Origin of the sequence: Vibrio sp. 2017_1457_13, assembly GCF_030851525.1 — a bacterium.
Lineage (GTDB): Bacteria > Pseudomonadota > Gammaproteobacteria > Enterobacterales > Vibrionaceae > Vibrio > Vibrio metschnikovii.
Window position 1 is genome coordinate 1 of record NZ_VHTA01000001.1, and the last position, 115,343, is coordinate 115,343.

The window sequence follows — 115,343 nt, forward strand, 5'->3', positions numbered from 1 at the left end:
AGCCAACCAAAATTAGTGTGCCAATGAAGCAGAAGCGTTGCATGATGAACCCCGGCTTCTTGGAGCAAGTCTTGTTAGCTGGATTTAAGTTGGCGGCTAAATTCTAACCATTCATGCGGACGCCCTGTACCTATACTCTATCTTAACCTATCTTTACCTCTTTGCTGACATTGCTCAGTACACTCCTCGTTAGACTGCCGTTATTTCCTTTGATTTTATTTTACACTTGGTTGGATTCTTCATGTCATGTTTATTCTTTCTTCTGGCGGAGCCGACTTTGCTGCAATTGGACATCATTGGGGAGTTTATTTCTCAATCTTAGAAATTTGAGTAAATACCAGACGATATAGGATAAGTGACTTATGAAAAAAATAGCTGCAGTGGCGATGTTATTCAGCGTACCAGTAAGTGTTTATGCACAACAAGAGCCGAGTTTAAAAGTGGGTATGGCCGTAGATAAGCAGTTGAGTGCAGTCATTGAGGTTGATGAGCAATATCGTTTTATTCTTGGTAATGAAGGCGCCGCTTTTGATTATTTGATGCGCCGTGGCAATTTTGAACGAGCTGACGTTCCTTTGGATTGGTACGTTGGGATTGGTGCTTGGGGAGAATGGGATGGTGATTTTGGTCCGCGCGTACCATTAGGGGTTAACTGGCCAATTAACAGTAATATTGATGTCTATGGTCAAGTTCATCCAGAGTTAAACCTCCATTCAGGCATCAATTTGCAACTGGGCGCGGCGCTAGGGGTTACTTATCGCTTCTAAAATCAATAAGGCCACGGCAGATTAGCTGCTCGTGGCCTTAATTAAGAGGAGATTACTCTTCTTGTTTCGCCATGGCTTTTTTAATGCAGATGGCTGCACCGCCCCAAGTGAGTCCGAGGCCGATAATCATCATGATAATTGCACCTGTAGTCATTAGTTTGCTTCCTTGCGATTAGTTAGATTAACGATGGCACCTAGCGCCAGTAACGCGATAATAATGGTCCAGCCTAGGGTCAGATCATAGCCGCCATACCCTTCAGTGAGCAGTGCACGTAATTTAGTTACGACAATGATCGCCAAAACGACTGGGGAGACAAAGCGCAAACAAATATCAAACCATACTCCAATCGTAAAATCAGAAATGGAGTTAACATATTTACGCACGTCGGAAATTTTCAGCAACCAAGTCATGAGAATGAGTTCAACTAGGCAACTCGCCATAATGCCGACATTGTTCGCAAAGTGGTCGACTAAATCGAGCAACAGTAAACCGCCATTGGTCGCAAATGCCATAGAAATAATAAAGCCTGAGCCGATAACGATATTAGCTGCTTTTTTACGACTCCAACCCAGTTTGTCAATCACCGCGGAGGTGACGGCTTCTAAGATCGAGATGTGTGAGCTTAGTCCAGCGACCACTAACGCTAAGAAAAATAGCGGGCCTAGAATGTAAGGGATCGGAAGTAGGTTAATAGCTGCAGGGATAGTGACAAAAGCTAAACCAACGCCAGCAGAAACAACTTCAGTCAGCGGTTTGCCTTGTTCTTGAGCCATGTAACCAAGAACTGAGAAAATCATGATACCAGCGAGAATTGAAAAACCGCAGTTGATCAAGACGGTCATAAAAGCATTATTGGTGATGTCAGATTTCTGTGGTAGGTAGCTTGAATAGGCCAGCATAATCGCAAAGCCAATACTGAGCGTAAAGAAGATTTGCCCATAAGCGGCTGCCCAGACTTTAACATCCCAAATCTTACTAAAATCAGGCTCAAACATATAGTTGACGCCATCTAATGCACCTGGTAAGAAAATCATGCGTGCAATCAGCAGCAGTACCATGATAAACAACACCGGCATCATGACTTTAGAAGCACGTTCAATACCAGATTTAACTCCGCCAACGATAGCCGCATAAGTTATTGCCCAAGCAATCGCCATCGTAAAAGCAATTTTCCACTGAATTGATCCAAGGTTAGTCGGCGAGTTATCACCCAGACCTAAGTACTCGCTAAAGAAAAAGCTATTGGTATCCGTTCCCCAACTTTGGGTAAATGACATGCCGAAGTAGGAGATTGCCCAGCCAATCACGGCTACATAGTACACCCCAATGGTTGCCGCGATACCCACTTGAAACCAACCAAGCCATTCAAATTTTGTGTTAATTTTGGCAAGAGTCGTTGGTGCAGAGCCGCGATGTTTTTGACCCATACTGAATTCAAGGATCATAAAAGGAATGCCGGCTGTTAGCATGGCAAATAGATAAGGGATGAAAAAAGCGCCCCCTCCATTCTCATAAGCCATGTAGGGAAAACGCCAAATGTTACCTAGGCCAATCGCAGAACCTACTGCGGCTAAAATGAATCCGGTACGGGATCCCCATTGTTCTCGCTTCATTTATTTCTCCTTAATCATTCCCTGAGGTATGAAGCCTCATTAGACCTTGTTTACTCATTCATTGAGATGTGGAAGCAAGCCTTCCCGTTACCGCTCACTTTTGCCAGAGTAGACTGCCGAAAAGATCATCGTATGAGTATAGGTCTAATTGTTAAAATATTGTTCCATCATCCATGAGTGTGTAAAAACGTAGATTTACCTGTGGTCTATGTGGTTATTTATTGGAATTTTATGCTGTTATTGTCGATGTGTGTTTGCGTAATCTGAAATAATCAGCTGCGCATTAATTGAGAGACTACAGAGAACTTTTAAAAATGGCAATACAATGTAAACGGTTTGTTGTTAGTGATAGATAGCGGCATTCAAGTTATTAAAGCACAAATCTAGGGATATATTTGTGCTTTTGGTCGTTAACTGAATCAATTCGCTCTATTGAACGTCATTATCCATTGATAAAACTGTATTTAACAACAGAGTGCTTGACTAAAAAATCATCAGTTAGTGGTCGGTACTTCTAGTAACGATTGATCTTGTAAGGTTAAATTTGGTTGGAGATAAATGGCTTCATAGCTATGATTCGCAATCAGGGAGACGACAAAGCGTTTTCCATACTAACCAGCGATGAATAGCTTAAAAACGTAAGCTGAGCCCTAGATTAAAAGCAAATTGATTCATCCAATTGGAGCGAAAGCCAATCACACAGCCATTATTTTGCTCAAGTTGACAAATAGCACTGGTATCGTTGTCAACCATAGTGCCAAGCCATCGGAAATGCGATGTAATGATGAGGTTCGAGGCAATCTTGTAGTCTATACCTGCAAACACGCTGGACGAGAAGCCATATTTATTATTAACCCAGTCAACATCAGCGTATGAGCCACCCAGTCCTACACCAATAAACGCAGAACTTTTGGATTCTAGAGGGTAATAAATACTACTTTGGAAGTGCAGATAATGCATGGTGGCTTGATTATCGATTTGTTCAACTTGTGATGATTGATGGCTATAGAAAAAACCGATGCGTCCGGTTTGAAAGGGGGTTTCGATGGCTAATGCGATATTTTCCGATGGTTTAATGTCGTAGTGACGTTGCTGCTGATCTTCCACTTTGCCACCTAAGGTATAGCCAAAGTAAGGCGTCACATACAGTTCACTTTTTACTGGGAAGGCGAGTAAGCTCAATAGTAGGGGTAGCATAAACTGGGGGTAGAATAGCAATCCATGATGTCGCATTGTGATACTCCTTAAGTACAATTATCTATCCTACTACAGGATAGGATAGTGAGTGAAGACTCTCACTGCTCCGATAACTAAGAGTAAAAGCTTTGTTTGCTGCTCGTTCTGCGAGGATAAATGTGATAATCACTTGATATTTGTGTGGAAAAAAACGACAGTATAAAGGATTAGTGTATGCTTATGTTGTCATTCAGTGATTCTCAAGGAGAGGTGTATGGAACGCGATCTTAAACACGCATTAATGATTACCGCGGCAATATTTGCTGTTCTTATCGGATATGGTTTAATTACTATCGCCAATTAAAAGCTAGAGGTTCTGCTTATGGTGAACAGTGGAACAGTCTCAGGGCTAGAATCGAGAGTCGACACTGTTCGGCTCTCGAAGTTTCTGACTGGTAAAAATAGCTTAGTCGCCCAAGGTGGAGGGCAGCGGGGGATTTTTACTGCAGGTGTATTAGATGCTTTTATGCTGTCTAATTTTGACCCGTTTGATGAATTTTATGGTACGTCAGCGGGCGCGTTAAATCTTTGTTCCTATCTATGTCGTCAGCATGGTTTAGGTAAAGCTTTCATTCTTGAGCTAACCACCGATCCGCAATTTTTTCATTTATTCAGTTATATTCGACGTAAACAATACATGAATTTAGACTGGGCGCTCGATAAAATCAGCGATTATCCTTATCGTTTAGATTTGGACATGGGGCGACATGTCTTGGGCCAGCGCCAAGCTTTTGCTGCGGTGACGGAGGCTCAGTCATTAACCGATGCTTATTTTCCGATGTTGGGTGACGATTGGCGAGAAGTGCTTATCGCTACCTGCGCGATTCCAGGCTTATATACTCAAGAGGTCTCATTAGGTCAACATTGCTATATTGATGGTGGAGTGTCAGCATCCATCCCCGTTCAACAGGCTTGGCGTCAAGAAGCACGTTTTATCACGGTCATTCGGACTGAAACGTTAGAGGAAGAAGACCAACAAAATGCATTAGCAGAGCAAGAGTCTGATTCTCAGGTTAAATGGTTACGTGAATCGGTGAATCATATCCAGCAACATTGGCAAAATAAAATGTTGCAGTGGAAGCAAGATTGGAGTGGTTTTCTTCAACAACAAATCGCCAAGGCGCAACAGCTCAAGAAAGAGCAAAAACATCTCGATGTGTTAAATGGTGGACGTTGGTTGTTTGGTGCCGACAATATTTATCGGTTAAGCCATCTGTTAGGGAATAAATTTGATGCGGGGCTCGCAGATATGTTGATGGTCCATTATCAAACCTATTCATTGACCAGTGACTTTCTTCATATACCACCAGATGATGCATTTATTTTACAAATTGTGCCAAGTGAGCCACTGAAATCAAGTTCCTTACTCAGTAGTCAGGAAGCGTTGCTTTATGACTACGAGTTAGGTCTACAAGCTGGCTACCGATTTATTGAAACCTTTGAACAGGCTAAGCGACTCGTGACTCAGCGTGCTAATCCTCCTGTCATTGATCCTTTTTATGGCGATCAATAGGAGGAGAGTGATTTATTGGTATTCTTTTTCCCATATAAAACTCAATGTCATTCGGGTAGGTACGTTCCCTGTACCTACCGCTCAGATTAAAATACCGGCAAGATCCGCATACAGTTGGTGGTTCCTTCTACATCCATAATATCACCTTGAGTAATGATCACCAGATCGCCAAACTCGAGGAGCTTTTTGTCTTTTAGGGCTTGTAGGGCGGCTTGAGCCACCTCCGCTCCCTGACCATGGTTGCTATCAAAATAGAATGGCGTTACCCCTCGATAGAGCGCGCAACGGTTCAGAGCATGCTCATTACGAGACATGGCGAAGATAGGTAATATCGAGTTAAGGCGTGAGGTCATTAGCGCAGTTCGCCCTGACTCCGTTAACGTGACCATCGCTGTTACTCCTTCAAGATGATTGGCGGCATAAATGGTCGACATCGCTATTGTTTCTTCTTCGGTTTGGAAAGCGCGATCGATACGATAATTTTGTTGGCTGGCTTCAATCATTTTTTCTGCGCCGACACAGACTTCGGCCATAGCTTTGACGGTCTCTACTGGGTATTTACCAGCGGCGGTCTCTCCTGAAAGCATGACTGCGTCAGTGCCATCAAGTACGGCATTGGCGACATCCATCACTTCTGCTCGGGTTGGCATTGGATTGGTGATCATCGACTCCATCATTTGAGTTGCGGTTATCACGATGCGATTGAGCTCTTTAGAACGACGAATCAGTTTCTTTTGCACCGCGATTAACTCAGGATCACCAATTTCGACACCAAGGTCGCCTCGCGCAACCATAATGACATCAGAGGCGCGAATAATATCATCGATATTTTCATCACAAGATACCGTCTCTGCACGCTCAACTTTGGCCACTAATCTTGCATTCAGTCCTGCTTCGCGAGCCAAACGCCGAGCATAATCCATATCTTTCCCATTGCGTGGAAAAGAGATCGCTAAATAATCGACGCCAATGTCAGCTGCCAGCACAATATCTCGCTTATCTTTTTCTGTTAAGGCTTCAGCAGAAAGGCCACCGCCTTTTTTATTAATGCCTTTATTATTGGATAATGCTCCGCCGATAAGAACGGTAGTGTGGATTTTACTTCCTTCTACAGCGGTGACTTGCAACTGAACTCTGCCATCGTCGAGTAATAAAATGTCTTCTGCCACAACGTCATTTGGCAAAGCTTTGTAATCAATCCCCACAGCGTGCTGTGTGCCTTCACCGAGTCCGAGCTCGGCATCTAAAATGAAACTGTCGCCTTCATTGAGAAAAACCTTGTCTTCTTTGAAGGTCGATACTCGAATTTTAGGACCTTGCAGGTCACCTAATATCGCTACGTGTCGACCTAATCGTTGAGCAATTTCGCGAACTTTTTCCGCTCGTAAACGGTGATCATCTGCCGAGCCATGGGAAAAATTCATTCTGACTACATTCACCCCACAGCGAATAATCGTTTCTAACACACTACCTTGATCCGTCGATGGACCTAGTGTAGCGACAATTTTTGTTCTTCTTAACGCTGCGGTCATATTTTTCTCCTTGAAAGTCCGGCCAATAAGCGCAACCTATTGGATCTCAGTATAGACCTAAGTCTCTAAAAATAGAGGGTTTAGAAAAAAAATGACGATTTCTCGATCCAACACCCATCTTGGGTCTTTTGGTGGTGAAATCTGTGGTTTTGGGGTTAAAAACACAAACTCAAATTTATATGCGTGATGGCTGTCACGGCTATACATCAAGTTGCTTCACAATTAGTTCGCAAAGTAAAAAAATTGGCAGGTTATTGAAATCTGGAGTGCACCATGTATATGGCTCAACCAGGCCATATTGATCATATTAAACAGGTCAATGCTGGTCGTGTATATAAATTGATAGATCAAAAAGGCCCTATATCGCGCATTGACCTTTCTAAAGAGAGTGAATTAGCTCCGGCAAGTATTACTAAAATTACTCGCGAATTAATTGATGCCCACTTGATCCATGAAACGACGGTTCAAGAAGCGATCAGTCGTGGCAGACCTGCCGTTGGTCTGCAAACCAATAATCAAGGCTGGCAATTTCTTTCCATGCGCTTGGGACGAGGCTATCTGACGATTGCGTTGCATGAGTTGGGTGGTGAGGTATTGATTGACACCAAAATTGATATTCATGAAATCGATCAAGATGATGTTTTGGCGCGATTATTATTTGAAATAGAAGAGTTTTTTCAAACCTACGCCGCCCAATTAGATCGGGTGACAAGCATTGCGATTACTCTGCCGGGCTTAGTTAATTCACAGCAGGGCATGGTATTACAAATGCCCCATTATAATGTGAAAAACTTGGCGTTAGGTCCTGAGATTTATAAAGCTACTGGGTTGCCGGTATTTGTTGCGAATGATACTCGAGCTTGGGCCTTGGCAGAAAAATTATTCGGTCACTCTCAAGATGTCGATAATTCGATATTGATTTCTATTCACCACGGATTAGGGGCCGGGATTATCGTTGATGGGCGAGTATTACAAGGTCGTTATGGCAATATTGGTGAGCTTGGGCACATTCAAATTGATCCTCAAGGTAAACGCTGTCATTGCGGTAATATTGGCTGTCTTGAAACGGTGGCGAGCTCGCAGGCGATTCGCGATCAGGTGTCGTTACGAATTGCTCAAGGAGAACCGTCGTCATTAGCCGGACAAGAGACGATTTCGATTGAGGACGTTTGCTTGGCGGCTGCCAATGGTGATCCGCTCGCCGTAGACGTGATTGAGCAACTCGGACGTTATTTAGGCGCTGCGATTGCGATAGTGATCAATTTGTTTAACCCTGACAAAGTGTTAATTGGTGGGGTGATGAATCAAGCAAAAACGGTGTTGTATCCTGCGATTCAGCGCTGTATTGAAGAGCAAAGCCTTCCTGCCTATCACCAACATCTGCAGTTGGTTGAATCCCGTTTTTATAAACAAGCCACAATGCCAGGAGCGGCGTTAATCAAGCAAGCGCTCTACGATGGTTTATTATTAATGAAAGTGGTTGAAGGATAATTTTTCTTCGTTTTTTTTGCACGACAGTTTACATTGTTCGCCTAAATTAATGATCTACCCAAGTGCCTCACAGAAATTTAGGTATATACTGTAAACGATGGTGCTTTTCTATTAGCGGGATTTTCTATGTCGAGTATCTTAAATACGGTCGATCAGCGTACCAATTTGGTGGGAGAGAACCGCCTAGAACTGTTGCTGTTTAGTTTAAATAGTCGACAGATTTTTGCGATCAACGTATTTAAGGTACGTGAAGTAATCAAGGTACCGCCAACGACTAAAATGCCCGGTTCTCATCCGAACATTATGGGGGTTGCTTCTCTACGAGGTGTTGCGGTTCCGATCATTGATCTTCGTCGAGCGATTGGTTTTCCTGAAACCAAGCTGGACAATCAAGAGCACAACTTAATCATTACCGAATACAACCGTACCGTGCAGGGTTTTTTGGTTGGTCAGGTACGCAATATCATTAATACCGCATGGACCGAGATTCAGCCACCACCAAAGTCGGTTGGGCGTTCAAACTACCTGACCGCGATTACGCACATTAAAGAGCAAAATCAAAACCATATTGTTGAAGTGATTGACGTAGAAAAAGTGCTCGCTGAAATCATCGACTATGATGTATCGATTTCTGAACATGTGTTAGATCATGACATATTAGGTGAAATGGTTGGGCGTAACATTTTGATTGTTGACGACTCTTCCACCGCCCGTAAGCAAATTAAAGATACTTTATCTCAACTTGGCTTAAATATTATCGAGTGTTGGGATGGTTTAGAAGCCTTGAAGTTACTAAAATCATGGTGTGATGAAGGTAAAGATATCAATCAAGAGCTGTTGATGATGATCACCGATGCCGAAATGCCAGAAATGGATGGTTATAAGCTTACTTATGAAGTGCGTAACGACCCGCGCATGGCGAGTTTGTACATTACGCTGAATACCTCACTCAGTGGTAGCTTTAATGAGGCGATGGTACAAAAGGTCGGTTGTGATAAATTCATCTCCAAATTCCAGCCTGATTTACTGGTGCAAGCGGTACAAGACCGATTACGTGATACCTTATGATCAGCGCATAATGAATGACTAAAAACCCCGTCGTTGATATCGAATTAGCGACGGGGTTTCTATTTTCCGAATGAATGTGTTTGAAGTGGATTATTTCGGTTGTGCGTCAATACATTGGCCATGCACGTGTTGGCTCTCTCTGGCCATTAAATAGAGATAAAGCGGCATGATCTCTTGCGGCGTTTTCAAGCGGTTAGCATCTTCTTGTGGATACGCCTTGGCGCGCATTGCGGTGCGTGTTCCACCAGGATTAATCGCGTTGACTCGTAATGGGGTATCACGTAGCTCATCGGCGAGGATCTGCATCATCCCTTCAGTAGCAAATTTTGAAATAGAATAGCTGGCCCAACCTGAACGGCCACTGTGACCGACCGTCGAGCTGGTAAATACGATTCGACCTTGTGGCGAGCGCTTAATCAAAGGTAAAGCGGCTTGAGTAAGCAATAATTGAGCTTTGACATTGACTTGCATCACCTGATCATAAGTGTGTTCTGTAATCGCTTCAAAGGGGCTGATTTCGCCTAATAACCCAGCGCTATGCAATAACCCATCCAGTTGACCACATTGCTGCTCTATATCGTGGATCAAGGTTTGGTAATCGTATCTGCTGGCCTTTTGCATATCTAAGGCGATCACTAGGGCTTCAGGGTATCCAGCACTAACAATTTCAGCGTAGGTTTGTTGCAGTTTTTCTGTGCTGCGGCCTAGCAAAATGACCGTTGCGCCATGAGCTGCATAAGTGAGAGCCGCTTGTTTGCCGATACCATCACTGGCACCGGTGACTAAAATAACCTTATCTTGTAAAGCATCAACAGCAACAGAGTAATTCACGTCAGATTCCTTTTGGTTATAATCTCGAATCTAATCCAACTTTGGCAGTTCAACCGTCCGAGATGAGGTTTTACTTTAAGTCTTTGTGACAAGGTGGTTACAATACACCAATTCGTATTAAAGAGGATGAGCACTTTGGAATTTTTATTAGATTACGGGCTGTTTCTAGCCAAGATTGTGACGGTGTTGGTGGCGTTAGTCGTGATCTTGGTGATGATAAAATCGGGTGGTGGTAAATCAGGCGCCAATAAAGGCGAGCTAGAAATCACCGACTTAACCGAGCAACATAAAGCAACCGTAGAGCGTTTAGAATCTTATCTGCATGATGAAGCGTTTTTGAAAGCACGCGATAAAGCAGAGAAGAAAACGGAAAAAGAGCAGAAAAAAGCCAAGCAAAAAGCACTCAAACAGGCAGAGAAAGAGGGTGAGCTAGACTCTAAACGCGAGCCGCATCTATTCGTGCTCGATTTTCATGGCAGTATTGACGCCAAAGAAGTCAGTTCATTACGTGAAGAAGTGACCGCAATTTTGGCCGTGGCTCAACCAGGCGATGAAGTGCTGGTTCGGTTAGAAACCGGTGGTGGCATGGTACATGGTTATGGACTGGCCTCATCACAGCTTGATCGTCTCAAAGCCGCTCAGCTTCCTTTGACGATTGCCGTCGATAAAGTGGCTGCCAGTGGCGGTTATATGATGGCTTGTATCGCCGATAAAATTGTTGCCGCGCCGTTCGCAATTGTCGGGTCAATTGGGGTTATTGCTCAAATCCCTAATTTTCATAAATTACTTAAACGCAATGATATTGAATTTGAACAGCTTACTGCTGGCGAATACAAACGAACCTTGACGATGTTTGGTGAAAACACCGATAAAGCTCGTGAGAAATTTAAGCAAGAGCTGGAAGAAACCCATGGTTTGTTTAAAGACTTTATCCGTGACCACCGCCCAGCACTTGATCTAGACAAAGTTGCCACTGGTGAGCATTGGTTTGGCAGTCAAGCCAAAGCATTAGGCTTAGTGGATGAGATTGCCACTTCAGATGATTTGATCGTCAACGCATGCAAGGAAAAAACGGTTCTTGCGGTGCGTTATGTGCGTAAGAAAAAGCTTGCCGATAAGCTCGCCGGAACGGCCAGTCAAGCAGCGGATGCGGTACTGCTGAAATTGCTCAGCCGTGGGCAGCGTCCTTTGATGTAATATAAAGAGAACTTGGTTTTCTAATCCGCGCCGCGACTTAAGTTGCGGCGTTTTTTTATCAGCAGAAACTGAATCAAACCTAACGTCAGTCCACCTAGGGTGCCTGCTAAATGGGCTTCGGTGGCGACTCGGGCTTGAATCAATTCAGCGGTCATCATGGACGCTCCGAACCACTGCTCCCAAGCGACTTTAGCGATGACGCCAAGCACTAGCCATAAGCTACTGCGGCGGCCGTTTAGCCACTCTAGTAGAGCAAAGTAAGCAAACAAACCGTGCAATACGCCAGACAAGCCGACATACAGCGTCATCTCGGTAAAAAAAATACTTATCCCGACCGATAAACTCAGCATAATTAAGGCGAAGAATAGTGACTTGATGCTAGGCATAAATAAAAGGACGATGACCCAGAGACCCGCAAGGTTCATACCTAAATGAGCAAAGTTGGTATGAGTGAAATTTCCTGTTAGGATCCGCCACCACTGTCCCTGCTCAATCGACGTTAGTTGCCAAGCGCTGAGCTCGGAAAAAGGCGGGAATTGCAAGCCGAAACAGGCTAAGCTCAGCAAAATTAACCCTAGGTAGATATTCACGCTATGTCTCGATATTGTTCTCAATGTGGTAAAGCTCATAAAGTTTGTTTTTGTTCGGCTATCGTGCGTTTAGATTCAGCCATTGAGCTTATCATACTCCAGCATCCTACCGAGCAGAATCGCCCATTAGGCACCGCGCGCATTTTAGCCTTATCGCTCCCTAATAGCCGTTTATTGATCGGCGAGGATTTCACGACACACCCCGAGCTTAATTGTCTATTGGCTGAGGAAAAGGTACAGCATATGGTGTTGTATCCTAGCCAGCAATCAATCTGCGCTTCAAGCAAACCATGGGTTGGTCGGTCTCATAAACTACGGGTCATTTTACTCGATGGTACTTGGAAGAAAGCGTATAAAATGTGGCAGCTATCGACCAATTTGCACGCGTTACCGTGTTTGCATTTGCCCACGGATCTCGAAGGTAATTACCGGATTCGTAAAGCGCCCAGTGAAAATAGCTTATCGACCGTTGAAGCGGGTTACCACCTATTGCAGTTGGCGCAACCAGAGCAGGATTATTCACCACTACTGACGGTGTTTTCACAGATGATCGATACCCAGATTCAGCACATGCCGCCAGAGATTTTTGCTAAGCACTATCTTCAAGATCAATAAAAACGCCGAACTCACAAGCTATGGGCGGAAAACAGCTCTTGATGCATCCGTTGTGCATAGCCGTCGGTCATGGCGGCAATATAGTCACAAATCACCCGCATCCCACCACCGAGGTGCTGCTCTGCGCTTTGCCATTTTTCTTGTGTTCCATGAGGCAATAAACGTTCAGGGTCGGCGGCCAGCGCTTCAAACAAATCCATAATAATTTGTTGGCCTTTATATTCAAAACGCTGAACTTGTGGCACTTGAATGACATATTGGCTGACAAATGACTTTAAGACTTCCAACGCATCGGCCATCGCTGGCTGTAGATAAGCATTAAACGCCAGCAATGGGCTTGCAAATGGATGATCGACCGGATGAATGCTGATACTGGTTAATAGCGCGTTGACCATGCCGCCTATCGCATCTTTACGAATATGATGCTGGCCGGAAAATAGCATGTCAGTGAGCGTATGAGCATGCTCTGCAAACCAAGCGTCGCCACTGTTAAGCAGTGGGATTTCCGCTGCTTGCTGCCACTGCGCTTTGGTGACTAAACCAAGCACAATTGCATCTTCTAAATCATGCACTCCGTAAGCAATGTCATCGGCAAGCTCCATAATCGAGCAATCTATCGATTTAAAACGGGTTTTCTTATGCTGATAAGGGGCGCTGACTTGATCGCGCATTTCACTCAGTTGTTGCCTATCTTGTTCACTCAGCGGTGAGATAACCCACTCAAACCCTATCTGATCACCGTCATAAATGCCCTTAGCCGGAGACCAAGCTTTGGCTTTTAGTTGTCGCTGGTGGGGCACGGCTTCAGGAATTTTCTCAGCGCGAGTCTGACTTAATAGTGCGGGATATTTTAATAGCCCCAGCAGAGTACGACGTGACAGATTCATCCCATGATGCTCTGTATAAGGCTCTAAACTGGTGACAATCCGAAACGTCTGCGCATTGCCTTCAAACCCGCCATGCTCACGCATCATATAATTGAGCGCCACCTCACCGCCATGCCCATAAGGCGGATGGCCAATATCGTGAGCAAGGCATAACGCATCAATCAAACTGTCAGAAGGTAACAGACTACGAAATTCTGGCTGTTTAAGTTTCAGCTGAGCCACAATGCCAGTACCAATTTGCGCGGCTTCTAAAGAATGGGTTAAACGCGTGCGGTGAAAATCATTTAAGTAGGTGCCATGAACTTGAGTTTTGGCTTGTAAACGCCGAAAAGCCGCCGAGTGGAGGATCCGCGCTCGGTCGCGCTGAAAAGGGCTGCGATGATCGTCACGGCGAATCTTATGTTCATCATCATTACGCGCGTGCCATTCTGCTGGAAGGGTGATCTGCATACTGAGCGACTCCTAAAGGATTTTTATAAAACTGATACCCTTTCTACCTGCAACTCCAAGTTGTTTGGGTACATAAGTTGTTTAGCTACAGGTAGATTAGCTTATTTCGTCGAGTGTTAATTCAAAACTTGGAGCAAAAGTTTGCAGAAAGTAGACCATTTCTGGGGTCTGACGCTCTTTTAGCGTAACATCCAAGCGCTTTTTAGCCAGAGCGTATTCATGGTTGCCAGCACTCAGCTCTTCCAAACATTTCAGATAGGCGCACAAACTGTCGGCTTGTTTGACGATGGTGGCATCTTCACTGTGAGCCGCTTCAGTGAGTAGAAAAGGTTTAAAATCGTCTTGAAACTCTTCCGGCAACATGGCCAGTAGGCGCTGTTCAGCGGCGGCTTCAATTTTTTTATATTCTTTAGCAATATCAGGGTTAAAGTATTTAACGGGTGTGGGCAAATCGCCAGTTAACACTTCACTACTGTCGTGATACATGGCCAATAACGCGATACGCTCAGGGTTGAGTTGCCCGGCAAACTTCTTGTTTTTTATCACTGCCAGCGCATGAGCAACAAACGCGACTTGCAGGCTGTGTTCAGAAACGTTTTCTTTGGAGATAGAGCGCATCAGCGGCCAGCGTTGAATTAATTTCATCCGTGCGAGGTGAGCAAAAAAGTGGCTCTCTTTCATAGCAATAGACATCCTTGCTTAATGGGATTGATGGATCTCGTCAACTGAGTATAACGTTATCTCTCTATGACTTGAAGTTACCACTTTGCCGCGACAAACTTGCAGCGGCAGTGAGTAGAGTGACATTCGTTCACCAGGGTAACGTGTTATGAATTTTAGAGAATGGGTCAAAGCCTAGAGTGGCAACTTATACAGTAAATAAGGCGATATATACCCAAACAACTTGGAGTTGCAGGTAGGCGGCAAGTGAGCAAATCCCCATGAGCATAGACAGGCGATATGATTGGGGTGAACGAACGTAGCCAACACCCCTTCAGCTTCAAGTTGGAAGGATATAATAGAGACAATTGCACCAAGTTGATTTGTCTCGTATGCCGGTGAAATAGTTATGTTTATCAATAAGTCATTGTGTATTGTGGTACGAAAAAAATCACTAGTGAAGGTGTGTTTATTTTAGTTCTATTTTTTAATAGAAGAAGTAATAGATAACACTGCCCCTGTAGGTTGTAATGCGAAAAAATGCTGTTTCTTTAGTTAATAGTCAAATTACCGGACTGCCTTATGGTCCTTTATCAAAGGTAGAAGTGACCCATGAATTAGGACAATTTTTAGAGATAATGGCTAAATGTGATAAACGCAGGGAGCTAAATCTAGCTTCTTTCCTCCATTGGATAAAACCAGCGGTAATTCACAGACAATATAAATTTTTAAAGTTATCTAGCGATGTTGGATTCACAGGATACGTTATATGGGCTTGGGTTGATGATTTAACACTGTCTAATTATATGACTCAGCCTAGATTCTCACTTAAGCCAATGAATTGGAATGAGGGAAGTAATCTAATTGTTGTAGATTGGTTTGTAGAAAAAAACAGAGCAAGTCAGTTGAAGGGTCTATATAAGCATGTCATGTTCTCTACAAACATAAGTAGACGTGAGATCAATATATGTATTCGAGATTCTCAAGGCAATATCATCAAAACAAATAAACGGAATGTTTATGGATGCTGAATTACTTCAAACATATAAGTGCGCTGGAAAAGATAATACTCCTATTGTTGATAATTACTTGCCCAAAGAATCCTTTGTTTTGTTCGATGCCTACAAGCTAAAAGGCACTGAGGTTGTTTGGATAAATAAAGAGCTTATACAAGAGTATGAAATCGAACTTGATGAAGAATCCATTAAAAGTGAGCTGATAGAGAATTTTAGTTACGTATCAAAAGGATATACTAAGAAAACACGAATTATTACTAATGACAAAAAACAGTTCATGGCAGACCAGTACGGGTCTCGACATGAAATATGCAATGGTGGTAGCGCAAGGTGTGGAATAAATGGCCATTTTCAAATCAAAGGAATTGGGCGTAACCCGTTAGTCGCTGCAAATATGTCTGAAAGTCATTCACACGGTAAGCTGTTTATTGATGAAGCGATCAGTGAAGCGATTTGGGGCGAAATCTGCCACAAGCATCTGCCTTACGGAGCCATACGCACACTAGCCATAATCAAGACCAACGTAAAGCATAAGTTTGGATACTTAGATGGCGCTCCTGATAAACATTGTGCCCTAGCAATAAGGGAAACATCTGTGCGCCCTGCTCATTTTGAGCGTTGTACCTTCTTTTGGCCAGAGGAAAGCTACCGTTACCTTCGTGATAATGATGCCAATCGCGTAAGAAAGGCTATGCCCTACCTCTCTAATTTGTTGTTAGGTAAAAATCAAAATACCTCCCTAGGTGATACCCTCAATATAGTGATCGATCGACTTGCTTGCCAGATTGCAGCATCAAGAGTGAAAGGCATCCCGCATGGCTCCTTAACGAGCTCAAACATATCGGTTGATGGTCGTTTTTTGGATTTTGGCACTATAACAGCTGTACCCGATTTCGGTAACTATGTATTGGCAAATGGTGTCGGAGCCGTATGGGATGATCATGAACTCATAGAGGCCTGGCTGGTTAACTTTATTGATACTGTTAATCATTACTCGGAAGGCGACTTTACTCCAAGTAAAATAAGGGAGTATTCATCAAACTTTTCGAAATTACTTGATGAATATGAGAATAGGTTCCTGCTAATAGAGTTAGGAATAGAGGACCATTCAGAATCGAATTTGCAACAAGCGAGTCTTTTAAAAGAGCGGCTTAAAAGCGAAGAGCGCAGGTTTCTTACTCGCTTTAATGATCATGAATTTCGTCAACGTGTTCTTATAGAAGCGGAGGCCTGCGGGTTCGATATCAGTACTGTTGAATTTCCTTTACGAAAGGCCAAATATTCATCGTTTACCATGCTTCAAGGGCACTTGAATACAAAGTACGACTATCAATCTGTTAGTCAACTTATTAATAGCTATTTATCATAAGTGAGACGATTATGATTGATGTTATAGAAATAATCTTAATTACTACGTCTTTATTATCATTTATTACAACTCTTGTTTTGTTTGGCTGTTATAAACTTAGAAAGTCGAACTGTAAGAATGACGAAGATCCAACAGTTTCTGTATTTTTGCCTTTTTATAATGAAAATGAAGAACATTTAATCTGTGCATTGAGTAAGCTAAATGAACAACGTTATTCAAGTCGAATTCAGATTATTGTTATTGATGATGGTTCAACAAATAATGCAATTACTAAAGTTAAAGAGTGGATAGTCAAAACCGACGTAAATCATGACTTCCAGATTGTAGAAAGGGCCGTCAATGGTGGTAGGAAAGGCTTTGCCTTAGATCATGTATTAAAACTTGGTGTTGCCACTGGTGATGTGTACGTCGTTGTAGACAGTGATACCTATATTGAGCCCAATGGTATCTATGAACTGGTCACTAAGCTTTGGTCTGATGAAAAATATGCTGCGGTTTGTGGTTATATTACACCAGAAAATCATAAAGACAGTTTTCTCGGTAAACTGCAACACTATGAACATATTAGTTTTTATGGCGCGATAAGAGCCGCGCAAGATAAACTCGGCTGTGTTCCCGTATTAGCAGGCGCATTTGTAGCTCACCGAGCTTCTGTAGTGAAAAAGTTAGGGGGGTGGAGCAAGTGGTTAGTCGAAGACATTGCTTGGTGTTGGAAGGCAATATCAAATGGCTATCGAACAGGCTATGCACCTAAGGCAAAAGCGACAACGCAGTGCCCTACGGATGCTAAGGGGTTGTTTAATCAACGACGGCGTTGGGCTCGAGGACGAGTAGAAGCTTATACAGAAGCTTGGAATACACATTGGCTCGCTGGCTTGTGTGCCTCTCCTTGGTTTTTATTGACTGCCGCACAGTATATATTTCCATCGAGCATTATTTTATTAGGATTTATGGTAGCAATGGGTATTTGGATTCCAATAGTCATTGGTGCAGCTAATATATTTATTTACTTTTTACTGGTGCAGTCCTATATAAAAGATTTTGATTTATCTTCTGATTTTTCAAATCGACAGGTTTTCAAAGCACCAATTTATTCCGCTTTGTTAGAGTCCATTACATGGCTACCCAATTTGCTCGGATATGTGGATGAGTTTTTGGGTAAGAAGAAAGACTGGCTGACAAGATAATCTCTATGAGCGCAGTACTCTTTTACTGTAATTTAATATAAGGAAATAACTTATGTATAACTTAAGTGTTGAAGAAATTTCTATGGTCGATGGTGGTGGTGACGGTGCTGTGCAGATAGCCATTAATATAGCAAAATGGGTTGGTGGTAATTTAGCTTGGCAAGAATTAACAAGAAGTCATTCATATACTAATAATCCAGCCCGAACTGGCTCAAATCAATCATATGGAAGCCAGGGGAGAGATACTGGCGGATGTACGATGCAAAGTGGTGGAGCAATGGCACACGGCAGGTGTTAATAAGCTCAGATAGGCAAGCTCGCTTGCCTATCATCACTATGTAGGATGTAGGATGTAGGATGATGTTCTTTTTATATAATAACAATCAAAGTATAGTTCAATATATTTTGAAATCATATCTAGTCTGTGTTTCAGTTTCAGTAATAATTTCATTTGGATTATTTTGCTTTGAGCTTATCCCTGAAGAATCTCCATCTGACAATCTTGGAATAATCGATGTCATTGGTGGTAGTCTTATCTCTCCTGCAATTGAGACGATTGGTATATATTTAATTATCAAGCCTCTTGGTTTGTTTTTAAATAGTTATAAAGTTAAGTCTATAATTGTTGCGTCTATTTTTTCTTATCTTCACTTTTTGGTCTCGCCAATTTGGGGGGTGACTACCTTTTTCTCATTTTTTGTTTTTGCTGTTTCTTTCAGTGTTTGGACAATGAGGTCAGACAGACTAGGGATGTTAGTACCATTTATGATTCACTTCCTATTGAATTTTTCTTCTTTGATATTTGTGTATATTAGTCAATTTTATTATCAATAGCATGGATGGGATAATGATAGAGCTAAATAGTAATGCTAATTATTTAAGTGTTAACTGGGCGCTTATGAATCGATGTAACTATACATGTCTATATTGCCACCCAGACTTATATAATGGTTCAGGGAGAGCACCTTCATTTGAAGTTACAAAAAATTTTATAGATAGAATATTCGAACGTTCAATTACTCATACAAAAAAGGTAAGTTTTGAGTTCGGAGGTGGTGAAGTAACTATGGTTTCGTGGTTTCCAGATGCCTTAAAAGTTATTTCGGATAACGGTGGTTTTGCTACTATTGTTTCAAATGGTTCTAAGAAGTTGTCTTGGTGGGAAGAAAATTCTAAGTACTTATCAGGCGTTAGTTTGAGTTATCATATTAACAATATCAAAAGTGAATCTCATTTTATTGAGGTATCTAAAGTCCTTGAGGCTTCTCAAAACACCCGTTTTCACGTCAATATCATGATGGTTCCCGAGCGCTTTGATGACTGTGTAGAATTCGCAAATAGGTTGAAACAGGAAGTTCGGTGTTCGATTGCTCTTCAACCACTTTTTGAAGGCTTTGGCCATGGTGGAATTACTAAAAAGTATTCGTATACACCGGAACAAGAACAGATAATGAAAGATTTTCGTGGTCGACCGGAGCTTAAAGATTTGCCACCTTCAATGGCTGAATTAGAAGTAAATTATATCGATGGCACAACCGAGAGTCTGTCGACTTTCGACCTTATTGCCAATGATCAAACCAATTTTGTTGGCTGGGATTGTTATGCGGGTATTGATAGCTTAGTCATCACGTTTAGTGGTGATATTTATCGCTCTTGGTGTATGCAGGATGGCCCGATTGGTTCCATTTATGATGAAAATATTGAGTTACCCACTCATCCTACAAAGTGCAGAACTAAAATTTGTCAGTGTGGTGTCGACTTGTCGGCCAAAAAAGTGAACACAAAGTTGGCTTTAAGCAATCAACAAAAAATAGCAGTGACTCAGCTTTAGCCTCATTTTTAGGGAAAGGATCACCTGTGGTAACAAGAGCCAAGCATTTATACCGACCAGAGTATTTTGAAGCCCAGAAGTCAAACGATCAAGGTTCAATTTTAATTGATGCTTCATTGAATCAACATGTTTTTGTAGCCGCGTCTCTGTTTGTTCTAATAACTATTATTTTCTTCGTTGTTTTTGCCGAGTATACCCGTAGAGACACACTAAATGGTGTAGTTAGTCCAACTGGCGGTATTATCAAGGTACAAGCTAATGATGAAGGCTATGCCGGAAAAGTATTTGTCACTGAAGGTCAGAAAGTGCTTGCTGGAGAACCGTTATATGAGATCCAAACTGAGCGATATGATGAGTTTGGCCTGGGCGTAAAAAGACGAATTCTCACTTCTATTGAAAATCAAATCGTTTTGTTAAATGAACGCCGACAGAAAGAAGTTGAAAAATTTCAACATCAGCTAGAGGTCATCGATGTTGACCTAATACGATTGTCAGAAGAGGCTGGCATACTGAAAGTGGTCGTTGATTTATCTGAACAAGAGTTAAGCCTTGCTCAAAGTTTGGTTGATAAACAACAAGTGTTAGTCAATAAGCAGTTCATCTCCTCTATTGAACTTCAAAGGCAAAGGCTTGAGATAATAACACTAGAAGCTAAGGTACAAACCCAGCGCCTTAGCTTACAGCGTTTAGTTAGAGAAAAAGCTAAGCTGGAAGAAACGAAAGTAACACTCGAGTTGGAGCTAGACATTGCCTTACAGGAAATAGATCGGCAGCTTCAACAAATTGCTCAAAACAAAATAGAATACTTTTATCAAACAGATACCCAAGTAGTCTCACCGATTAACGGTGTGGTTGCATCAATTTTCGTTAAGGAAGGCCACTCTGTCAATAAAGGCCAACCTCTACTTGTAGTTATTCCAGAGGGAGAAGATCCAGTCGTTGTAGAGCTATACGCACCGAGTCGCAGCATAGGTTTTATTCAAGAAGGTCAAGATGTTCGTTTACGGTTTGATGCGTTTCCCTATCAAAAATTTGGTGTCCAGCAAGGCGTTATCACGTCTATATCAAAATCTGCAGTCTCTGCCGAGATGTTACCAAATAGCTCATTGATACAAAGCCAACTTTCGCGCACTTATGGCGGTGTTGGTTTGTACCAAGTAAGAGTCAGATTAGATAAACCCACTATTACGATTTATGGGGAAGAGCAAATGTTTGTGCCAGGAATGACATTGACCGCAGATATTGAATTGGATACGCGTAAGGTCTATGAGTGGTTGTTAGAGCCTTTGTATACTATTAAAGGGCGAATGTAACTATGCATACAGAAGGACTAATAGATTGGGGGTGGGGGAAGAAACTCCTTTTAATTCGACAAACAGAAAAGGCGGAATGTGGTATTGCTTGTCTTGCTATGGTTGCCGATTGGCATGGTTATAAAACCGATCTACGTTTACTAAGGGAAAAATTCGGGATTACCCAACACGGGATGTCATTTGCACGGCTCATTGAATGTGGCGAACTTCTTAAGCTTTCAGGTCGCGCAGTGCGCTTAGATCTACACGAATTGGGACAATTAGCCATCCCTTGTATTTTGCACTGGAATCTAAATCATTTCGTTGTGCTAAAAAAAGTGAGTGGAAAGAAAATTGAAATTCACGATCCTGCCAATGGCGCATTGACACTGAGTCATGATGAGGTCAACAAACATTTCACAGGGATAGCGCTAGAGCTAACTCCAACTCACGACTTTGAAGAGAAAGTTGAAAATAAAGCCGTTCGGCTATCAACCCTGATTGGTAAAACCGTTGGCCTTAAAGGTGCGTTAGGCCGTATTTTTGTGTTTGCATTAGTATTAGAAATATTAGCCCTTACTCTACCTATCTTTAATCAAATTGTAATTGATGAGGTGTTGGTTGGTTATGACAAAAATCTGCTTGTACTCGTGATTGGAGCCATACTGATGGTAACAGCCACACAAACTCTTATCGGTCTTGCTCAGCAATGGGCGACAATCAAGCTTTCTGTGAATTTTAACATGCAGTGGGCTGCTAATGTTTTTCATCATTTGTTTCGCTTACCGATAGATTGGTTTGAAAAAAGGGATATAGGGAGCATTAGTGCTAAATTCTCCGCAGTGGATGTTATTCAACAAACGTTAACAACGAGCGCAATTCAGGCTCTACTCGATTTAGTTTTAGTTATCGGTACGCTGTCAGTTATGTTGGTTTACAACCCTCAACTCTCGTTTATTGCCATCGCTGCTGCGTTAGGCTATGTCGCTCTCAGGTTTGCGTGGTTTGGTACTTTTAAACGCGCGGAAGAAAATACTTGGGAGGCCAGTACTCAAGAAGAAAGTTATTTTATCGAGACAGTCCGCGGTGTATTGAGTTTGCGAGTTAATGGGACGTTACCTTGGCGTGAATCATCTTGGCGAAACCTCAATATTAATCGAAGAAATGCGCAGCTACACGAGCAAAAGCTTGGGATGATCTACAACACAATGAATGTCACGATTGTTAGCCTTGTTTCAGCAACGGTCCTCTGGTTTGGCGCAAATTTGGTGCTGGATGGACTTTTTACAATCGGCATGCTCATGGCATTCCTTTCATATCAGGGGCGGTTCTCAGCCAGTATTAGCTCTCTGATCGATAAGTACTTCGAGTTTAAGATGTTATCTGTGTACAACGAGCGTTTAGCGGATATTGTCTTAACTGAAAAAGAAACGGATAGCGTCCCTGATGCTGTGGGTCTGCCTATTATAACTAACTACCAGGGTGATAATGTTATCGAGTTTGACAACGTTTACTTCTCTTATGGAAAAGATCAGCTCCCTATTCTGAATGGTGCAAGCTTTAGTGTTAGAAGTAATGAGATTGTTGCTTTAGTCGGGGCATCAGGTTGCGGTAAATCAACAATTTCTAAACTTCTATTGGGTATCTATTCAGTTACATCGGGTAGCATTCATTATTTTGGTAGTAAATCAATAGCCTCTAAATCACTTAGAACTCAAGTTGGAGCAGTATTGCAAGAGGACCAACTATTTAGTGGTTCTATTATCGAGAATATTACTTTTTTCTCGGGTGACCTAGATGAAGAATGGCTTATAGAATGCGCCCGAAGAGCTGGTGTCCATGATGATATTGAGCGCTTAAATATGGGGTATCACACTCTGATTGGTGAAATGGGGTCGAGTCTCTCAGGAGGCCAAAAACAAAGAATTCTCATTGCGCGAGCTTTATATAAAAAACCTAAGTTTCTGGTGTTAGATGAAGCGACGAGCAGTTTAGATATCTATACAGAGTCGTTTGTTTGCCAAATGTTTAAAGAAATCAATATACCTATTTTGATGATTGCGCATCGCCCAGAAACCATAGCGTCAGCTGATCGAGTTTTATTAATGGACAGTGGCGTAGTACAGGAAATTCCAAATAATTTTAAGCAGGAGTCTAAAGATGTACCACTCTAAAAGAATACTCTTCCCAGATACCCACTCTGAATTATCTGAAGTTGAATTAATGGAACAATATGGCAAATACTTTGGTTCGGAAAATTGGGTAACATTTTCTGGGTGTCCTTCGATTACTTTGACCAAATTTGGCTCAAATGGCTTCGAAGGTTTACCAAGCGGGAATGACGTGATCGCAATTGATTCAGGGTGTTACATCGAGTCATCCCATTATCCTGCCTTTCCTTCTGGTATTACTAAGCTGACTAGTGTTTCAGTTAATGACAGGCCTTTCGGCAAAATTGTCATTGGCAAAGGGTGTGTGCTCCAAGGAACTTCCATTTGTGCTTACGACAAAGTTTCAATAGGGAACAATGTGATTTTTGGCCCCAATACAGTGATTATGGATTGCAGCGGCCATACCCTTGCAAATCGAGGTCATCCGGATGAACTTGATAAACTAAAATCTGAGCCAGTCACAATTGGCAACGATGTTTGGATCGGTTATGGGTGTATTATTCTTCCTGGAGTGAGTATCGGTGATGGAGCAGTAATTGGCGCTGGTAGCGTAGTTACAAAGGATGTTCCTGCAAATTATATGGCTGCAGGTAATCCGTGCATCGTAAAAATGAAATTAAACTAATCGAAAATAGGTAATTGTTCACCCGAGAGATATTGATAGTTAATTAGAACTGTGCATTGACGGGCACTTTAGCATTAAGTCCTACCTAGGTAGCGCTGTAGCCACCAATTTCAACGTTATTCACTAAACTGTGTAGCTCGTGTAATAATGCAAGGTGCTCTCGGTGAACGGTTCCTTTTCAGGATAAAAAATAACGCGAGTTGAGTCGTAAATATTAACCTTGATTATTTTCTAATTCATAACATATGGAAAATAATATTTCTAACACATCACTACGTAGACAATTTTTAATATGGGAAATACTTACAAACACGAATACGATAGGGTAATAAGTTTAGGTATGGATTGTCGGCCCAAGGTCATTATGGACATCACAGGATTAAGTGGAAAAAGGACGGCATTGGATGTCATAGGCACGCAGAAACTCGAATGCTTAATACATGTATTGAGCACCCGATTTTCTGACATTTTCCTTGAAGAAAACCTTCGCGAACAAACCAATTCCGATGAAGTGTTCAAACGTATTCGAGATACACATACGGACTATATTTCGATTCATGACTTCCCACCGAATGCTGAAAGCATTTCCTCAGAATACCCAGCATTCAAAACACGCTTTGACAAGCACGTGGATACGTTTTTCCATGACATACAGCATTACCGCCGTGTACTTTTTATCCTCAACCTCGAAATGGCTCCAACAGAGCGTGACTACACGGACGATCTAAATACCCTCGAAAGCAAACTCCCCGTCTTGCGCAAGATTCTCGACACACTCTGTAACAATGAAAATAACCAGCTATTAGTCGCCACCTACCACAAGACATTATTATCGCTGAAAATTCCCCGCACACATATTGTGCTGAAACACAGTGAATGGAAAGAATTTATGCGTGGTGCCGAATTGGAGGCATGGCAAGGATGGCTTGACGGTATCACTATCGCTGAAGCATCGCGTACGTATCGACCCGTATGATCTCAATTTTAGGTGAGTTTTCAGCCACTACATGCATTTACTAAGGACGTACCGATGAAAGCAACACAGGATAGAATAGACATCGTTAACATTGAGAACGGCCAACCAATGCTTTGCCGGATCCCTTTCAACCAGATCCTCGTAGACCCGAAAGGTGATGCTTATTTATGCTGCGCATCACACATCAAAAACATATCCGCTGTGGCAGGAAACCTTATTGAGAAAGATGGCTTGGAGATCTGGAACAATGAGATATACAAAGCATTTCGCATGTCCTTTGTTGATGGGAGTTTTCGTTACTGTAAATCAGAATCGTGCTCAGCCGCTGCCAACAGACACGAACCAGAAAAACGGTTGATGGTCCATACCGTTGAAGAGATAAACGCCGACCCTGAACTCGCCGCTAGTAACTTTGCCGAATTTTGCCAATCGCCGGATACTTTCGATGGATCGTTGATGCGCCCTCCTACCCGTTTGTATCTTGGCATGGACCTTAGCTGTAATTTGAAATGCCCATCCTGCCGCAATAAACTTATCTCTGAAGACAGCCAAAACGGCCGGTTAGACAAGCTGTATGCCAACCTCAGGAGCTTGACACCTGGCATCGAAGACTTGGAGTTAGATGGCGCTGGTGATGTATTTGCCAGCAGTTGGTACCAGAAGTTTCTAAAGCATTTTCCGAAAGACGACTTCCCCAATTTAAAGCAAATAACAGTGCGTTCTAATGGGCTGCTGTGGAATGAAAAAAACTGGTATCGCATCCACCCTTACTTTCGGTCAAAACTGATTTATGCTTGCATCACCGTTGATGCCACCACCCCCGAAACATACAAAAAAGTGCGGGGCGGGTGCTTCCATACGCTCATGGAAAATCTAGAGTTTGTTAAGAGCCTACATAATCGCGGTGAAGTCGGCGCTATCACCTTGGTGATGGTGTATCGAAAAAGCAACTATCAGGAGATCCCTGATTTCATTGAAATGGGGCGGGCGATGAATGCTGACTACCTCGTTATCCATCCCTTGCAACCGTGGGCAGAGTCTTCCTATGTTCTTAACGGGCAGTATAACGACGAAGCCATACATTTGGGCAGCCACAAAGAAAATAGCACCTTTAAATCATTTATTGAACAGCGTGGCGTTAAGGCAGGGAACATAGGCCGGATGTTTGTCGATTTTGCCTAGTTGACACCAGTCGCTGAAGTAGTAATTAAATAATGAGCGAAAAAGTAAGGGAGCTAACTCTGTACTTGAAGCTCTAAAACCGTGACCAATTTTAGTTGACCACTTCATTTTATGCTTCCCCCCGGGCTTTAGCGAAAAAATTCCGATCTTCATTGAACATCTAAAATATCACGCCAGTCTCGTGGCTTGAGAGGCGAACAAACCTGCGATATCCATTTGCATATATACCCTTCCGACTTGAAGCTGCAGGTGTGTTGGCTACGTTCGTTCGCCCCAATCACATAGCCTATCTATGCTCATGGGAACTTACTCACTTGCCGCCTACCTGCAACTCCAAGTTGTTTGGGTATAGCGGTTTATTAAAAAAATGAGCGCAGGATGATTCACTGCGCTCAAGACGGTTTGCGGTATTATAGGTGAAAATCTACTGACTATAAGTACTTAAAAAACGTTCGAAGCGGCCGATGGCGACTTCCAAATCCTCAACGTGCGGTAAGGTTACGATGCGGAAATGATCCGGCTTTGGCCAGTTAAAGCCAGTGCCTTGCACCAGTAGTACTTTTTCTTGGATCAAGAAGTCTAAAATCATTTTTTGATCGTCTTTGATACTGTATTTTTTGGTATCAATTTTCGGGAATAAGTACATCGCCCCTTTGGGTTTCACACACGAGACACCAGGGATTTGGTTGATCAGTTCCCAAGCGCGATCGCGCTGTTCCAACAAACGGCCTCCAGGTAAGATAAGCTCATTAATGCTTTGGTAACCACCTAACGCAGTTTGAATCGCATGCTGCATCGGCACGTTAGCGCACAAACGCATCGAGGCGAGCATATCAAGGCCGGCGATATAGCCTTCGGCTTGATGTTTAGGGCCGGTTAAGAACATCCAGCCGCCACGAAAGCCACATACACGATAAGCTTTTGATAAGCCGTTGAATGTTACCACTAATACATCTTCGGTTAGTGTTGCGACTGAAGTGTGTACCGCACCATCGTAGAGAACTTTATCGTAAATCTCATCAGCAAAAATCATCAATTTATGTTGGCGAGCAATCTCAATCACTTCCAGCAAGAAATCTCGGCTGTACACCGCGCCAGTCGGATTGTTAGGGTTGATGAGAACAATACCACGAGTTTTAGGGGTGATTTTCTTTTTAATATCATCCAGATCCGGATACCAATCGGCTTGTTCATCACACAGATAATGCACCGCAGTGCCGCCAGAGAGAGCCACCGCAGCGGTCCATAATGGATAATCTGGAGCTGGGACTAGCATTTCATCGCCGTTGTTGAGTAACGCTTGCATTGACATGACGATCAGTTCAGACGCGCCATTACCAATGTAGACATCTTCGACATCGAGGCTGCGAATACCGCGTTTTTGGTAATACTGAACCACCGCTTTACGAGCGGAGTAGATCCCTTTTGAATCACAATAACCTTGGGAAGTAGGGAGGTTGCGGATCACATCAACTAAAATTTCATCTGGGGCATCGAAACCAAACGGGGCCGGGTTGCCGATATTGAGCTTTAGTATTTTATGCCCTTCTTCTTCCATGCGTTTAGCATGTTTGAGTACTGGACCTCGAATGTCGTAGCAGACATTATCGAGTTTTGACGACATCCCGATATTTTGCATTGTAAAATTCCTAAAAATTATTAAAAAACTTTATTAAACCAGTCTAGATTGCCTTTTTTAAGAATATAAATCTATAGCTAAGGGGTTTTCGTGACGATATTCTTTAGGGCTGAGGATTAGCGATATCAGTTCAGTAGATGCCTTGATGGGTTTTAATGGCCCACAGCAATGTTAAATAGTTAAATAGATCCCTTCAGAGGCGGGAGAAGGTCAAAAAAGAGCAGTCGCAACCTTGATTTACGCTAACGCTGTCAATAGAGTAGCCGCTGTTAATCGAATCTCATAGTCGACGAGGTCGCTTTGTCTCATTTTCATCAAGCCATTGCTCGGTTGATAGAGCAAATCAAGAACGCAAAGGATAACGACGTTCGTTTTGTCCAAACATTAATAGGACCACCGCCTTTTGCGTTGATCGATTGGCTTGAAGCCCAGCCTCTATTTCCCAAATTTTATTGGCAGTCTCGTGATGGACGCGAAGAGGTGGTGGCTGTTGGTCAATTGTATACCTTTACCGAACCGGCCCCTGCTTATGCGATATTAGGCGATAATCAGCGCGTTTGGGGTGGGCGCTCGTTTGATGGTCAGACCGATAAAAATCGGCATTGTATGTCATCGTTTTTTTTCTTACCGCAAGTGGAAATTATCCGTTTTGATCAGCATTGGAGCGTAGCTGCCAATTTTATCGCCCAAGATCGCCAGCGTACGTTAGCCACCTTAACGAAGTTACACGTCGATGTTGACGAATTATCGCGCTTACACAGTCAAGTGTTAGACGTTGAACATCTGCCTAGTCCAATCGATTGGAACCAATTAGTCGGTCAGGCATTGGCGGCGATTGAGCAGCAGCAGTTCAAAAAAGTGGTGTTGGCTCGCCAAACGCGTTTAACCCTTGATAACCCAATCAGCGCTGCGCAATTACTCAAAGCCAGTATTGCTGATAACCAGCGCAGTTTTCATTTTTTGTTAGCTTTGGATAGCAAACACAGTTTTATCGGCTCAACACCAGAGCGTCTATACTGTCGCCAAGGGCAAGAGTTACAAACGGAAGCTTTGGCCGGAACCATTGGCCGTGGCGATACGGCTGAGCAGGATCAACAACTGGCGGATTGGCTCATTCATGACGGTAAAAACCTCAATGAAAACCAATATGTGGTGGATGATATTATTGAGCGTTTAACGCCTTTGGCTGAGCATGTTGAAGTGGAAAGCAACGCGCAGTTACTGACGCTGCGTCAAGTACAGCATTTAAAGCGTGATATTGTCGCGCAGCTCAAGCCAAGCGTGAATGGGGTGCAGCTACTAAGCGCGCTACAACCAACCGCTGCCGTCGCGGGATTGCCTCGCCAACCTGCGTTAGATTTTATCACCGAACATGAACCGTTTGCTCGCGGTTGGTACGCGGGTTCGATGGGCTATTTTAGTCATCAACAAGCGCAATTTTGTGTCGCTATCCGTAGTGCGTTGGTGGTGGACAATTGTGTTCAGCTTTATGCGGGTGCCGGCATTGTACCGGGCTCTATCGCTGAGCATGAATGGCAAGAGCTGGATAAAAAAATGTCCACCTTACTCAGTTTGATCACCAATCAACCACCATTAGGGACCGCCTTATGAATCAAGACCAAGCATTACTGAATCGAATTTGGTCGCAGACTCTATTAGAAGAGTTGACTCGCTTTGGCGTTACTCAAGTGTGTATCGCGCCCGGTTCGCGTTCGACGCCACTGACTTTAGAAGCCGCGGCTAATCAACAACTGCAAATCCATACTCACTTTGATGAGCGTGGTCTAGGATTTTTAGCCCTCGGTTTAGCCAAAGCCAGTCAAACCCCCGTGGCGGTGATTGTCACTTCCGGCACCGCCGTGGCTAATTTACTCCCGGCTATTGCTGAGTCGAAATTGACCGGAGAAAAGCTGATTGTGTTAACCGCCGATCGTCCGCGAGAGCTAGTGGATTGTGGGGCTAATCAGGCGATTGAGCAAAGTAACATTTATGGCTCGCATGTAACTCAAGCTATTGATTTACCAAGCCCAACCTTGCGCTTACCATTATCTTGGTTATTAACCACACTGGATGATGCTTTGCATCAGCAAGCGATGTTTGGCGGCTCGGTTCATATTAACTGCCCCTATCCAGAACCACTTTATTCCAGTCATGAGCGTGAGTTATACGCCGACTATCTCGCGACGGTTGATGAATGGCGTCAAGGTCAGCAGCCTTACAGCCAACGTTATCAAACCCTGAGCGCATCACTGCCAAGTGATAACGCACTGTTAAGCCAAAAAGGGCTAGTGATCATTGGCTCGCTACCCTTAGTTCAAGCTCAGGCAGCATTAAGCTTTGCCGAGCAACTTGGTTGGCCTGTGCTGTGCGATCCTCAATCTGGGGTAAGCAGCGAATGGGCCCACTACGATTTATGGCTACAAAATAGCACGGCAAGGGCGCTGCTGAGTGAATGCCAGCATATTGTTCAATTTGGCGCTCGAATCGTTTCCAAACGTTTAAGCCAGTGGTTAGAACAACAACTGACAAAAGCTAACTGTAATTACACCTATGTTAGCCCACAAGTCGCGCGCAATAACCCTAGCCATGCGGCGCAGCAGCATTGGTTGTGCGATGCTCTATCTTGGGCTGAGCATCAATTGGCTAAGCAGCACCCATTGCAAACCCTACATGCTGGTTGGGCAGATGGGCTGAAAGCGTATGCCTCAAGCATTGCCCAGCTTGCAAAGCTGCATCTATCGCAACCTCAGTTGAGTGAAGTAGCGGTGGCTTTGGATCTCACCGAGCGTGGCGCTGCCAGTACTCTGTTTATTGGTAATAGTTTGATCGTGCGTTTAGTGGATATGTTCAGTGAGCTCAAACAGCGTGAGGTATTTTCCAACCGCGGCGCATCAGGGATTGATGGACTGGTGGCGACGGCTGCAGGGGTTCAGCGAGCATTGAATAAGCCGATGTTGATGTTACTCGGTGATACCTCACTCTTATATGATCTCAATTCGTTAGCTTTAGTACGCACACCACCACAACCGCTGGTGATTGTGGTGATAAATAATGATGGCGGCGCCATTTTTGATTTATTACCTGTCCCCGACGATCAGCGCTCGGCGTTATATCAGATGCCACATGGCTTAAATTTCGAGTTTGCGGCTAAGCAATTTGCCCTCGATTATCAAGCCCCGGAAATCCTAGTGACTTATCAACAAGCCATTGATCAGCACTTAAACGCCGGAAAAGGGACGTTAGTGATTGAGGTGATAACCCCATCACAACAAGCCGCTGAACATCTTAAGCAACTGATATCACAAATTCATGCTTTATAGTCAGTGGTTAGCGAAGATTGAGCCGATTCAACCAGCACAGAATAACCCTGTGCAGCCGGTGGTGGTTTTTCTGCATGGTTTTTTGGGCTCAAGTCAAGATTGGCAAATGGTTGTCGAGCGGCTGCGTGGCGCGTATTCGCTGTTATCGATTGATTTGCCGGGACACGGTCAGAGTCGCGATCTTGGTTGCAGTGATTTTGCTGATGTTTGTCAGCAGATAGCGCAAGTTGTCACCGCTCATTGCCCACCGACAACGCCTATCTGGTTGGTTGGCTACTCACTGGGGGCAAGATTGGCAATGCTGGGTTGCACTCAGGGGTGGTTTGACGCCCTCAATATTCAAGGCTTAGTCATTGAAGGTGGTCACTTTGGGTTGACTACGGAGGAAGAGAAGCACGCTCGTTGGCAGCACGACCAACATTGGGCCGCGCGCTTTGCTCACCAACCGATTGCTCAAGTTCTCAGCGATTGGTATCAGCAAGCGGTATTTTCTTCACTGAATCATGAGCAAAGACAAACCTTAGTCACATTACGTAGTGATAACCTTGGTCCTGCGGTTGCAAAAATGCTATTGGCTACTTCGTTGGCAAGGCAACCGGATGTGCGCTTGTCGTTATCCATTGTCCCGTTTCGCGTCCATTACGTATGTGGACAAAATGATGCTAAATTTTATTCACTTGCCCAGCAAAGTGATTTGCACTACCACGTTGTTGAGCAGGCTGGACACAATGTTCACCATGAACAACCTCAAGCTTTTGCTCAACTGATGATTGAGTTAATGGCATGTAGCAACGCTGAACGTTAATTATAACCCTAGACAATAATAGTGGAAATTCACCATGGCTAAAACAGTAGGCATTTCAGAACAAGAACTCTATGCTCCCGTTGAATGGCAAGATTGCAGCGGCGATTATCAAGATATTCACTATCACAAATCGGCTGATGGCATTGCAAAAATCACCATTGCACGTCCGCAGGTGCGTAATGCGTTTCGCCCACTGACCGTGAAAGAAATGATCCATGCTTTAGCCGATGCACGCTACGATGAGGGTGTTGGGGTGATCATTTTAACCGGTCTTGGTGAAAAAGCATTTTGCTCTGGGGGCGATCAAAAAATTCGTGGCGATTACGGCGGTTATCAAGACGATAGTGGTACTCATCATCTCAATGTATTGGATTTTCAGCGTCAAATTCGCACTTGTCCTAAGCCGGTGATTGCTTCTGTTGCCGGTTGGGCTGTTGGTGGTGGCCATGTATTACATATGATGTGTGATTTAACCATTGCTGCCGATAATGCTCAGTTTGGTCAAACTGGCCCTAAAGTTGGCTCGTTCGATGGTGGCTGGGGCGCATCGTATATGGCGCGGATCGTGGGGCAGAAGAAAGCGCGGGAAATTTGGTTCCTATGCCGTTTTTACGATGCGCAAGAAGCCTTAGATATGGGCTTAGTCAATACCGTCGTCGCGGTTGAAGATTTAGAAAAAGAGACTGTGCGTTGGTGCCGTGAAGTGCTGCAACACAGTCCAATGGCGCTGCGCTGTTTAAAAGCGGCGCTGAATGCCGACTGCGATGGTCAAGCGGGTCTGCAAGAGTTAGCGGGTAATGCGACTATGCTGTTCTATATGACCGAAGAAGGGCAGGAGGGACGCAATGCGTTTAATGAAAAACGTCGTCCAGACTTTAATAAATTCCCCCGCAACCCGTAATTCATCGCTTTAGCTCTATCTCTTATCGGTCATATTGGATCCGATGAGGGATAGACGTCTTCCACCGCATTTAACTAAAAGGATCCATCATGCGCAGTGCCAAGCTTTATCAATATCAATTACCCATGGATAGCGGCGTGATTCTTCGCGATCAAAAACTGACTCAACGTGAAGGATTTATTGTTGAACTAGAGCAAGATGGGAAAATGGGTCGCGGAGAGATTGCGCCATTGATAGGCTTTAGTCGTGAGTCTCTGCAAGAAGCAGGAGCGCTAGCGAAAGAGCAATTAGCCTTGTGGGTACAAGGGAAAGAGGGCCATATCGATAATGGTTTTCCTTCGGTGGCGTTTGGCTTATCGATGGCGCAGATGGAGCTGGCAGGCGAGCTTAGTCCAGAGGGGCAATATCATAGTGCGCCATTGTGTAGTGGCGATCCTGATGAGTTGATCCCGTTACTTAACGCTATGCCAGGTCAGAAAGTTGCCAAAGTTAAAGTGGGTCTCTATGAGCCGATCCGCGATGGCATGCTGGTGAATTTGTTTTTAGAGTCGATGCCAGATCTGCAATTGCGGCTTGATGCCAATCAAGCATGGAGTAAAGAGAAAGCGGCTAAATTTGCTCAATATGTCTCGCCTTCGGTGCGCGGCAGGATAGCGTTTTTAGAAGAGCCTTGTCGCTCACCAAGCGATAGTCTTGCTTTTGCGATTGATAGCGGGATTGCCATAGCGTGGGATGAAACCTTACAACATGCGGTGCAGCAAGCGGATTTTCAGTTAGAAGATTTAACCGGAGCCAAAGCGATCGTGATTAAACCGACACTGATTGGCTCAGTACAACGTTGCCAAGCTCTAATTGAAAAAGCGCGCAGTTTGGGCATTCAAGCGGTGATCAGCTCGAGTTTAGAATCAAGCTTAGGTTTAACTCAGCTCGCTCGGTTATCCCATTGGTTGTTGCCTGAGACCACCCCCGGCTTAGATACGATCGGTTTATTTAAAGCTCAGCTAGAAACCCCTTGGCCGGGCTGCGCCTTACCAATCCACAGCTTAGATCAACAAACACTTGTGTGGCAATCCGCTTAATGAATACTCCTTGGCGACAGTGGCAGCAGCGCGATCCGCAGCGTATTGCGTTGCAGCTTGAGCAGCAAACACTCACTTGGCAGCAAGTGACCGAACAAGTGGATCAGTACGCCGCTGCACTGAAGCTGGCCGGTTTACGGTCTGGTGATGTGTTAACTTTGGTAGGGAAAAATCAGCCATCAATATTGTGGTGGTTACTAGCGGCTATGCAGCAAGGGGTGATGTGTGCCATCACTATGCCGCAGCCCGCTGTGCAACTGACAGAAAAACTCACTCGTCTGTATGGCTCTCAGCCTGCTTGGTTATGGCTTTCTCCGTCGCTGAATTCATTGGTTGATGAACTGGCTAAGTGTTATTCATCACTATTGCAGTTTATTGACCTTCCCCCGGTTAAGCCGCTTTCAAGTGCGGTATCAGACGTAGATGGCGAAGCGGCTTGCTCTGCCGCTTATGCGTTGGATAATCTGGCGACGCTTATTTTTACCTCTGGTTCCATGGGCGTCCCTAAAGCGGTGGCTCATACCCATCGTCAGCATTTTGCTTCTGCTGAGGGCTTATTAGCACGGTTTGCGTTTAGCGAGCAAGATACTTGGCTACTCAGTTTGCCCCTTTATCATGTCTCTGGACTGGCGATTGTTTATCGCTGGCTCGCGGTCGGCGGCTGTTTAAAACTGGGTACGGGTCAATTACTCGATGATATTCAGCAGGTCAGCCATGCTTCTTTGGTGGTGACGCAACTGCAACGACTGTTAGCCAGCCAACAACCCCTCAGCTTAAGCCATGTTTTATTGGGTGGCAGCCATATCCCACTGACCCTCGCTCAGCAAGCGGCTCAGCAAGGGATTGAAACTTGGATTGGTTATGGGATGACGGAAGCGGCGTCTACGGTGACCGCCAAACCGGTAGATGAGACAGCGAGTGCTGGCCAAGTGCTACCGAAACGGCAAGTGAAAGTAGTCGATAGACGAATTTGGATAGCAGGGGAAACCCTAGCCAGTGGTTATTATCAACACGGGACGATTACACCATTAACTAATCAACAAGGCTGGTTTGATAGTGGTGATCTGGGGGCTTGGTATGGCGATGAACTGTGTATTATTGGCCGCGCGGATAACTTGTTTATCTCGGGCGGAGAAAATATTCACTGTGAAGAAATTGAAACCGTGTTAGCTCGTCATCCGCAGATTGAATTGGCGGTAGTTGTCCCCGTGCAAGACGCCGAATTTGGCGCGCGCAGTATTGCCGTGCTGCGTTGTCATTCATTACCCGATCAAAAGCAACTTGGTGAATGGTTGGCCGATAAGCTGGAAAAATTCAAACATCCCATCGCTTACTGGCAGCTGCCTGACACTCTGGCCGAGAGTGGTATCAAGATTTCACGCCAAGCGGTGAAAAACTGGTTTGCCGATCAGCAAAGTCGTTATACACCACTAGACTAGACCTATCAGCGCCAATCCCCACGTAGCTGAGCGACTTTTTGTTGCATTAGCTCGGTGTTGGCCTGTCCACTGCTCACCGCTTCACCGGCTTCAATCTCGATTTTTCCGCGCAATTTACGAGGCAGGCTACAACAAGCACGGCCCTTGTAACGGCTAAAAAAGCTACCCCATAAGCCTTTAATGGCCATCGGGATCACCGGTACTGGGCTGCGTTTTAAAATAACATCGATTCCGCGCATAAAAGGAGCGATCTCGCCATCACTGGTTAGGCGGCCTTCGGGGAAAATACATACTAAGTGGCCTTCTTGCAGCGCTTGATCGACTTCAGCAAAGGCGCGGCGAATCGAACTGCGTTTATTGGCACAAATCGGGATCACCCCAGCTCGATTGAGTAACGGCCTTAAGATAGGAATATTCGCGTAATCTTCTTCCATGACAAAGCGGATCAAACGTGGGCAAACCGCGCTGAGCAATAACGCGTCCATATAACTGACATGATTACAGACAATCAGCGCGCCGCCTTGCTCAGGCAGATGGTGTAAATTTTTGTGCTTCATTCGATAAATGCTGTGGGTTAAGGCCCACACCACCAAGCGCAGCACAAAAATAGGTACTTGTAAGAACAGGTAAGTTGTTACTAACACATTGAGCACCGCAAGTAGGATAAACAGCTGCACAATAGTTAATTCAAGTAGGCTTAAGCAGACAATACCGAGCAGTGCGCTGCCGACCATAAATAGCGCGTTATAAATATTTAACGCCGCGATGACTTGTGCTCGTTCAGTGACTTTGGCTCTTTGCTGAAGCAGAGCATAAAGTGGCACAATAAAAATCCCGCCAGAGACGCCCAATAACAGTAAATAACTAAACAAAGGCCATAGAGCTTGGTGGCTAATAAAATCACTAAATTGTGTAAAAGGAGGTAAAACAGCGGGAACGCTGGCGGCCATCAGATAGCCAAATAAGCTAATACCTAAACTGCCGAGTGGTACCAGTCCGACTTCGATTCGATGGTTAGAGAGTTTGTCACAGGTGAGTGAGCCTATCGCAATCCCAACAGAGAATAAGGCCAGCAAAAATGACACCGCGCTTTCGGTGCCACCGAGAAACAGTTTAGTGAAATTTGGAAACTGGGTGAGATAAGTCGCGCCTAGAAACCAAAACCAACTGATCGCCATGATCGATTGAAAAATGGTTCTATCTTGTTTGGCAATCGCCAGCGTAGTGCGGGTATGCTGAATAGGACGAAAAGTAAAAACCAAGTTTGGATCGCTGGCTGGGGCGATAGGAATAGAGCGACTAGCAAGATAGCCGAGTAGGGCGAAAAGGATAACCGCTCCGGCGGCAATATAATGAGCATGATTGAGCGAAGCGATAACGCCAGCGCCAATCGTGCCGAGTAATATAGCGAGAAAGGTGCCCGTTTCGACTAATGCATTGCCCGGAACCAGTTCATTGGTTTTTAACTGTTGCGGCAGCAGCGCGTATTTGACCGGACCAAAAAACGCCGATTGGGTGCCCATTAAAAACAGCATAAACAGTAGAAGACCATAGCTTTGGGTGATAAAACCTATCGCACCAATACACATAATGGCGATTTCAAACAGTTTTACGCGGCGGATAAACCACGATTTTTCGTATTTATCGGCTAATACCCCCGCTGAGGCTGAAAATAAGAAAAACGGTAACACGAATAAGCCGGCAGCAAGGTTAATAAATAGGTGACTGGAGATGGATAACGTATCCACAGCGGCAAAAGCCACAAACAGCAACAACACGTTTTTAAAGATATTATCGTTAAACGCCCCAAAAAATTGGGTGATAAAATACGGAAGAAAACGTCGTTGTGTTAACAATGAAGATTGAGAACTGTGCATGGTTTTGCCTTAATGGTTACCAGTTAGCCAAATATTGACTCAGTAAATCTTCAATCAATGCTTTACCATCGACCGGCTCAGCGGTAAAAAATTTATCATCAACACTCAGTAACGTAATGCCATGCACCCCAGCCCATAAAACGCGACTCGTGCGTAATACTTCTTGTGCACTGCGATGAGGGGCAATGACTTGTAACAGCGACTCTAGCATGGTAGTCATGCCGTTGATTCGTTCTGCTTGCCATTCTGGAAGATCTTCGCCATTCATATTGTGTTCAAAAATCAACTGCCAACGGTAGGGGTGCTTTTGAGCAAAGTCATGATAACAGTAGGCCAGTTTATACAGCGCTTTTTTAGGGTCTGCGCATTTTTTTACGGCTAACTTAGATTCTGAAGCCAGCTCATCGAGCGTTTGTGCAACAACATGTAAAAGCAGCAAGTTATAGCTACCAAATACATTGACCAAGGTGCTTGGCACATAACCTATCATACTGGCGATTTTTCTTAGGCTAAGTTCATGATAAGAGTGCTTGCTTAAGAAAGCTTTACTGGCTTTTAAAGTAAGAGAGATCAACTCTTCGCGAGTATGATCGTTGCGTCTGGCCATAAGTTGTTGTTAAACCGCATAATCAAAAAAGAACAATGTTCGATATTCTAGAGAGTGTCTGGGAGAGCGTCAACTCAATAAGGCTGCAATATTCTGATACATGTCAGTCAGGCAAAAGGTTTGCTTAGCGTCTTGAAGTGACTATGATGACAAAGAATAAAAGCCTTTTGTACCTAATGACATCCCCTGAGGAAATATATGAAGCGTTTGTTTTCTTTTATGGCGTTACTGATGATCACTGTCATGGTGATTCCTGATGCTGAAGCTCGACGGATGGGCGGTGGTAAATCGTTTGGTCAGAACCATCGAACCGCGCCTGCACAAAATCATCAACAGCAACAAGCGACTCCGCAACGTCAGCAAAATAATCAGCAACCTGCTGCGACCAACAGTCGCGGAGGTTTAATGGGCGGCCTGATGGGTGGCTTACTCGCCGGCGGCCTACTGGCTGCGTTTTTTGGTGGTGCCTTTGAAGGTATCCAATTTATGGATATTTTGATCTTCGGTCTGATAGGATTTGCACTCTTTAAGCTTGCTCGTCATTTTCTGGCAGGTAAGCAGGGTAGCCTTAATCCTCGTCAGCCAGCTTATAACACCAATGTACATCGCCAAAGTTTTGAGCAAGCTCCGGAGCAGGAATTTAAACCAGCAGCGAGTTCTGGGTTTGGTTCAACCATGCATAACGATGTGCCCCATAACTACCCACCTGGTTTTGATAAAATCGCCTTCATTAATGGTTCACGTGAGCATTATCGTATTTTGCAAGGTGCTTGGAACCATAACCAGCTTGAGACGATTGAGGAGTACGTGTCTGAAAGTTTATTCGCTGATCTGAAAGCTGAGCGAGAAAAGCTGGATCAACAGCCACAAACTGAAGTCATGTATGTCGATGCAGAGATTGTTCGTGCCGATTACGATGATCGTAAAGCGCAACTGAGTCTACAATTTACGGGTCGATGCCGCGACTTGGGTTCTGAAACCGAAGAAGAAATTTTAGATATTTGGCATTTAGAGCGTGATTTAACGCAACCTAACGCGCCATGGTTAATTGTTGGTATTCAAGGCTGATTGATCAGCGTTGGATGATTGATGAACGCCCAAGCTTGTCTTGGGCGTTTTGCTATCTTGAGATAAGCTAATGCTACCGCTCACTATTAAAAAGGAAACATCATGTCAGAAGCGAACATTCAACACTTAACTCAAGAACAACAAGATAAAATCGATGCGGCAGTCTTTCGTCGTCTGTTAGCGCATTTAGATAATAATAAGGACGTGCAGAATATTGACCTGATGATCTTGGCTGGTTTTTGTCGTAACTGTTTTTGTAAATGGTATCAAGCGGAAGCTGAGACGATAGGGGTTGAAATGGATATTGATAAGGCGCGTGAGCGGATTTATGGCATGAGCTATGATGAGTGGAAAGCTAACTATCAATTACCGGCAACACCAGAGCAAGCGGCGGCTTTTGCCGCACGCCAGCAAAATTCTTAATCTTGGTATTATCCCCAAACACTCTATTTTTAGATGGTTGGGGATAAGTGAAAAGCATTTATCGAAGCAACGGCTATTGTTTTTTAAGATTATACAAAGACGCTAAATCGCCAGTAATTCTCTCGCCATTAGTGTCTAATTTCATCAACATGTTTTCACCGACAAAGTATTGATTGGGCGCATCCGATTCCCCGTCTAAGGTGATGACGCTGCCATTGTTTTCCCAGTGGAATTTTCCTTGAGAGACAAATGGAGCTGCTTGCTCTTTACCTTGATAAACTTGAGTAAGTTGATAGGTCAGATCATCATTTAAGACCAAGGTATACTCAATGCCGGCACAATCCGCACAAGGGAGTACGCCTTGATAGGTCCCTTGCCAATCTAAACTATTGTAAGCGGTGTGTTCGCTTTTAAACGCTTCATCGATTACTGACTCATCATCATTAACATCGATGGTCACGGGAGCGGTTTGTGACTCTACAGGGGCAGAGGCTTGCTGTTGATTATCACAGCCAGCCAACACTAAGGTCAGTGCACTGACGACAAAAAGAGATTTTTTGATCATATTCTATACCTTCAATTGAAACGGACGTTGTGATAGCCACCGGCCTTATCTATGAGCCGTTCGACGATAGTGTAAAGTCGTTGGTGACTGAGGTCGTTATTATTCATCAAATGAACGTTAACCGCGTCAGATAGGCGTCATGTTTTCGACATTCGCTGTCAGAGAACGGTCATCGTTAAAACAAAATCCACATAATCAATAGCTTGATGTTATCCCCTTCCTACTTGAAGCTGCAGCGGTGTTAGCTACGTTCGTTCATCCTAATCACATAGTCTGTCTATATTCATGGGGACTCACTTACCGCCAACCTGCAACTCCAAGTCGTTTGGAGATAGATCTATTAATTTTCAATCGTCAAGGATAGCTTTAATCCAGTTGGCCTGTAAGCTGAAACGTCTCTAACTTATCGGCGTAAGGTGCTAAGTCACCGATGTTGTGTGCTAGCCACTCTGGGTTGTAATAAGTATCCAAATAACGCTCACCACTGTCGCATAATAAGGTCACAATTGAGCCTTGTTCACCGCGCTGTTTCATCTCACTGGCTAATTGAAGTGCGCCATAAAGGTTGGTTCCGGTTGATGCGCCGGCTTTTCTTCCCACGATCTTTTCTAACCAATGAATGGTAGTGATACTGGCCGCATCGGGGATTTGTCTCATCTCATCAACCACATTGGGAATAAAACTCGGTTCGACACGTGGCCGGCCAATGCCTTCAATTTTACTGCCGCACTGAAGGGTTAACTCACTATTGCGCGTTTGGTAATAATCGAAGAATACTGAGTTTTCTGGGTCGACGACGCACAGCTTAGTATTATGTTGCTGATAACGGATAAAACGGCCAATGGTGGCGGAAGTACCGCCGGTGCCTGGGCTCATCACAATCCAACTTGGAATGGGATGATCTTCCCGTTGCATTTGCTGAAAAATACTATCGGCGATATTACTGTTACCACGCCAGTCGGTGGCTCGCTCAGCATAAGTAAATTGATCCATATAATGACCGTTTAACGCTTGCGCTAAGCGGCGAGACTCAGCATAAATTTGATCGCTGCGATCGACTAAATGTGCTTTGCCACCATAAAACTCAATTTGTTCGATTTTCTTACGCGCGGTGCATTTCGGCATCACCGCAATAAAAGGCAGGCCCAATAAGCGGGCAAAATAGGCCTCAGAAATCGCGGTGCTGCCAGAAGAAGCTTCAATAATTGGCGTATCTGGACCAACCCAGCCATTACATATCGCGTACAAAAATAAAGAGCGAGCCAAGCGATGTTTGAGCGAGCCAGTCGGGTGCGTGCTCTCATCTTTAAGATAAAGATCAATCCCCGCAATGCTAGGCAGATCGAGCTTAATTAAATGGGTATCAGCCGAGCGTTGAAAATCGGCTTCGATTTTACGAATCGCGTTATTAATCCATTGATGGTCGGTACACATGCTGGCGTTCTCACAGTAATGACGAGCAATTGCTCATGAGTTAATACTGATAATGTACGTTGTGTGAGGGAGAAAAACTTGGTTATCTTGCCTTTGATTTGCTAATTTAAGAGAATTATTTTCTCTATAATATGATTGCTATAGAAATAAAAGGTGGTGGATATGGATCGCATTGATAAACAGTTACTGGCGATGTTGCAAAAAGACAGCACGTTATCACTCAATGAGCTGGCCGATGCGGTCAATTTAACCAGCACGCCATGTTGGAAACGATTAAAAAAGCTCGAAGAGTCGGGGGTGATCAGCCAACGGGTGGCGCTGCTTAATCCTGAACGTTTAGGGCTGTCTTTTATCGCTTTTGTGATGGTCAAAACCAGTGATCACTCCCATGAGTGGTATCAACGGTTCGTGAATACCGTGGAGGATTTTCCGGAAGTGATGGAATTTTATCGCATGGCTGGTGAGTATGATTACATGATGAAAGTACTGGTCAAAGACATGAAAAATTTTGACCAGTTCTATAAAAAACTGGTCAATAGTGTCGATGGTTTAAATAATGTCACTTCGACCTTTGCGATGGAGTCTTTGAAATACACCACCGCTTTACCTCTGTAATGGGGATGCTTTATTTAAAACGCATCACTCCTTCTTGTACCGCTGTCGCTACTAAAGCCCCTTGCTGGTTGTAAATCTCGCCGCGCACTAAACCACGGGTATTGCTCGCGGTTGGGCTTTCAATCGCATAGAGCAGCCATTCATCCATTTTAAACGGGCGGTGGAACCAGATCGAATGATCGATCGTCGCCACTTGGAAATTCGGCGTCATCAGTGAGACTTGATGAGGATGCAGCGCGGTAACCAAAAATCCCCAGTCTGACGCATAACCGAGTAAGTATTGATGAATTAACTGATCATCAGGCACTTCACCATTCGCGCGAATCCATAAATATTGTTTAGGCTGTTCTTTTTGCGGTTTTAACGGGTTAATCACCGTCACAGGGCGGATCTCAATCGGTTTTTCACCACAAAACGCGTTACGAATTTTTTCTGGCAATAAATGGGCAATTTGCGCCGCTAGCTCAGATTCTGAAGCAAAGTTTTCTGGCCCTGGGATATTAGGCATCGCATTTTGATGCTCAAACCCCGGTGCTTCACCATGATAAGAGGCGGTGAGATAGAAAATAGGTCGGCCATTTTGAATTGCTTTTACTCGGCGGGTGCTAAAGCTACGACCGTCACGTAGGTTTTCTACATCATAAATAATTGGTTTTTCAGGATCGCCCGGATACAAAAAATAGCTATGGAAGGAATGGACGGTGCGATCGGAATCTACCGTGTAACGGGCCGCCGAGAGCGCTTGCCCAATCACTTGACCGCCATAGACTTGGGGTAAACCAAGGTTCTCGCTTTCACCTCGGTACAAACCTTCTTCAAGCTTTTCAAGCTGTAGTAGGCGTAATAATTCGCTTAGTGGTTTACTCATGACCCTCACCTAATGATGGTTGTTTGTATACCCTTCCTACCTGCAACTCCAAGTGGTTTGGGCATAGACTAAAATTAGTTCACTTAAGTATTAGTCGCTATTTTGTGAAAGAGGTCAAATATTTGTCAAGAGGGAATGTGATTTATGAAACATGTTGAAACGATCCCTCTACTCTTTGCTGATGAGATAAACGTCTAAGGCTGCCATTGATACTGGCGTAGTGAAATTTTTCCAGATGAATTGATCACAACCTGTTCGGCAAACAGTAAAGCGTGTTGACGCGCTTTATCGGCCCCGCTCAACGATGACTCACCTCGGCCATTAATCACTCTAAACCAAGGTAGTTTGCTGCCTTTCGGCAATCGGCTTAACACTTTTCCTACCTGACGAGCATAGCCCGGATAGCCCGCTAAATGCGCAACTTGCCCATAGGTCGCTACTCGACCAAAAGGAATTTGGTGCACCACGGCAAAGATTTGTTGAGAAAATTGGTCCATACTCATAAAGCCCTAGTTCAATGGTTACCACGGATAGGTATAAGGAGAGGGTATGATAGTGTCGGTTATGCAATTTATGATCACCATAATCTTAGCGATTGTCTGCGGTCAAGCCCTAGGTTTGAGTGAAGACAATTGGTCATTGATCGCTTTATTAGTCCCAGCACTGTGGGTGTTGCCTCGCAGTGGTAATGCGGGCTTGGTGTTGTTGGGCGGTTTACTGGTCTATGGCTTCACGCTGTCTTACCAGCCAACTGCGTTATCTGTGAGTATGTGGGTTATTTTCCCATTACTGATGGTCGCTTTTTCTGCGCCACGCCATAAAGGGGTCATGGTGATTTGTGGTTTAATTTTGCTGACGCTGCAAGTCGGAATTATGACCACGCAATCAGCTGGTAAGCTTGATGGCACTCCGGTGATGACGGTATTACAAATACTCTCGGTGAGCGCGATATGGTGGGCAGTTAATAGTTGGAAATACACGCCTTCATCGGCTCGCCACTGGTGGGCATTATTATTGTTGCTGCCTTTGTGGATTGCTGAATTTACCTTCGCAGTTGTGATCTCATTGTGCGTGACTGGATTAATGGCCATCATCAATAAACTGGTGAAGCAAAGAGCAGAGCATTGGTCAACGTTATTGTGCTGGACGCTACCGTCGGTGGCGTTTATGGGCATCGTGCTTGCTCCAGCTATCGAAGTGCCCAAACCGGTCTTTGTAGTTTGGTTATGTCTACTCGCAACGGCGTGGATGACGGACTACCTTCTAAAAAGCAGTGAAGAGCAGATAGAGTAGTACAAAACTCCACCATCATTGCCTGAGAATAAAAAGATTGCTCAATTGCTGCCCAGTTAACTCGCCTTTATTGATTTTATGAGAGCGGAGGGTTGCAATAGAGGAGGGGATGCCGGATAATCCTCGCACTCTTTAGCCAAGGCGCTAAAGTGCTCTATGGAGGCCCTGGTCCTCCCGCAACACTAGTTCGTCAACTTGGTCAGGTCCGGAAGGAAGCAGCCACAGCGAATGACGTGTGTGCCGGGATGTGGCTGGGGCTTCCACCCATCTAGCTTGCGCTAAAATTCAAATCTCATTCTTTTAAACGTATAAAATATCCCACACTTGCAGCCTATCTGTCTCGATATAAACGGAACAGCGAACTGAACTTAAACCGCTATCGTTCGTATTACTGATTATTATTTTCAATAAATTCAGTTTATTACGGAGTTAGTATGAACCAGATAAACCCAGCTAAGTTACGAAATAGTAAATGGACGGCGGTAAAGCCGCTTAAACGGGAAAAGCATTTTTTAATTTCAGAAGTTGAGTATGATGAAGAGGGTTCAGTAATTTCATGTTTACTTGAATCCGTGCTGTCGAGAAATGAATACTCAATAGACTGGCTTGAACTCAAAAACCAAGAAAAATGGCTTCAAGGTTGGAAGTAATGGCTCTCTTGGTAACGCTTTAAACGTTTTCTCAATACCACCTTTCTGATTCATTGTCGGTTAATATCGCATCGCCACGATACCTTGCTCATGACTTTTGTCGCTTGTCGAAAGAGGTGCCAAGTGAGCTTGAGTCAATTTCACTGCCCAATGTTGTTTAAGACAAGGTAGACTGACAGGTTTTTAACGTGGTTAAATCGGGAGTTTGTTTTATGCGCAAGTCAGATAAGAAGGTTGAAAATCTGATTAGAGAAGTGTTAACCGAAGTTTGTGAAAGCACGTTAAAAGCCTACGATGGTTTCCTTTGGGTGACTCATACGGTCAAATACACTTCTTTTCCACAAAGCTTAGCAATAGTCTGCGTCTTTGAAACCAATCAGCATAGAGCAAACTTTTTACTAGGAGAAGGTCGTCAGCATGTTTCAACCACTATCCAAAAGGCGTTTAATCAGGTAGGTGTACCATTAAAGAACGCCGATAAGCAAATCATCTACGATATTCAGCAAAAGCGTTAGTGCGGCCATCAATCAAAGTGAATTGTGGCTGTAAGGATATCGAAGGCTTTATTTTACGAGTTTTGAATAAAGTCAGAAAGTTAAGCCTAGCTTCTTGATCTGGACGATGAATCAAGCTCGCTTAAATTCAGAGCTATGCAGGAGTAAACTCATTTTTGCCCCATTCGAAGTTACACCCAATTGACTCACAGTATAACCGAACCGTGATTGACATACTTTTTCTTATTCTAAAAGTGGCTACTTATTGGTCATGGCAGTTCATTTGTAAAAGTCTTTACTTATGATACCAAGGTGAGGATTCACTAACATTAGTGAACTCAAGTCAATGACATAATTGATATGAAGATTTACAATCAATCGCTTACAACAACAGTTGGATAGGAGGTTTTGTGAAGTTATTACACTTTAGAGCACAGGGTGTTCATGGATATTTGGATTTTGATGTTGATTTCAGACCTGATGTAAACTTTTTTGCAGGCCTTAATGGCTCAGGGAAAACTACAGCACTGAATATGATAATGGCGTTGCTAACCCCGTCTGTAGATAAGTTACTGGAAATTCGCTTTTCAAATGCAAGCCTCACTGTAGAAAAGGCTAAAGAAATCATTCGTATTGAATGTAATAAAATAGATGACGACATAAGACTCAGTATTAATAATGAATATGCCATTTTGGGTCAAGAGGATATTTCTTATGAAGATATCCATTTGTCAAGCAGAAGGGTAAGAGTTGCTCATGAAAAAAGTAGCGATGTTATAAGAGCAATAAGACGCTTGGCATCACCGATGTTCTTAAGCCTTGATAGGCGTTTCGTTAAATCATCTAGAGATGAAGATTATCCAATATTTTTTGACGAAAATATGCATCGTGCAATTAAAAGGCGTGGAATAAAAGACGATAGCTTAGATGAAATTGTAGAGATTGTTGCAGAAGCTAGTGCTGAAGCTAAAACTCGCCAGAGTGCAGCAGACAATAAATTAAGAAATGAAATCATCCTAGACTCTCTTTCATTTGCTGAAATTAATGGTAAACCTCAATTTCCAGATAACCAAACAATTCGTCAATTACGCCATAAGCAGAAAGCTATTAAGAAAACCTTTGACAACCTTGATGTTCCGAGTGGTGAATTTGAGGTAAAATACAATGATTTTTTTGATAATTTAGAAAATCTAGTAAAGCGTTTCGAGCGAATTGAATTTGATAACTCCAATCGACGTGATTTCGAACTAGATGAAGCTACCAATAAAATAATGTCAAATTGGTTTATTAATCAGCATCAATTGGATCGAATTGATAGATTGTTTTCTAAAGTTGAATCTTATCAATCAGAAAAAAATAGAATCTATGCACGTCTATCTCGTTTTGAGATGCTTGTTAATAAATTTTTGAATGAAACAGGGAAAAGAGTGCAGATTAACAATAAGGGTCGTTTGACTATTAGGTTTTCGGGTGAAGAAAGAGACTTGTCAGTTCTTTCTTCTGGAGAAAGACAGATAGTCATTATGTTAGCTCACTTGGTGCTAAACAAAAGGTTACGTGGAGATGGCGTTTTTATTGTTGATGAGCCAGAGTTGTCGCTACATATCTCATGGCAAGACATGTTTGTAGATGCGATTCAGGAAGCAAGTCCTAATCTTCAAATTATCTTGGCAACACACTCTCCATCAATAATCGGTGGTCGCAACCATATGTATGTTCCTTTAAATGGTGGACTCTAATATATGTATGGTTTGCCAGTAAGGTCGGATTCAGCAAATCGTAGTATTGGTCTGTTCTATAGAGATTTGCAAGATATTGAAATATATGTAGAAGATTGTGAGGCGGAAGCTCTTTATACTATGCTTTTGTGTAGAGCTGTTAATAATGAAGTCAAGATTAAAAAGGTCATATCTCTACACGGTAGAGGTAAGGTTGTAGAGCACTGTGCGTATTATAACGAAGACTCGCCAGCTCTTTTTATCATTGATGGTGATTTAGATTTACTGCATGGTGAGAGGGTTCAGGGACTTAAGCGTCTATACCAACATAAAATGTACTGTGTGGAAAATTACTTGTTTTGTAAGAATGCGAGCGCAGAACTGCTAAGAGATGCATCTGGACGTTTAATGCCAGAAGAAGCGTTAGAAGCACTTGATTGGGATCATTATCTTGAGAGTTTGACTGAGCCGTTATTGAAGTTATTCAAGACGTATGCAGTTGCATGGAAGCTGATGCAAGAAGGCGGTATCAAGACCGTATCTAGAAGCTACTATGATGTTTGTAGAAAAGTATCAAGGGCTAGAGGTTCAGCAGTATGTGGTGACCGCGTACAAGCAGTGATTGAAGAAATTCAAACAATAGTCGTTGCAGCGCATGGACAAGACACTTACGACCAAGTTTATCAGAGAGTTGAGAGCATAGTAGAGAGCCTCGACAGCCCTTTACATGTTATTTCAGGAAAAGATTACTTATTGAAGTCTCTCCGTGATTACTTGCAATTCAAAGGGGCAGCTTACAAGTATGACGATGGTTTTAAGTTCAAGTTAGCGAGATATTGTGACACAGAGCCGTTGGCTGATTTGAGTGATGCTATTAAGTACACCGTTAACACAGGCCCATATCTGCAAACAGCATAAAACTAGGCGGAATGAATACATTGTTTATTCTGTTTAGGATGATGCTGCGGCCTAGATGGTATAAAAGCGCGGGGGATGGTGGCGTTTCGTCCTTTGCTCCTATACGTGAGCTAATTCGTTTTTTACTAAATTAGCAAAACAGCTAACTCATAATTGTCCATTTGTGAGTTACAGCGCTTACTAAATTAGAAAGTTACAGATTAGATGGTGTATTGCAAATCCCCTTTTCAGAAGGGATAGAGACGAGAGTATATCGCATTGTATCTTACCTCTCTTTCCATGTACGTCAGAGAAGCTTTTCACCGCTTATCAAACCGTCGAATCTAGTCGATATACTAATCGATTACATCATGCTTTCGGTGTAATGAGTGTCGGAAGAGCATTCTATATTTATATTTATTTCTGACGAAGTAATCCGTTTCCATACAAAATGGCGTAGCAAACATTCACAGCAGAACTAATGTAGATTAATCTTTGTATTGAGCTGGAGTGGCTGCTACTAGTTTTTTAAAATTACGATGAAAGTGACTTTGATCATTAAACCCTAATTCTGTGGCAACTGATGCAATATTATATCCTTTCTTTAGCAACACCTTCGCTTCATTTATTCGCATGGCAATTTGCATGGCATGGGGGGTTATCCCATAAGATTTTCGAAATGAATGAATTAAGTGGTATTCACTTAACCCAGAGTGTTGAGCAATCTCTCTGATTGAGATATTGTTTTTGAAGTTGTCACGTATAAAACGATGAGCTCTGGCGATATTTGCTTTTGTTAGGCTCAACTCATCGATATCTATGGCGTTGGCATTGCGAAATAAATTGGAGAAAAATTCGATGCTTTCTTCCTCCATTTTTATGTGAGCGACATCGTCTATGATTGAGTCTGCCAATGATTGAAACTGCCAGTAGAGCTCTGGGGAATTAGTATGGATAATCGAGAATGGTATGAAATTTTTTGAGGGGTTATCTACAATCATGGATTGTATGTTACCTAACCACTTCGGGCATACATAAAGCATCTTATAGCTCCAATTTGTATCTCGAGTGGGGTTACATGAATGTACTTCCAATGGGTTCACTATGACAAGAGAGCCCATTTCGATTTTGCTTTCCATATTGTTATTAAAATAATCACTTTGACCACAATCTACCGATCCAACAGAAAACTCTTCGTGAGTATGTTTACCATAGCATGCGTTTGAATTTGTGGAACAACGCAGTTCTATAGGAATTATATTGGATCGATAAAATTGCTGTTTAGCCATATCAACGAATACTCTTTCAACTAGATATGAAGAAAGTATATAGAACAGTTAACGCTAATAGTAGTCCCATAGAGATGTTAAACAGCTTGAACTGCTTAGGTGTTTCTATAACAGAACTGATGGTAACCCCTAGTATTGCCCACACTGAGAGCGATATGTAGCAAACGACAAAGAATATGCCACAGAATAAAAGTAATACCTCTAGTCCTACGTTTTGCCCTGTATAAAAAACTGAAATACCAGCAAGCGAAACGATCCATGCTTTAGGATTCAGCCACTGGCACATCATACCCTGTAAGAGCGATGGCGCTGATTTGCTTTCTTCTGAATCTTTACTTTTAGTGGTAGGTTCTTGGGTCGTCACTTTATAAGCGAGATATAATAGAAAACTTCCTCCTACATATGTCATGCCCTTTGCTAAATAAGGAATCTCGGCAATGAATTGCGATAATCCAAAGCCCAACAAAAACAAAATGGATACAAACCCGAAAGTTGCGCCAGTGATATGAGGTATAGTACGGGTATATCCGTAATTCGCTCCAGTAACAGTGGCTAAAATGTTTACTGGGCCTGGTGAGATCGAAGTCACCAAGGCAAAAGCAGCCATCGCTATTAGTTGTGAAATCATTATTGTTCCTTAAAAATCCGTAACTTCGCCAGTGCCATCAATGAAGCGATGTTCTTGTAAATCAACGATTCGATATCTTTTGGGTTTGATCTTGCCAGTCTTGCAATAGCCCGCTTGCCTCTCCCAATATCCCTGTTCAAATTCATCGGTTAAATGTAACTCTGATAGACACTTGACTCCCTTATAGCGATATAACGAGAAATCAACCTATATCTTTACATGCCAAGTAGTAGGCGGGGGGGGGCAAAAAAAAACGAACCTAAAAGGAGCGTTCGCTCGTTCATGTAAAAGTTATCAACCCTCTGGTATGCATTAGCAACAAGAAGTAAACATGACTCATTGGATTCAACATGCTCAGAGGCTTGTTCAAAGGTTCTGAATAATAGTACTTCTAATGGGTCCCCAATAAGCCTTGATAGGTACTGAGCTGCATATTGGCTGCTTGAACCTTCAGGTCCCAGCGTAGCTACACAGGTTATTTTCGGAGTTTGCCTAAGCCAAAAAATGCCGTTATTTGGTGTCATTGTATAGTCCTTTTACACAGCAGTAATTGAGCTACACAATAAAACGCTCCTTAACACAAGTATTGTACAAAACTGTTGTTTATTTCCCCAATTTTGAATAATAAAAAGCTAGCTATCAAGAGATTTTATATAGTGTGGATAAGCAATAGGGTGACACTTGGCTGAATAATAGGTTTCGTATTCTCAATACAAACTATTTACTCTAAGGTGTCATTTATTGCGAAGTTATTTATATGTCTAGATGAAAATGCTATCAAAACGCATAAAATACCTTATTTTTCTGTCTTGTATGGTTGGTGCAGATCAGTTGTCTAACAGACGCAATCCCATCTTCTGTTTTACTATTTTTTTACTTAAGCATCCTGAACATGAATTTTTTTCACAATCAACATTAAGTAACAACATTGTTAAGTTAATTGAGGGCGAGTTATAACTGAGTCATGAATTGAACGGATGATCATTTGGTTTCATCTGATTGACACGGAAGATAACGCTGATGACTCAACATTTTACTTTTACCATTAAAAAGACTCGTCTTGATGAAAATTATCATCCAGCAGACAACACACGTATTACCACGAACTTTGCTAACTTAGCGCGTGGTGAACATCGTCAACAGAACTTGCGTAGTGTATTGCGCATGATAGACCAACGTTTCAATGAGTTGGCTTGTTGGGATAACCCAACGGGAGATCGCTACTCGGTCGAGTTAGATATTATTTCAGCCAATATCAAAGTAGAAAATAGCAGCGAAACCATTCCATCGATTGAAGTGCTAAAAACCGGTATTTTGGATCGTAAAACCGGTCAACGGATTGAAGGGATTGTCGGCAATAACTTCTCTTCTTATGTTCGTGATTACGATTTTAGTGTCCGTCTACTGGATCACAATAAAGGCAAAGCGCAATTCTCAGTACCAGAAGATTTTGGTCTTTTGCATGGTAACTTATTTAAATCATTCATTAACTCAGAAGGTTACCAACAAAACTTTACTAAGCCACCGGTGATTTGTTTGAGCGTGTCAGACAGCAAAGTCTATCACCGCACCAATAACCAACACCCAATATTGGGGGTGGAATACCAGCCGACGGATTTATCGCTAACGGAACAATATTTCCAGAAGATGGGCTTAACAGCTCGTTACTTTATGCCGAAAAACAGTGTTGCGCCTTTTGCCTTCTATTTCTTTGGCGATCTACTTAACGATTACACCAATTTGGAGCTGATTAGCACCATCAGCACCATGGAAACTTTTCAAAAGATTTATCGTCCTGAGATTTACTTTGCTAACCGGGTTGCTGGTGAGCGTTATGAAGCGAACTTGAAGAGCGATGCCCACTCGTTAACGGATATTGTCTATGACCGCGAAGAGCGCACTCAACTGGCGATAAAACAAGGTAAGTATGCGGAAGAAGTCTTCATCAAACCTTATCAATCGGTTCTTGAACAATGGGTCGCTCAGTGCGCTTAATCGTCAACCAAACAGTAGAATAGCCAACATTATGACAAAATTACTCCCAATTTCGACGGCAGGCAGTCTGCCAAAACCGACATGGTTAGCTCAGCCAGAAGTGCTTTGGTCACCTTGGAAATTAGCGCAACAAGAGCTGATAGATGGTAAATACGATGCTCTGCGTATTGCCTTACATGAACAATTAATCTCAGGGGTAGACATTGTCAGTGACGGCGAACAAACCCGTCAGCACTTTGTGACGACTTTTATCGAACATTTGCATGGCGTTGATTTTGAAAATCGACAAACGGTGAAAATCCGTGACCGTTACGATGCTAGCGTGCCAAGCGTTGTCGGCCCTGTATCTCGGCAGAAATCGGTGTTTGTAGAAGATGCAAAATTTTTACGTTCTCAAACGGATAAGCCCATCAAGTGGGCACTGCCTGGGCCGCTGACGATGGTTGATACTCTGTACGATGGTTATTATCAATCTCGTAAAGAGCTAGCGTTTGAGTTTGCGAAAATTCTTAATGAAGAAGCCAAAGAGCTAGAAGCTGCTGGTGTCGACATCATTCAATTTGATGAACCCGCGTTCAACGTTTTTTTTGACGAAGTCAATGATTGGGGGATTAAAGCCCTTGAGCGAGCTATCGATGGTTTAAAATGCGAAACCGCGGTACATATTTGTTACGGCTATGGAATCAAAGCCAATACGGATTGGAAAAAAACGTTAGGCAGTGAGTGGCGTCAATACGAAGAGGTGTTTCCTAAACTGCAACAATCGAATATCGATATCATTTCTTTAGAGTGTCATAACTCTCATGTGCCAATGGAGTTACTCGAATTGGTACGTGGCAAAAAAGTGATGGTCGGTGCTATCGATGTCGCAACCAACAGCATTGAAACACCAGAGGCGGTAGCGGCCACCCTGCGTAATGCTCTGAAATATGTTGATGCTGACAAGCTTTATCCATGCACAAACTGTGGCATGGCGCCCTTGTCTAGAGCGGTTGCACGAGCGAAACTCCACTCATTAAGCGCTGGTGCTGAAATTGTGAGAAATGAACTATTAGCGAAGTCGTAGTGTGTTAGTAAATAGCCACGTATTTAGCTAGACTATGAACAGTTGAGCGTCTTAAGTACACGATGCAAGGACAGCCAGTTAATGGATTTTCAGATACAATCGGGAGTGGCAACATGGTAGCGATTTACATTATTTGTGGTATTGCGATGAGCATTGGTTTATTGGCTCTCTATGCACCCGATATTGAAAAATGGTGTGATAAACAATTGGGTAACCAAGACTAAGCTTGGTTATTGAATCTCTTTTTCTTATCAATAAAACTTATTTTTAGTTCTTGCATCATCAACCACTTACCGTTGTCGGTAGCCATAGATAAATCCCCATGGGCATCAATCAATACTGCGATCAGGGCTGTTGATTGTAGCATCTAATTAACATGCCATTCGTTATTGAAAAGGCCGCATAGCGGCCTTGATAGCGATAACAAAGGTGAGCGCCATATTTACTGGCTTGATGAACTAGTACTACTGGCGGGTTCGATTTTTGCTTGATCGCGCGCTAGCTCTTCACTAAAGGTACGCTTACGGTAAAAGAAAGTGACTACCGTGGAGTTGATAACGATAAACAGTGAGTACATGACTGGGATCAATAAGATTTGTTGCTGTAATTCCCCTGCAAAACTTAGGCTAACCACCAAAGCGGCGAGGGGGCCATTTTGAATGCCGGTTTCTAATGATACCGTGCGCGCTTTTTGTGGATTAAGACCAAGCAAGCGTGAGAAGAAATAGCCAAAATTAAAGCCAATCAATCCAACCATGATCACCGCAACATAAACCGTCCAATGAGTGGTAAGCAGCAGTTGCCAGTTACGTGGTACCCAAGTGGCGAGTAAGAAAATAATCACCAATGCGCCTAACACGCCACCCGTTAATTCAACCACAGCGCCAATATTGGCATTTTTACGCCGTAACCAGATACCAATCAGAGTGGGGATCAGTAGCGCAAACAATAAGCGACCAATTTGATCGGGCGGGATACGCAGCGAATCATCAATCCCTTGGGTATAGAACTGCATCAGTAGCGGAACCATCACAAAAGCCGCTATTGTTGAGCAGATAGTCATCATGATACTCAAGCTGAGTAGGCTACGTGAAAAGTAAGCAAAGATATTCGAGGTAGTTCCTCCAGGCATACAACCAATCAATACCATGCCGACCGTTTGTGCTGGGGTGAGGTTAAGTAGCCAAGATAAAGCAAAGGCAATAAAGGGCATTAGAGCATATTGCGAGCTGAATCCGACCACGATAGCCCTAGGGTGTTTAAAGGCGATCCGAAAATCACGAAAGGTCAGGCTTGCGCCCATGCCAAACATAATGATGATCATCATGACCGATAATAGGGTTTCTTCAAAAGCGCTTAACATGGTGGCCTCCTAATGATCAGAACTGGTGAGTTGGCCAAGGGCCATGGCACGAACATCTTTGCGCAGAACCTTGCCTACTGGCGTTTTCGGTAGCTCATCAACAAAGACCACTTTTTTCGGGACCTTATAAGCGGCGAGTTCATTTTTACAGTGTTTCCTCAAGCTTGCTTCGTCTAATCCTTGTTCACGCAGCACCACATAAGCTTGAACTTGTTCGCCAGTGAGTGGGTCAGGAACGCCGACGACCGCTGACTCCATCACTTGCTCTAAGCCGGCGATGGCTTCTTCTACTTCGTTGGGGTAGACATTAAAACCACTAACAAGGATCAAATCTTTTTTCCTATCCACTAAGCGTAAGCGGCCATCAGGATGCATGATGGCGATATCGCCAGTGTATAACCAGCCATCTCGCAGCGCATGAGCGGTTTCTTCCGGTTGTTGCCAATAGCCCTGCATAATTTGCACTCCCTTAGCAATCAGTTCTCCCGGCTCACCAAGCGGGACGGTATGCCCGTCATCATCCACTAAGCGCAACTGAGTACCAGGCGTTGGAATGCCGATACAGTCGGGACGTGGATCGGTTAAGGGGTTAAAACAGAGCACTGGCGAGCTTTCGGTTAGGCCATAACCTTCCACTAAAGGGCAATGAATCGCTTTTTGCCAACGTTCAGCAACCGTAGCATGTAAAGCGGTGCCGCCAGCTAAAGCGGCTTTAAGGTGTTTAGGCGGAAAGGTAGTGAACCACTCTTCATTGAGCAGCGCGTTATACAAGGTATTCACGCCAGTCATCCAACTGATAGGGTAGTTATCAAACGCGCGCTGACAGTTTTGGATAGGTCTTGGGCTGGGTACCAGAATATTATGTGCACCTTGATGCCAAAACTCCAACAAGTTAACGCTGAAAGCAAAAATATGGTACAGCGGCAGAGCGGTGAGTACCGTCTCTTGGCCGCTCGTGACGTGTCCTTGAACTAGGCTATCCATCTGCTCTACGTTACCGAGCAAGTTACCATGACTGAGCATCGCCCCCTTGGCGACACCAGTGGTACCGCCTGTGTATTGCAGCAGCGCGGTATCGGCGCGAGTTAAACCTTGCCAATACTCTTCCACATTCAGCTTATCGTTTTTTTGGCGCAGGCGGCCAAGCTGAATCGCTTGGTCGATAGAATGATGGCTCAACTGATGCGTTGGGATCACCTTATTCCAATATTTCAAGACCAGCTTAAGAATGCCGCGCACCACCGGAGGAAACCACTGGGCGAGAGAGGTGACGACAACGTGCTGAATCGGGGTTTGCTGAATAATGTCTTGCAGTTTATCGGTGAACATATCGCAAATGACAATCGCTTTTACCCCAGCGTCACAGAACTGATGTTTCATTTCACGTCGGCTGTACAGTGGGTTAACGCTGGTTAAGATACAGCCAGATTTGAGCACGCCCATTACTGCAACGGGTAAGCTTAAACAGTTTGGCATTTGCACCGCAACGCGATCACCGGCTTGCAAGCCAAGCTCGCCGCGTAGGTAATGGGCAAAAGCGGTCGACATCTCATCCACCTGTCCAAAAGTAAGGCTACCGTTCATGCCATTGGGCATACAGGTGGTAAAAGCTTTACGTTGGCGGTATTTGGCGGCCGCTTCACTGAGCATTTCAGGAATACTGCGCCAAGCATGGCTGTCTTTAGCATGGCCTTGATGCAAAGCCAGTTGCTCCGGACTGTAGAGTTTGACCCAAGGGGCTTGGTCATAAATAGCATCGTTAGACATGAAGCGCTCACTTAACAAGTTATCGTTGTTTTGATATCTGACTCATTAACGTATAGCACAAACCACAGAAGGTGCTGATTTTAGTCAGCAATTTCTGAATTTCTATCTTCGGAAGTGTGATTTATCCTGACGACTTGAAGCTGTGGTGTTGGTTGAAGACGGTTATCCATCTTTGAATTTATTTTTTGGATTGACAGCATTGGTAGGCGTAGGTAGTTCACTCGCCGATCATTCTTTGTCTTATTTATTTGCGTACCTTCTCAATCAGTTTTGCTATTTCGGTTTTTATTCTGCTAGCAGAATTCTTTTTAAGAGCTGCTCTAACTGTATTTGTTCTTGTTCCGTGAGCACTTCCAACATGCGATTCATATTGTCGACATGGGCATTCAAGGCTTGGTCGATCAACCTTTGTCCTTGTTCGGTCAAAATCACCTTACAACTGCGTCTGTCTTGATCGCTGGCAATACGCTTCACTAAACCGCGTTGCACCAGTTGTTCAATACGTGTGCTGACCGCACCGGAAGAGAGCATCAAGGTTTGGTACAACTCAGTAGGTGTGATGGCGGTATTGCTATGACGGATGGTCGCCAGAATATCAAACTCAACTGAGCTTAAATCAAAGCGTTGGAAGACTTGCTCTAATTGAGGTTTCCAAAGTCCATAAGTGCGGCTTAATCGGCCAACAATACCCATCGCCGAGCAATCTAGCTCCGGTCTGACATTATGCCATTGTGCAAGAATGGCATCCACTTTGTCATTTGGCATGGTGTTATCTGCTGACATGATGTCTCCCCTAAATTTATCTTTCTAAAAAGATACTTGATTAAAAATCATTTCTCCATTATTTTCTAAAAAGTATCTTTTTTAAGAGATACTTTCATGGAAGTTAACGCTACTAAATAGGGTCAAAAATGAATACAACGTCAGGAATCAAGACGATGCTGCTTACTGCCATCGCACCTATCGTATGGGGCAGCACCTATATCGTAACCACCGAAGTACTACCGCCAAATTCGCCACTCATGGCTGCTTTAGTACGAGCTCTGCCTGCTGGGATATTTCTAGTACTGTTTGCTCGAACTTTACCAACTGGACATTGGTGGTGGCGTTTACCTGTATTGGGCTTTTTTAATATTGGTTTCTTCTTTTACTGCTTATTTTTTGCAGCGACTGAATTACCAGGAGGAATGGCAGCATTGGTGATGTCATTCCAACCTATGTTGGTGATGATGATGAGTTGGATTCTTCTGAGCGCACGCATCACCCCTTTGCAGTGGGTTGCTGGGGGTGTTGGTATCATTGGGATTGGACTATTAGTGCTTAATCAAACCGCATCTTTGAGCATACAAGGTTTATTGATCGCCTGTTTGGGAACATTCAGTATGGCCTCAGGTGTCGTTCTGACCAAAAAATGGGGCCGTCCTCAAGACATGTCCACACTTAGATTTACCGGCTGGCAATTACTGTTTGGTGGCGTGTTTTTGCTGCCCACGACCCTGTGGATTGAAGGCGTACCAGAGAAAATTACTGTGCTTAACTACCTGGGTTACGGATATCTGAGTGTGGTTGGCGCTATGTTGGCTTACTTTCTCTGGTTCCGTGGTATTGAGCAACTGCCAACGGTCACTGTGTCCTTTCTTGGCTTTTTGAGCAGTGTCTCAGCTTGCTTACTGGGTTATGTCATTCTCGATCAAGCACTCACTTGGACGCAAATTTTCGGCGCAGGGGCGATTTTTATCTCGATCGTGCTAGCTATCCCGCGTTCCACCTCAACCACTTATTCAACAACACTGGCTTTCAGTTTAAAAAGGAATTGATATGAAACGGACTCTTATCTCTGGCAGTCAAAGTGCATATTCACAAACCCCGCAGTATGGCATGGATTATTCTAATCATTTATTTTCTAGCTTCTTTTGTTAATTTCTAAACTCAGTAGATAGTTGCGCAAGTTGACACCGCGATTGGTAATACCAAGCTTGTTACGTAGATTATTACGATGATTTTCGACGGTTTTCCTTGCCACATTTAACGTACTGGCGATCTCTTGGCTGGACATGCCGCTGCGGATAAATTCCGCTACTTGTAGTTCTGATGGAGTGAGGACATCTAAAAGGCGGCTATTCATGCCATTGTGGTCGTTGAGTAGATTTTCCATATTGGATTTGACGATTTCCAAACACAGCTTGAGGCTCGGATCTTGCAGCTGTTGCCAGCGTTTTTCGACCTCTGGTAGATGTTTGGTACGAATTTCTTGTTGCAAATGCTCTGGAAGTTGGCTTTCACCAGCGTGGCTGAGTAGATTGAGTGATTCGGAAAGCTCATGGATGATCTGATAATCCTGTTCGATCGCCGAGAGCTTAGGTTCAAGAGGCTGTTTCTCTTTTGCCTCAATCTGTAGGCAGTAGATTAGGGCATGTCCTGCATCGCTGAGTATGCACATACTAAAGTGTAAATTGGCGACATCAAACGTCAGCGTTTCGCGTTGATGGCGTAAAAACGCACGAATTTGTGCACTGTGCGTCGGCCCAACCAAGAAGACCAAATCATCCAAACATTGCAGGGTTAAGGTAGCGACAGGATAGTTGCTGGCGACAATTTGCTCCATGTTATCAAACGCGACAAAATAAATGTCATGCTGCGCCAATAGTTGATGGTACATACTATCGGTTAGCGTTATACCTTGTCTTTCATGACCGATCATAAACCGCAATCTTCTCCATGTGGTGAGGGGGTTTAGACATAATACCTATTTTTCACCTAGTCAGCACCTTTCTTTTTATCATCAATTTTTTGACTATTTCGCGATGACTCAGCCTGAATTGCGGTTTAATTCAGTACTTTTAGCTCAATAATTGCTCATTATTGTGATTGTTATCACTTTGTTATCCTTCAAAGCTGAGAGATTGGTCGCACAAAATACCCACAAAATGCCTATATTAATACTCATCTAATACCTAGTTAAGGTGGCGTCAATGAGTAAACAACAAATAAAGAAAATTTATCGTATTGCTGGAATCAGCCTGTTCATGATGTTGAGCTGTGCTGTTTTAGCGGCGACGGAAACCAAAGGACCTAATGGTGAGCGAGCGACACCTCATACAGCAGTCCAATTGACCGATGTTGAAAAAGATAGCGTGCGAGCGAAACAGTATACAGCGGCGATATTAATGCATAGTACATCCGACTGGTCGAATGCCTTGATTGAAGGAGCGAGAGATAAATTTGCCGATCTGAATATTCGGGTGGTCGCCGTTACGGATGCGGAATTTAATGCCAACAAGCAAAAAACCGATGTCGAAACGACCATGGCGATGAAACCGGATATTTTGATTTCGTTGGTCGTCGATCCGGTATCGGGTGCAGCGGCCTTTCGTCCTGCCGTTGAGCAAGGTAGTAAGCTGGTTTTGATTAGTAATCTTCCGCGTGGATTTGTCCATGGCAAAGATTACGTCGGTATTGTCACCGATGATTTAGCGCAAATGGGCAAAATTGCTGCGGATTTGATAGCCGATGCGGTGAGTGAAAAGGGCAAAGTTGGTTTTATCTATCACGAAGCTAATTATTACGTAACCAATCAACGTGACCAATCGACTTTAGCGAATTTACAACAACATTATCCAAATATCGAAGTGGTCGCAAAACGCGGTATTGCCAACGCCAACGATGGTGAAGTGATCGCCTCAGCAATGATTACACAATATCCTGACATTAAAGCTATTTATGCTCCTTGGGACAGTATTGCGGAAGGTGTGGTGGCGGCTACGCGTGCTGCAAGTCGCCGAGATATAAAAGTGATCACCATGGATCTAGGGGCCGCCAATGCTTTGGATATGGCTAGACAGCGTAACGTAGCGGGGATTGTCACGGATTATCCTTATGACCTTGGGCAAACTCTGGCTCGTATGGGGGCCTTAGCGAAACTGGAGCAACAGACCCCACCGTTTGTCACTGTCGGAGCCAGTGCTGTGACGCGAGAAAATTTGCTTGAGGCTTGGCAGCAAGCTTTGCGTCGTCCGGCACCAGAAGCCGTACAAAGAGCCCTTAAGTAATTGGCTAAATAAATAGCTTGCCTAATTTTGGCTGGCTGAATCGGACTAACAACAGGAGTGCGTGTGTGAATAAGGCAATTGAGGCCATAGGGGTCAAAAAAGGCTTTGATGGTACCCCAGTGTTAAAAGGGGTCGATTTCACCTTAAAACAGGGCGAAGTTCATGCGTTGGTTGGACAAAATGGGGCTGGTAAATCCACTTTGGTGAAATTGATCAATGGATTCCATACTCGTGATGGAGGAGAGATCCGACTTTTTGGACAAGCCGTCACTTTTTCATCACCCAAAGCCGCGCAGGCGGCCGGGATTGCCATGGTTTATCAGGATCTCAGCCTCGTTCCCACATTGAGTATCGCTGATAATATTTTTCTCAATCATCCAACCGCTTGTCGAAGCCTTATTTCTAACCGCACTCGTGAGCGTCAAGCCAAACCGCTACTGGAGTTGCTGGGGGTTGATATTGATCCGAGTCAACGAGTAGAGACCTTGAGCTTGGGGGAACAGCAATTGGTGGAGATCGCCAAAGCTCTCGCCTTGGATGCGAAGATTCTCGTTCTCGACGAGCCTACCGCATCGCTGTCTAACAACGAGATTAATGAGTTGTTTCGCGTGATTGAAAAACTCAAAGTGAGTGGCATCAGCATCATTTATATCACGCACTATCTGGCGGACATTCTGAGAATCTGTGACGCGGTGACCGTGCTGCGTGATGGTTATAGTGTGCTGCAAACATCGACATCACAGACATCGGTGGATGCCTTGGTCGAAGCCATGCTGGGTAATAAAAGTGATACTCAAATTGAATGGCGACGTCCGCAAGTGAATAACGAGGCAATACCCTTGCTGGAATTACGCGATGTGACGACGGAAGAACTTGAGGCGATATCTCTTAAAGTAATGCCGGGCCAAGTGGTGGGTTTGGCGGGTTTACTTGGTAGTGGTCGTACGGAAATTTTGCAAGCCATCTACGGCTTAACACCTTTAGTGAAGGGGGCGGTGCTGGTGGAGGGAAAACCAGTACGGATCCGTTCACCACGGGATGCGATTGAAAATGGTATCAATATGGTGCCAGAGGAACGGCGTTCTCAAGGCTTGGTACTTGATTTTTCGGTATCCGATAATCTACTGATGGCTTCCTTCGATCGTATTTCTCACGCGTTAGTGATTGATAAAAACGAAGGGCAAGGGATTGTCGATGCTGCGATTCTCAACTTGGGAGTAAAGACTTCCGGTGCTTCGCAGGTAGTGCGTTATCTCTCAGGAGGAAACCAACAAAAAGTGGTGATTGGTAAGTGTTTATCCACTCAAGCCAAAGTGCTGCTGCTCGATGATCCCACTTTTGGCATCGATATTAATGCCAAATACGAAATCATGAAAATCGTCAATCAATACGTCGAACAAGGCAATGGAGTGATTTTTGTTTCCAGTGAATATGCAGAAGTCGGCAGTTTTTGTGACGTGATTTATGTGGTGAATAAAGGTCGGATTGTAAAGCAAATCCAAGGACAACGAATGACAGAAGAGGAGTTACTGGCCGCGGTCCAGTGATAAGGAAATCAGCGATGAATGAAAAAACTATCCCAGCGCCAAAGGCAAAGCCGATTCAGTGGCGCGACTATATTATTTACTTTGTTTTTGTTGGTATCTTCATCTTTTTTTCGGTGATGTTACACGATAAGGGCTTTTTGAGTTCAGTCAATTTAATGAATATTGCTCGGCAAACCGCCACCATCGCGATCATGGCGGTCGGAATGACGTTTGTCCTCAGCGCAGCAGAAATTGATCTTTCATTTGGTGCAACAGTGGCCTTGGCTGCGATCGTTTCTGCACTGACTTTGCAAGAGACCGATAGTATTTTACTTGCGGTTTCTGCGGCGCTATTGGTTGGCACCATGATCGGTTTTATCAATGGTATTTTTGTCACTCAGGTAGGTATACCGTCTTTCTTAGTCACATTAGGTACCACAGGTATCATTACCGGTGTTGCTCGCTGGTCTACCTCTTTGCAATCGATTCCAATTGATAATGATACCTACGCTTTTATTTTTGGTTCGGGTGATATTGGCCCCTTCTCTGTGCTCTTTATCTGGACATTGCTAGTGATGGTAGTGGGGTCGTTTGTATTACGTAATACTACTTTTGGTAAACATGTTCTGGCAACGGGCGGTAATAAAGTATCGGCTATGTATTCAGGGATTAACGTTAATCGCATCAAACTGTATGTGCTGATGCTGAATGGTTTTCTTGCCGCTTTTGCAGGCATTCTTTATTCAGGTCGTCTTTATAGTGCACGTTACACTTTGGGAGAGAGTGACTTAATGCTGGTAATAGCCGCCGTCATTATCGGTGGAACGAGCTTGTTTGGTGGCAAAGGCACGGTGATTGGTTCGGTGATTGGTGCACTTATCATGGGAATGGTTAATAACGGGTTGATTTTGATGGGTTTGAACGTTGATCAACAGTTAATCCTACGTGGGATCATTGTTATTGTCGCGGTGACCTTCACCATGGGACAGATCCGTCAGTTGCGTAAAAAATAGCGGTATAAAAAATTAAGGAGAGAGACAATGGTAAGCCAACAGCAGATCACAGAGCAGATCGCTAAATGGAGTTTAAAGGAAAAAGTCGGTCAACTATTTATCTTGGCGTTTCCCGGTAAATCGGCTGAGGCAGCTCGGAAAATGATTGCTGAATACAACCTAGGTGGCTGCTATTTAAGCCAAGATAACGCAGAAACCTTTGCCGATGCACAAGCGCTAAACCGAGGTTTACAGCAGATCCTCGATCAACATCAGCGTTTGCCTTTGCTGTTGGGTGTCGACCAAGAAGGGGCATGGGGTGTGCTTGTGGGGGAATCGACCACAGGGCCTGGCAACTTAGCCTTAGGGGTTGCAGATCAAGCGGTGGGTACTGAACGTATGTATCAAGTGTTTGCCGAAGAGATGCGTGATGCGGGTTTTAATTGCATTCTTGGTCCCTGTTGTGATGTGAACTTAAACCCAGCATCGCCGATTATTGATACTCGCTCGTTTGGTGATCAGCCAGAGAAAGTTTCTCTGCACTCAGCGGCAGCGGTTCGTGGTTTACATCAAGGTGGCATTACCGCATGTGCGAAACATTTCCCCGGTCACGGTGATACGCATGGCGATACGCACCGCGATATTCCACGTGTAGACAAATCCTACGCTGAACTCAAACTCAATGACTTAGCGCCATTCCAAGCCGCAATTGATGCGGGTGTGGATCTGATGATGACCAGTCATATTCTCTATCCACAGTTGGATGCAAATGCGCCCGCAACCCTATCGGCGATGATTTTGCAGCAAGTGCTGCGTCAAGATATGGGCTTTGATGGTGTTATTATTTCAGACAGTATGAACATGGGCGCGATTGTAAACCACTACACGCCAGTGGATGCGGCAGTAAAAGCGATGCAGGCCGGTATCACTATGATTATGCTCTCTGAAGAACATTACGATCACTCCGAAGCTTATCTTGATAAGCAACTAGCGATGATTCACGGCGTAATCGATGCTGTTCAGCAAGGTGTGCTGGCAGAATCGGTGATTGATCAAGCCTTGGAAAAAGTCGTACGTCTCAAACTGGAAAAACTGGTGTCTATGGAACTATATGGTGAGTGGAACATTCTTAATAACCAGCAAGTGGCGGCCGACGTTTCTCAAGCCGCCGTGACTTGGGTGCGTGGTGGCTTAGATTTAAGTGACAAGAAACTTTACCTACTCAACGCGACTCCGTCATCCAGCTATCACAATTTAATGAACCCTCGCGGCATAGGCCCTAACCAAGCGCTGCCCGCATTTAGCGCTTTGTGTCAGGCATTAAATGCGCTTAATGCAGACTGGCAGCCGATTACCGTTGATCAGCTTGAGCAGAGCCAAAACGGGTATTTGGTGGTGGTGACCGAAAACCATCCATTACCGGGAGAGGATTTTGCCCAAACAGAAGCACAAGCCAGAGTGCAGCAATTGAGTCAGGATTTCCCCAATCTGGTGGTGCTTGCTTTACGCAGTCCTTACGACCTATTGCAATACCCACAAGTGCAGCACTATTTGTGCGCACACTCCGCAAGGCCAGAAAGCGCTTATGCAGCGGCACAAGTGTTAATCGGAAACGTGTCACCGGCTCAAGGCTGTGCAGTGAGTCGTGTCGCTTAGAGCATCATTATTAATCTATTAAACGATCCCGCTACTCATTTCTGAGTAGCGGCTAGCCTCCTAGTGCTCCATCACATAAGTTTTGAGCAGTTGAGATCTACTCCAAATCCGGTAGTTCATCTCGACAGATCATCAACTGAATGCTTCGAGCCTTACCCGCTTCACTTTTGATTAATTGCTTTGCCTTTAATTCTTTAATCATGCCATGTACGGTAGAAGATGCGATCTCAAAGTACGTAGCTATATCTGATTTTGACGGCGATACTTTGTTGATTTTCACATAGTAATAAATGAAGGCGAGGTATTGACCTTGTTTTATCGTATGCATTTATTTTATATCAATTTTAATTGATTTCATTATGCCTCAGTGATTTTCTTAGTTTAGTCGAAACTTATCTAAGAAATACAATGAATATCAAACATCTTGCTGAACTCACATCATCTGAAATTGAACAGCTAGAGCTCATATGTCGTAAAGGTAAACACAATGTCCGAAAGGTAAAGCGAGCTAAGTTGTGACTTCTTGCTGACAGAAAACAACATGCGACAGAAGAAATAATACAGCGTGTCGATGTTGATCCAAATGGCGAACCGAGAAGAGTGGCTGGATGTACATGAGATGATGGCACGTGTAGAAGAATACAAAGCTCATCTAGAGCTCAATGCTGACTTACCTCGACCAATGGTAAGCGGGCTTACAGTGAAGGTTATATCACTTACAGCGACCGCAGCCGAAATGTCTGTAAGTTAAGTAGTCTTCAATTTTAAAATCAATTCACTAAGAAGCTACATAATCTCTGATTTGCATGATAGCTCTTGGGCGAATACTACTGAATACGGTCTAGCATGGTGAGTAACGGATATCTTCCAATCGTCCCTTTACCAAGTAACGAATAAACAAAAGCCCGATGTTGAACATCGGGCTTTGTTGTTTTCGGAATCGACTGTCATCGGAAGGAGTTACCTAAGTTTAATCTCCAAGAGGCTGTCTTTCTAAACCGCCACGATAAGAGTCGAGGGCAACCTTGAGTCGGCGTAGTTTATCGCGAGAGCGTCGCTTATGATTAACTGCTAATGACATCGAAAGCACATCAACCAAAGCCAACATCGCGTAACGACAAGCGGATGGCTTGTAGATGAAATCTGTCTCTTGATGCTCGATAGGCAGAACCAAATCGGCTTGCTCGGTCAAAGGCGTGTTTTTCGGAGTAATCACAATGACTTTTACGCCGTACTGCTTTGCTAATTGCGCGGTTTCAATGATCGCAGGGGTATAGCCTGTGGCTGAGATCATCACTAACACATCGTTTGTGTCTGCAGTCGCCGCAATCATGCGCGATAACAAACCATCATTATACGCAACAACAGGATAGCCCAGACGGAACAAACGATGCTGCATCTCCTGTGCTGCAATGGTCGAACCGCCACCCATACCAATACAAATCACTTGTCTTGCGTTGTGTAGCCAGTTCACGGCAGTGTCGATATCTTCTTCAACAATCAAACGGTGGTTTACGTCAAGGGATTGCTTGATCGACTCATAGATACCTTGGTAGCCACTTTGATCGGGAGGCTCAAGGATGAATCGTTGTCCAACCGTTAAGGTTTGTGCCAATTTGATCTTCATATCTCGCACGTTTTTACAGCCAACAGCTTTGGCAAAACGGGTGATGGTGGCTTCACTCACTTCTGCGCTTTCTGCCAGTTCAGTAATGCTGGCATTGGCGGCAGTTTGAATGTCGTCCAGGATCAACTTAGCGACCTTCTTTTCGGCATCGCGCAGCGCACTGAAACGCTCAGTGATTTGCGAAATAATATCGATTTCTAAACTCAAGCTGTGTTCCTATCTTTTACATGGAGGCGATTGTTCCGCCTCTACAGGTTTGGCATGAAGTATAGCGAAAAGCTTCACTAAGCTCATCATCAGAAACATGTTTTCACCCAATGAGTGACTTGATATTCATCATCACAAACTGCCACGGCACGCCACTTATCAAATGTTAAACATGGATGAGAGGTTGAGAAAGCAATTATATCACCCACTTGAAGGTCGCTGTTTGCGTCTACTTCGATGAAGGCGTGCTGATCCATCACTGCGGTAGTTACCGCACTTTCAATAGAGATTGGCTCACCATCGCGGTATGCGCGTTCAGGGATTGGTAATCCGGCATCAAATGCAACGTCACGTTTACCGAAGCCAGCAACTAGTTTAGTTGGTTCAGGGCGAGAAATGACATAAGCCCAAAGCTCTAAAGCCGATTCCAAATCACCACCTAAATCACACGCTGCCCCTTGGTTGTTTTCAGCTCGCTGCATGACTTTGTTTTGTGCGTCTAGGTAAATGCCTGTGTCATGAATCGCGTAGCAACCTGGGCGAATGATGGCGTCAAAATCTTCTAGGTTGGCGAAGCATTCGGAAACCACGTCATACCAAGCAGAGCCTGCGCCAGTAACCAGAGGTTTGGACTCAATCAACTTTTTGCTTTGTAGCTGAGCTGCGATGTCTAATGTGGTGTTGAGGAAGTCACGAATGTCCTGTTCAGCATTGTCACCATGAATGACGCCTTCGTAGACCTCGATACCTTTGAGCGTAAGATGAGGTTGCTGGTGGATGAGAGTAGCGAGTTCAACCACATCTTGCTGGTTTCGGCATCCACAGCGACCGCCTTCGACACCAAACTCAATCAGTACATTAAGCGGCAATTGATGTTCAGCGAACGCACGTTCTAGCGCTTTGACGTTTCGGCTTGAGTCCACACAGCAATAGAAGTTGATCCCATGGGATTTAATCAAGTTGGCGATGATGGTCATATTCGCGCGCCCCACTAGTTGGTTCGCCATGATGATATTTTTCGCTCCGCCGAGAGCCGCAATCTCTGCCTGAGCCGGCGTTGCTACGGTAATGCCCCAAGCGCCGTTTTCTAATTGCTGCTGAAAGAAAGCAGGCGTCATGGTGGTCTTACCGTGCGGTGACAGCTTCACTTTGTGTTGATTGGCGAAACGCTGCATCCAATCGAGGTTGTTCTTTAATGAAGAAGATTTGATCACCGCAGCGGGCAGGGTGATCTCTTCATGGATCAAACTGTGTAATCCTGCCGAATTGCCCGCAACAGGTTGAGCCTTTTCTCCGTAACCTGGCGTGGTAACAAACTCATTATGATAGTTTTTATCACACTTTTGGCGATTGTCTTTCATAGCGCACCTACTTCTAACATGGTTTAACTGATTGATATTAAGTGTTTGTTGCTAACCACCATAAACAATATGTTAAAAAGTATCAAACAAATCTGATTTTTTTGTGTGTTTCTTCACTGTTTAAATTTCAAGAATTATTAAGATGGAATCATGTTAACTACGGACGAAGAGAGTGAAGTATGCTGTTCGACACCATTATCAAAAGCGTAGAGGTATTTGACGGTACAGGTGCAGCACCATTCATGGCTGATGTTGCAATTCGTCAAGATCGTATTGAGCAAGTAGGTCAGCTAGACGAGCTTTCTGCAAAGAAGGTTATCAACGGTCAAGGTCTTGCGTTGGCTCCGGGATTTATTGATGTGCACACGCACGATGACATCAATGTGATTCGTTACCCTGATTGCTTAGCAAAGATTAGCCAAGGCGTGACGACGGTAATCGTAGGCAATTGCGGAATTAGCGCAAGCCCTGCGGTACTCAGTGGTACTCCGCCAGACCCAATGAATCTATTGGGCAAGCAGGAAGATTTCAAATACCCAACTTTTGCGGAATATGCGAAGGCGGTACAAGCGGCTAGCCCTGCGGTTAACGTCGCGGCGTTAGTCGGTCACACAACATTACGTAACAATGTGATGGACGATTTACTGCGCACGGCAACCGATGAAGAAATCGACCAAATGCGCCAAACATTGACGCAAGCGATGAAAGAAGGGGCATTGGGTTTGAGCTCGGGTCTTGCTTATGCGAGTGCCAAACAAGCGAACGCGGACGAAGTCATGCGCCTAGCGGAAATTCTCGGTCATCACGGTGGTATCTACACCACACACATGCGCACCGAGTTTGAAGAAATCATCAGCGCAATGGAAGAAGCTTTTGAAACAGGGCAGTACGCCAAAGTGCCAGTGGTGATTTCTCATCTTAAATGTGCAGGTGCAGGCAACTGGGGACGTACGGTAGAAGTGCTGGATTTGATGGACAAGGTTTCTGAGCATCAAGACGTGTCTTGCGATTGCTACCCATATTCCGCTAGCTCTTCGACACTGGATTTAAAACAGGTTACGGATGAAATTGATATCTTCATTACCTGGTCTGAAAGCAAACCAGAGCACGCTGGCAAGATGCTGAAAGACATTGCTGACGAGATGCATCTGCCTCTTATGGAAGCGGCAAAAGCGTTGCAACCTGCGGGCGCGGTTTATCACTGCATGGTTGAAAGCGACGTTAAACGTGTACTTAAGTATAAGTTGACCATGGTGGGCTCAGATGGATTACCAAACGACCCGCATCCACATCCACGTTTGTGGGGCACATTCCCGAAAGTCTTGGGGCATTACTGTCGTGAAGAGCAGCTTTTCCCATTGGCAGAAGCGATTCATAAGATGACGGGTATGTCTGCCACACGTTACCAATTAAAAGATCGTGGAGAAATAAGAGTAGGCGCTTACGCAGATTTGGTTTTATTTAACCCAAATACAATTAAAGATACTGCAACGTACGAAAATCCAATTTCCGTCGCGCAAGGTATTGAATCTGTATTTGTAAATGGTGAGCTATCTTATTTAAAAGATAAAGTCACCGACAATAGAAATGGTGTATTTATTTATAGAAATAACACCTATCAATAATTTATAAAATTAATTAATTTTATAAATTAAGCATTATCACTGGAGAATATTATGTCAATTAAACGTTATGGTGTAGAAGGTGGCATAGGTACTGGCGGTCAACATTTACCATTTGCACGTGCAACAGAAGCGGGTGGCTTCTTATATGTATCAGGTCAAACACCAATGATTAACGGCGAAGTGGTAGAAGGCGGCATCGTTGACCAGTCTCGCTTAGCGATTCAAAACTGCGTCGATATTATGGAAGAAGCAGGCTACAAGCTAGCCGACGTGGTACACGTAAAAGTGGTACTCACAGATTCTCGTTATTTCCAGTCGTTTAACAAAGTATTCAGAGAGTTCTTCGGTGATCACCCACCTGCACGTATTTGCATGGTGTGTGATCTCGTGGTGGACGTGAAAGTTGAGGTCGATGTGACTTGCTATCGCGAAGATCGCCGATAGAAATCACACTTTACCTAATTAAATAAAATAGAGTGCCGGAAATAATTACTTTCTTGTTATTACCCTTTCGGCACTCTCATTCCCTACATAAATATAATTTCATAAAGCAGTAGTGCGTAATATATTTAGTGAAAGCTATAAAAATAAAATTAGATAATATATGGAATAAAATCTAATACTTGCTGCTGGAATTATATCAATCTGAAAGATGGATTTTATATAAGAGGTGTTCAATGAACAGTACACTATTTCTTACCGGCTTCGGTGCGTATGTCTTATTTTTAATTTGGTTGGGGTGGTTTGTTTCTCGTAACCAAAAATCAGGTGAAGACTTTCTACTCGGTGGTCGAAGCTTACCTCTGTTTCTCGTATTAGGTACCACGATAGCAACCATGGTTGGCACGGGCTCAAGTATGGGCGCGGTCGGCTTTGGTTACTCAAACGGTTGGGCTGGTGCGCTTTACGGCATTGGCGGTGCAATTGGTATTTTACTATTGGCGCTGTGGTTTGCACCGGTTCGTAAACTTAACTTCATGACGATGAGTGAAGAGCTTGCCTACTACGTGGGTGCAAACCGCATCGTAAAGAACGTGGTTGGTCTGCTTATCTTTATCGCTTGTATTGGCTGGCTGGGCGCACACATCCTTGGGGGTGGTATGTATTTAGCGTGGATTGCCGATATTGAGCTCAGCACTGCGAAGATGATTATCGCAGCAGCGTTTACCATTTATGTTGTGATTGGCGGTTACACTGCCGTAGTTTGGACGGATACCATTCAAGCCATCATCTTGTTTGTCGGCTTCATTCTAATGGCGGTACTGTCTGTGCAGCACATAGGTGGTTTAGACAACCTTTATTCTGCTATGGACCCAGAAGCAGTTAGCTTCCTTGCGATTGATAAGCTTGGTTTAATTCCTGCGGTTTCTCTTGCTGTCGTGATTGGTGTGGGTGTACTTGCAACGCCTTCATTCCGCCAACGTATTTACTCAGGTAAAGATGTATCAACCATCCGTCGTTCATTCGTGGCGTCTGGTGTGCTGTACTTGTTCTTCTCAATCATCCCAGCAGTTATTGGCATGGCGGCGCATACTATGAACCCTGAACTGAACAACGCTAACTTTGCTTTTCCGTATATCGCAGCAACGATATTGCCAGCAGGCGTCGGTCTTATTGTTCTGATTGCGGGCTTATCGGCAACCATGTCGAGTGCAAGTTCAGATGCGATTGCGGGCGTATCTATCTTACTGCGTGATGTTTACGTCATGTTCACAGGTCGCGTTCCAAACAAAGAATCCATGTTGAATTACTCTCGCTTGGCTTTGATTATAGTGATCGGTTGTGCATTGCTGTTCGCACTAACCTCGAACGACATCATCAGCTACATCACTAAGATGATCTCGACAGTCATGTCTGGTATGTTTGTCTGCGGTATGTTGGGTCGCTTCTGGAAGCGTTACAACTGGCAAGGTGCATTGGCAACATTGGCAGGCGCATCGATCGCTTCATTTGCAGTAATGATGAGCCCAGACCTGACCACTTTTTGGGGCAACCCAGTGATTCCATCTTGCTTATTTGCCCTAACCGCAGGTGTGGTAGTAAGCCTAGTGACTCCAGCTAACCAAGTTTCACCAGAAATAGCGAAAGCAATCCTTGATGATGAGCGTGCTCTGATGGAAATGGAATTGTCTGATAAAGGTCTTCTGGAACAAGATGCTTCTCTACAAAACCGCACAACTGCGGCAAATCAAAATGCTTAACAGAAGAGAGTTTCCGGCTCGATCGGAAACTCGTTCATAAGCGCCTGACAAACGGGTGGCTCCCCCGAGTCACCATTCTAAATCTATCCAAATTAGGTGAACGATGACGGATTCATCCCATACTAAAATTGCTTTCTTTGGCGAATGCATGATTGAACTGAGCGGCGACCCAATTCGCAAAGGCTTTGGGGGCGACACGCTCAATACTGCACTTTACCTCTCTCGCCTGACTAGTCAGCAACCTGTCCGAGTGTCTTACGCGACCGGTCTTGGGGAAGACGTACTTTCTCAAGAACTTCTGGAAAACTGGCAACAAGAGGGCATTGCAACTGATCTTGTCGAGATCTTCCCAGCTCAGTTGCCGGGGTTGTATATGGTGCAGACAGATCAAGAAGGCGAGCGCAGCTTTCTTTATTGGCGTGACAGCGCAGCTGTTAAAAGCTACTTCTCTACCTCTTCGCTCAATAAATTAGAGTCTGCGATTACGAACCAAGAACTGGATTACCTCTACCTAAGTGGCATCAGCATTGCGATTTTAAATGACGATAGCAAGGTAAGACTTAAAAAGGCGTTAAGTCTGTTCTCACAAGGTGGAGGCAAAGTTATCTTTGATAATAACTTCCGTCCTCAACTTTGGTCTGCAGAAGAGGCGAAACATTGGTACAGCCAAATTCTGCCTTTAGTCGACATTGCACTTATCACAGAAGACGATGATGTCTTAGTGTGGGGGGAAGAAGAAAGTGCCGAGCAGCGCTGCCTTAGCTTTGGCTGCCCAGAAATCGTGATCAAACGTGGCTGCGAACCATGCAAGCTGGTTTGGTCGCAAGGTGATGACAAACAAAACCTCAGGCATCAAAACATAGAAAAGCAAAGCACTTACGTAGCTGCCGAGAAGGTCGAGAAAGTGATCGACACCTGTGCTGCTGGCGATTCCTTTGCCGCTGGTTACTTGGCTGGGCGATTGACCGGACAAAGCTGTGAGCAGTCTGCTCAACTCGGTCACCGACTAGCCGCAACCGTTATTCAATATTCTGGCGCGATCATTCCAAACGACGCCATGGCTCATCTCATTCGATAATTTCCGAGAACGCATTATGTCCCAAGCAATGATTAAACTACTTCAGCAATTCAAAGTTATTCCAGTTATTCAAATCAACAAGGTTGAGCACGCGATCCCATTGGCGAAAGTACTAGTAGGAAACGGTCTGCCAGTCGCAGAAGTGACTTTTCGAACAGAAGCGGCAGCCGATGCGATTAAAGCCATGCGTGACGCTTATCCGCAAATGTGCATCGGTGCTGGTACGGTACTGACGCCAGAGCAAATTACCCAAGCGAAAGACGCGGGTGCAGAGTTTATTGTCGCGCCGGGGTTGAATCCAAATACGGTACGTCGCTGCCAAGAAATCAACATGCCAATCATACCGGGCGTGAACAGTCCAAGTCAGGTTGAACAAGCACTTGAGCTGGGTTTGACCTTCCTCAAATTCTTTCCTGCGGAAGCGAGCGGCGGTATTGCGATGGTGAAATCGCTACTGGCACCTTATGTCGATGTGAGTTTGATGCCGACGGGCGGTATTGGCAAAAATAACGTCAATGATTACTTAGCCATCGACCGTGTGGTTTGTTGTGGTGGTACTTGGATGGTGGCACCGAGCTTAATTGAAAACGAACAGTGGGACGAGGTTGGCAAGCTGGTTCGTGAAGTGGTGGAGTTGGTCGCATAACTCAAACAAAGTGTTTTGGCCGAGTCACATGCTTCTTTGAAACAGAGTGACTCGGGTTGAATAACAACGATAGGATGGCGCGGATGAACAAAGGAACATTAGTACTACTCATTTCAGGCTTAATCACAATTCCAACGGCAGCGATGGCGATGACTCCCAACACCGATCTTAACCTAATGCCTTACCCACAAAATGTAGAGCTGGGGCAGGGGAAAATCTCACTGGATAAATCCTTCAGCATTTACATCAAAGGCTACGATTCACCGCGGGTGCAGTTCAACATAAAGCGCACTATGGAGCGTTTATATCGCCAAACTGGCTTACCAATGTTGAACTGGTATGCCGAGTCGGAAAAAGACGCGACCTTGGTGATTGATATTCGCAATGCGCCGAAGTCAGAGGTGCAAGACATTAATAGTGATGAGTCTTATCAACTGGAATCGCGCAATGGTCAGATCATCATTCGCTCCGAACGCCCTTACGGTGCTTTCCATGGTTTAGAAACCTTTTTGCAGTTAGTGACTACGGATACGACAGGGTACTTTGTTCCTGCAGTGTCGATTCAAGATGAGCCGCGTTTTCCTTGGCGTGGTGTTTCTTACGACACTTCCCGTCACTTTATTGAACTCGATGTGATCCTTCGCCAACTCGATGCGATGTCATCAGCAAAAATGAATGTCTTCCATTGGCATATGTGGGATGACCAAGCGATCCGTATCCAACTCGATAATTACCAAAAACTGTGGCAAGACACCGCAGATGGTGATTACTACACCAAAGATGAAATCCGCTATGTGGTGAATTATGCGCGTAACCTTGGTATTCGAGTTATCCCTGAAATCTCTTTGCCGGGACATGCTTCGGCAGTAGCGCACGCATACCCTGAACTGATGTCTGGTATGGGCGAGCAATCTTATCCGCACCAACGTGGCTGGGGTGTGTTTGAACCGTTAATGGACCCTACCAATCCCGAACTTTACAAGATGCTGGCGAGTGTGTTTGACGAAGTGGTCGAGCTCTTTCCAGATGAGTATTTCCATATCGGTGGTGATGAGCCTAATTACCAACAGTGGAAAGACAACCCTAAGATTCAGCAATTTATCAAAGACAATAACTTAGATGGTGAGCGTGGTCTGCAATCGTATTTGAACACTAAGGTTGAACAAATGCTGGAAGCACGTGGCAAGAAGATGACAGGTTGGGATGAAATCTGGCACAAAGATCTTCCCACTTCGATTGTGATTCAAAGCTGGCAAGGGCACGACAGTATTGGTCGAGCAGCAAAAGAGGGCTACCAAGGTATTCTCTCAACAGGTTATTATCTAGACCAGCCTCAACCAACCAGCTATCACTACCGCAATGACCCAATACCGAAAGGAATTACGGTAGATGACCAACTATATCAAGATGAGAAATTCGCGACTTATGATTGGGTGAAACCGCGCAACAAAGGTGGTCCGCGTATAGGTAATCTAACCATTATTAAAGCGGCAGACGGCAGCTACCGTGCGTTTACCGATTACAACGGTAAGTCTCGCGAAGAGGTGTTCATCATTGAGTACCTACCGGGTGTGAAATTTAGAGGCCACTTCGATAACTTTATGTCTTATACCGAGTTCAATTATGACTTTGCGGATGGCAAGTTGAAAGATAGTAGTTACCAGTTGATTGGCAATGTTCGTTGGCCTACGACTGGAGAATTAGTGGCGAGCAGTGACATAGAAGGTAGTATAATTCCCGAGCCTAATGGCGGTTATCCGGCAGAACTGACCGAGAAAGAACAGCAGCTAATCTTGGGTGGAGAAATCACCATTTGGGGAGAGAACCTCGATTCAATGACCATCGAGCAACGTTTATGGCCGAGAAGCTACGCAATTGCTGAGCGTCTATGGTCGAGTCAAGACCTGACTGATGAACGCAGCATGTACAGGCGCATGAAGGTAATAGATACATGGTCTGAAATTTCCCTTGGCTTGCGTCATCATGCCGATGCCAATATGATGTTGAAACGTCTTGCCAATGGTGCGGACGAAACACCGCTACAAACGTTAGCGAAGTACATTGAGCCTACTCAATACTACGCTCGTCACTGGGAGAAGTGGATCTCTACACCAAACGAAGGCGATTTATACAACCAGTACGAACGATTAAACCGCTTTGCGGACGCATTACCAGTAGAAAGCCTAGCAGTGTACGAGATGCAAGATTTGGTCGTGGATTATGCTCAAGGTAATATAACTGCGTTGGATGTGTTAGCGATGCATTATCAAAATATTAAATTAGCGGCGCAGCAAGCCAAACCTATTTTCGCGGCAAATGTGGCGTCGGTAGAGACAGTGCCAGTTGCAGAAGCTGCCATTAAAGTTGCCGATTTAGGTTTAACCTTGATTAAACTTGCTAAGCAGGGCTGTGGTATGGGCCAATCTGATGCTGAAGCGTATCAACGCATCATCAATGAAAATGCGATTATTTTTGATGAAACCATTGTCGCTATTGTCGTACCAACTGAGCAGTTGCTTCACACTTTAACTGATTGATAATTAAAAGAGATTGCCGTCTGGTATCACAGGCGGAATCTTATCGGTTAAGCATTATTATATCTCCGAAAGGTTTTCTCATGACATTAAATGGTCACTTACATTTTTATGTGGGCACCTATACCGATTCACCAAGTCAAAGTCATGGTATCGCGTGTGTCTCTCTCGATTCGACTACTGGTTTACTGACAATCAATCACGACCTCGTGCCAGACGCGATGAGAACGACACGCAATCCGTCTTATCTTACGGTTACCGAACATGGCTTATACACCTTTAATGAAGTAGAACGTTTGGAAGGTGCAGAGCTGATTTTTGCTGAAAATACAGACAGCTATGCATTGCCAATTGAAGGCGACTATCCTTGCTATATCGACATCAAAGCCCCGCTACTTGCTGTGGCCAACTACGGTTCCGGCAATGTAAGTGTTTATCACATTGATGAGTATGGTAAACCGTTGAAATCTATTGCAGAATTATATGTGGAAGGCAGTGGTCCCAATATTGCTCGTCAAGCCTCGTCTCATGCGCATCAAGCAACGTTTCTTAATCACACCAAGCAACTTGCTGTGGTCGATTTAGGCACAGATAGTGTCTATTTTTATGACTTTGAAAATGATGGTGAGGCATGCAACTTTTCACTCACACAAAGCGTCGCTATGCCTGCTGGGTCAGGTCCTCGTCATTTGGTTTTCAACCGTGAAGAGTCTATTGCGTACGTGGTGTGTGAATTGTCCGAAACGCTGGTGGTACTTTGCAAGCACGACGAGCAATGGAATCTGACTCAGCAAGTTAAGCTGCTAGCCGATGAAGAAAACAAAGAAGCGGCGTCTGCGATTCGTCTCTCTGCGGATGAGCGTTTTGTCTATGTCTCATGCCGTGCGCAAAACGTGATCAGTACATTTGATGTCACGAGTAATATCCCGGTTCAAATTGCGATGTCCGATTGTGGCGGTAAGTTTCCAAGAGATTTTGTTTTATCCCGTGACGGGCAGTGGATGCTCGTTGCCAATCAACATTCGAATAATGTCGCTAGCTTTCATAGGAATCCGGAAACTGGCGCTATCACTCCAACCGGATACTCGTGTGATGTTGGTGCACCTGTGTGTTTGGTTGAGAAACAATAATTAAGAGAAATAACATGACAATTCATCGTATTAATCCATGCAAACGTTGGTCTGATGTTACGGTATTCAACGGCATTGCCAACTTTGTTGAGGTGGCAGAAGCAGATACCACTGCGGATATGAAAGGGCAAGTACAACAGATTTTCGACCAAGCTGAGCAAATGTTAGCCAATGTTGATAGCGATAAGTCACGCATTCTATCTGTGACGATTTACGTGACGGATTTTGCTAACTTCGATGCGCTAAACGAAGTATGGGATACATGGTTCCCTGAAGGCTGCGCACCAAGCCGTGCTTGCGTCAAAGTTGAATTGGCGAATCCTGAACTCTTAGTAGAAATGGCGTTTGTCGCTGCAGCAGGTGAGAAGTACCAATAACCACTCATCGTTAGCTCTTGTCGGGATAATAAAATGCCACTTGTATTGAACAGAGTGGCATTTTTGTTGATGTCTCTTTGGGCTTTTAGCTAGTTAGTGCGATCTAGTCTAATCGAGCGATTTCTTAGAGCGCAAAGAGGCGACGACTAAGCTCACCACGGTGAAAACAAGCACAAGATTGATGATAGATTTTCTAAACTACCCCTTCTTTCTCCTCTTGACTTCTCTAGCTGAAATCTCCTAATCTGGTTGCCTCATTTCTTTAGGAGAGTACGCCCACATGAATAACTGAGCCTGTTATCCATTTTTTTCATTTATTTTTGGATCAACAGGGTTAGTCGGCGTAGCTCACTTTCCGATCATTCTTTGCCTTATTACCCGCATAGCTCTTCAATCAGAGCGTGCCTTGGCTTTGAATCTCATTGTCGTTATAGCTTAGCGGCGGCGATTGTCTCTGACTTATAGGAGGCAAATTATGCCAGCTTTACAGGCTGAGAATATCAGCCATCAATTTACTAATGGCGATAGGCTGTTTGCGTCATTGTCGTTTACCATTAAAAGTCAGCGTATCGGTTTAGTTGGCCGTAACGGGGCGGGTAAGTCGTAATTTTTGAAAGGACACACCTAGAAAAGTGAGTCGTCCCAAAAAAGAGCACTGTATTTTTTACCTTATTACAGGTATCTGTCCTTTGATTTTCGTGGTGATATTGCTAAGCCAATTGATCTGACTGGGCAGGGGGTGACCTATCAAGCCATTTTTCGGATCAGTGATGTTAAGACTCTTTGGTACATAAGAAGCCACCACATAACGCTCGATGGCTACAGCTTGCACTTAATAGAGCAACGATCGGCAAGTTACGGATTGTGGATTTGGCTACCCTACTTAAATCGAATGGGTAACCGATGCGCGAATACGCCTTGTGTAATGGTCAACACCTTACCGCTGCGGATCAATGTCGATATCGAGGAAAACTTTGTGGATAGGGTGAAGCGGCTAATGGTTGAGTTACGTCTTCTTTATCGTCACGGTAAGTACCCTCTAATTGCCAATCTCAATGTAAAAGCAAGCCAGTCCCCCCTATATCAATGTGCTTATTGATGAGGATATTGTATTTAGTGGGTGCCAGAGTGAGCGCAAGGTCGTCGCAAATGGTACCAACGATGGCTTCAATATGACATTTCGCGTGAGGAAGGACGCAGCTAAAATTGCCTTCACGGTAGAAGGCGAAAACGACGGTTTGGACAAGAGAAAATCACGCATCTTAGTGAACAGTTGATGGTGTTTTTGCATCAATCACTCAATACCTTAGTTGATCAGAATTCAGGTCAATAAAGGTATCTAATGCGCGGTTAATAGCATACATTTCCATTAATGCAAATAAGAATTCTTTACATTTGTATTATCAATAAATAGAATGCATTGTGAACTACGTTGTTATGCCACTCGATAGTTGAGTTTATGCTTTTGGCCTGAATCAGCCTCAGTTTGGAACGTATGTTAGTCGAAATAATTGCAATCAAGCGCATAGCTTTTGAGTGCGACTTTATAGTGCAACGCTGTTCAGTCTCGGTCTCTTTACGCCTCTCTAGTCAATCTCGAGGTAGAAGCATAACTCGCTATGCCTGTGTGTCCTGAATGCAATCAGTTGTTTATTAGAGTTAAGGAGAAATTCAAATGGCAGCTTTACGCACAGCGCGAACGAGCGTTGCAGAAAAAAAAACCTTTAAATTTAACATTTTGTCTGCGGTAGTGATGGGGATTTGTGCCAGTGGTCAAGCCTATGCTGAAACCGAGAGCACCAACAACAATAAAAAAGAAGAGATACCTGTTATCGTTGTTATCGGTGAGAAAACGGCAAGAACCATTTATGACACCAGTTCTAGTGTCCAAGTGTTCGACCAGGAGACGATAGACAATACCCCAGGTGCAACAGAGATCGGTGATCTGTTGCAACTTATTCCCAATATTGTCGACTCAGGCCAAGGTAACAGCATGCCAACGGTGCGTGGTATTGATGGTTCTGGTCCATCGATCGGCGGTCTGGCGAGTTTTGCAGGTACTTCACCTCGTTTAAATATGTCCATTGATGGTCGCTCGCTAACATATTCGGAAATTGCGTTTGGCCCACGTTCTCTTTGGGATATGCAGCAAGTTGAAGTGTATTTAGGTCCGCAAAGCTATATTCAAGGGCGAAACGCTTCTGCGGGTGCTATTGTGATGAAAACCAACGATCCTACCCACCATTTTGAAAGTGCGGTAAAAGCAGGTATCGGTGAGCGAAACTATTCACAAACCGCTGCGATGCTCTCCGCACCCATCATCCAAGATGAACTTGCATTTCGCCTCAGTTTTGACCAACAAAAGCGCGACAGTTTTGTTGATTTAGCCTCTTATGAGCCAGCTGGCGATGCTAAGAAAATTGAGATGAACTCGGTACGCGGTAAGCTACTTTATGAACCGTCAGCACTGGTCGGTTTCAAAACAACCCTAGCAATTGCTCATATGGATTCCCGCGGTCCACAATCTGAAAGTATTAACATTGTCGGGACTGAAGCGTTTAGACCTGTTTATGAAACTAAGTCACTGAGCACCGCTTGGGATCTTTCTTGGCAGTTGAATGAAGCGCTGACCTTTGAAAACAACCTTGTCTACTCAAAGTTTGCTTATGATCGATACACCAACCCCACGCCACGTCAAAAAGGCGATTTTACCACTGATGGTAAAGAGTTCCATGTAGAGCCATTACTAAGGTACCTTTCTCTAGACGGCCGAGTAAATGCGTTAGTCGGTGCTCGTTATTACAAGTCTTCTCAAGATGATGAATATATCGATGCAACAAGCACGAACCCAATGAGCGGTAGTACTAAAACGCAATCTGCATTTGCCGAGTTGACGTATGCGCTGACACAATCGATTGATGTGACTGTTGCAGGACGATATGAAAAAGAACGCGTTAAACGAAAAGTAAGTGACCCACGTTTTAAATTGGATCACGACGACACTCTAAGTGTTTTCTTACCTAAGTTTGATATAGCGTTTAAACCTAATATGGGTCAGACCATTGGCTTTAAAGTCGCTAAAGGTTACAACGCTGGTGGCGCTGGTTTAGCGTTTAACTCTATTCAATTTGCAGGATTTTCACCCTATCAGTTTGAAGAAGAGTATATCTGGAACTATGAGATTTACACGCGTCATCGTATTAGTAATTCGGTTGAGCTAATGACCAACACGTTTTACAACGATTTTGATAATATGCAGATGACCCAAACGTTATCAAATGGTGATGTGCTTATTACTAACCTTTATAAAGCAAAAACATATGGTGCAGAAATTGGTACACGTTGGTATGCCACAGATTCACTGGATCTATTTGCTAACCTAGGCCTACTAGAAACGGAATATAAAGAGGCTTCGGGTGATTCAAAAGAGCTGCCACGCGCGCCGAGTATGACGGGTAACTTAGGGGCCGCGTATAGCTTCTTTGATGGTTTTGAGTTAAGTGCCAATGCGGTTTACACGGGCGACTACTATTCAGATAGAAGCAACACAGCAAGCACAAAAATTGATGCGTATTGGGTCGCTAATGCTCAATTGGCTTATGTATTTGAAAACGGCCGAGCTACTCTGTTTGCCACCAACCTATTTGACTCCGATAAAACGACTCTGTACACATCGAGCAACTTGAACGATCAGCTAAAACAGCAACCACGTATGATTGGTGCTTCATTGCAGTTGAACTTCTAGTTCTTCTGAAAGTAAAACGCCTCTGATGTTGATCAGAGGCGTTTTTATATACCAATTAATTTTTATATATCTACTAGAGAGAATGACTACAATTCGACGGTCTTTTTGATGTCGGAGATCATCTTTTCAGTTGCGGAAATACCTGAAATTGAGAGATACCAAGCGTCTAGGTCTAGCAAGATGATTCGTTTGTTCTTGTAAGCGTTGGTGGCTTTGACCAGACCGTTGTCAAGATTCTGTTCTTTAACCTGATTGCCTTTGCCTGAGAGCTTACCACTGTCAATCACCAATAGTGTACTTGGGTTGGTTTTATGGATGTACTCGTAGGAGATGATATCACCGTGGTTGTTGGTCTTTACGTCAGAGGAGCTTTCCTTAAAACCAAAATCTTCGTAAACCGAAGCAAAACGGGATTGTGAGCCAAACGTCGTGATGTTGCCGCCGGATGTCATGATGGTGAGTGCATCCACTTGGTTTTTCTGGTTGTACTGCTTGATGGCGGCAAACTCTTCATTGAGCTGACTAATCTTCTGCTCAATCTTTTGTTGGGCGTTGAAGATTTCGCCCATATTACGCCATTGTTTTTGAGTGCTCTGCCAGTAGCCTTGCTTGAGATCTGCACTGAACACGATAGTAGGGGCAATTTCCGACAGCTCTTTGTATTTGGAAGTCGCACGAGGGCCAATGATGATCAAGTCTGGCTTTTGGCTGTAGATGGTTTCAAAATCTGGCTCAAATAAGCTACCCGCCGAGGCGTATTTCGCATCCAGAAACTTATCGAGGTACTGTGGCATTATCGGCGCTTTCGCTACGGCAACGGGTTCGATACCGAGATAGTCGAGAGCGTCTAAGGCTCCATGACCAATAACAACAACACGCTTTGGTGCATCTGATATTTTAGTGCTACCCATGTAATGTTCGATCACAAGGTCTTTTGCCATTGCACCACCAGAAAGCAAGGTGCTGATCAACATAACGCTTAATTTTAGTTTCATTTTTTGTCCTATTGAAAAGGCTATTACGAACAAATAGCCCGTGTCCGTAGTGCTTTAGGCAAGTGCCTTTGCGTTGAAAATGATAGTTTGCCAAGTGCTGAACGTTGGTGAGTTCATCAGTTGGGCAAAGTTGACTTCGATACCTACTTGGCGAAGGCGCCCAGTGAGGCGCATTAAACTGATGGAGTCGAGGCCCAATTCAATCAGGTTGGTGTCGGACTGAATTTTAGCTTCGCTCACTCGCAGTAACTCGCTGAGTGTGGCAAGCAAATCAAAGTCTTTTAGAGGTTCTGACAAAATAATTCCTTTTCATTTTTCGTGACTTATTGCCGATTTTCTTTACGGTTAAGTGTAGGCATTATTAACCATATCATTACTTGATTTATAAATTCAAATGATTATTATTACTATTTGCATTTGGTGGTGTTAATATCACTGAATTACGTATTGGTTTGGGTTCTCATGCCTAGTTCAACGGTTAGTAATCCAAATAGGAGTGACCTTAAAGAAAGGCAAGGATAGATATGGTCGTCGCGACAACAGAAACACCAAAGCAGATACTCGATGGCTTTGTGCGTAAACCTAGTGTTCAAAGTGAACAATATCGGGCTGCAAATTTGTGGAGCAATTTGCCGCTGTGGCAGATTCTTCATCAGGGGGTAGAGCGTTACTCAGATAGCATAGCGGTGACAGATAACCACACTTCACTGAGTTATCTCGAGTTGGCCAATCGCGTGTACGCGTTTGGGCGATGACAAAGAAATTATTGCAACAAGGCAAGCCTGTTGCAGTTGGAGAGGAAAGGGAACTGCTGACCCTAGGGCCATACACGCTTGGCGGATATTATCGTGCGCCAGAGTATAATCTGCGAGCGTATACGGATGAAGGATGTTATCGCAGTGGAGATCGCGTGGTGGTCGATTCCTAAAGTTATTTCACGGTCACTGGGCGGATAAAGGATGTGATCATTCGTGCTGGCGAAAACATTGCTGCTGATGAGTTAGAAGAGCTTTTATTGTCGCATCCACAAATTGCCCAAGTGGCGGTGTTTCCCCTTCCCGATGCACATTTAGGTGAAAAAATCGCGGTCGCTGCCCTCATTCGAGGGTTCTGGTTAATGTTGCGAGACATTCGGCAATAGAGTGAGAACATTTCGTTTGGTCAATTGATGGAAGCGGATTCGCTTAGAGAGTGGTGGCGGGTGATTGAACAAGCGAGAAATGAAGAACAAACCATGGCCGTCCCCTAATTGTGAAGGTCAAAGACAACAACGTCAGCTAGGCAAAAATAACAAAAAGATTAGGTGAAAGAATGAGTGACAGCCCAGAGCGCGTCTATCCAATGTTGCTGGATTTTGTACGCAAAGAAACCATCTCAAAAAACTTACTCCGAGTAACGTTAACCGGAAAGGATTTAATCGGTTTCCCGGAAAACCAAAATGGTTCGCACATCAAAGTGTTTTTCCCCAACCAAGCAAGTGGCATTCTCCAATTGCCAGTGCGAGAGGGGGACAACGTTATTTGGCCAGAACACAAACCCGTTCCGAGAGCTTACTCGGTCAGACAATATCGTGCGGCTGTGAATGAGCTGGATATCGATTTTGTGACACATGGGGAGGAGACTCCGGGCGGCGGTTGGGCACTGAAGGCAGGCAGCGGCTCACAGATTGGTTTAATTGGGCCAGCAGGGCCTGATCCGCTCATTGAACCCGCGGATTGGCATATAATCGCTGGTGATCTCTCGGCGGTGCCTGCGATTAGTGCCATCTTGGAAAAGCTGCCTAGTGACGCCAAAGGCTATGTGTTTATTGAGGTGGATGAAATTGAAGATATCCACGATCTTGTTCATCCAGAAGAGATGGCCATCAATTGGTTGATGCGCAATCCTGATGATGCCGAGCCCGCATTAGCTAAGGCCATTAAGCAACTACCCGCACCGGAGAAAGCGACCTCGCTGTCTGCTTTTATTGCGGGTGAAAACCAGAGTGTAATCAACTGCCGTAAGATCTTGCGCAATGATTATCAGATCGCGCGTGATAAGCTCTACGCGATTCCTTACTGGAAAAGAGGTAAGACTGAAGAAGCGTATCACGATGAACGCCATGATGTGATGGATGCTGGGTATTAGTCCACTGCCGTTGTTCATCGATAGCGGCGCCAAACAGAAGAAAGCTTATTTAAAGCGATTTACCCGACAGTCGGTCGTTACTTGGAGTTCTCCCACTCCTGTGTAGAGGAGATGGATCTTCATCGCGGTAAGGTGACGTTACAGTTGTGTCGAGGGGCAGAGCAAAACATAGCTCAGAAGCGGTTTACGGCTTTTTTCATTTGCATGATGACAGTGTGGTCACCTTAGTGAGTGAAAACGATTAAACCGTCATTCCGTAGCTAATTCCAGAATTAAAATAGTATGATCTAGCGATTATTGGCTAGTAAAAACTACGACACCATCTTGAATACGATCAACAGTTTTGGTCTGTTACTATTATTTGACGGTCTCAAAATGTGTCCACTAAGCAGCTGAGTCGCGATTTTCCCAATCTGGTGGTGCTTGCTTTACGCAGCCCTTACGACCTATTACAATACCCTCAAGTACAGCATTATTTGTGCGCACACTCCGTAAGATCAGAAAGTACTTAGGCGGAACAAGTGTTAATCGGAAAAGTGTCACCAGCTCAAGGCTGTGCAGTGAGTCGTGTCGTTTAGAGTATCACTTTCAATTTATTAAACTATCCCGCTACTTATTTCTGAGTGGCTGCCAGCCTCCTAGTGTATAGATGAATGAAGATAATAAGAAAAATTCGGTTACTCATTAACGTTTAGCGCTAAGCTCAAGATTGATAGTGGATCTGATAAACTACCCCCCCCTTATTTTCTCCTCTTGACTTCTCTAGCTGAAATCCCCTAATCTGGTTGCCTCATTTCTTTAGGAGAGTACGCCCACATGAACAACTGAGCCTGTTATCCATTTTTTTCATTTATTTTTGGATCAACAGGGTTAGTCGGCGTAGCTCACTTTCCGATCATTCTTTGCCTTATTACCCGCATAGCTCTTCAATCAGAGCGTGCCTTGGCTTTGAATCTCATTTTCGTTATAGCTTAGCGGCGGCGATTGTCCCTGACTTACAGGAGGCAAATCATGCCAGTTTTACAGGCTGAGAATATCAGCTATCAATTTGCTAATGGCGATAGGTTGTTTGCGTCATTGTCGTTTACCATTAAAAGTCAGCGTATCGGTTTAGTTGGCCGTAACGGGGTGGGTAAATCGATATTAGCGGCGATATTAAGCGGTGATCTACCACCATCGAGCGGTACGATAACCCGAGCGAAGTCGATGGCCATTTATCGTCAGCAAGCTTCGCACTTATTAGCTAGCGACCTGTCTATTGCTCAGTTTTTAGGTAAAGCCGATGTACTTGAAGCGCTAAAACACGTTGAGTCCGGTGATTGCTCAGCGCATTGGTTCGATGTGATTGGCGAGCAGTGGGATTTGCTGCAGCAACTGACTCAGCAACTAAACGCCATCGGCTTACCGGCTGATCCTCACTTTGCTTGCGCAAAGCTGAGCGGTGGGCAATTGGCGCGATTGCAGCTTTGGCAACTGTTGAGTAGTCCGTTTGATTTACTGATCCTTGATGAGCCTTCTAACCATCTTGATGGAGCGGCCAAGCAGTGGTTGCTTGAGGCGATGCGGGCTTTCAAGGGAGCGATTTTGCTGATTAGCCATGACCGATTGCTGTTGCGAGAGATGGAGGAGATTTGGCAGTTATCTAGCCTTGATCTGCAAGTCTTTGGCGGAAATTATGATGTGTACGCCGAGCAAAAGCGTTACGAGTCGCAGGCGTTAGAGCGCCAGCTTACTAGCCTTGACAAGCAGCAACGGCAATTAGTGATACAAGCGCAGCGAAATCGTGAAAAAGCACAGCAAAGAGCAGCGCAAGGGAACAAATTACGTAAAACCGGTAGTCAGGCGACAAGCTTATTGGATTTTCAGCAAGATAGAGCGACCGCGCGTAGCGCCAATCGCACTAAAAATCAGCAGCGGCGTCAAGTTCATTTAGAGACTAAACAACAATCATTAAAGGCGAGGAAAGAGTCGATAAGCCAGCAAAAACTCTATTTGGCGGATACCGTTAATCGACCGCGTCATGCTGTTGCCTTGTTCGATGCGGTATTGGCTTTTGGGTGCAATCAACCCATCAACTGGCAAGTGAAAGCGGATGAAAAAGTTCACCTTACCGGCGCTAATGGCAGTGGTAAATCAACCTTGTTGAAAACCTTACTCGGCAAGCTTTCACTTAAGCAAGGCTCGCTGCAACGGAGCGCGCCAATCTATTATCTTGATCAACATTTCGCGGTGATTGTGCCGCAATTGTCAATGCTCGATAACCTGCTAGAGCAATGTGATGGTATGCAAGCGGGAGAAGCTAGAACATTGCTCGCGGGTATTGGCTTTCGTCGTGAGTGTGTCTTTCGTCTTGGCGGGACTTTAAGCGGCGGTGAGAAGATGAAATTAGCCATGTTGATTGCCAGTCATCAACCGCAGCAGCCATTACTGCTACTTGATGAACCGGATAATCATCTTGATTTGGATTCTAAAATCATCCTAGCGCAAGCTTTATATGATTATCGTGGCGGATTTATTCTCGTCAGTCATGATGATGATTTCGCCACACAGTCGGGTGTGAATAGACAAATTGAGCTGTGATGAGTCAATGTTGATACTCACAAGAACGGATACCTAAGAAAAACAAGGAGTGACGTTAAGTCACTCCTTTTGTAATAAGACCATGGTAGTCAAGCTATTACTGCATCCACATCCGAGCGGAACGTGCAGGGATTGATAACATGTGGTAACGGTTATTAACGATAAACTCGTCATCGCTTAATACATCTTGATAAGGGCGATACCAATTGAATTCATGTTGATAGGTATCGATGGTGATGGGCTTTGCTTCCCCACATTTATTGATGCCGACTACCCCTTGTTTGCCACGCTTGAACACCAGCAAGCATGGGTCGCTATGTATCATGGTCATCGATTGGCCTTGCATCGCGTTATGAAAACGTAACATTTTCAGCATAGTCGGTTGATTCCAAATGTTCGCCCAGCGACTATTATCTCTATCTTCGTTCGCCGCGAGGGCATCGCTGTAAATCAGCGGCGTGCCGCCGTCTTTGCCTAGGATATAGGCATAAGCGAGCTGTTCATCTTGCGGATCGAGGATCTGATAACGAAAGCCATCATTGGTCGGAATGTCATGGGTGATAGTAAAGGTAATCGCTCGTGCATTATCCAATGCTTGTCCATAAGCTTGTGGATCATGCAATAAGGTCATGGAACCCTGATAGGAAAACGCTGCGCGAATGGAGGCAAACAGCGGGAAGTCATAAGCGGCATGATTAGTGTTATTTAAATAAGGGGCCAGAAACGCATCATAAGTGGCATCACCTAGGCCACCACTGGTGATCACTTCGCCAAAAACATGCATATCGGCAATAATATCAGGAGTAAACACTTGATCAATGTGATATTGACTCATGTGTTTCACAGCATCAATGCGAAAGCCGCTGATACCAATTTGCTTTAGTGCGCGTAAGTAGGCTTTTTGCTGTTCAAGTACCCAATCGTTGGCTGCTAAATCGGGTAAGCCGCGATCTCCTGGGCCACCGCATAAACGCCAATATTGCACATGGCCGGGGTTGCTCCAATCGGTAATACACCCTTCAGGATGAAAATCATGCACTGAAAACAGATTTTGGGTTAAATCACCAAACAGGGTTTGCTGTTGATAGTAGCTCGCTTGATTCGCGTAGTTGGTCAATATTTCACTGCCGGGATAGTTGAGGTCGCTGCGCTTCCAAGTTTCGTTCGCCATATGATTGAGCACGACATCGGCATAAACACCAACACCATGGTTACGTAGGGCGTTAACCATGGCTTTAAAATCAGTTTTGTTACCAATCGGCGAGTCAATCACTCGAAGATCTTGAGGTTGATAGCGAGCCCACCATTCATAACCACTCGATTTCATCGCTGGTGAAACCAGCACGTTTTTGTAACCCGCTGCGGCAATGTGCTCTGCGTTGGCAGTCACATCACTATATTTCCAGTTAAAAGCATGCAAGATGGCGTCAGCTTGCACGCTGGTGGTAAAACCTGCGCTGATCAGCGCAGCGTAAGCAATAAGGTACGATGGTTTCATTAGATGCTTCTCTTATTATTATAAAATCGAGAGAAATCATATAAATTTCATTCTTTCTGTGAATGGCTTGGTTGGAAATCATTGATCCAATTCAAATAGTGTAGGGCGGTAAATGGCAAAATTGTGGCACAGCTGAAAATTTGTACGGTAACTGTTTTGATTTTGATATGGTTACAAAGAGTGATTTTTATCACTCTTTGTATGATGGAGTATGGCTAGGCATGCGGGCGATGATCATGCTGGGCGTTAAGATTTGTGAAGGTGCTATTGTGGCGGCTAATAGCATCGTGACCAAAGATGTTGCCCCTTACAGTATCGTCGCTGGCTCTCCTGCTCAATTGGTCAAATATCGTTTTCAAGCGAACGTGATTGACGAACTGCTGGCGTTGAAAGTGTACGATTGGCCAGAAGAGAAATTCGCGGCGCTCAAACCTTACCTGTGCGCATCGGATATGGCTAAACTTAAGCAAGCCATCATCTGTTATGAATCAGGGCAATATGGCTAGCTATGTCTACTTGAATGTCATCCCGAAATTACGTTCAAACAATACAAGATACAATGGTATTTTTTACGTAGTTATTATTAACGAGGGACTACAAACCTCACTAAGTCTTCTCTAGTGAGGTTTGTATCACTTCCAGAGTACCCTTAAAACACGGTTTACTCGTTATGACTTCAGCCCCAATATGGTTCCAAACAACACCAATCCTATCCCACAGGCTTGATTCAATCTATGCTTTACACCCAGCAGTAAGGCTTGCAGTTTCGGCGAGGTAAATAAGACCGCCACTATTGAAAACCAAATACCATGTAGCGCAATCATGTATCCCCCATACATTAAGGCTAGATGTTGTGTTGCTAAGTCTGGGTCGATGACTTGGCTGAAAATGCTTAGGAAAAACAACATGGTTTTTGGATTGAGTACATTGCACAGAAATCCTTGTAAGAAAAATGTCCAAACTTGTTGAGTGGCGGTGTATTGGGGGGCATTGTTCTGTGGTTGGTGAGAGGAGCTGAAAATGCCTTTTAAACCAAGATACACTAGGTACGCCGCACCCAAGTAACGGATCAAACTAAATAACCATTCATTCTGTGAAATTAAATAACTGATCCCAAGCATGGAGTAGGCGATGTGTATTGAAATGGCTAGACTGATCCCGATAGCGCTATAAATCCCTGCTTGTCTACCTTGATTGAGGCTATTTTTGAGTACTAGGACAAAATCTGCACCTGGACTCACAACAATAAGAATGCCTAATAAGGCAAGACTAAAAATCTCCATAGTTGTTCCTGTTTTGATGGTTTTTGATGGTTTTTGATGGTGCAATTGTAGGAAAACTAATGGCAGACTATAATCGAAACAAATTCTTGTAATCGTGAGAAAAATTCACATATGAGGCATCTCAAAGCTTTTCATGTTTTTCATGTGGCTGCATTTTCGTCGAGTTTTACTGAAACGGCAGACAAACTCAATATTACCCATGGTGCTGTCAGTAAGCAGATCAAAGTGTTGGAAAATTACCTCTCTTTGCCTCTGTTTTATAAGCAAGGGCGGAACTTACTTCTTACTAAAGAAGGAAATATACTCAAAGATCATACTCAGCAAGCCTTTGCCATACTAGAAAGTGGCGTAAGTAAGCTTGTCCAAGAGAAAAATCGATGCTTAGAAGTGTCGTGCGAACCGACTTTAACCATGCGTTGGCTAATGCCTAGATTATCTACTTTCAATGACGAGAGTGATGCTGATGTGCGACTTTCGACCGCGGGAGGTCCTGTGACACTCGGTTCAACAGGGCTTTCAATGGCAATTCGGCGGGATGATTTTGAGCCTTTGTACCTATACCCAAAAACTACATTGGTAGAGGAGTGGGTCGGTCCGGTGTTCTCCCCCGATTATTGGCAGCAAGTAAAGGATGATTTGAGCACCGTGAAATTGCTACACAGTCACACTAGGCCTAATGCTTGGCGAGAGTGGATGATGAGTGTTGGACACGATGACATGAGAGATAATGCGGTACAATCTTTCGCTCATTTCTATTTCTGTATCCAAGCCGCCATCGATGGGTTGGGTGCTGTGATGGGTTCCTATCCTTTAGTCGTGGATGAGATCGAGCGTGGTAATCTTATTGCTCCTTTTGGATTTGTTGAGTCTGGATATAACTATATTCTACTGAGTCAAGAGAAAATGCTGTCAGAACTTGAGCTTAAGTTTCAGCGTTGGCTACAGAAAGAGATGGGAGAGTGTGTGCCCAACCCATAAAAATAAAATCAAAATGTTTTAAAGAACACATTTTATAAAAGGAATATGGGCAACGGGAATCGTCAAAGGGTGCTATTAGTTTATGTGCGTATTGGATTATGGTTACACTTAAGCATTCCGCCACTCGTTATCAAACAGGAGCGCTTGGTTAGCTTTTATCTTTTTACAAGCGGTTCAAAATATTCAGACATCGGATGATAATCAATCCAAAAGAGAGAGCCACGTTGCTCTCTCTTCTCGATACGGAAAAACAGGAAAGAAAGTTAATATTGATAACTAAGGTGTAGTTTGATTTCTCGCCCAAGTGCTGGCACACCATTCATCAAATAAGGTTCGTAGTAGCGGTCAGTCAAGTTTTTTACCACTAGACCTGTGCGCAGCCCTGGTACTTGTTTGACATCCCAGTGAAGGTAGATATCTTGTAATGTGTATTGACTGCTGGGCAGGTTAGATAACATGCTGTCCTTTTCGATTTTGTTCTGAGCATCGTACCAGCGTACCTTCCATCCAGTGCGTAAGCCGTGTATCCACTCATAACCTATGCCTAGGTTGATATTAAGTGGTGGTACATTGGGGCGGTTCTCATCGGCTCCCGTCGAATCTTTTAAACTGCCTTTATTTTTACCGCGAGCATAACTGGCTGAAAAATCAGAATAGAAATTGCGCAAACGATATTGAGAAATCCAATCGAAACCATAAATTGTGTAGCCATCGAGATTAGTATTCCAGCTTTGTAACCTATCGCTTTCTTTATCCAAGTTTCCCCCTTGTCGATTGCTAACGTTATTATTGATATCGTTGAAAAACACCGTCAGCTCTGTGGCGAGGGTACTATTATCACCAATGAGATCCTTGGTATTGTGAATGACACTTGCTTGATAAGCATGAATACGTGATACCTTTAAATCACGTGCTGTGGCGGGGGCGCTGGCCATAGCAAACTGCACTGAATAGAGATCATCAATGGTTGGTGCTTTGAGCGCATAGGCATAAGAGAAATTAAACAGCGTATTTGGTGTTGATTGATAGTTCACTTCTAAACGAGGACTCAAACCTTGATGTGTGGTTTTGCGGTAATCATGTCCGGCATTCGGATCATTGTAATCGGGTGCCAAGTTACCTTCACCTTGACTTTCGATGTACTCGTAGCGCAATGAGGGAATAATGTGCAGTGCATCGCTTAGGCGATAGTGATCGGCAACATACACGGCATAAATGGATTGCTCACCTGATGGTTCAAAGTAGGGCGTATACCAACCATAGTTTTTCTCTGCTTTCGTTTTATAAGATGCATTATAAACGAGTGACTGACGATCCGTTTTTTCATATTGCAGCCCTACCACCAAGTCGTGGTCGATAAAGCTCGACTTGTTGGAAATCTCTAAATAGTCGCGTTGATAACTGAGCCAAGATTCGTGCCCGTAATTTCCAACGGAAACAAACATTTTTTCAAAGGCAATATCTGGCCGTACCCAATGACGTTCGTTTTTGGAACGCGCTGCGGTTAGGGTGAAGTCGATATAAGGATTAGAAGGAATAAATCGGTATGACAAGGTGGTGGTATTGTCTTGGTAAGTATTATACGCCGTATTCGCGTACTGCGCCGCTTCAAGTGAACCATATTTCTTGATGTTGAAGTCAGAGATTGCTGGCATTTTTCCACGCCGGTTAGCCCAAGGTTTACGCCCCTCATCGTGGTAGCGTGTATTAATAATATTCAATTGATGATGATAGCTTTGATAACCCGCTTTCAATAGTAGATTGCTCTGTTCAAACGCTGAGTAATCAACCGTTTCACCGCCACCCACTTGTGTATCTTTAGAATCTTTGATTGAACCATTCGCTAAGAAATAAAAACCGGTAGCAGTGCGTCCGTAGACACTTAAGGTTTGGCTATTTTCATTGCCGTTGGTATTGTATCCAGTGGAAACACGAGTACCGAAGTTCTGTCCGAAGTCTAGGAGGTCATCAACCGTTTTAGTTTTAATGCGAATGCTTCCACCAAACTTACCATTGATTGCTCGGTAATCGTGAGTGCCTTTAATAATTTCTGTTTCGCCAATTAAGAATGGATCAAAAAAGAAGGTTCCATAACGATACTGCTGAAAGCCGATTGGTGCACCGTCAACGTACACTGCAAGGTCGCTAGGGTCGCTGAAACCATGAATATTAATCCGTTCACCTCCGGATCGTGCTCCACCATCCAGTGTTGCTCCAGGCACTGAGCCAACCAACTCTGCGAAGTTGGCGTATTGCTGTTCTTCAATCTGATCAGAATCAATAGTGGTTTGTGCGGGTTTAGCGATGGTGATCGGTTTCGCGTAACGTACACCAATAACTTCAATGGATTCGTCGGCTTTTTCACTCGCATGGAGAGTAATACTGTGGAATACAATCAACGAGATTAGGCTTATTTTACAAGAAATAGGAAAATCAGTGAGCATGGTAACTATTTACTTTTGTCGTTATTATTAAAGCGACTGATTATAGGAACCTTTCCTCTTTCTGTAAATGCAATTGATATTTATTATCATTAATTTCTGGTGACTATTATACCGTTCTCCTAAAGGGTAAGCCGCGTTCAATAATTAAGATAAGCACTATAGCTCTCTTACACGTCATAGAGATACCACAATATCAAGTTTTAAACACAGCAAAACTACGTGCTAGTTGCTGACCGTTTTCCATCAACTGTTCACTTGCGGTAGCGACTTGATTGGCTTGTGCGGTAGCTTGGGTGCTATGCTCAGCAATCTGAGTTAAATTACGAGTAATTTCATTGGTGGCCTCAGATTGCTGGCTACTTGCACTAGCGATATGCTGGTTGAAAGCCAAGATCGTTTTAATCTGCGTTTCAATCTCATTGAGCATTTGCTGCGCCTGTTCTGCTTGTTGCTGAGTGACGTGTGATTGCTGTTGCGTTTGTGTCATCGATTGACAGACGTTTTGAGCTTTCTTTTGTAGGCCAGAAATGATTTGCTCAATTTCATTGGTACTGGCTTGGGTGCGAGTTGCTAAAGTCCGTACCTCATCAGCAACCACCGCAAAACCACGCCCTTGTTCACCGGCACGTGCTGCTTCAATGGCAGCGTTCAGTGCCAGTAAATTGGTTTGTTCAGCTACGCCGCGTATAACTTCCAATACTGCGCTGACTGATTGAGTCTCGCTGGCTAGCGCTTGTGTTTCTTGTTCGGTACGCGTCAACTGGTCGCGCAAATATTGCATTTCGGTTGAAGCTTGAGTGATCACTCGTTGCCCTTGATTCGCAGCTTGATTTGCATTGTGCGCCGATTGTTCTGCTTGATAAGCCGATTGAGCAACTTCTTGATTTGACACATGTAGTTGATTCATGGCGGAAGCAACGGTGTCGACAGCTTGGTGTTGCTCATAAGCTTTGCTTGAAGCGTTTTGCGCTACTTGGGTTAATTCCTTCGCTGAGCCAGTAACACTCTCGGTGATCGGGGTAATGTTTTGGATGATATGGCGAATTTTATTAGTGAAGAGATTGAACGCCTCACCAATTTGAGCCAGTTCATCTTTACCAGTGACTGTTAACTGGCGAGTAAGATCGCCTTCGCCTTGAGCAATGTCTTTGAGCCGAGCTAGTGTTTCCTCACAAGGTTGAGTAATGCTGCGCCCAATTAGACTGGCAAAGGCAAGTAAAAGAACTAGCGTTCCAATGATCCAAACAACAATCGAACTTAGTCGAGCCATTATTAGCGCATTTACATCATCGACATAGATGCCTGTGCCGATTACCCAGCCCCAAGGTTTAAATTGTTTAACATAGGAAATTTTATCTACTGGATAACTCGACCCTGGTTTTGGCCACTGATATTCGACGACTCCTTGTTGATTTTGCTGGGTTATATTAGCCATTTCTACAAAAAGGGCTTTTCCGTTAGGGTCTTTAAAATTGCGTAAACTCTGACCATTCATCTGGGGTTGCATTGGGTGCATGACCATAGTGGGATGCGTATCATTAATCCAGAAATAATCATTGGTTCCATAACGTAATTGAGCTATTGCTTTTTTTGCTGCATGTTGTGCCTGCTCAGTGCTAAGTGTGCCTTGATCTGCTTGCTGAGCATAATATTCCATTAAAGTATAAGCGCTCTCGACTAAGTACTGTGTTTGGGTTTGTTTTTCTCGCATCAGATCGGCTCGGTAGTCTTTGACCGTAATTGCAAAAGGTACGGCAAGCATGACCAGAATGATGGCAGTAAGTAAAAATAGACGATTACGGATAGAAAGTCGGCGCAGACTAACATAAGTCATAAACATCACTCCTTGATATATGACCAAATAATAATATGATTAAGATTTCATATTTATCTACAGTAACAAATGATACTGAGTTCTGTAAATTAGACCAAAGAAGTAAGTTTGTTAAGTTGTGTACAGTGTCTAGCTTTTATGCCAATCATGCATGAATACGTTGTTGTTAAAGAGGTTAATTTCAGCACTATAGATAAGGCAAGGGCGGTGAGACGTCACTGAAACGCAAGCCTTTAGTCATTTTAACTGTCTGTTATCCATTCAGCTTAAAGCTGTAGCCAAAGTTGTTTGGGTATATAGAGATGGTATTTTTTATCAAAACGCGGATAATCTTGCTAGATAACAGACAAAGAAGAAATAATCCATGACTAATTTTCAATATTACTTTCATCCACTCCCTTGTTTTAACTGTAAAAAAACCACAGTGAGTACTGATTTGGGTTGGTTAACGGCGACGATGAAAGAGGACGTATTAGCACAAGTGGCGACAATCACGGCGCAAGACAGCATCGAACCGGATCTTTCGGTTAAGGTGACGTGCACGAAAGACGAAGCGCGTGATTATTTGTTGCTTAACTTCTTTGGTTACTCTGAAGAAGAGCTTGCTGATCAAGTTGAAGCCGAAGATGAGCAAGAAGTGGCGGATGAGATCGCAGAGCTATTGGTCGATGGTAGCGAGTCGATTGACTTTGAACACGAAATCGCCCTACAAAGTTGTACTAATTGTGATATTGATGACGAGTAAAATTCAGCACTAATTGGCGTATCATCCATCATCTTATCTGGACTTAAGGCGTTAGCAGCACAATGCGTTGCGAACGCTTTTTTCTTCTTAAACGATTTGTATTTTTAGAAACCGTTAGCGTCATTAAACGTTATGTTATACCGATGATCTAAGGTAATGGATCCTACGTAGAACTTGATAGTGAACAATTACCAAATCAAGGAATGGCTTAATGTTTTCAATATTTAAATCTGACCCAACCAAAAAGCTTAGAAAACAACATGCTCTGAAGCTCGAAAATGCGATGCTGGCGCAGAGAAAAGGGGATATTCGTACTTACTCGCAGCTCACCTTTGAAGCGGATGAGATGTACCAGCAGATTGAGCGTCTAGAAGCTGAACAAAAGTAATACTGAGAGCGCTTTAGTACCCAGTACTTAATCGCCTCTTTCTAATGCTAATAAGCCTGCTTTGCGCTCTATACCTCCCGCATAGCCCGTTAGTTTGCCATTTTTTCCAATCACTCTATGGCAGGGAACGATAATGGAAAGTGGATTTTTTCCGTTGGCTAATCCTACCGCTCTGACGGCTTTCGGGTTACCGATTGCTTCAGCCAACTGTTGATAGCTCCATGTCTCGCCATAAGGGATGTTGCCCAGTGTTTGCCAAACCGATCGCTGAAATGGCGTTCCTTTGGCAGCTAAAGGCAAACAAAATTGAGTGCGCTGGCCAGCAAAATATTCCTCTAGCTGCTGTATGGTGTCGATAAGTAATGGGCAGTGTGCGGACTCGATACCTAAGTCTGTTGGCATGGTGGTTTCGGTAGCAAACCAAGCGCCCAATAATCCTTGTCGACAAGCCTGTAGCGTCATGACTCCAAAAGGACTTTGGTAATAGGTAAAAGTATTCATGGTAGTGACAGCCTCGATGTGGTGTTCAGTCTTAGATTGATGATTTTTCTTTGTTTAGTTTATCCATTACCCACAAACATACGAGTTATTTTTATCCCTTAATGCCTTCCTATCGCTACCTATGGTAAAGAAAGTGTGTTCAAAAAGCGTTCAGTCTTTTTCTCACAAGTCACAAAAAAAAACCATTCATAAGTTATCCCCCTGTTCTATGCTGATAGTAATAATAAAAACAATACGGCTTAATTTATTTTCGTTGATAAAGACAAAGAGGCAGTGTTATGACTATCAACAATACTATGAAGCTCGTATTTGCTGTGATTGGTGCGGGTATTATTATCAGTGTATTGACCGTACTACAGCTCAATGGATTAATGCACCAAGTCGAACATATGGCGCAAGTTCGTTACCAATCCTATCAAGCGGCAGATGAACTTCGTCAAAGCTCTGATGATTTAACCCGTTTAGGACGTACTTATGTCGTCACCGGTGATGAAAAGTACGAAAAAATGTATATGGATATTTTAGATATTCGTAACGGGAACAAACCCCGCCCAGAAAATTACCATACCATTTATTGGGATCTTGTTTTACAACATGGTCAAAAACCGAAACGAGATGGTAAGGCTATTTCGCTTAATCAAATGATGAGTGATTTAGGCTTTACTGAACAAGAGTTTCGCTTACTGAGAGAAGCTCAAGCTAACTCCGATGCCTTAGTCAATATGGAAGTCAAAGCCATGAATGCGGTTAAAGGACTGTTTGCTGATGCGAGTGGGAATTATACCGTCAGAAGAGCGCCGGATCGTAATATGGCCATCGAGTTATTACACAGTAATCAATACCATCAAGAAAAAGCCAAAATCATGGCTCCAATTGATAAGTTTTTTACTGAACTGGAGAATCGTACCAGTCAACAGATGAATGAGGCCGCACAGAAAGTAAAAAATACGGTGTTGATCGGTAATATCTCATTAGTGATTGTCTTTGTGATTGCCATTCTTGGCTACTTCATTGTCAATCGTAAGGTCGTGAAACCGATAGACAGCATGGCAACCTTGCTCCAAAAAGTCGATAAGGATTCAGATTTAACCCTACGAGTGGATGATAAGAGTAATAATGAACTCGGGATCATTGGTTCGACTATCAACAAAGTCTTGGTTAGTTATTCTTCGACCATTACCAAAATTAACCAAGTTAACCATACTATCTCTGCTATCTCAGACACGATTCGTGATGTGACTGAGCAAAATGCAAAAGTGGCGAATCAGCAGAGCCAAGAGCTAGAAATGGCGGCTACCGCTATGGAAGAGATGACCTCGGCACTGTCTACCGTTGCTGAAAGTACTACGATGGCTGAGCAGTACGCCGGTAGTGCAGAAAAAGAAGCCAGTACCAGTAAGCAGGTATTTGATAAAACGACTCATGAGTTTGGTGAGCTGGAAAGCGAATTTACCAAAACGTCTGAGGTGATTCAGCAATTGGCGAATGAATCGAATAATGTTGGTAATGTGCTTGACGTCATTAAGGCTATTGCCGAACAAACCAACTTACTAGCATTGAATGCGGCGATTGAGGCGGCTCGTGCCGGTGAGCAAGGGCGTGGGTTTGCGGTGGTCGCTGATGAAGTTCGCTCTCTTGCCCAGCGAACTCAACAGTCAACGGGTGAAATTGAAACCATGATTTCTGCGCTGCAAGAAAAAGCAGAGCAGTCTACCAAAACCATTCGTTCCAGTGCCGATAAAATGCAATCGACACGCACGAATATGTCTACCGCTAATGAAGCATTGGGTACCATACAAAACTCGGCCATTGAAATCCATAAGCTTAATACCTCTATTGCCTCGGCAACGGAAGAGCAGTTAACAGTGAGTGATGAGATATCGAGTAATCTCAGTAATATTAAATCATTATCTTCTGATATGAATATTGCCATCAATCAACTTGGTCCAGTGGTTAGGGATTTGCAGCACAATGTTGATGATTTAAATGCTGCGATTAAACATATTCGAACTTAATAAGTTGATGCATAAGCCTATTAATCATATTGACCCTCATAAGAGGGTCGATTTATAAACAGATAGAGAGTGTTTCATTTGATTTTTAATCATTGGTGAGCTTTATTAAGCTCGATGATATTAAAGAGTGCTGTATTTATTTTTCCGGTTTCTTCACCGTTGAATAACAAAAAATAGATAAAGGAATTAGCCATGTCACAACAACAAAAATTCCGTTTAGTCACGAGAAGTGACTTTGATGGTTTGGTGTGCGCTGTATTGCTCAAACAGCTTGAGTTGATTGATGAGATTAAGTTTGTACACCCGAAAGATATGCAAGATGGACTGATAGAGATTACCGAACACGATATTGTTACCAATTTACCTTATGTTAAAGAAGCGCATATGGTGTTTGACCATCATTTATCAGAAACCATTCGTAATCAAGGCGCTCGACCTAATCATGTTATTGACCCGAATGCACCTTCTGCCGCGCGTGTAGTATGGGATCATTATGGGGGGAAGTCCGTATTTCCAGAACGATGGATAGAGATGATGGCGGCGGTTGATAAAGGCGATTCGGCTCAATTTACTCGCGATGAAGTGCTCGATTCTCAAAGTTGGAACTTATTAAATTTCTTGATGGATGCTCGCACTGGGCTCGGCCGATTCAAAGAGTTTCGAGTATCCAACTATAACTTAATGATGAATTTGATTGAGAATTGTCGTACCCAAAGTATTGAGCAAATTTTGGCTCTGCCTGATGTTCAGGAGCGGGTAGAGCTTTATCGCGAGCATGAAGTCAAATTTAAAGAACAGATTCAACGTTGTGGAAAAGTCTATCGCAATCTTGTTTTATTGGATTTAACCAATGAAGAGGTGATTTACGCTGGTAATCGGTTCATTATTTATGCGCTCTTTCCTCACTGTAATATTTCGATTCACAAAATGTGGGGTTTTCAACAGCAGAATATTGTTTTTGCTACTGGTAAATCGATTTTTGATCGTAGTTCCAAAACCAATGTTGGTGCGTTAATGCTCAAATACGGTGGCGGCGGTCATCATGCTGCTGGAACGTGTCAAATTCCCTTATCTGAAGCAGACCGTGTACAAGAAGAATTGATCAAACAAATTAATTTAGACGGTTAGATTTGTCTCTGGAAAATAACAAACAGGATACTCAGTACCCTGTTTGTTGTATTAATATTAGAGATTAACAGCCATTACGAGATAGCCAGTTATAGGCTGCTCTTGCTTGAACTATCCCCCAACCGTAGAGATTATCTCTACCCGCAGCACCTCGATCTAAAGCAGTCTGATTCAAGGATTGACGGATTCGCTCTGGTCGACATTGTGGAAAGTGGCTCCAAACCAGCGCAGCGACACCCGCAACGTGAGGTGATGCCATAGAAGTACCACTATAACTTAAATAGCCGCCATTGTTCCCCGTAGACAAAACATTCACCCCGGGCGCTGAAAGCTCAACTTGTGAATTGAACTGTGAGAAGTTAGCCACATTACCACTTGAGTTAACCGCCGCAACTGAGACCACTGCATCATAAGACGCCGGGTATGAGAAGCCGCTGTTTCCTGAGTTACCTGCTGCTGCAACTAAGAGCATCCCTTGTTGGTAAAAGCTACGCATTGCGTTTTGTTCGGTTACGCTGCCTTGGCTACCACCTAAACTCATATTTACCACATGACTGCCTGCACTTTGACAAGATTGGATAGCTTGAATCAAATCCGAAGCGCGAGTCCAGACACCGGAATCGTTAAAGATTTTTACGTTGTGTAGGCCGACTAAGCCAGACGGTAGGACTCCGACAACCCCCACATTATTATCTAGGGCGACAATCGTTCCTGCAACGTGAGTTCCATGGCCATTGCCATCAGTGAACCATGAGCCATGGCCAGAGAAAGTGCTGCCTGTGACACCAGCGCTGGGTAAATCTACGTGGTTGCGTAAATACCCTGAATCGATTACACAAACTTTACGATTAGCTGCATAGACGTCAGAGAGTTGATCCGCTTGTACCATACGGATTCCGTATGGCGTTTGCTGTGCGTAAGGTTCAATCTCTGCATCGAATAAGTAACGTATGGGATCAACTTCGATCATCGCCACATCAGGATTATCGAGCAATTGCTTAGCTTGACTTGGCGTCATTTCAACCACAGAAGTATGTAATGACTCGAGGTGATTGATTACGGTTACTTGCTCTGTGCTTAATATATCAGCGGCTTTTTGCAGTGAGAAGTCAGTTTCCGTTAAGCCGTTTTGACTCATCCGCATAGGCCCGCTGGTTGCTCCAGGCACGTAGGTAACAAAATAGCGTTGTTCTGTTTGATGATTTTCAACAGCAACAGAGGGGGTAAAACTCGGTACTTCTTGATCCTTGAGCTGAGATGCAACTGCCAGTGAGATTGATGTTGGCAATAATAATCCAGCCAGTACTGTACGTTTGAAATTTTTCTTAAACATTTTTTTATCCTTGTAAAATGTTAGTGGCGAATACCACCCATCAAGGATCATAACAATGGCAGTCATTCGCCAGTTTTACCGTTTATTAATAAAGCTATTATTAGGTAGGTGAATGTGTTTGTTTTTATTTACCATATTGTTAACGGTCGGTTAATTTTATGATATTGATAGATTATTAAGTAAACAAAACTGTACGTTTTTTGGTCTCCTTGATTTACGGCATGGCGATTTATAATGATTATTTATCCATTATAAATCGCATAAATATCTATGAAATGGCAGCAAAAAACCGAAAGCAAAGCTTTCGGTTTTAGGGAAACGAAATACTGAGATTAACGAGTGGGGTAAATGGTTAAAGGCTCTAACGTGACCAGTGCGTTATTGGTTGTTCCTGGATGGTCGATGTAAGGCTTGTCTTGTTGAATGGTATAGAAAACATCAACAAAGTCATCATCGTTAGTCAGCAGGCCGCTCGGGATAGCATCGATAATTTTACCAGTGATATTAGCAATCACTGAATATCCTTGAGCTTCTAGATCAGGAATTGACTGTAGGACTTTTTCTGCCGCTTCAACTAACAGTTTGGCTAGCTCTTTGTAGTCGGTACCACTGTCTTGCTCCATTAATACAATATCAACCGCTCCCCAACGATAGCGCGACCAATGGATCATCACTTGGTTAGGATAGTAATCGATCTTGTCATAATCTAAATAAGGCATATCAACCACATCAATCGTCGGTTTATCACGACTAGGATCAACGCCTGTAACGAGAGCATAAATCTCAGCTTTACCTAAAATCCAAGGCTCTTTGTCATCTTCAAGACGAATTTTCTTCAATACCGTGGTTGAAAGTGGTTGGCTTTCGGATTTATTCGACACATTGAGGTTACGTGCTTGAGATGTAGACAGGAGATCGTCAGATTGATTGATAGGCTGTTGCCCCAATTTTTGCAATTCCTGACGCATAGCTTGTAAGCCTGCCTGTAGCGATTTTGCGCTGTTATTGTCTACAACAAATACAGGAAAACTTGGTAACTGATAGACATCCAGTTGGTGGGTATTACCATAGATATCAAATGCTTCAATAAACTGCCATGTTTGCTCATTACCTTTTGGTTCAAAGGCGAATAATGGCAGTTGCCCTTGTTGTAGATCTTTGAGCATAGTACCGTCAGCTAAACGAAGCTCTAATAACTCATCGGTGAATGCCTCTATACCTTGTAACGTACGAATCGTTTCATCCGCTTGTTTAACACGAGATCTTAATGTTGGGTTTTGGCCGTCACTCACTAAATCGGCAATTGAAACACTTAAATTGTCATTATTCAGTGTGCTCTGTAGTGAGTTTGAATATAAATTATAATGTTGACTTAAATAGTAGGCGATATCGCGTTTTTCATTACTGATAGCATCAGCGCGCTGTTGAGCGCGTAAAGCACTATCATCTTCGGATTTACAACCCAGTAGGGCAAGGGCCAGTCCGGCAATTAGGATTATTTTTTTTATCATAAGAAGCTCTTTATGGCAGCAAATAAAACGGGGGTTTCGCGGTGAATTTAACAATATGATTGACTCCGTCAATCATATTGGCTAGGCAAATATTGAACGAAGATCAAGCATTAGACTTTTAGCTCTAAAATGTCCATTTAAATCAAATCTCTAACCTGAAAATTTTTCATGTTGTATTTGAAGCTTATTCACTATGATCTTGCTCACAGTATGCTTCAATGCTTTAACCAATAAAGCAGTATGGATACAAGATCATGAGCACATTTACCCTTCTTGATGGCGGCATGGGCCGCGAATTAAAACGCATTGGCGCGCCGTTTTCCCAGCCGTTATGGAGCGCCCAAGCGCTGATTGAATCCCCAGAGTATGTTCGTATAGCCCACCAGAGTTTTATTGATAGTGGTGCCGATATTATTACTGTCAATAGTTATGCTTGCGTGCCCTTTCATTTAGGCGAAGCACTGTATCGCAGCGATGGTGCAAGATTAGCCCGTTTAGCGGCGCAAATTGCCGCTGAGGTTGCACAGCAAGCGCCACATACCGTGCAAGTGGCAGGCTCAATTCCCCCAGCAATGGGTAGCTATCGCCCCGATCTGTTTCAAGTGCAGCCAGCACAAGCGATCACCCAAACCCTGTATGCGGCTCAAGAGCCTTATGTTGATATTTGGATTGCCGAGACCATTGCCAGCCTAGAAGAGTTGAGTATGATTCAACAGGTCTTAGAGCAATCAAGTAAGCCTTGTTATTACGCGTTTACTTTGCAAGATGACAGCGATGTGGCGCTGCTGCGTTCTGGAGAGTCGGTAGGGGATGCGGCTCAGCAAGTTGCTGCAACAGGAGGGGCTGGGATTTTATTCAACTGTTCAGTACCTGAAGTGATGGCGGATGCTATTTCGCAAGCGAAAAGTGCTTTGAATGGGCGTGAAAAAGAGATCGAGATTGGGGTGTATGCCAATAGCTTTGCACCAATTAAAGCGCAACATGCCGCTAATCAAACCGTTCAGGCGATGCGTGAGTTCAGCGCGCAAGATTACCTTGAGTTTGCTCAGCAGTGGTATGGATTAGGCGCAACCGTAATTGGTGGCTGCTGCGGTATTACCCCAACCCATATTCGTGCTTTACAGGATTGGAGGCAGGCGCTTGAAAAATCTTAATTATGGATTAGCTTTCCCGGCGATTATTTTGGTATTGGTATTACTGACTGTTTCAGCCCTTTATCCTGCCAGCTCACAAGCGATGGCTGGACAAGCGATGGCGTGGGTAAGTCACTGGTTCGGTTGGTTGGTGCAACTAGCCAGTTTGGCGTTAGTCGGTTTTTTACTTTGGCTCGCCTTTTCAAAACATGGCCAAATCCGTCTGGGTGATGAAAAAACCGAATACAGCAATTTTTCTTATGGTGGGATGATTTTCACCGCTGGTGTTGGTGCATCCTTAATTTACTGGGCGATTGGTGAACCGATGTATTACCTGCAATCGCCGCCTCTATTTACTGAAGCGAATAGTTACCCGGCCGCGGCTTGGGCTGTGACCTATTCGATTTTCCATTGGGGGATCACTGGCTGGGCCATTTACTGTTTCCCCGCGATTCCTTTTGCCTATGCTTTTTATGTGCAGAAAAGGCGTACTCTAAAAGTGTCGAGTTTATGTTCATCCGTAGTCGGCAATCACCCGCTGGTCAGTAAAAGTATCGATCTGTTGTCGATTTTTGGCACGCTGGCCGCTTTTGCTAGCTCATTAGCGTTAACGGTGACGCTGGTGAGTACAGGGGTTGCCGATCTATTGGCGATCAATAACAGCCTTGGTCTTCAAGGGATCATTATTGCGTTGTTTGTTAGCTCATTAGTCGCGGTGATGCTGGTGGGCTTTAATCAAGGCATTAATCAAATTTCAAACTGGACAGTGACCTTGGCGATTGTGTTTGCGCTGTTTGTTCTGCTGGTCACTCAACCTGCTTTTATCGTCAATAATTTTACTGATTCATTAGGCGTGATGCTAGATAGCTTTTTTAGAATGTCTTTGTGGACCGACCCGGTTCAGCAAAGTGGCTTTGCTGAAGGTTGGACGCAATACTACTGGTTTTGGTATTACGCTTATTTGATCATGATGGGGCTTTTTATCACCCGCATTTCACGTGGCCGTACTATTCAAGAGGTGATCCTTTATACCCTTTCTATGGGTGCTTTAGGCTGCGCATTTTTCATCTCTATCTTCGGTGGTTATGCCGTATGGGCGCAAATGCTAGGCGGCTTACCCGTTCAAGCGTGGATGGCGGAAGGAGGATTAACCTACGCCGTAGTTTCTCTGATCAAAACCTTACCCGGCGGTGGTTGGATTCTCGGTTTGTTTTTAATCATCCAGTTTTTCTTAATGTTGACCACCATGTCGAGCGCCAGTGTCGCTACGGCGATGTTAACCACCAATCAACTTGAACTGAATGGCGATCCTGACAATCGAGTCAAGCTACTCTGGGCGGCGGCTATTGGTTTGATCAGTCTCAGTGTATTTTTAGCGGGCGGCGGCATAGAGACCATTAAATCACTGTGTGTGGTTGCCGGTCTGCCGATGATGTTTATCTATGCCATTATGTTGAAAGGTTTTTTACATACGTTAGGCATTTTACCCAGCCACAGTGAAGCAGAAACGGTGACTGATCGCCAGATTGTGCTTAGTAAAGCGGAGTAACTGAACCCAAACAAGCCGGAATTAACAACCGGCTTGCTTGGTAGTGGCTAGCTTAAAATCATAGCGCTTTTGGCCTCAAGCGTGATGAGCATTTCTCCATGTTGATACTCATAATGTTGTGCGCTTAGCGCATTGCTAAATTCCCCACTGGTTAACCCCAATTGCCAGAGGGGCAAACATACGTCACGGGCATGACCAAGATTAATCGCAACCAGAACTCTTTGCTCCGCATAGCAGCGTGCAAAGACAAAACTGCTCTCATCTTGATACAGCAGTTGAAAATCCCCTATCTGCAAAGCGACATATTGTTTTCGTAGCGCAATCAGTTGTTGAAAGAAAGAAAAATAAGGTGATGTTGTCACTTGCTGCCAAGGCATACAACGACGGTTGTCGGGGTCATGACTGCCTCTTAATCCAACCTCCGTCCCATAATAAATACAAGGCGTACCCACATAGGTGAAAAGTAGAGTGCTGGCGATATGAAATAACGGTTGATCGCCATCGATCAGCTCGATAAATCGTGCGGTATCATGGCTATCTAATTGATTGAGCTGGGCTAATTGATTCGCCCACGGGATTTTGGCTCTGGCTTCTGCTAGCCAATCGAGAAACTGCGGTACTCGGATATCGATAGGGTGAAAAGCAATATCTAAATGGGTGAGCAAAGCCCGTAAAGGATGCGCAAAACCATAATAATTCATCGCGCCATCTTCTTGATCGCCTTGCAGCCATTGAGTCGCTTCAAAAAAATGTTCACCCAATACATAGCAATCCGGGTTGATCTGTTTTGCCGCATCACGAAAGGCTTGCACGTAATGAGCGTTATTTTTGGCACCTTCACCTTCACCGAGCATATGGATAACATCAAAGCGCCAGCCATCAATTTGATACGGGGGCTTAAGCCAATGTTTAATTACCGCTTGATCAGATTGATAAATAGCCGCTCTGACTTCAGGATGCTGAAAGTTTAACACCGGTAAGCTAGCGACACCTTTCCAGCCGATATATTCTTGAGTGTCGCCTTGGAAAAAATAGTAATCGCGATAAGCAGATTGGACTGATTGATAAGCACCTACTTCTTGATGCCAACCCTGTAAATTAAACCACGGATGCTCGGTAGATGTATGGTTAAAAACCGCGTCGAGCACAATTTTCATCCCTCGCTGATGAAGATTATCGCACAGCTGCGCAAAGTGGTGATTAGTGCCTAAATGTGGGTCGACATGGTAGTAATCCATGCAATCGTATTTATGATTACTAGGGGCATGAAAGATCGGGTTTAGGTACAGCGCAGTAACGCCAAGATCTTGTAAGTAATCAAGCTTTTCTTCTACCCCATATAGGTCGCCGCCATAAAATTCACAGCCGCCATTGCCTTGATGATTATCAACGGGCTCTCCCCATGCTTTGGCAATCACCGGTTTGCTGCCGCCACTGACACTGTATTCTCCGCTTTTCACGCTGATTTCCGGTTTGCCATTAGCAAAGCGATCCGGAAAAATCTGATAAAAAACCTGTCGACTAACCCAAGATGGTGGCTGATGTTGTGCATTGTACTTGAAGTGGTACTCACGGCTTGGGATTCGCGCAGAGACAGATTTCGCATCTAGCCACCACTGACCTTGCTCAGAGATTAACTTAAAAACATAGTGAGTCACTGCGCGATCTTGATTTAGCGGGATAGTTGCTTGCCAATAAGTGAGCCGTTCATGAGTGGTTATATTGACCATCTCGACTAAATGTTCTTCATTATCGGGTTCATGACGCACGAGAACTTGACGGCATGGGAATGAGCGTTCCATGGCTAGGGTTAAGGTTAATGAATCTTGGTGGCGAGTAACCCATGATTCAGTTTGGCCGTGAAAAAGAAACGGGGCGCGCATATTATACTCCTTCATCATCGTACAATTTCCCTGCTGTTTATCTCAGCAGGGAGAAGATCAGCAACTGGCTTACAAGACTAAGTGTTTAGAACCAATTTCAATAAAATGCGTGGAAAGTGGCTTGAAATTTATCTCGACATAACTGCGCTGCTCCGTTACCACCAGTGTGAGTGGTTGCTGATTGAGATGATCGATTAAGGCATATTTTCCCTCGCTCAATTGCCAATGTTTAATCAGCTCTTGGGGTAAATGCAGTGGTACGGTTTTACTTGCCGTGGTGCTAAAGTTAGCCGCTATAATTAATTTTTGCTCAGGACAAGAGCGAGCAAAGGCAAACAGCGTATGTTGTTGCTGTGCAAAATGTGGCCAATTCTCGGCGTATAAATCGTGATAATCGCCCATCAGCGCTGGACTGTTTTTAGCTAAGTTGAGTAGCTGGCAGTAAAATTGACGTAGCTGACGCTGCTTATCACTTAACTGACCACCATCAAATCGACCATGATTAAGCCATTTTTGATGCTCAGGTACGCCAATATAGTCAAAAATAGAGGTGCGTGACGGCTGACCAAATCCAGCCTGTTCCGCCCCTAGCTCTCCCACCTCTTGACCAAAATAAATCAAGGTCGGCGCACTGGATAAACAGGTAGAGATCAGCATCGCTGGTCGCCCTTGTTCAGCATCACCGGCAAAGTCAGCCGAGGCAATGCGTTGTTCATCGTGATTTTCTAAAAAATGCAACATATGATGTTCAATATCACGCATTTGATACTCAATGCTGCCAATGATGGCGGTTGAAGCTTTGCCCTGCATGATGGCTTTTAACCCATCGTACAAATCGACTTTATCGTACAAATAATCCATTTTTCCTAACTGAATATAATCACGGTAAAGGTCGGGCTGATAGACTTCAGCCATTAAAAATGCATTAGGGTTAACGTGCTTGATCGCTGAGTTCATAAAACTCCAAAACTCAATCGGTACCATCTCCGCCATGTCATAACGAAAACCATCCACGCCTTGCTCTAGCCAGTAGAGCGCAATATCACGAAACTTAAGCCACGAGTTTGGCACCGACTGCTGCTGCCAAAAAGTAAAATGCGCTTGATGAGAAAGCCAACGATAAGATTCGGGGAGTTCGGCGAAGTCTTTCTCTCCACTAGGGGTAACGCCGTAATTAATTTTTACCGTTTCATACCAATCGTCCGCATTGGGTTTGGCCTGCCGCGAGCCATTGCCGGTCCATTTGGCTGGAAATTCTTGATAAGGCTCAGCCAGGAGCGGATGATTTTCACCCCCTAATGGCAATAAGTGGTCGGGCAGATCGGGCATTTGAAACGCCTGATTGGGTAGGTAATAAAAATTATTGTCTCTTGCATACTCAAGTTGAGTATTATCACTTTGTCCGAAGTCTTCGACGCCGGGGGGATTGTTTAATCCTTGATAGTGTCGCGCCACATGGTTCGGGACAATATCAATAATAACTTTTAAGCCAGCCTGATGTGAGCGGTTAATTAAAGCCAAAAACTCTTGGTTACGTTGCGCAGGGTTATCGGCCAAATCGGGATTAACCGAGTAATAATCTTTCACCGCGTAAGGCGAACCCGCGCGTCCTTTCACTACGCTTGGGTGATCATCACTGATCCCAAACTGGCGGTAGTCGGCCACTAAAGCATGATGATGAACACCCGTATACCAAATATGCGTTGCTCCCAATTGAGCAATTTCTTGCAAGGCTTTAAGCGTAAAATCACTGAACTTACCCACTCCGTTTTGCGTTTTTGTGCCCCAAGGGATGTTGGCGGTTCGCGTATTACCAAATAGACGAGTAAAGACTTGATAAACGTTTATTTTTGAAGAGGAATATTCTGGATGCATCGTCTAAAACCTAACTGCTATCAATAAGAAACCGCTTAAGGGTAGACAATGGTTTGATAATGCAACTCATCCCTTACTCAGCAATTTAGGGCGTAGATCGAAGGGAGAGTGAAAAAGTGTGAGCGAGGTTAAGCTATACGAATGAACTGAATGGTTGTTGCTATGGCCTGCTGGTGATTATAGCAAGCCACAGAAATCGAGAATTAAACCCCAGCGCGTTTCAGTAGTCCGGCCATCAGTGGCGAGCTGGATTTCACTTGTTTAGATTTATTTTGTAGGCTTTTCACTAGCTGCGGCTGATTAATGCTTTTGGCAATATAAGCCATGGCCTGATAAAAACCGGCAGCAGAGTTGATTTTGGCTTTATCATTGAGGGGTGCCAGCAGCTGAACCATCGCCGTACCACTCATGCCATTATCGATAGCGTGTTGCTGAACGGCATCCAACAAATGATCCAAATCGGCTAACGCTTCGGTGCTTTCTATCCCTTGTTTTTGCATTTCTTTGCGGTTGCGCTTGCGAATTTGTTTGATCACAAAGGCAGGTTGATTAATCTTTTTAAAGCCAAAATAACCAGCGGCCACGACAAGAACTAGCCCACCGACCACATAACCCCAGATAGAGCCAGAAGAAGATTCAACCATAGGTTGAATGGCATCAATACTGGTTGCGATATCAGACATATATATTCCTTACTATAGAGAAAACTTAACCACTATACCCTTCTTACTTGAAGCTGCAGGGGTGTTGGCTACGTTCGTTCACCCCAATCACATAGTCTGTTTATGCTCATGGGGATGAACTCACTTGCCGCCTACCTGCAACTCCAAGTTGTTTGGGTAGAGGAGGGTAGTTAAGTGTGAAAAGACCATCATTGACTGACCTGCAAGGTGTTGCTTTGCGTTTTATCAACAATAGTGCAAAAGGCAGTCTTGGTTATATCATTTAATCGGCGCAATGTGATCGTTTCACGTTGAAAATTAAGCGGACAGTGACGACTCACGCACGATCAACTGGCCAAGATAGGTATGATGCAATAAGGTCACTGGCTGCTTATTAGCAAGCATCACCGCGCATTGTGTGGCAGCCTGAGTTAACTCGACGATCGGCAGCGCCACGGTTGATAAACTTGGAATGGCATACGCGGCAGCGGGTTCGTTATCAATACCAATCACGGCAATATCTTGTGGTACGCGCTGGCCGTGCTCATGTAAAGCGCGAATGGCGCCAATCGCCATATCATCATTACAGGCAAAAATCGCACTAAAGTTTACGCCACGAGTGAGTAGCTGCTGGGTAGCATGGTAGCCAGAGTTAAGGCTATTATCGCCTGCGACGATTAAATCAGGTTTAGGTTCAATATCAGATTGCGCGAGTTGCTGCTGATAAGCGGCTAAGCGGAGCTGCCCAGTTTCACTGTTGAGCGGTGAAGTAAGACAAGCAATCGCTCGATGGCCAAGGGTTAATAAGTGCTGCATAGCAAGGGTAGCTAATTGAGTTTGATCTAAGCCAAAGCTTGCTAATGTTGAAGTGGAAAAGCGTCGATTCAACACGACCAATGGAATGGCGTGTTCGTGTTGCCACTGGCTCAGCTCGGTTTCGCTTAAATGACGGCTATAGATCATAATCGTGTCACAGCGTTGATTCGCCAATATTTGCAGCGCTTCTCGCTCACCTTGGGCGCTATTTTTACCATTGACCACCAGCAATTTTTTGCCCGCTTGCTGAGCCCCTTGTTCGGCATGATGCAGCACACTACCAAAATAGCTGCTTTGAAAATGCGGCAAACTTAAACCAATCGCATGAGAGGTATTGGTGGCCAGCGCTTGCGCTAAGGTATTGGGTTGATAACCGAGTTGTTGCATGGTAGCAAGAACCGCTTGGCGGGTAGACTCTTTAACTTGGCCATTGCCGTTCAGCACTCGTGATACCGTCGCTTTAGACACTCCGGCGGCTTTACATACATCATTAATGGTGGCCATGACGGCAATTACTCCTCACTGATCCAGCCCTTTGTCACTTGAGCGTGCAAAGGGCTGGTGAGTGTATACCATTCCGACTTGAAGCTGTAGGGGTGTTGGCTACGTTCCTTCGCCCCAATCACATAGTCTATCTATGCTCATGGGGACTTACTCACTTGCCGCCTAGCGGCAACGGCAAGTGGTTTGGGTATCGATGCAATTAAATAATTTGTCCGTTACTGGCAATCACTTGCTGGTACCAGTAAAAACTTTTTTTCTTCGAGCGCGCCATGGTCCCAGTGCCATCATCGTGCTTATCGACATAGATGAAACCATAACGTTTTTTGTATTCACCGGTGGTAAACGACACGCAATCAATACAGCCCCAAGGGGTGTAACCCATCACCTCAACACCATCGTAGTTAATGGCGGTCGCTACCGCTTTGATGTGCTCGCTGAGATAGTTAATTCGATAATCATCATTAATTGAACCATCCGCTTGCACTTCATCAATCGCGCCAAGACCATTTTCGACAATAAAAATTGGCTTTTGGTAACGCTCATACAGTTCAGATAAGGCAACACGTAAACCGTCGGGATCGATTTGCCAGCCCCAATCCGACGCGGGTAGATATGGATTGAGACGGCTATTTTCAAACAAAGAGGTCGTTTGTCCTTGCTCTTTCTGGGTTGAGACAATATTGGTCATGTAGTAGCTGATCGCGAGGTAATCAGCGCAGCCTTCACGTAAAATTTGCTCATCCCCAGCGGCCATTTCGATTTGGATATTTTTACGTTGCCATTCTTTAATCAAATAACTTGGGTAGTAGCCACGTACTTGAACGTCACTAAATAGATACTTTTCGCGCATCAGCTCTTGTGCGAGCAACACGTCTTCTGGACGACAAGTGGCAGGGTAGAGCGGCATGATGTGGATCATGCTACCGATTTTAAAATCAGGGTTTATCTGATGGCCTAATTTGACCACTTGCGCACTGGCAACAAATTGATGGTGCAGCACTTGGTACATCATCTGTTCAGGATTTGGGTAATCGGTGTAGATCATCCCTGAGTTACAATATCCCCAAATCGGCAGTTTCCAGTTACGCTGATTGTTAATTTCATTAAAAGTGATCCAGTATTTGACTTTGTGCTGATAGCGCTCCATCACAGTCTGGCTAAATTTAACGAAAAAGTCGATCACTTGGCGATTCGCCCAACTGCCATAGTGTTTCACTAAGTGATTCGGCATTTCGAAATGCGAAAGGGTGATGACCGGTTCAATGCCGTATTTCAACAGCTCATCAAACAGATCATCATAAAATTGCAGCCCAGCTTCGTTAGGTGTGGCTTCATCGCCGTTCGGAAAAATCCGCGTCCAAGCAATCGATGTGCGAAAGCATTTAAAGCCCATCTCAGCAAATAGCGCGATATCTTCTTTATAATGCCCATAAAAATCAATCGCTTCATGGTTAGGATAAAACTGATCGGATTCTACGCTATCGGTGATCACTCGCGGTACTTCATGCGCCCCTTTAGTCAGCACATCAACCACACTCACGCCTTTACCGTCTTTGTTCCAGCCACCTTCTACTTGGTGAGCCGCCACTGCGCCGCCCCAGAGAAAATCTTTCGGAAAACTGTACTGTGTCATAGGTTACCCCTTAATCATTTACCAGAAATAGGCTTAATCTGTGACTAGTCTAGATCGTTTTTTACTCAATTGAAACCGGTTTCTGTAACCGGTTTCAATTTTTTTCTGTTCGGTGTGAATTTTACCCTGAAGCGCATAGAAATGATGCACAGGCCCATGGCCTTTACCTACCTGTAACTGGTCAGCATGTAAGATGGCTTGCGAGATATAATGCTTTGCTCGCGTTACGGCTTGCTCAAGGCTTAAGCCTTGCGCGAGGTAAGACGCGAGCGCCGCCGAAAGGGTACAACCTGTACCATGAGTATTGCTGGTGTGGATTCTTCGCCCTGAAAAACACGTCACCCGCGAGCCGCAGATCAGCCAATCGTGACTATTTGCTGATGCAGTAAAGTGGCCACCTTTAAGCAGCACCGCTTGGCTTGGCAAAGCTTGTAATGCGGTGATGATCTCATCAAGTTGCTGGTCGTGTTTTGGCATCGGACAGCCAGTTAATACCACGGCTTCGGGTAAGTTGGGGGTAATAACCGTGGCTAATGGTAATAACTGCTGTTTTAAGTCATTGACGGCTTGTTCGGCAAGTAACGCATCACCGCTGGTGGCGACCATTACCGGATCTAACACGATAATCTTTGGTTGATAGTGACGGAGTTTTTCAGCCACGATATGGATAATCTGGCTATCAGCCAGCATACCAATTTTTACCGCGGCCACGGTAAAGTCGCTAAAAATCGCATCCAGTTGACTGGCAATATGTTCAATGGCAATCGGTAAAATTGCCGTTACTCCAAGGGTATTTTGTGAGGTGATGGCGGTAATGGCGCTACAAGCATAGCTACCAGTGGCTGAAATGGCCTTGATATCGGCTTGGATCCCGGCGGCGCCGCCGCTATCTGAGCCAGCAATGGTTAATACGATTGGGATGGATGAAAGAGCAGATAAGGTGTTGGTCATGACAGGCTCCTATAGATGACGTATAGGAACTGACCAATGACGACCAAAATGGTCAATGTCACCTAAGAGCAATCGAGTGTGCGCACGTTGTCTTTGTAAGTAACATCGTTATTGGTGTTAATAGTTCCCTACGTCAGTGCTAACTGAATCAGGTTCAACGGGTCTCGCAATGCGATCTCAGCCTTAAGGCTCCCCGACTATAGTGGTGCATATCCTGCCGACTTAACGCGACAGGGTTATTGGATAGGTCCCCTTTTAGCGACAATTTTAAGCCACTTGGATAGACTGATTGATTTTATAACAATCATTAAGATAACAATCAATCCAATCAGTCCCTGTGGGATAAATAAAAATGCCCACTCAAAGAGTGGGCAAAGCGTAAGATTAACGGTTGATGGTTTGTCGCGTAATCGATGTTCAAAGCGACTTAATAATTTTTGCCGTTAAGGGGGATACCTTACGCGTTAGCACGAGCACCTAGTTTGGCTTTTTCACGCATACCGAGCAACAAGGTGAGGGCAAATGATGCGACGAACGCGATAACCATGCCGACCACATAGTAGCCAATTTTATCAGGACTGATGGAGATAATACCCGGTAAACCTGCTGCACCTAAAGCGTGTGCTTTTACGGTAAATAAAGTAATGAATGCACTGGCGATGGCTGCACCGCAGATTGCTGCGATAAACGGATAACGCAGTTTTAAGTTAACCCCAAACATTGCAGGTTCAGTAATGCCCAGTAACGCGGTTACACCAGAAGGCACAGCAATCCCTTTCATTTTGGTTTCTTTGCTGGTAAGTCCCACGGCTAAAGCAGCAGCGCCTTGCGCCACATTGGACATGGCAGCAATAGGGAAGATAAACGTACCGCCAGTGATAGCGATATCAGCAAGAAGCTGAGTTTCAATCGCAATAAAGCTATGGTGCATGCCTGTTATTACAAATGGTGCATAGACGAAGCCAAATAGTGCGCCACCGATAAAGCCCGCTGATTCATACATCCAGTTTAAGCCATCGCCTAATAGGAAGCCGACATCACGAGTTAAAGGACCAACTACCGTAAAGGTCAGAAACCCAGTGATGAAAATAGCCAGCATCGGCGTTAATAGGTTATCAAGCACAGAAGGGATGATTTTTCTTAACCCATTTTCGACTTTAGCCAGAATAAAGGTCGCGACTAAGACGGGTAATACCGAGCCTTGATAGCCGACTTTCTGGATCTCTAAGCCTAAAATATTCCAAGTAGGAATGTCGCCGGTTAATGAAGCGCTACCAAATCCCCAGCCATTGAGAAGATCAGGATGGACCATGAGCATGCCCAAAGCTGCGCCAAGGAAGGGATTACCACCAAATTTACGAGAGGCAGAAAAAGCCAGTAAAACCGGTAAATAAACAAAAGGGGCATTAGCGAAGGTATTGATCATACTCGCTAAATCAGCAAGACCCGGATTGGCGTCAATCAGTGATTGCCCTTCGATAAATAATCCTTGTGCCGTTAATAGGTTATAAAGACCCATTAATAAACCGCCCGCGACAATGGCTGGAATGATCGGCACGAAAATGTCCGATAAGCCTTTCACCGCACGCTGGACAATATTTTGCTTCTGCGCACCCGCAGAGGCGACATCATTGGTGGACATATCTGCGAGGCCAGTCAATTTCGCCATTTCAGCGTAAACTTGGTTAACAATCCCAGAGCCAAAAATGATTTGGTACTGGCCTGCGACTTTAAATTGACCTTTAACACCATCGAGATCTTCAATGGCTTTTTCATCAATCAGCGATTCATCACTGATCGCCAAACGTAGTCGAGTGGCACAGTGTGCGAGTGCTTGAATGTTGGCTTTGCCACCCAAGAGCTCAATAAGTTGTTTTGCTATGACTGGATAGTTCATAACTCACCCCGGTTGTTGTGAATGATTTATAGGATAGTTTTAATGATTACAGTTGTTTTTTTGGGAACGTTTGCAGATTTAATAATCATCAACAAATCGCTACAGGTCAAAAGGAAATCAGTAAATATGTGAATGGGATCGCCAAAACCCGCAGTGATAATTAACAAAACAAGGGTAGAATCACGCAATAAGAACGATAAGATGGTAGTGATTTTGCAATCAATCCCAATGTGATGATGGAATGAGAAAATAATGGCAAGTTTGCATGATGTAGCGCGTTTAGCTGGTGTATCAAAATCGACCGTATCACGAGTGATGAATGACGAGTATGGTGTTAAAGAATCGACCAAAATCAAGGTGTTAAAAGCGGTTGCTGATTGTGGTTATATGGTCAATCAGGTTGCAAAAGATCTCAAATCACAAAAG

General features: G+C 44.1%; 99 protein-coding genes, 1 other RNA gene, 5 pseudogenes and 1 riboswitch (1 of these 106 running past the window's edge). Of the genes and pseudogenes, 65 read left to right on the forward strand and 40 right to left on the reverse strand.

What is annotated here, in order from left to right:
* Positions 1-362 precede the first annotated feature (362 nt).
* Positions 363-767: a hypothetical protein gene (locus tag FKN88_RS00005; protein ID WP_154168599.1), complete on the forward strand. Its 405-nt coding sequence runs from the start codon at positions 363-365 to the stop codon at positions 765-767.
* Between the two features lie 52 nt (positions 768-819).
* Here the strand turns inward: FKN88_RS00005 and FKN88_RS00010 are convergent, their stop codons facing one another.
* The 3 genes from FKN88_RS00010 to FKN88_RS00020 all read right to left on the reverse strand — a co-directional run bounded on the left by FKN88_RS00010 (position 820) and on the right by FKN88_RS00020 (position 3,614).
* Positions 820-921 (reverse strand): MetS family NSS transporter small subunit, encoded by a 102-nt coding sequence (locus tag FKN88_RS00010; RefSeq protein WP_110167920.1) that lies wholly within the window; start codon positions 919-921, stop codon positions 820-822.
* Entirely contained in the window at positions 921-2,381 is a 1,461-nt protein-coding gene (locus FKN88_RS00015) for a sodium-dependent transporter (RefSeq protein ID WP_004395582.1), read from the reverse strand. Before FKN88_RS00015 ends, FKN88_RS00010 begins: the two co-directional genes overlap by 1 nt.
* Positions 2,382-3,011: 630 nt before the next feature.
* Positions 3,012-3,614 carry a porin family protein gene (locus FKN88_RS00020; protein WP_158138175.1) on the reverse strand — a complete coding sequence of 201 codons (603 nt, stop codon included), beginning with the start codon at positions 3,612-3,614 and terminating at the stop codon, positions 3,012-3,014.
* Positions 3,615-3,831: 217 nt separating this feature from the next.
* Between FKN88_RS00020 and FKN88_RS00025 the strand changes: the two genes are divergently transcribed.
* Both FKN88_RS00025 and FKN88_RS00030 read left to right on the forward strand, forming a co-directional pair.
* A complete protein-coding gene (locus tag FKN88_RS00025; protein WP_110167917.1) occupies positions 3,832-3,921 on the forward strand; it encodes a YnhF family membrane protein in 90 nt (29 codons plus the stop codon).
* Positions 3,922-3,939: 18 nt separating this feature from the next.
* The gene (locus FKN88_RS00030; protein ID WP_154168597.1) at positions 3,940-5,130 is read left to right on the forward strand and encodes a patatin family protein; all 1,191 of its coding nucleotides are present in this window, start codon (positions 3,940-3,942) and stop codon (positions 5,128-5,130) included.
* An 86-nt stretch (positions 5,131-5,216) separates the two neighbouring features.
* Here FKN88_RS00030 and pyk read toward each other — a convergent pair whose 3' ends face one another.
* Positions 5,217-6,662: a pyruvate kinase gene (gene pyk, locus FKN88_RS00035; RefSeq protein ID WP_154168595.1), complete on the reverse strand. Its 1,446-nt coding sequence runs from the start codon at positions 6,660-6,662 to the stop codon at positions 5,217-5,219.
* A 273-nt stretch (positions 6,663-6,935) separates the two neighbouring features.
* Between pyk and FKN88_RS00040 the strand changes: the two genes are divergently transcribed.
* Both FKN88_RS00040 and FKN88_RS00045 read left to right on the forward strand, forming a co-directional pair.
* Positions 6,936-8,153, forward strand: coding sequence for an ROK family protein (locus FKN88_RS00040; protein WP_154168593.1), 1,218 nt, complete (start codon positions 6,936-6,938; stop codon positions 8,151-8,153).
* Positions 8,154-8,279: 126 nt separating this feature from the next.
* Complete coding sequence (locus tag FKN88_RS00045) at positions 8,280-9,221, forward strand: chemotaxis protein CheV (RefSeq protein ID WP_040904416.1); 942 nt, start codon at positions 8,280-8,282, stop codon at positions 9,219-9,221.
* 90 nt (positions 9,222-9,311) lie between these two features.
* Here FKN88_RS00045 and FKN88_RS00050 read toward each other — a convergent pair whose 3' ends face one another.
* Positions 9,312-10,052: a YciK family oxidoreductase gene (locus FKN88_RS00050; protein WP_154168591.1), complete on the reverse strand. Its 741-nt coding sequence runs from the start codon at positions 10,050-10,052 to the stop codon at positions 9,312-9,314.
* Positions 10,053-10,187: 135 nt separating this feature from the next.
* On the opposite strand from FKN88_RS00050, the gene sohB reads away from it, so the two are divergent.
* Complete coding sequence (sohB, locus tag FKN88_RS00055) at positions 10,188-11,249, forward strand: protease SohB (protein ID WP_040904869.1); 1,062 nt, start codon at positions 10,188-10,190, stop codon at positions 11,247-11,249.
* Positions 11,250-11,269: 20 nt separating this feature from the next.
* Here the strand turns inward: sohB and rrtA are convergent, their stop codons facing one another.
* Positions 11,270-11,839, reverse strand: coding sequence for a rhombosortase (rrtA, locus tag FKN88_RS00060; RefSeq protein WP_373567160.1), 570 nt, complete (start codon positions 11,837-11,839; stop codon positions 11,270-11,272).
* 3 nt (positions 11,840-11,842) lie between these two features.
* Here rrtA and FKN88_RS00065 point away from each other — a divergent pair, with 3 nt between their 5' ends.
* Positions 11,843-12,454, forward strand: coding sequence for a tRNA-uridine aminocarboxypropyltransferase (locus FKN88_RS00065; RefSeq protein ID WP_154168588.1), 612 nt, complete (start codon positions 11,843-11,845; stop codon positions 12,452-12,454).
* A gap of 11 nt (positions 12,455-12,465) precedes the next feature.
* On the opposite strand, the gene FKN88_RS00070 is transcribed toward FKN88_RS00065, so the two are convergent.
* Positions 12,466-13,791, reverse strand: a complete 1,326-nt coding sequence (locus FKN88_RS00070; protein WP_154168586.1) for an anti-phage deoxyguanosine triphosphatase — start codon at positions 13,789-13,791, stop codon at positions 12,466-12,468.
* 96 nt (positions 13,792-13,887) lie between these two features.
* Positions 13,888-14,472: a 5'-deoxynucleotidase gene (gene yfbR / locus FKN88_RS00075; protein WP_004395571.1), complete on the reverse strand. Its 585-nt coding sequence runs from the start codon at positions 14,470-14,472 to the stop codon at positions 13,888-13,890.
* 509 nt (positions 14,473-14,981) lie between these two features.
* Between yfbR and FKN88_RS00080 the strand changes: the two genes are divergently transcribed.
* The 11 genes from FKN88_RS00080 (at position 14,982) to FKN88_RS00130 (ending at position 26,100) form a co-directional block, all read left to right on the forward strand.
* On the forward strand, positions 14,982-15,482 hold the full coding sequence (locus FKN88_RS00080; protein WP_154168584.1) for a toxin-activating lysine-acyltransferase: 501 nt from the start codon (positions 14,982-14,984) through the stop codon (positions 15,480-15,482).
* A complete protein-coding gene (locus FKN88_RS00085) occupies positions 15,472-16,836 on the forward strand; it encodes a protein adenylyltransferase SelO family protein (protein WP_154168582.1) in 1,365 nt (454 codons plus the stop codon). Before FKN88_RS00080 ends, FKN88_RS00085 begins: the two co-directional genes overlap by 11 nt.
* A gap of 11 nt (positions 16,837-16,847) precedes the next feature.
* Positions 16,848-18,023 (forward strand): glycosyltransferase, encoded by a 1,176-nt coding sequence (locus tag FKN88_RS00090; RefSeq protein ID WP_154168580.1) that lies wholly within the window; start codon positions 16,848-16,850, stop codon positions 18,021-18,023.
* Positions 18,024-18,075: 52 nt separating this feature from the next.
* Entirely contained in the window at positions 18,076-18,321 is a 246-nt protein-coding gene (locus FKN88_RS00095; RefSeq protein WP_154168578.1) for a hypothetical protein, read from the forward strand.
* A 59-nt stretch (positions 18,322-18,380) separates the two neighbouring features.
* Positions 18,381-18,857, forward strand: a complete 477-nt coding sequence (locus FKN88_RS00100) for a hypothetical protein (protein ID WP_154168576.1) — start codon at positions 18,381-18,383, stop codon at positions 18,855-18,857.
* 13 nt (positions 18,858-18,870) lie between these two features.
* Entirely contained in the window at positions 18,871-19,854 is a 984-nt protein-coding gene (locus tag FKN88_RS00105) for a radical SAM protein (protein WP_154168574.1), read from the forward strand.
* Between the two features lie 26 nt (positions 19,855-19,880).
* Positions 19,881-21,167, forward strand: coding sequence for an HlyD family secretion protein (locus FKN88_RS00110; RefSeq protein WP_154168573.1), 1,287 nt, complete (start codon positions 19,881-19,883; stop codon positions 21,165-21,167).
* Between the two features lie 2 nt (positions 21,168-21,169).
* Positions 21,170-23,320: a peptidase domain-containing ABC transporter gene (locus FKN88_RS00115; RefSeq protein ID WP_154168571.1), complete on the forward strand. Its 2,151-nt coding sequence runs from the start codon at positions 21,170-21,172 to the stop codon at positions 23,318-23,320.
* Entirely contained in the window at positions 23,307-23,942 is a 636-nt protein-coding gene (locus FKN88_RS00120) for a DapH/DapD/GlmU-related protein (protein WP_306687042.1), read from the forward strand. Before FKN88_RS00115 ends, FKN88_RS00120 begins: the two co-directional genes overlap by 14 nt.
* Positions 23,943-24,234: 292 nt before the next feature.
* Complete coding sequence (locus FKN88_RS00125) at positions 24,235-24,918, forward strand: DUF1796 family putative cysteine peptidase (protein WP_306687043.1); 684 nt, start codon at positions 24,235-24,237, stop codon at positions 24,916-24,918.
* 54 nt (positions 24,919-24,972) lie between these two features.
* On the forward strand, positions 24,973-26,100 hold the full coding sequence (locus FKN88_RS00130) for an SPASM domain-containing protein (protein ID WP_187985589.1): 1,128 nt from the start codon (positions 24,973-24,975) through the stop codon (positions 26,098-26,100).
* 424 nt (positions 26,101-26,524) lie between these two features.
* Here FKN88_RS00130 and FKN88_RS00135 read toward each other — a convergent pair whose 3' ends face one another.
* Entirely contained in the window at positions 26,525-27,739 is a 1,215-nt protein-coding gene (locus FKN88_RS00135; protein WP_072668519.1) for a pyridoxal phosphate-dependent aminotransferase, read from the reverse strand.
* A gap of 300 nt (positions 27,740-28,039) precedes the next feature.
* On the opposite strand from FKN88_RS00135, the gene FKN88_RS00140 reads away from it, so the two are divergent.
* The 6 genes from FKN88_RS00140 (at position 28,040) to menE (ending at position 35,283) form a co-directional block, all read left to right on the forward strand.
* Positions 28,040-29,350: an isochorismate synthase MenF gene (locus FKN88_RS00140; protein WP_154168560.1), complete on the forward strand. Its 1,311-nt coding sequence runs from the start codon at positions 28,040-28,042 to the stop codon at positions 29,348-29,350.
* The gene (gene menD, locus FKN88_RS00145; protein ID WP_154168558.1) at positions 29,347-31,059 is read left to right on the forward strand and encodes a 2-succinyl-5-enolpyruvyl-6-hydroxy-3-cyclohexene-1-carboxylic-acid synthase; all 1,713 of its coding nucleotides are present in this window, start codon (positions 29,347-29,349) and stop codon (positions 31,057-31,059) included. The genes FKN88_RS00140 and menD overlap by 4 nt, the downstream gene beginning before the upstream one ends.
* Positions 31,049-31,864 carry a 2-succinyl-6-hydroxy-2,4-cyclohexadiene-1-carboxylate synthase gene (gene menH / locus FKN88_RS00150; RefSeq protein WP_154168556.1) on the forward strand — a complete coding sequence of 272 codons (816 nt, stop codon included), beginning with the start codon at positions 31,049-31,051 and terminating at the stop codon, positions 31,862-31,864. The genes menD and menH overlap by 11 nt, the downstream gene beginning before the upstream one ends.
* Positions 31,865-31,898: 34 nt before the next feature.
* Entirely contained in the window at positions 31,899-32,765 is an 867-nt protein-coding gene (gene menB, locus FKN88_RS00155; RefSeq protein WP_158138198.1) for a 1,4-dihydroxy-2-naphthoyl-CoA synthase, read from the forward strand.
* A gap of 89 nt (positions 32,766-32,854) precedes the next feature.
* Positions 32,855-33,844 (forward strand): o-succinylbenzoate synthase, encoded by a 990-nt coding sequence (gene menC, locus FKN88_RS00160; protein ID WP_154168555.1) that lies wholly within the window; start codon positions 32,855-32,857, stop codon positions 33,842-33,844.
* Positions 33,844-35,283: an o-succinylbenzoate--CoA ligase gene (menE, locus tag FKN88_RS00165; RefSeq protein ID WP_154168553.1), complete on the forward strand. Its 1,440-nt coding sequence runs from the start codon at positions 33,844-33,846 to the stop codon at positions 35,281-35,283. Before menC ends, menE begins: the two co-directional genes overlap by 1 nt.
* Before the next feature lie 5 nt (positions 35,284-35,288).
* Here menE and FKN88_RS00170 read toward each other — a convergent pair whose 3' ends face one another.
* Both FKN88_RS00170 and FKN88_RS00175 read right to left on the reverse strand, forming a co-directional pair.
* A complete protein-coding gene (locus tag FKN88_RS00170; protein WP_154168551.1) occupies positions 35,289-37,160 on the reverse strand; it encodes an MFS transporter in 1,872 nt (623 codons plus the stop codon).
* Positions 37,161-37,176: 16 nt separating this feature from the next.
* Positions 37,177-37,767 carry a TetR/AcrR family transcriptional regulator gene (locus tag FKN88_RS00175; RefSeq protein ID WP_154168549.1) on the reverse strand — a complete coding sequence of 197 codons (591 nt, stop codon included), beginning with the start codon at positions 37,765-37,767 and terminating at the stop codon, positions 37,177-37,179.
* Between the two features lie 198 nt (positions 37,768-37,965).
* On the opposite strand from FKN88_RS00175, the gene FKN88_RS00180 reads away from it, so the two are divergent.
* Positions 37,966-38,835 (forward strand): Tim44 domain-containing protein, encoded by an 870-nt coding sequence (locus tag FKN88_RS00180; RefSeq protein ID WP_154168547.1) that lies wholly within the window; start codon positions 37,966-37,968, stop codon positions 38,833-38,835.
* Positions 38,836-38,937: 102 nt separating this feature from the next.
* Positions 38,938-39,258, forward strand: coding sequence for a DUF1244 domain-containing protein (locus tag FKN88_RS00185; protein WP_154168545.1), 321 nt, complete (start codon positions 38,938-38,940; stop codon positions 39,256-39,258).
* A 73-nt stretch (positions 39,259-39,331) separates the two neighbouring features.
* Here FKN88_RS00185 and FKN88_RS00190 read toward each other — a convergent pair whose 3' ends face one another.
* Together FKN88_RS00190 and FKN88_RS00195 are read right to left on the reverse strand one after the other, a co-directional pair.
* Positions 39,332-39,820: a copper resistance protein NlpE gene (locus FKN88_RS00190; RefSeq protein ID WP_187985692.1), complete on the reverse strand. Its 489-nt coding sequence runs from the start codon at positions 39,818-39,820 to the stop codon at positions 39,332-39,334.
* A gap of 369 nt (positions 39,821-40,189) precedes the next feature.
* Positions 40,190-41,257, reverse strand: a complete 1,068-nt coding sequence (locus FKN88_RS00195; protein ID WP_154168541.1) for a PLP-dependent cysteine synthase family protein — start codon at positions 41,255-41,257, stop codon at positions 40,190-40,192.
* 162 nt (positions 41,258-41,419) lie between these two features.
* Between FKN88_RS00195 and FKN88_RS00200 the strand changes: the two genes are divergently transcribed.
* The gene (locus FKN88_RS00200; protein WP_170904640.1) at positions 41,420-41,872 is read left to right on the forward strand and encodes an Lrp/AsnC family transcriptional regulator; all 453 of its coding nucleotides are present in this window, start codon (positions 41,420-41,422) and stop codon (positions 41,870-41,872) included.
* Positions 41,873-41,882: 10 nt separating this feature from the next.
* Here the strand turns inward: FKN88_RS00200 and tesB are convergent, their stop codons facing one another.
* Complete coding sequence (tesB, locus tag FKN88_RS00205) at positions 41,883-42,740, reverse strand: acyl-CoA thioesterase II (protein WP_306687045.1); 858 nt, start codon at positions 42,738-42,740, stop codon at positions 41,883-41,885.
* Between the two features lie 194 nt (positions 42,741-42,934).
* Positions 42,935-43,237, reverse strand: a complete 303-nt coding sequence (locus FKN88_RS00210; RefSeq protein ID WP_154168537.1) for an MGMT family protein — start codon at positions 43,235-43,237, stop codon at positions 42,935-42,937.
* Positions 43,238-43,289: 52 nt separating this feature from the next.
* On the opposite strand from FKN88_RS00210, the gene FKN88_RS00215 reads away from it, so the two are divergent.
* From FKN88_RS00215 to FKN88_RS00240, 6 genes are all read left to right on the forward strand, one after another.
* A complete protein-coding gene (locus FKN88_RS00215; RefSeq protein WP_154168535.1) occupies positions 43,290-44,033 on the forward strand; it encodes a hypothetical protein in 744 nt (247 codons plus the stop codon).
* 163 nt (positions 44,034-44,196) lie between these two features.
* Positions 44,197-44,293: signal recognition particle sRNA small type (gene ffs, locus FKN88_RS00220), an RNA gene on the forward strand.
* A 174-nt stretch (positions 44,294-44,467) separates the two neighbouring features.
* Positions 44,468-44,683, forward strand: coding sequence for a TIGR02450 family Trp-rich protein (locus tag FKN88_RS00225; protein WP_154168533.1), 216 nt, complete (start codon positions 44,468-44,470; stop codon positions 44,681-44,683).
* 212 nt (positions 44,684-44,895) lie between these two features.
* Positions 44,896-45,198 (forward strand): Fis family transcriptional regulator, encoded by a 303-nt coding sequence (locus tag FKN88_RS00230; RefSeq protein ID WP_154168531.1) that lies wholly within the window; start codon positions 44,896-44,898, stop codon positions 45,196-45,198.
* Positions 45,199-45,587: 389 nt separating this feature from the next.
* Positions 45,588-46,916, forward strand: a complete 1,329-nt coding sequence (locus FKN88_RS00235) for an AAA family ATPase (protein WP_217519254.1) — start codon at positions 45,588-45,590, stop codon at positions 46,914-46,916.
* 3 nt (positions 46,917-46,919) lie between these two features.
* Entirely contained in the window at positions 46,920-47,813 is an 894-nt protein-coding gene (locus FKN88_RS00240; protein ID WP_154168527.1) for a DUF4435 domain-containing protein, read from the forward strand.
* A gap of 467 nt (positions 47,814-48,280) precedes the next feature.
* Here the strand turns inward: FKN88_RS00240 and FKN88_RS00245 are convergent, their stop codons facing one another.
* Positions 48,281-49,081, reverse strand: a complete 801-nt coding sequence (locus tag FKN88_RS00245; RefSeq protein WP_306687046.1) for an AraC family transcriptional regulator — start codon at positions 49,079-49,081, stop codon at positions 48,281-48,283.
* 16 nt (positions 49,082-49,097) lie between these two features.
* Positions 49,098-49,709 carry a LysE family translocator gene (locus tag FKN88_RS00250; protein WP_202598238.1) on the reverse strand — a complete coding sequence of 204 codons (612 nt, stop codon included), beginning with the start codon at positions 49,707-49,709 and terminating at the stop codon, positions 49,098-49,100.
* 1,020 nt (positions 49,710-50,729) lie between these two features.
* Between FKN88_RS00250 and FKN88_RS00255 the strand changes: the two genes are divergently transcribed.
* On the forward strand, positions 50,730-51,704 hold the full coding sequence (locus FKN88_RS00255; RefSeq protein ID WP_154168525.1) for a DUF1852 domain-containing protein: 975 nt from the start codon (positions 50,730-50,732) through the stop codon (positions 51,702-51,704).
* 31 nt (positions 51,705-51,735) lie between these two features.
* Positions 51,736-52,770, forward strand: coding sequence for a methionine synthase (locus tag FKN88_RS00260; RefSeq protein ID WP_154168523.1), 1,035 nt, complete (start codon positions 51,736-51,738; stop codon positions 52,768-52,770).
* Positions 52,771-53,212: 442 nt separating this feature from the next.
* Here the strand turns inward: FKN88_RS00260 and FKN88_RS00265 are convergent, their stop codons facing one another.
* The 3 genes from FKN88_RS00265 to FKN88_RS00275 all read right to left on the reverse strand — a co-directional run bounded on the left by FKN88_RS00265 (position 53,213) and on the right by FKN88_RS00275 (position 56,665).
* The gene (locus FKN88_RS00265; protein WP_110167890.1) at positions 53,213-54,133 is read right to left on the reverse strand and encodes a bile acid:sodium symporter family protein; all 921 of its coding nucleotides are present in this window, start codon (positions 54,131-54,133) and stop codon (positions 53,213-53,215) included.
* 9 nt (positions 54,134-54,142) lie between these two features.
* Entirely contained in the window at positions 54,143-55,900 is a 1,758-nt protein-coding gene (locus FKN88_RS00270; RefSeq protein ID WP_154168519.1) for an AMP-binding protein, read from the reverse strand.
* 285 nt (positions 55,901-56,185) lie between these two features.
* Positions 56,186-56,665, reverse strand: a complete 480-nt coding sequence (locus tag FKN88_RS00275; protein ID WP_306687175.1) for a MarR family winged helix-turn-helix transcriptional regulator — start codon at positions 56,663-56,665, stop codon at positions 56,186-56,188.
* Between the two features lie 146 nt (positions 56,666-56,811).
* On the opposite strand from FKN88_RS00275, the gene FKN88_RS00280 reads away from it, so the two are divergent.
* Positions 56,812-57,717 (forward strand): EamA family transporter, encoded by a 906-nt coding sequence (locus tag FKN88_RS00280; protein WP_154168515.1) that lies wholly within the window; start codon positions 56,812-56,814, stop codon positions 57,715-57,717.
* An 86-nt stretch (positions 57,718-57,803) separates the two neighbouring features.
* Here FKN88_RS00280 and FKN88_RS00285 read toward each other — a convergent pair whose 3' ends face one another.
* Positions 57,804-58,559, reverse strand: coding sequence for a helix-turn-helix transcriptional regulator (locus FKN88_RS00285; protein ID WP_154170674.1), 756 nt, complete (start codon positions 58,557-58,559; stop codon positions 57,804-57,806).
* Positions 58,560-58,926: 367 nt separating this feature from the next.
* Here FKN88_RS00285 and FKN88_RS00290 point away from each other — a divergent pair, with 367 nt between their 5' ends.
* From FKN88_RS00290 to FKN88_RS00305, 4 genes are all read left to right on the forward strand, one after another.
* Positions 58,927-59,949 (forward strand): substrate-binding domain-containing protein, encoded by a 1,023-nt coding sequence (locus FKN88_RS00290; protein ID WP_372436267.1) that lies wholly within the window; start codon positions 58,927-58,929, stop codon positions 59,947-59,949.
* 65 nt (positions 59,950-60,014) lie between these two features.
* The gene (locus FKN88_RS00295; protein WP_187985604.1) at positions 60,015-61,496 is read left to right on the forward strand and encodes a sugar ABC transporter ATP-binding protein; all 1,482 of its coding nucleotides are present in this window, start codon (positions 60,015-60,017) and stop codon (positions 61,494-61,496) included.
* A 14-nt stretch (positions 61,497-61,510) separates the two neighbouring features.
* On the forward strand, positions 61,511-62,488 hold the full coding sequence (locus FKN88_RS00300) for an ABC transporter permease (RefSeq protein ID WP_154168511.1): 978 nt from the start codon (positions 61,511-61,513) through the stop codon (positions 62,486-62,488).
* 27 nt (positions 62,489-62,515) lie between these two features.
* A complete protein-coding gene (locus FKN88_RS00305; RefSeq protein WP_154168509.1) occupies positions 62,516-64,123 on the forward strand; it encodes a glycoside hydrolase family 3 N-terminal domain-containing protein in 1,608 nt (535 codons plus the stop codon).
* Positions 64,124-64,220: 97 nt separating this feature from the next.
* Here FKN88_RS00305 and FKN88_RS17485 read toward each other — a convergent pair whose 3' ends face one another.
* Positions 64,221-64,451, reverse strand: coding sequence for a helix-turn-helix domain-containing protein (locus FKN88_RS17485; protein WP_154168507.1), 231 nt, complete (start codon positions 64,449-64,451; stop codon positions 64,221-64,223).
* Positions 64,452-64,691: 240 nt separating this feature from the next.
* Here FKN88_RS17485 and FKN88_RS17490 point away from each other — a divergent pair.
* Positions 64,692-64,957 (forward strand): annotated as a pseudogene (locus tag FKN88_RS17490) (hypothetical protein); the annotation flags it as partial.
* Positions 64,958-65,093: 136 nt separating this feature from the next.
* Here the strand turns inward: FKN88_RS17490 and FKN88_RS00310 are convergent.
* Positions 65,094-65,957: a MurR/RpiR family transcriptional regulator gene (locus FKN88_RS00310; protein ID WP_154168505.1), complete on the reverse strand. Its 864-nt coding sequence runs from the start codon at positions 65,955-65,957 to the stop codon at positions 65,094-65,096.
* Positions 65,958-66,046: 89 nt separating this feature from the next.
* The gene (locus FKN88_RS00315; protein WP_154168504.1) at positions 66,047-67,318 is read right to left on the reverse strand and encodes an amino acid deaminase; all 1,272 of its coding nucleotides are present in this window, start codon (positions 67,316-67,318) and stop codon (positions 66,047-66,049) included.
* A gap of 179 nt (positions 67,319-67,497) precedes the next feature.
* Between FKN88_RS00315 and FKN88_RS00320 the strand changes: the two genes are divergently transcribed.
* The 10 genes and pseudogenes from FKN88_RS00320 to FKN88_RS00365 all read left to right on the forward strand — a co-directional run bounded on the left by FKN88_RS00320 (position 67,498) and on the right by FKN88_RS00365 (position 80,654).
* Positions 67,498-68,943: an amidohydrolase family protein gene (locus tag FKN88_RS00320; RefSeq protein WP_187985606.1), complete on the forward strand. Its 1,446-nt coding sequence runs from the start codon at positions 67,498-67,500 to the stop codon at positions 68,941-68,943.
* 51 nt (positions 68,944-68,994) lie between these two features.
* Positions 68,995-69,387 carry a RidA family protein gene (locus tag FKN88_RS00325; protein WP_072669333.1) on the forward strand — a complete coding sequence of 131 codons (393 nt, stop codon included), beginning with the start codon at positions 68,995-68,997 and terminating at the stop codon, positions 69,385-69,387.
* 233 nt (positions 69,388-69,620) lie between these two features.
* A complete protein-coding gene (locus tag FKN88_RS00330) occupies positions 69,621-71,144 on the forward strand; it encodes a sodium:solute symporter family protein (protein WP_154168500.1) in 1,524 nt (507 codons plus the stop codon).
* A 103-nt stretch (positions 71,145-71,247) separates the two neighbouring features.
* Positions 71,248-72,222: a sugar kinase gene (locus FKN88_RS00335; protein ID WP_306687047.1), complete on the forward strand. Its 975-nt coding sequence runs from the start codon at positions 71,248-71,250 to the stop codon at positions 72,220-72,222.
* 16 nt (positions 72,223-72,238) lie between these two features.
* Positions 72,239-72,868 (forward strand): bifunctional 4-hydroxy-2-oxoglutarate aldolase/2-dehydro-3-deoxy-phosphogluconate aldolase, encoded by a 630-nt coding sequence (locus tag FKN88_RS00340; RefSeq protein WP_306687048.1) that lies wholly within the window; start codon positions 72,239-72,241, stop codon positions 72,866-72,868.
* An 83-nt stretch (positions 72,869-72,951) separates the two neighbouring features.
* Positions 72,952-75,405: a beta-N-acetylhexosaminidase gene (locus FKN88_RS00345; protein WP_306687049.1), complete on the forward strand. Its 2,454-nt coding sequence runs from the start codon at positions 72,952-72,954 to the stop codon at positions 75,403-75,405.
* A gap of 80 nt (positions 75,406-75,485) precedes the next feature.
* Positions 75,486-76,532, forward strand: coding sequence for a lactonase family protein (locus FKN88_RS00350; RefSeq protein WP_154168494.1), 1,047 nt, complete (start codon positions 75,486-75,488; stop codon positions 76,530-76,532).
* Between the two features lie 14 nt (positions 76,533-76,546).
* Entirely contained in the window at positions 76,547-76,909 is a 363-nt protein-coding gene (locus FKN88_RS00355; RefSeq protein ID WP_154168492.1) for a RidA family protein, read from the forward strand.
* Between the two features lie 475 nt (positions 76,910-77,384).
* Positions 77,385-77,513: pseudogene (locus tag FKN88_RS00360) on the forward strand (elongation factor 3); the annotation flags it as partial.
* A 1,071-nt stretch (positions 77,514-78,584) separates the two neighbouring features.
* Positions 78,585-80,654 carry a TonB-dependent siderophore receptor gene (locus FKN88_RS00365; RefSeq protein ID WP_154168490.1) on the forward strand — a complete coding sequence of 690 codons (2,070 nt, stop codon included), beginning with the start codon at positions 78,585-78,587 and terminating at the stop codon, positions 80,652-80,654.
* Positions 80,655-80,740: 86 nt separating this feature from the next.
* On the opposite strand, the gene FKN88_RS00370 is transcribed toward FKN88_RS00365, so the two are convergent.
* Both FKN88_RS00370 and FKN88_RS00375 read right to left on the reverse strand, forming a co-directional pair.
* Positions 80,741-81,649 carry a siderophore ABC transporter substrate-binding protein gene (locus FKN88_RS00370; protein ID WP_154168488.1) on the reverse strand — a complete coding sequence of 303 codons (909 nt, stop codon included), beginning with the start codon at positions 81,647-81,649 and terminating at the stop codon, positions 80,741-80,743.
* 54 nt (positions 81,650-81,703) lie between these two features.
* On the reverse strand, positions 81,704-81,946 hold the full coding sequence (locus FKN88_RS00375) for a phosphopantetheine-binding protein (RefSeq protein WP_154168486.1): 243 nt from the start codon (positions 81,944-81,946) through the stop codon (positions 81,704-81,706).
* Positions 81,947-82,173: 227 nt separating this feature from the next.
* On the opposite strand from FKN88_RS00375, the gene FKN88_RS00380 reads away from it, so the two are divergent.
* The 5 genes and pseudogenes from FKN88_RS00380 to FKN88_RS00400 all read left to right on the forward strand — a co-directional run bounded on the left by FKN88_RS00380 (position 82,174) and on the right by FKN88_RS00400 (position 86,356).
* The gene (locus tag FKN88_RS00380) at positions 82,174-82,404 is read left to right on the forward strand and encodes a hypothetical protein (RefSeq protein ID WP_306687051.1); all 231 of its coding nucleotides are present in this window, start codon (positions 82,174-82,176) and stop codon (positions 82,402-82,404) included.
* Positions 82,379-82,790 (forward strand): annotated as a pseudogene (locus FKN88_RS00385) (2,3-dihydroxybenzoate-AMP ligase); the annotation flags it as partial. The gene FKN88_RS00380 and the pseudogene FKN88_RS00385, both read left to right, overlap by 26 nt.
* 170 nt (positions 82,791-82,960) lie before the next feature.
* Positions 82,961-83,776 (forward strand): siderophore-interacting protein, encoded by an 816-nt coding sequence (locus FKN88_RS00390; protein WP_306687052.1) that lies wholly within the window; start codon positions 82,961-82,963, stop codon positions 83,774-83,776.
* 386 nt (positions 83,777-84,162) lie between these two features.
* A pseudogene (locus FKN88_RS00395) lies at positions 84,163-84,354 on the forward strand (glycosyl hydrolase family 3); the annotation flags it as partial.
* 433 nt (positions 84,355-84,787) lie between these two features.
* Positions 84,788-86,356 (forward strand): ATP-binding cassette domain-containing protein, encoded by a 1,569-nt coding sequence (locus tag FKN88_RS00400; protein ID WP_154168484.1) that lies wholly within the window; start codon positions 84,788-84,790, stop codon positions 86,354-86,356.
* A 97-nt stretch (positions 86,357-86,453) separates the two neighbouring features.
* Here FKN88_RS00400 and FKN88_RS00405 read toward each other — a convergent pair whose 3' ends face one another.
* A complete protein-coding gene (locus tag FKN88_RS00405) occupies positions 86,454-87,854 on the reverse strand; it encodes an alpha-amylase family protein (RefSeq protein WP_306687053.1) in 1,401 nt (466 codons plus the stop codon).
* Positions 87,855-88,057: 203 nt separating this feature from the next.
* On the opposite strand from FKN88_RS00405, the pseudogene FKN88_RS00410 reads away from it, so the two are divergent.
* A pseudogene (locus tag FKN88_RS00410) lies at positions 88,058-88,360 on the forward strand (antibiotic acetyltransferase); the annotation flags it as partial.
* Positions 88,361-88,522: 162 nt separating this feature from the next.
* Here the strand turns inward: FKN88_RS00410 and FKN88_RS00415 are convergent.
* Positions 88,523-89,137 (reverse strand): LysE family translocator, encoded by a 615-nt coding sequence (locus tag FKN88_RS00415; RefSeq protein WP_154168480.1) that lies wholly within the window; start codon positions 89,135-89,137, stop codon positions 88,523-88,525.
* A 111-nt stretch (positions 89,138-89,248) separates the two neighbouring features.
* On the opposite strand from FKN88_RS00415, the gene FKN88_RS00420 reads away from it, so the two are divergent.
* Positions 89,249-90,115 (forward strand): LysR family transcriptional regulator, encoded by an 867-nt coding sequence (locus tag FKN88_RS00420; RefSeq protein WP_154168478.1) that lies wholly within the window; start codon positions 89,249-89,251, stop codon positions 90,113-90,115.
* Positions 90,116-90,378: 263 nt separating this feature from the next.
* On the opposite strand, the gene FKN88_RS00425 is transcribed toward FKN88_RS00420, so the two are convergent.
* Entirely contained in the window at positions 90,379-92,559 is a 2,181-nt protein-coding gene (locus tag FKN88_RS00425) for a TonB-dependent receptor domain-containing protein (RefSeq protein WP_154168476.1), read from the reverse strand.
* Between the two features lie 193 nt (positions 92,560-92,752).
* The gene (locus FKN88_RS00430; protein ID WP_004395514.1) at positions 92,753-94,393 is read right to left on the reverse strand and encodes a methyl-accepting chemotaxis protein; all 1,641 of its coding nucleotides are present in this window, start codon (positions 94,391-94,393) and stop codon (positions 92,753-92,755) included.
* Between the two features lie 364 nt (positions 94,394-94,757).
* Between FKN88_RS00430 and FKN88_RS00435 the strand changes: the two genes are divergently transcribed.
* Together FKN88_RS00435 and FKN88_RS00440 are read left to right on the forward strand one after the other, a co-directional pair.
* Positions 94,758-95,138: a hypothetical protein gene (locus FKN88_RS00435; protein WP_154168474.1), complete on the forward strand. Its 381-nt coding sequence runs from the start codon at positions 94,758-94,760 to the stop codon at positions 95,136-95,138.
* Positions 95,139-95,349: 211 nt separating this feature from the next.
* Positions 95,350-95,526, forward strand: a complete 177-nt coding sequence (locus FKN88_RS00440) for a DUF6435 family protein (RefSeq protein ID WP_154168473.1) — start codon at positions 95,350-95,352, stop codon at positions 95,524-95,526.
* A gap of 27 nt (positions 95,527-95,553) precedes the next feature.
* On the opposite strand, the gene FKN88_RS00445 is transcribed toward FKN88_RS00440, so the two are convergent.
* Complete coding sequence (locus FKN88_RS00445; protein WP_154168472.1) at positions 95,554-96,027, reverse strand: methylated-DNA--[protein]-cysteine S-methyltransferase; 474 nt, start codon at positions 96,025-96,027, stop codon at positions 95,554-95,556.
* Between the two features lie 278 nt (positions 96,028-96,305).
* Here FKN88_RS00445 and FKN88_RS00450 point away from each other — a divergent pair, with 278 nt between their 5' ends.
* Both FKN88_RS00450 and FKN88_RS00455 read left to right on the forward strand, forming a co-directional pair.
* On the forward strand, positions 96,306-98,042 hold the full coding sequence (locus FKN88_RS00450) for a methyl-accepting chemotaxis protein (protein WP_004395510.1): 1,737 nt from the start codon (positions 96,306-96,308) through the stop codon (positions 98,040-98,042).
* Positions 98,043-98,234: 192 nt separating this feature from the next.
* Complete coding sequence (locus FKN88_RS00455; RefSeq protein WP_004395509.1) at positions 98,235-99,170, forward strand: hypothetical protein; 936 nt, start codon at positions 98,235-98,237, stop codon at positions 99,168-99,170.
* A 64-nt stretch (positions 99,171-99,234) separates the two neighbouring features.
* Here the strand turns inward: FKN88_RS00455 and FKN88_RS00460 are convergent, their stop codons facing one another.
* The gene (locus FKN88_RS00460; protein ID WP_306687054.1) at positions 99,235-100,503 is read right to left on the reverse strand and encodes a S8 family peptidase; all 1,269 of its coding nucleotides are present in this window, start codon (positions 100,501-100,503) and stop codon (positions 99,235-99,237) included.
* A 332-nt stretch (positions 100,504-100,835) separates the two neighbouring features.
* Positions 100,836-102,014, reverse strand: a complete 1,179-nt coding sequence (locus tag FKN88_RS00465) for a DUF3103 domain-containing protein (protein ID WP_199249805.1) — start codon at positions 102,012-102,014, stop codon at positions 100,836-100,838.
* A 254-nt stretch (positions 102,015-102,268) separates the two neighbouring features.
* On the opposite strand from FKN88_RS00465, the gene FKN88_RS00470 reads away from it, so the two are divergent.
* Entirely contained in the window at positions 102,269-103,168 is a 900-nt protein-coding gene (locus FKN88_RS00470) for a homocysteine S-methyltransferase family protein (RefSeq protein ID WP_161426266.1), read from the forward strand.
* A complete protein-coding gene (locus tag FKN88_RS00475) occupies positions 103,155-104,696 on the forward strand; it encodes a BCCT family transporter (protein ID WP_154168471.1) in 1,542 nt (513 codons plus the stop codon). The genes FKN88_RS00470 and FKN88_RS00475 overlap by 14 nt, the downstream gene beginning before the upstream one ends.
* A 47-nt stretch (positions 104,697-104,743) precedes the next feature.
* Here the strand turns inward: FKN88_RS00475 and malZ are convergent, their stop codons facing one another.
* From malZ to FKN88_RS00510, 7 genes are all read right to left on the reverse strand, one after another.
* On the reverse strand, positions 104,744-106,579 hold the full coding sequence (gene malZ / locus FKN88_RS00480; RefSeq protein ID WP_154168470.1) for a maltodextrin glucosidase: 1,836 nt from the start codon (positions 106,577-106,579) through the stop codon (positions 104,744-104,746).
* A gap of 69 nt (positions 106,580-106,648) precedes the next feature.
* Positions 106,649-108,454 (reverse strand): alpha-amylase family protein, encoded by a 1,806-nt coding sequence (locus FKN88_RS00485; protein ID WP_306687055.1) that lies wholly within the window; start codon positions 108,452-108,454, stop codon positions 106,649-106,651.
* Positions 108,455-108,657: 203 nt separating this feature from the next.
* Positions 108,658-109,137, reverse strand: a complete 480-nt coding sequence (locus FKN88_RS00490; RefSeq protein ID WP_004395503.1) for a hypothetical protein — start codon at positions 109,135-109,137, stop codon at positions 108,658-108,660.
* Positions 109,138-109,434: 297 nt separating this feature from the next.
* Positions 109,435-110,436, reverse strand: a complete 1,002-nt coding sequence (locus FKN88_RS00495) for a LacI family DNA-binding transcriptional regulator (RefSeq protein ID WP_154168469.1) — start codon at positions 110,434-110,436, stop codon at positions 109,435-109,437.
* A 199-nt stretch (positions 110,437-110,635) separates the two neighbouring features.
* The gene (locus FKN88_RS00500) at positions 110,636-112,069 is read right to left on the reverse strand and encodes a 6-phospho-beta-glucosidase (RefSeq protein WP_187985622.1); all 1,434 of its coding nucleotides are present in this window, start codon (positions 112,067-112,069) and stop codon (positions 110,636-110,638) included.
* Between the two features lie 33 nt (positions 112,070-112,102).
* Positions 112,103-113,020, reverse strand: coding sequence for a bifunctional hydroxymethylpyrimidine kinase/phosphomethylpyrimidine kinase (gene thiD, locus FKN88_RS00505; protein WP_154168467.1), 918 nt, complete (start codon positions 113,018-113,020; stop codon positions 112,103-112,105).
* Positions 113,021-113,128: 108 nt separating this feature from the next.
* A riboswitch (TPP riboswitch) is annotated at positions 113,129-113,226 on the reverse strand.
* Positions 113,227-113,477: 251 nt separating this feature from the next.
* Positions 113,478-114,917, reverse strand: coding sequence for a sucrose-specific PTS transporter subunit IIBC (locus tag FKN88_RS00510; RefSeq protein ID WP_306687056.1), 1,440 nt, complete (start codon positions 114,915-114,917; stop codon positions 113,478-113,480).
* 252 nt (positions 114,918-115,169) lie between these two features.
* Here FKN88_RS00510 and FKN88_RS00515 point away from each other — a divergent pair, with 252 nt between their 5' ends.
* Positions 115,170-115,343, forward strand: partial view of a LacI family DNA-binding transcriptional regulator gene (locus FKN88_RS00515; protein ID WP_004395499.1) — the 5' end (the start) only. It continues 828 nt past the right edge of the window; 174 of the gene's 1,002 nt are visible here — the first part of the coding sequence; it begins with the start codon at positions 115,170-115,172; its stop codon lies beyond the right edge, outside the window.

Bases quoted from the DNA above. Each gene is read 5' to 3' on its own strand.
- FKN88_RS00005 (WP_154168599.1), top strand. From the start codon at position 363: ATGAAAAAAATAGCTGCAGTGGCGATGTTATTCAGCGTACCAGTAAGT.
- FKN88_RS00010 (WP_110167920.1), bottom strand. From the start codon at position 921: ATGACTACAGGTGCAATTATCATGATGATTATCGGCCTCGGACTCACT.
- FKN88_RS00015 (WP_004395582.1), bottom strand. From the start codon at position 2,381: ATGAAGCGAGAACAATGGGGATCCCGTACCGGATTCATTTTAGCCGCA.
- FKN88_RS00020 (WP_158138175.1), bottom strand. From the start codon at position 3,614: ATGCGACATCATGGATTGCTATTCTACCCCCAGTTTATGCTACCCCTA.
- FKN88_RS00025 (WP_110167917.1), top strand. From the start codon at position 3,832: ATGGAACGCGATCTTAAACACGCATTAATGATTACCGCGGCAATATTT.
- FKN88_RS00030 (WP_154168597.1), top strand. From the start codon at position 3,940: ATGGTGAACAGTGGAACAGTCTCAGGGCTAGAATCGAGAGTCGACACT.
- pyk (WP_154168595.1), bottom strand. From the start codon at position 6,662: ATGACCGCAGCGTTAAGAAGAACAAAAATTGTCGCTACACTAGGTCCA.
- FKN88_RS00040 (WP_154168593.1), top strand. From the start codon at position 6,936: ATGTATATGGCTCAACCAGGCCATATTGATCATATTAAACAGGTCAAT.
- FKN88_RS00045 (WP_040904416.1), top strand. From the start codon at position 8,280: ATGTCGAGTATCTTAAATACGGTCGATCAGCGTACCAATTTGGTGGGA.
- FKN88_RS00065 (WP_154168588.1), top strand. From the start codon at position 11,843: ATGTCTCGATATTGTTCTCAATGTGGTAAAGCTCATAAAGTTTGTTTT.
- FKN88_RS00070 (WP_154168586.1), bottom strand. From the start codon at position 13,791: ATGCAGATCACCCTTCCAGCAGAATGGCACGCGCGTAATGATGATGAA.
- yfbR (WP_004395571.1), bottom strand. From the start codon at position 14,472: ATGAAAGAGAGCCACTTTTTTGCTCACCTCGCACGGATGAAATTAATT.
- FKN88_RS00080 (WP_154168584.1), top strand. From the start codon at position 14,982: ATGCGAAAAAATGCTGTTTCTTTAGTTAATAGTCAAATTACCGGACTG.
- FKN88_RS00085 (WP_154168582.1), top strand. From the start codon at position 15,472: ATGGATGCTGAATTACTTCAAACATATAAGTGCGCTGGAAAAGATAAT.
- FKN88_RS00090 (WP_154168580.1), top strand. From the start codon at position 16,848: ATGATTGATGTTATAGAAATAATCTTAATTACTACGTCTTTATTATCA.
- FKN88_RS00095 (WP_154168578.1), top strand. From the start codon at position 18,076: ATGTATAACTTAAGTGTTGAAGAAATTTCTATGGTCGATGGTGGTGGT.
- FKN88_RS00100 (WP_154168576.1), top strand. From the start codon at position 18,381: ATGATGTTCTTTTTATATAATAACAATCAAAGTATAGTTCAATATATT.
- FKN88_RS00105 (WP_154168574.1), top strand. From the start codon at position 18,871: ATGATAGAGCTAAATAGTAATGCTAATTATTTAAGTGTTAACTGGGCG.
- FKN88_RS00115 (WP_154168571.1), top strand. From the start codon at position 21,170: ATGCATACAGAAGGACTAATAGATTGGGGGTGGGGGAAGAAACTCCTT.
- FKN88_RS00120 (WP_306687042.1), top strand. From the start codon at position 23,307: ATGTACCACTCTAAAAGAATACTCTTCCCAGATACCCACTCTGAATTA.
- FKN88_RS00125 (WP_306687043.1), top strand. From the start codon at position 24,235: ATGGGAAATACTTACAAACACGAATACGATAGGGTAATAAGTTTAGGT.
- FKN88_RS00130 (WP_187985589.1), top strand. From the start codon at position 24,973: ATGAAAGCAACACAGGATAGAATAGACATCGTTAACATTGAGAACGGC.
- FKN88_RS00135 (WP_072668519.1), bottom strand. From the start codon at position 27,739: ATGCAAAATATCGGGATGTCGTCAAAACTCGATAATGTCTGCTACGAC.
- menD (WP_154168558.1), top strand. From the start codon at position 29,347: ATGAATCAAGACCAAGCATTACTGAATCGAATTTGGTCGCAGACTCTA.
- menH (WP_154168556.1), top strand. From the start codon at position 31,049: ATGCTTTATAGTCAGTGGTTAGCGAAGATTGAGCCGATTCAACCAGCA.
- menB (WP_158138198.1), top strand. From the start codon at position 31,899: ATGGCTAAAACAGTAGGCATTTCAGAACAAGAACTCTATGCTCCCGTT.
- menC (WP_154168555.1), top strand. From the start codon at position 32,855: ATGCGCAGTGCCAAGCTTTATCAATATCAATTACCCATGGATAGCGGC.
- menE (WP_154168553.1), top strand. From the start codon at position 33,844: ATGAATACTCCTTGGCGACAGTGGCAGCAGCGCGATCCGCAGCGTATT.
- FKN88_RS00170 (WP_154168551.1), bottom strand. From the start codon at position 37,160: ATGCACAGTTCTCAATCTTCATTGTTAACACAACGACGTTTTCTTCCG.
- FKN88_RS00175 (WP_154168549.1), bottom strand. From the start codon at position 37,767: ATGGCCAGACGCAACGATCATACTCGCGAAGAGTTGATCTCTCTTACT.
- FKN88_RS00180 (WP_154168547.1), top strand. From the start codon at position 37,966: ATGAAGCGTTTGTTTTCTTTTATGGCGTTACTGATGATCACTGTCATG.
- FKN88_RS00185 (WP_154168545.1), top strand. From the start codon at position 38,938: ATGTCAGAAGCGAACATTCAACACTTAACTCAAGAACAACAAGATAAA.
- FKN88_RS00195 (WP_154168541.1), bottom strand. From the start codon at position 41,257: ATGTGTACCGACCATCAATGGATTAATAACGCGATTCGTAAAATCGAA.
- FKN88_RS00200 (WP_170904640.1), top strand. From the start codon at position 41,420: ATGGATCGCATTGATAAACAGTTACTGGCGATGTTGCAAAAAGACAGC.
- tesB (WP_306687045.1), bottom strand. From the start codon at position 42,740: ATGAGTAAACCACTAAGCGAATTATTACGCCTACTACAGCTTGAAAAG.
- FKN88_RS00210 (WP_154168537.1), bottom strand. From the start codon at position 43,237: ATGGACCAATTTTCTCAACAAATCTTTGCCGTGGTGCACCAAATTCCT.
- FKN88_RS00215 (WP_154168535.1), top strand. From the start codon at position 43,290: ATGATAGTGTCGGTTATGCAATTTATGATCACCATAATCTTAGCGATT.
- FKN88_RS00225 (WP_154168533.1), top strand. From the start codon at position 44,468: ATGAACCAGATAAACCCAGCTAAGTTACGAAATAGTAAATGGACGGCG.
- FKN88_RS00230 (WP_154168531.1), top strand. From the start codon at position 44,896: ATGCGCAAGTCAGATAAGAAGGTTGAAAATCTGATTAGAGAAGTGTTA.
- FKN88_RS00240 (WP_154168527.1), top strand. From the start codon at position 46,920: ATGTATGGTTTGCCAGTAAGGTCGGATTCAGCAAATCGTAGTATTGGT.
- FKN88_RS00245 (WP_306687046.1), bottom strand. From the start codon at position 49,081: ATGGCTAAACAGCAATTTTATCGATCCAATATAATTCCTATAGAACTG.
- FKN88_RS00250 (WP_202598238.1), bottom strand. From the start codon at position 49,709: ATGATTTCACAACTAATAGCGATGGCTGCTTTTGCCTTGGTGACTTCG.
- FKN88_RS00255 (WP_154168525.1), top strand. From the start codon at position 50,730: ATGACTCAACATTTTACTTTTACCATTAAAAAGACTCGTCTTGATGAA.
- FKN88_RS00260 (WP_154168523.1), top strand. From the start codon at position 51,736: ATGACAAAATTACTCCCAATTTCGACGGCAGGCAGTCTGCCAAAACCG.
- FKN88_RS00265 (WP_110167890.1), bottom strand. From the start codon at position 54,133: ATGTTAAGCGCTTTTGAAGAAACCCTATTATCGGTCATGATGATCATC.
- FKN88_RS00270 (WP_154168519.1), bottom strand. From the start codon at position 55,900: ATGTCTAACGATGCTATTTATGACCAAGCCCCTTGGGTCAAACTCTAC.
- FKN88_RS00275 (WP_306687175.1), bottom strand. From the start codon at position 56,665: ATGCCAAATGACAAAGTGGATGCCATTCTTGCACAATGGCATAATGTC.
- FKN88_RS00280 (WP_154168515.1), top strand. From the start codon at position 56,812: ATGAATACAACGTCAGGAATCAAGACGATGCTGCTTACTGCCATCGCA.
- FKN88_RS00285 (WP_154170674.1), bottom strand. From the start codon at position 58,559: ATGTACCATCAACTATTGGCGCAGCATGACATTTATTTTGTCGCGTTT.
- FKN88_RS00290 (WP_372436267.1), top strand. From the start codon at position 58,927: ATGATGTTGAGCTGTGCTGTTTTAGCGGCGACGGAAACCAAAGGACCT.
- FKN88_RS00300 (WP_154168511.1), top strand. From the start codon at position 61,511: ATGAATGAAAAAACTATCCCAGCGCCAAAGGCAAAGCCGATTCAGTGG.
- FKN88_RS00305 (WP_154168509.1), top strand. From the start codon at position 62,516: ATGGTAAGCCAACAGCAGATCACAGAGCAGATCGCTAAATGGAGTTTA.
- FKN88_RS17485 (WP_154168507.1), bottom strand. From the start codon at position 64,451: ATGCATACGATAAAACAAGGTCAATACCTCGCCTTCATTTATTACTAT.
- FKN88_RS00315 (WP_154168504.1), bottom strand. From the start codon at position 67,318: ATGAAAGACAATCGCCAAAAGTGTGATAAAAACTATCATAATGAGTTT.
- FKN88_RS00320 (WP_187985606.1), top strand. From the start codon at position 67,498: ATGCTGTTCGACACCATTATCAAAAGCGTAGAGGTATTTGACGGTACA.
- FKN88_RS00325 (WP_072669333.1), top strand. From the start codon at position 68,995: ATGTCAATTAAACGTTATGGTGTAGAAGGTGGCATAGGTACTGGCGGT.
- FKN88_RS00330 (WP_154168500.1), top strand. From the start codon at position 69,621: ATGAACAGTACACTATTTCTTACCGGCTTCGGTGCGTATGTCTTATTT.
- FKN88_RS00335 (WP_306687047.1), top strand. From the start codon at position 71,248: ATGACGGATTCATCCCATACTAAAATTGCTTTCTTTGGCGAATGCATG.
- FKN88_RS00340 (WP_306687048.1), top strand. From the start codon at position 72,239: ATGTCCCAAGCAATGATTAAACTACTTCAGCAATTCAAAGTTATTCCA.
- FKN88_RS00345 (WP_306687049.1), top strand. From the start codon at position 72,952: ATGAACAAAGGAACATTAGTACTACTCATTTCAGGCTTAATCACAATT.
- FKN88_RS00350 (WP_154168494.1), top strand. From the start codon at position 75,486: ATGACATTAAATGGTCACTTACATTTTTATGTGGGCACCTATACCGAT.
- FKN88_RS00355 (WP_154168492.1), top strand. From the start codon at position 76,547: ATGACAATTCATCGTATTAATCCATGCAAACGTTGGTCTGATGTTACG.
- FKN88_RS00365 (WP_154168490.1), top strand. From the start codon at position 78,585: ATGGCAGCTTTACGCACAGCGCGAACGAGCGTTGCAGAAAAAAAAACC.
- FKN88_RS00370 (WP_154168488.1), bottom strand. From the start codon at position 81,649: ATGAAACTAAAATTAAGCGTTATGTTGATCAGCACCTTGCTTTCTGGT.
- FKN88_RS00380 (WP_306687051.1), top strand. From the start codon at position 82,174: ATGGTCGTCGCGACAACAGAAACACCAAAGCAGATACTCGATGGCTTT.
- FKN88_RS00390 (WP_306687052.1), top strand. From the start codon at position 82,961: ATGAGTGACAGCCCAGAGCGCGTCTATCCAATGTTGCTGGATTTTGTA.
- FKN88_RS00400 (WP_154168484.1), top strand. From the start codon at position 84,788: ATGCCAGTTTTACAGGCTGAGAATATCAGCTATCAATTTGCTAATGGC.
- FKN88_RS00405 (WP_306687053.1), bottom strand. From the start codon at position 87,854: ATGAAACCATCGTACCTTATTGCTTACGCTGCGCTGATCAGCGCAGGT.
- FKN88_RS00415 (WP_154168480.1), bottom strand. From the start codon at position 89,137: ATGGAGATTTTTAGTCTTGCCTTATTAGGCATTCTTATTGTTGTGAGT.
- FKN88_RS00420 (WP_154168478.1), top strand. From the start codon at position 89,249: ATGAGGCATCTCAAAGCTTTTCATGTTTTTCATGTGGCTGCATTTTCG.
- FKN88_RS00425 (WP_154168476.1), bottom strand. From the start codon at position 92,559: ATGCTCACTGATTTTCCTATTTCTTGTAAAATAAGCCTAATCTCGTTG.
- FKN88_RS00430 (WP_004395514.1), bottom strand. From the start codon at position 94,393: ATGACTTATGTTAGTCTGCGCCGACTTTCTATCCGTAATCGTCTATTT.
- FKN88_RS00435 (WP_154168474.1), top strand. From the start codon at position 94,758: ATGACTAATTTTCAATATTACTTTCATCCACTCCCTTGTTTTAACTGT.
- FKN88_RS00440 (WP_154168473.1), top strand. From the start codon at position 95,350: ATGTTTTCAATATTTAAATCTGACCCAACCAAAAAGCTTAGAAAACAA.
- FKN88_RS00445 (WP_154168472.1), bottom strand. From the start codon at position 96,027: ATGAATACTTTTACCTATTACCAAAGTCCTTTTGGAGTCATGACGCTA.
- FKN88_RS00450 (WP_004395510.1), top strand. From the start codon at position 96,306: ATGACTATCAACAATACTATGAAGCTCGTATTTGCTGTGATTGGTGCG.
- FKN88_RS00455 (WP_004395509.1), top strand. From the start codon at position 98,235: ATGTCACAACAACAAAAATTCCGTTTAGTCACGAGAAGTGACTTTGAT.
- FKN88_RS00460 (WP_306687054.1), bottom strand. From the start codon at position 100,503: ATGTTTAAGAAAAATTTCAAACGTACAGTACTGGCTGGATTATTATTG.
- FKN88_RS00465 (WP_199249805.1), bottom strand. From the start codon at position 102,014: ATGATAAAAAAAATAATCCTAATTGCCGGACTGGCCCTTGCCCTACTG.
- FKN88_RS00470 (WP_161426266.1), top strand. From the start codon at position 102,269: ATGAGCACATTTACCCTTCTTGATGGCGGCATGGGCCGCGAATTAAAA.
- malZ (WP_154168470.1), bottom strand. From the start codon at position 106,579: ATGCGCGCCCCGTTTCTTTTTCACGGCCAAACTGAATCATGGGTTACT.
- FKN88_RS00485 (WP_306687055.1), bottom strand. From the start codon at position 108,454: ATGCATCCAGAATATTCCTCTTCAAAAATAAACGTTTATCAAGTCTTT.
- FKN88_RS00490 (WP_004395503.1), bottom strand. From the start codon at position 109,137: ATGTCTGATATCGCAACCAGTATTGATGCCATTCAACCTATGGTTGAA.
- FKN88_RS00495 (WP_154168469.1), bottom strand. From the start codon at position 110,436: ATGGCCACCATTAATGATGTATGTAAAGCCGCCGGAGTGTCTAAAGCG.
- FKN88_RS00500 (WP_187985622.1), bottom strand. From the start codon at position 112,069: ATGACACAGTACAGTTTTCCGAAAGATTTTCTCTGGGGCGGCGCAGTG.
- thiD (WP_154168467.1), bottom strand. From the start codon at position 113,020: ATGACCAACACCTTATCTGCTCTTTCATCCATCCCAATCGTATTAACC.
- FKN88_RS00510 (WP_306687056.1), bottom strand. From the start codon at position 114,917: ATGAACTATCCAGTCATAGCAAAACAACTTATTGAGCTCTTGGGTGGC.